Annotated in this window: 120 protein-coding genes and 1 riboswitch (2 of these 121 only partly in view); of the genes, 52 read left to right on the forward strand and 68 right to left on the reverse strand. The window is 66.1% G+C overall.

What is annotated here, in order from left to right:
- Window positions 1–660 carry the 5' portion of an SMP-30/gluconolactonase/LRE family protein gene (locus ACSQ23_RS07405; RefSeq protein WP_436090215.1) on the reverse strand. The gene continues 174 nt to the left of window position 1, outside the view, so the window shows 660 of its 834 coding nt (coding positions 1–660); the start codon lies at window positions 658–660; the stop codon falls past the left edge of the window.
- 136 nt (window positions 661–796) lie between these two features.
- The gene (locus ACSQ23_RS07410) at window positions 797–2,281 is read right to left on the reverse strand and encodes an MDR family MFS transporter (RefSeq protein ID WP_055874721.1); all 1,485 of its coding nucleotides are present in this window, start codon (window positions 2,279–2,281) and stop codon (window positions 797–799) included.
- Between the two features lie 507 nt (window positions 2,282–2,788).
- Between ACSQ23_RS07410 and ACSQ23_RS07415 the strand changes: the two genes are divergently transcribed.
- From ACSQ23_RS07415 to ACSQ23_RS07430, 4 genes are all read left to right on the forward strand, one after another.
- Complete coding sequence (locus tag ACSQ23_RS07415) at window positions 2,789–3,211, forward strand: DUF5602 domain-containing protein (protein ID WP_055875962.1); 423 nt, start codon at window positions 2,789–2,791, stop codon at window positions 3,209–3,211.
- Window positions 3,208–3,738, forward strand: coding sequence for a plastocyanin/azurin family copper-binding protein (locus ACSQ23_RS07420; RefSeq protein WP_436090216.1), 531 nt, complete (start codon window positions 3,208–3,210; stop codon window positions 3,736–3,738). The genes ACSQ23_RS07415 and ACSQ23_RS07420 overlap by 4 nt, the downstream gene beginning before the upstream one ends.
- A 13-nt stretch (window positions 3,739–3,751) precedes the next feature.
- Window positions 3,752–4,447 carry an RNA polymerase sigma factor gene (locus ACSQ23_RS07425; protein ID WP_436090217.1) on the forward strand — a complete coding sequence of 232 codons (696 nt, stop codon included), beginning with the start codon at window positions 3,752–3,754 and terminating at the stop codon, window positions 4,445–4,447.
- Between the two features lie 157 nt (window positions 4,448–4,604).
- On the forward strand, window positions 4,605–4,904 hold the full coding sequence (locus ACSQ23_RS07430) for a GIY-YIG nuclease family protein (protein ID WP_055874730.1): 300 nt from the start codon (window positions 4,605–4,607) through the stop codon (window positions 4,902–4,904).
- Between the two features lie 100 nt (window positions 4,905–5,004).
- On the opposite strand, the gene ACSQ23_RS07435 is transcribed toward ACSQ23_RS07430, so the two are convergent.
- Complete coding sequence (locus ACSQ23_RS07435; protein WP_436090218.1) at window positions 5,005–6,156, reverse strand: serine hydrolase domain-containing protein; 1,152 nt, start codon at window positions 6,154–6,156, stop codon at window positions 5,005–5,007.
- Window positions 6,157–6,297: 141 nt separating this feature from the next.
- On the opposite strand from ACSQ23_RS07435, the gene ACSQ23_RS07440 reads away from it, so the two are divergent.
- Window positions 6,298–6,879, forward strand: coding sequence for a dihydrofolate reductase family protein (locus tag ACSQ23_RS07440; RefSeq protein WP_055874735.1), 582 nt, complete (start codon window positions 6,298–6,300; stop codon window positions 6,877–6,879).
- Window positions 6,880–7,022: 143 nt separating this feature from the next.
- Here the strand turns inward: ACSQ23_RS07440 and dinB are convergent, their stop codons facing one another.
- Window positions 7,023–8,270, reverse strand: a complete 1,248-nt coding sequence (dinB, locus tag ACSQ23_RS07445) for a DNA polymerase IV (protein WP_436090219.1) — start codon at window positions 8,268–8,270, stop codon at window positions 7,023–7,025.
- 105 nt (window positions 8,271–8,375) lie between these two features.
- On the opposite strand from dinB, the gene ACSQ23_RS07450 reads away from it, so the two are divergent.
- A complete protein-coding gene (locus ACSQ23_RS07450) occupies window positions 8,376–9,341 on the forward strand; it encodes an NAD(P)-dependent alcohol dehydrogenase (protein ID WP_436090220.1) in 966 nt (321 codons plus the stop codon).
- 154 nt (window positions 9,342–9,495) lie between these two features.
- On the opposite strand, the gene ACSQ23_RS07455 is transcribed toward ACSQ23_RS07450, so the two are convergent.
- Genes ACSQ23_RS07455 through ACSQ23_RS07465 form a run of 3 tightly spaced genes read right to left on the reverse strand, consistent with a single transcriptional unit; the run spans window position 9,496 to window position 11,325 of the window.
- Entirely contained in the window at window positions 9,496–10,236 is a 741-nt protein-coding gene (locus tag ACSQ23_RS07455; protein ID WP_055994076.1) for an aminoglycoside phosphotransferase family protein, read from the reverse strand.
- Window positions 10,236–10,886, reverse strand: coding sequence for an NAD(P)-dependent oxidoreductase (locus ACSQ23_RS07460; protein ID WP_436090221.1), 651 nt, complete (start codon window positions 10,884–10,886; stop codon window positions 10,236–10,238). The genes ACSQ23_RS07455 and ACSQ23_RS07460 overlap by 1 nt, the downstream gene beginning before the upstream one ends.
- A gap of 4 nt (window positions 10,887–10,890) precedes the next feature.
- Window positions 10,891–11,325 (reverse strand): MarR family winged helix-turn-helix transcriptional regulator, encoded by a 435-nt coding sequence (locus tag ACSQ23_RS07465; RefSeq protein WP_436090222.1) that lies wholly within the window; start codon window positions 11,323–11,325, stop codon window positions 10,891–10,893.
- A gap of 84 nt (window positions 11,326–11,409) precedes the next feature.
- Here ACSQ23_RS07465 and ACSQ23_RS07470 point away from each other — a divergent pair, with 84 nt between their 5' ends.
- From ACSQ23_RS07470 to ACSQ23_RS07480, 3 genes are all read left to right on the forward strand, one after another.
- Window positions 11,410–12,213, forward strand: coding sequence for an SDR family NAD(P)-dependent oxidoreductase (locus ACSQ23_RS07470; protein ID WP_436090223.1), 804 nt, complete (start codon window positions 11,410–11,412; stop codon window positions 12,211–12,213).
- A gap of 63 nt (window positions 12,214–12,276) precedes the next feature.
- A complete protein-coding gene (locus ACSQ23_RS07475; RefSeq protein WP_436090224.1) occupies window positions 12,277–13,110 on the forward strand; it encodes a polysaccharide deacetylase family protein in 834 nt (277 codons plus the stop codon).
- A 191-nt stretch (window positions 13,111–13,301) separates the two neighbouring features.
- Window positions 13,302–13,688, forward strand: coding sequence for a YciI family protein (locus ACSQ23_RS07480; RefSeq protein ID WP_055994066.1), 387 nt, complete (start codon window positions 13,302–13,304; stop codon window positions 13,686–13,688).
- A gap of 13 nt (window positions 13,689–13,701) precedes the next feature.
- Here ACSQ23_RS07480 and ACSQ23_RS07485 read toward each other — a convergent pair whose 3' ends face one another.
- Window positions 13,702–14,685, reverse strand: a complete 984-nt coding sequence (locus ACSQ23_RS07485; RefSeq protein WP_244488374.1) for an acyl-CoA desaturase — start codon at window positions 14,683–14,685, stop codon at window positions 13,702–13,704.
- Between the two features lie 127 nt (window positions 14,686–14,812).
- On the opposite strand from ACSQ23_RS07485, the gene ACSQ23_RS07490 reads away from it, so the two are divergent.
- A complete protein-coding gene (locus ACSQ23_RS07490; protein ID WP_082533163.1) occupies window positions 14,813–15,205 on the forward strand; it encodes a metalloregulator ArsR/SmtB family transcription factor in 393 nt (130 codons plus the stop codon).
- A gap of 33 nt (window positions 15,206–15,238) precedes the next feature.
- Window positions 15,239–16,162 carry a heme-dependent oxidative N-demethylase family protein gene (locus ACSQ23_RS07495; protein WP_055994064.1) on the forward strand — a complete coding sequence of 308 codons (924 nt, stop codon included), beginning with the start codon at window positions 15,239–15,241 and terminating at the stop codon, window positions 16,160–16,162.
- A gap of 45 nt (window positions 16,163–16,207) precedes the next feature.
- Here the strand turns inward: ACSQ23_RS07495 and ACSQ23_RS07500 are convergent, their stop codons facing one another.
- The 20 genes from ACSQ23_RS07500 to ACSQ23_RS07595 all read right to left on the reverse strand — a co-directional run bounded on the left by ACSQ23_RS07500 (window position 16,208) and on the right by ACSQ23_RS07595 (window position 32,239).
- Complete coding sequence (locus ACSQ23_RS07500) at window positions 16,208–18,364, reverse strand: sodium-translocating pyrophosphatase (RefSeq protein ID WP_055994062.1); 2,157 nt, start codon at window positions 18,362–18,364, stop codon at window positions 16,208–16,210.
- A gap of 313 nt (window positions 18,365–18,677) precedes the next feature.
- A complete protein-coding gene (locus ACSQ23_RS07505) occupies window positions 18,678–19,454 on the reverse strand; it encodes an SDR family NAD(P)-dependent oxidoreductase (protein WP_436090225.1) in 777 nt (258 codons plus the stop codon).
- A 70-nt stretch (window positions 19,455–19,524) separates the two neighbouring features.
- Window positions 19,525–20,085: a TetR/AcrR family transcriptional regulator gene (locus tag ACSQ23_RS07510; protein WP_436090226.1), complete on the reverse strand. Its 561-nt coding sequence runs from the start codon at window positions 20,083–20,085 to the stop codon at window positions 19,525–19,527.
- 39 nt (window positions 20,086–20,124) lie between these two features.
- The gene (locus ACSQ23_RS07515; RefSeq protein WP_436090227.1) at window positions 20,125–20,433 is read right to left on the reverse strand and encodes a DUF167 family protein; all 309 of its coding nucleotides are present in this window, start codon (window positions 20,431–20,433) and stop codon (window positions 20,125–20,127) included.
- Window positions 20,430–20,867, reverse strand: coding sequence for a GNAT family N-acetyltransferase (locus ACSQ23_RS07520; RefSeq protein ID WP_436090228.1), 438 nt, complete (start codon window positions 20,865–20,867; stop codon window positions 20,430–20,432). The genes ACSQ23_RS07515 and ACSQ23_RS07520 overlap by 4 nt, the downstream gene beginning before the upstream one ends.
- Before the next feature lie 10 nt (window positions 20,868–20,877).
- Window positions 20,878–21,180 carry a YggT family protein gene (locus ACSQ23_RS07525; protein ID WP_055874772.1) on the reverse strand — a complete coding sequence of 101 codons (303 nt, stop codon included), beginning with the start codon at window positions 21,178–21,180 and terminating at the stop codon, window positions 20,878–20,880.
- 96 nt (window positions 21,181–21,276) lie between these two features.
- A complete protein-coding gene (locus ACSQ23_RS07530) occupies window positions 21,277–22,152 on the reverse strand; it encodes a sigma-70 family RNA polymerase sigma factor (protein WP_436090229.1) in 876 nt (291 codons plus the stop codon).
- 1 nt (window position 22,153) lies between these two features.
- Window positions 22,154–22,579 carry a carboxymuconolactone decarboxylase family protein gene (locus ACSQ23_RS07535; protein WP_407065053.1) on the reverse strand — a complete coding sequence of 142 codons (426 nt, stop codon included), beginning with the start codon at window positions 22,577–22,579 and terminating at the stop codon, window positions 22,154–22,156.
- Window positions 22,580–22,680: 101 nt separating this feature from the next.
- Entirely contained in the window at window positions 22,681–23,295 is a 615-nt protein-coding gene (locus ACSQ23_RS07540; protein WP_436090230.1) for a DedA family protein, read from the reverse strand.
- Between the two features lie 36 nt (window positions 23,296–23,331).
- Entirely contained in the window at window positions 23,332–23,640 is a 309-nt protein-coding gene (locus ACSQ23_RS07545) for a hypothetical protein (RefSeq protein WP_436090231.1), read from the reverse strand.
- A gap of 100 nt (window positions 23,641–23,740) precedes the next feature.
- Window positions 23,741–25,555, reverse strand: coding sequence for a translational GTPase TypA (typA, locus tag ACSQ23_RS07550; protein ID WP_436090232.1), 1,815 nt, complete (start codon window positions 25,553–25,555; stop codon window positions 23,741–23,743).
- A gap of 201 nt (window positions 25,556–25,756) precedes the next feature.
- Window positions 25,757–26,143, reverse strand: coding sequence for a VOC family protein (locus ACSQ23_RS07555; RefSeq protein WP_055874791.1), 387 nt, complete (start codon window positions 26,141–26,143; stop codon window positions 25,757–25,759).
- 152 nt (window positions 26,144–26,295) lie between these two features.
- A complete protein-coding gene (locus ACSQ23_RS07560; RefSeq protein WP_436090233.1) occupies window positions 26,296–26,883 on the reverse strand; it encodes an RNA polymerase sigma factor in 588 nt (195 codons plus the stop codon).
- Window positions 26,884–26,892: 9 nt separating this feature from the next.
- On the reverse strand, window positions 26,893–29,022 hold the full coding sequence (locus ACSQ23_RS07565) for an EAL domain-containing protein (protein ID WP_436090234.1): 2,130 nt from the start codon (window positions 29,020–29,022) through the stop codon (window positions 26,893–26,895).
- A gap of 84 nt (window positions 29,023–29,106) precedes the next feature.
- Window positions 29,107–29,427, reverse strand: coding sequence for a hypothetical protein (locus ACSQ23_RS07570; RefSeq protein WP_156384460.1), 321 nt, complete (start codon window positions 29,425–29,427; stop codon window positions 29,107–29,109).
- A gap of 7 nt (window positions 29,428–29,434) precedes the next feature.
- Complete coding sequence (locus ACSQ23_RS07575) at window positions 29,435–29,851, reverse strand: hypothetical protein (RefSeq protein ID WP_436090235.1); 417 nt, start codon at window positions 29,849–29,851, stop codon at window positions 29,435–29,437.
- Window positions 29,839–30,309, reverse strand: coding sequence for a hypothetical protein (locus ACSQ23_RS07580; RefSeq protein WP_436090236.1), 471 nt, complete (start codon window positions 30,307–30,309; stop codon window positions 29,839–29,841). The genes ACSQ23_RS07575 and ACSQ23_RS07580 overlap by 13 nt, the downstream gene beginning before the upstream one ends.
- On the reverse strand, window positions 30,285–30,785 hold the full coding sequence (locus tag ACSQ23_RS07585; protein WP_436090237.1) for a hypothetical protein: 501 nt from the start codon (window positions 30,783–30,785) through the stop codon (window positions 30,285–30,287). Before ACSQ23_RS07585 ends, ACSQ23_RS07580 begins: the two co-directional genes overlap by 25 nt.
- Before the next feature lie 352 nt (window positions 30,786–31,137).
- Entirely contained in the window at window positions 31,138–31,626 is a 489-nt protein-coding gene (locus ACSQ23_RS07590) for a GNAT family N-acetyltransferase (RefSeq protein WP_436090238.1), read from the reverse strand.
- A gap of 40 nt (window positions 31,627–31,666) precedes the next feature.
- The gene (locus ACSQ23_RS07595; protein WP_436090239.1) at window positions 31,667–32,239 is read right to left on the reverse strand and encodes a demethoxyubiquinone hydroxylase family protein; all 573 of its coding nucleotides are present in this window, start codon (window positions 32,237–32,239) and stop codon (window positions 31,667–31,669) included.
- Between the two features lie 85 nt (window positions 32,240–32,324).
- On the opposite strand from ACSQ23_RS07595, the gene ACSQ23_RS07600 reads away from it, so the two are divergent.
- Window positions 32,325–32,972: a LysE family translocator gene (locus tag ACSQ23_RS07600; RefSeq protein ID WP_436090240.1), complete on the forward strand. Its 648-nt coding sequence runs from the start codon at window positions 32,325–32,327 to the stop codon at window positions 32,970–32,972.
- Window positions 32,969–33,820: a 23S rRNA (adenine(2030)-N(6))-methyltransferase RlmJ gene (locus ACSQ23_RS07605; protein WP_436090241.1), complete on the forward strand. Its 852-nt coding sequence runs from the start codon at window positions 32,969–32,971 to the stop codon at window positions 33,818–33,820. Before ACSQ23_RS07600 ends, ACSQ23_RS07605 begins: the two co-directional genes overlap by 4 nt.
- Here ACSQ23_RS07605 and ACSQ23_RS07610 read toward each other — a convergent pair whose 3' ends face one another.
- From ACSQ23_RS07610 to thpR, 6 genes are all read right to left on the reverse strand, one after another.
- Complete coding sequence (locus ACSQ23_RS07610; protein WP_436090242.1) at window positions 33,821–34,111, reverse strand: hypothetical protein; 291 nt, start codon at window positions 34,109–34,111, stop codon at window positions 33,821–33,823.
- A 43-nt stretch (window positions 34,112–34,154) separates the two neighbouring features.
- Window positions 34,155–34,574, reverse strand: coding sequence for a GNAT family N-acetyltransferase (locus ACSQ23_RS07615; RefSeq protein ID WP_436090243.1), 420 nt, complete (start codon window positions 34,572–34,574; stop codon window positions 34,155–34,157).
- Between the two features lie 134 nt (window positions 34,575–34,708).
- Window positions 34,709–35,935, reverse strand: coding sequence for a 23S rRNA (adenine(2503)-C(2))-methyltransferase RlmN (gene rlmN / locus ACSQ23_RS07620; RefSeq protein WP_436090244.1), 1,227 nt, complete (start codon window positions 35,933–35,935; stop codon window positions 34,709–34,711).
- A gap of 469 nt (window positions 35,936–36,404) precedes the next feature.
- Window positions 36,405–36,914, reverse strand: a complete 510-nt coding sequence (locus ACSQ23_RS07625; protein ID WP_436090245.1) for an invasion associated locus B family protein — start codon at window positions 36,912–36,914, stop codon at window positions 36,405–36,407.
- A gap of 107 nt (window positions 36,915–37,021) precedes the next feature.
- The gene (locus tag ACSQ23_RS07630) at window positions 37,022–37,561 is read right to left on the reverse strand and encodes an invasion associated locus B family protein (protein ID WP_156384458.1); all 540 of its coding nucleotides are present in this window, start codon (window positions 37,559–37,561) and stop codon (window positions 37,022–37,024) included.
- Between the two features lie 198 nt (window positions 37,562–37,759).
- Entirely contained in the window at window positions 37,760–38,299 is a 540-nt protein-coding gene (gene thpR / locus ACSQ23_RS07635; protein WP_436090246.1) for an RNA 2',3'-cyclic phosphodiesterase, read from the reverse strand.
- A gap of 285 nt (window positions 38,300–38,584) precedes the next feature.
- Between thpR and ACSQ23_RS07640 the strand changes: the two genes are divergently transcribed.
- The 3 genes from ACSQ23_RS07640 to ACSQ23_RS07650 all read left to right on the forward strand — a co-directional run bounded on the left by ACSQ23_RS07640 (window position 38,585) and on the right by ACSQ23_RS07650 (window position 40,485).
- On the forward strand, window positions 38,585–39,358 hold the full coding sequence (locus tag ACSQ23_RS07640) for a Bax inhibitor-1/YccA family protein (RefSeq protein WP_055994060.1): 774 nt from the start codon (window positions 38,585–38,587) through the stop codon (window positions 39,356–39,358).
- Window positions 39,359–39,501: 143 nt separating this feature from the next.
- The gene (locus ACSQ23_RS07645) at window positions 39,502–39,999 is read left to right on the forward strand and encodes a GNAT family N-acetyltransferase (protein WP_055994058.1); all 498 of its coding nucleotides are present in this window, start codon (window positions 39,502–39,504) and stop codon (window positions 39,997–39,999) included.
- Window positions 40,000–40,005: 6 nt separating this feature from the next.
- Window positions 40,006–40,485, forward strand: coding sequence for a hypothetical protein (locus tag ACSQ23_RS07650; RefSeq protein WP_055994056.1), 480 nt, complete (start codon window positions 40,006–40,008; stop codon window positions 40,483–40,485).
- A gap of 61 nt (window positions 40,486–40,546) precedes the next feature.
- Here the strand turns inward: ACSQ23_RS07650 and ACSQ23_RS07655 are convergent, their stop codons facing one another.
- Window positions 40,547–41,011: a GNAT family N-acetyltransferase gene (locus ACSQ23_RS07655; RefSeq protein ID WP_156384457.1), complete on the reverse strand. Its 465-nt coding sequence runs from the start codon at window positions 41,009–41,011 to the stop codon at window positions 40,547–40,549.
- On the reverse strand, window positions 41,008–41,406 hold the full coding sequence (locus ACSQ23_RS07660) for a DUF2794 domain-containing protein (protein WP_082527857.1): 399 nt from the start codon (window positions 41,404–41,406) through the stop codon (window positions 41,008–41,010). Before ACSQ23_RS07660 ends, ACSQ23_RS07655 begins: the two co-directional genes overlap by 4 nt.
- A gap of 386 nt (window positions 41,407–41,792) precedes the next feature.
- Between ACSQ23_RS07660 and ACSQ23_RS07665 the strand changes: the two genes are divergently transcribed.
- The gene (locus tag ACSQ23_RS07665; protein ID WP_436090247.1) at window positions 41,793–41,948 is read left to right on the forward strand and encodes a hypothetical protein; all 156 of its coding nucleotides are present in this window, start codon (window positions 41,793–41,795) and stop codon (window positions 41,946–41,948) included.
- Between the two features lie 48 nt (window positions 41,949–41,996).
- Window positions 41,997–42,143 carry a hypothetical protein gene (locus ACSQ23_RS07670; protein ID WP_436090248.1) on the forward strand — a complete coding sequence of 49 codons (147 nt, stop codon included), beginning with the start codon at window positions 41,997–41,999 and terminating at the stop codon, window positions 42,141–42,143.
- On the opposite strand, the gene ACSQ23_RS07675 is transcribed toward ACSQ23_RS07670, so the two are convergent.
- Together ACSQ23_RS07675 and acnA are read right to left on the reverse strand one after the other, a co-directional pair.
- Complete coding sequence (locus ACSQ23_RS07675) at window positions 42,144–42,875, reverse strand: DUF1223 domain-containing protein (protein ID WP_055874856.1); 732 nt, start codon at window positions 42,873–42,875, stop codon at window positions 42,144–42,146.
- 318 nt (window positions 42,876–43,193) lie between these two features.
- Window positions 43,194–45,959, reverse strand: a complete 2,766-nt coding sequence (gene acnA / locus ACSQ23_RS07680; protein ID WP_055994054.1) for an aconitate hydratase AcnA — start codon at window positions 45,957–45,959, stop codon at window positions 43,194–43,196.
- 172 nt (window positions 45,960–46,131) lie between these two features.
- Here acnA and ccmA point away from each other — a divergent pair, with 172 nt between their 5' ends.
- The 6 genes from ccmA to ACSQ23_RS07710 all read left to right on the forward strand — a co-directional run bounded on the left by ccmA (window position 46,132) and on the right by ACSQ23_RS07710 (window position 49,455).
- Complete coding sequence (gene ccmA, locus ACSQ23_RS07685) at window positions 46,132–46,770, forward strand: heme ABC exporter ATP-binding protein CcmA (RefSeq protein WP_244488373.1); 639 nt, start codon at window positions 46,132–46,134, stop codon at window positions 46,768–46,770.
- Window positions 46,767–47,420: a heme exporter protein CcmB gene (ccmB, locus tag ACSQ23_RS07690; RefSeq protein ID WP_055994052.1), complete on the forward strand. Its 654-nt coding sequence runs from the start codon at window positions 46,767–46,769 to the stop codon at window positions 47,418–47,420. Before ccmA ends, ccmB begins: the two co-directional genes overlap by 4 nt.
- Before the next feature lie 10 nt (window positions 47,421–47,430).
- On the forward strand, window positions 47,431–48,195 hold the full coding sequence (locus tag ACSQ23_RS07695; protein ID WP_055994050.1) for a heme ABC transporter permease: 765 nt from the start codon (window positions 47,431–47,433) through the stop codon (window positions 48,193–48,195).
- A complete protein-coding gene (locus tag ACSQ23_RS07700; protein WP_156384455.1) occupies window positions 48,192–48,365 on the forward strand; it encodes a heme exporter protein CcmD in 174 nt (57 codons plus the stop codon). Before ACSQ23_RS07695 ends, ACSQ23_RS07700 begins: the two co-directional genes overlap by 4 nt.
- A complete protein-coding gene (locus ACSQ23_RS07705) occupies window positions 48,362–48,901 on the forward strand; it encodes a DsbE family thiol:disulfide interchange protein (RefSeq protein ID WP_055994048.1) in 540 nt (179 codons plus the stop codon). Before ACSQ23_RS07700 ends, ACSQ23_RS07705 begins: the two co-directional genes overlap by 4 nt.
- Window positions 48,902–49,086: 185 nt before the next feature.
- Complete coding sequence (locus ACSQ23_RS07710) at window positions 49,087–49,455, forward strand: hypothetical protein (protein WP_436090249.1); 369 nt, start codon at window positions 49,087–49,089, stop codon at window positions 49,453–49,455.
- A 54-nt stretch (window positions 49,456–49,509) separates the two neighbouring features.
- Here ACSQ23_RS07710 and ACSQ23_RS07715 read toward each other — a convergent pair whose 3' ends face one another.
- From ACSQ23_RS07715 to ACSQ23_RS07735, 5 genes are all read right to left on the reverse strand, one after another.
- Complete coding sequence (locus ACSQ23_RS07715) at window positions 49,510–50,211, reverse strand: septation protein A (RefSeq protein ID WP_055874870.1); 702 nt, start codon at window positions 50,209–50,211, stop codon at window positions 49,510–49,512.
- On the reverse strand, window positions 50,208–51,845 hold the full coding sequence (ftsY, locus tag ACSQ23_RS07720; RefSeq protein WP_436090250.1) for a signal recognition particle-docking protein FtsY: 1,638 nt from the start codon (window positions 51,843–51,845) through the stop codon (window positions 50,208–50,210). Before ftsY ends, ACSQ23_RS07715 begins: the two co-directional genes overlap by 4 nt.
- Complete coding sequence (gene mtaB, locus ACSQ23_RS07725) at window positions 51,845–53,110, reverse strand: tRNA (N(6)-L-threonylcarbamoyladenosine(37)-C(2))-methylthiotransferase MtaB (protein ID WP_436090251.1); 1,266 nt, start codon at window positions 53,108–53,110, stop codon at window positions 51,845–51,847. Before mtaB ends, ftsY begins: the two co-directional genes overlap by 1 nt.
- Complete coding sequence (gene dapF / locus ACSQ23_RS07730; RefSeq protein ID WP_055994043.1) at window positions 53,110–54,012, reverse strand: diaminopimelate epimerase; 903 nt, start codon at window positions 54,010–54,012, stop codon at window positions 53,110–53,112. Before dapF ends, mtaB begins: the two co-directional genes overlap by 1 nt.
- Window positions 54,013–54,282: 270 nt before the next feature.
- Entirely contained in the window at window positions 54,283–54,828 is a 546-nt protein-coding gene (locus ACSQ23_RS07735; RefSeq protein WP_055994041.1) for a DUF2087 domain-containing protein, read from the reverse strand.
- Between the two features lie 245 nt (window positions 54,829–55,073).
- Between ACSQ23_RS07735 and ACSQ23_RS07740 the strand changes: the two genes are divergently transcribed.
- From ACSQ23_RS07740 to trmD, 5 genes are all read left to right on the forward strand, one after another.
- Window positions 55,074–55,559, forward strand: coding sequence for a class I SAM-dependent methyltransferase (locus ACSQ23_RS07740; protein ID WP_162247889.1), 486 nt, complete (start codon window positions 55,074–55,076; stop codon window positions 55,557–55,559).
- Between the two features lie 236 nt (window positions 55,560–55,795).
- Window positions 55,796–57,400, forward strand: coding sequence for a signal recognition particle protein (ffh, locus tag ACSQ23_RS07745; protein ID WP_055994038.1), 1,605 nt, complete (start codon window positions 55,796–55,798; stop codon window positions 57,398–57,400).
- Window positions 57,401–57,492: 92 nt separating this feature from the next.
- The gene (rpsP, locus tag ACSQ23_RS07750; RefSeq protein WP_055874891.1) at window positions 57,493–57,888 is read left to right on the forward strand and encodes a 30S ribosomal protein S16; all 396 of its coding nucleotides are present in this window, start codon (window positions 57,493–57,495) and stop codon (window positions 57,886–57,888) included.
- Window positions 57,889–57,891: 3 nt separating this feature from the next.
- Window positions 57,892–58,428 carry a ribosome maturation factor RimM gene (rimM, locus tag ACSQ23_RS07755; RefSeq protein ID WP_244488372.1) on the forward strand — a complete coding sequence of 179 codons (537 nt, stop codon included), beginning with the start codon at window positions 57,892–57,894 and terminating at the stop codon, window positions 58,426–58,428.
- The gene (gene trmD / locus ACSQ23_RS07760) at window positions 58,425–59,105 is read left to right on the forward strand and encodes a tRNA (guanosine(37)-N1)-methyltransferase TrmD (protein ID WP_055874894.1); all 681 of its coding nucleotides are present in this window, start codon (window positions 58,425–58,427) and stop codon (window positions 59,103–59,105) included. Before rimM ends, trmD begins: the two co-directional genes overlap by 4 nt.
- On the opposite strand, the gene ACSQ23_RS07765 is transcribed toward trmD, so the two are convergent.
- The 3 genes from ACSQ23_RS07765 to ACSQ23_RS07775 all read right to left on the reverse strand — a co-directional run bounded on the left by ACSQ23_RS07765 (window position 59,106) and on the right by ACSQ23_RS07775 (window position 61,087).
- On the reverse strand, window positions 59,106–59,705 hold the full coding sequence (locus ACSQ23_RS07765; protein WP_436090252.1) for an SCO family protein: 600 nt from the start codon (window positions 59,703–59,705) through the stop codon (window positions 59,106–59,108).
- A 2-nt stretch (window positions 59,706–59,707) separates the two neighbouring features.
- Window positions 59,708–60,691 carry a copper chaperone PCu(A)C gene (locus tag ACSQ23_RS07770; protein WP_436090253.1) on the reverse strand — a complete coding sequence of 328 codons (984 nt, stop codon included), beginning with the start codon at window positions 60,689–60,691 and terminating at the stop codon, window positions 59,708–59,710.
- 66 nt (window positions 60,692–60,757) lie between these two features.
- Window positions 60,758–61,087 carry a hypothetical protein gene (locus tag ACSQ23_RS07775; protein ID WP_436090254.1) on the reverse strand — a complete coding sequence of 110 codons (330 nt, stop codon included), beginning with the start codon at window positions 61,085–61,087 and terminating at the stop codon, window positions 60,758–60,760.
- 119 nt (window positions 61,088–61,206) lie between these two features.
- Window positions 61,207–61,409: riboswitch (cobalamin riboswitch) on the forward strand.
- 60 nt (window positions 61,410–61,469) lie between these two features.
- On the opposite strand from ACSQ23_RS07775, the gene ACSQ23_RS07780 reads away from it, so the two are divergent.
- The 8 genes from ACSQ23_RS07780 (at window position 61,470) to ACSQ23_RS07815 (ending at window position 71,986) form a co-directional block, all read left to right on the forward strand.
- Window positions 61,470–62,054: a HupE/UreJ family protein gene (locus ACSQ23_RS07780; RefSeq protein WP_244488371.1), complete on the forward strand. Its 585-nt coding sequence runs from the start codon at window positions 61,470–61,472 to the stop codon at window positions 62,052–62,054.
- A 379-nt stretch (window positions 62,055–62,433) separates the two neighbouring features.
- Window positions 62,434–62,979, forward strand: coding sequence for a 50S ribosomal protein L19 (gene rplS / locus ACSQ23_RS07785; protein WP_436090255.1), 546 nt, complete (start codon window positions 62,434–62,436; stop codon window positions 62,977–62,979).
- Window positions 62,980–63,191: 212 nt separating this feature from the next.
- On the forward strand, window positions 63,192–63,806 hold the full coding sequence (locus tag ACSQ23_RS07790) for a hypothetical protein (RefSeq protein ID WP_055994028.1): 615 nt from the start codon (window positions 63,192–63,194) through the stop codon (window positions 63,804–63,806).
- 240 nt (window positions 63,807–64,046) lie between these two features.
- Window positions 64,047–64,853 carry a hypothetical protein gene (locus tag ACSQ23_RS07795; protein WP_436090256.1) on the forward strand — a complete coding sequence of 269 codons (807 nt, stop codon included), beginning with the start codon at window positions 64,047–64,049 and terminating at the stop codon, window positions 64,851–64,853.
- Window positions 64,854–65,112: 259 nt separating this feature from the next.
- Window positions 65,113–65,958 carry a PadR family transcriptional regulator gene (locus ACSQ23_RS07800; protein ID WP_082533120.1) on the forward strand — a complete coding sequence of 282 codons (846 nt, stop codon included), beginning with the start codon at window positions 65,113–65,115 and terminating at the stop codon, window positions 65,956–65,958.
- A gap of 241 nt (window positions 65,959–66,199) precedes the next feature.
- Window positions 66,200–69,052 carry an FAD-binding and (Fe-S)-binding domain-containing protein gene (locus ACSQ23_RS07805; RefSeq protein ID WP_436090574.1) on the forward strand — a complete coding sequence of 951 codons (2,853 nt, stop codon included), beginning with the start codon at window positions 66,200–66,202 and terminating at the stop codon, window positions 69,050–69,052.
- A 176-nt stretch (window positions 69,053–69,228) separates the two neighbouring features.
- Window positions 69,229–70,422, forward strand: a complete 1,194-nt coding sequence (locus tag ACSQ23_RS07810) for a class I SAM-dependent RNA methyltransferase (protein ID WP_436090257.1) — start codon at window positions 69,229–69,231, stop codon at window positions 70,420–70,422.
- Between the two features lie 154 nt (window positions 70,423–70,576).
- Window positions 70,577–71,986 carry a protein adenylyltransferase SelO family protein gene (locus ACSQ23_RS07815; protein WP_436090258.1) on the forward strand — a complete coding sequence of 470 codons (1,410 nt, stop codon included), beginning with the start codon at window positions 70,577–70,579 and terminating at the stop codon, window positions 71,984–71,986.
- A 103-nt stretch (window positions 71,987–72,089) separates the two neighbouring features.
- Here the strand turns inward: ACSQ23_RS07815 and ACSQ23_RS07820 are convergent, their stop codons facing one another.
- Both ACSQ23_RS07820 and ACSQ23_RS07825 read right to left on the reverse strand, forming a co-directional pair.
- Window positions 72,090–74,255 carry a CHASE2 domain-containing protein gene (locus tag ACSQ23_RS07820; RefSeq protein ID WP_055874917.1) on the reverse strand — a complete coding sequence of 722 codons (2,166 nt, stop codon included), beginning with the start codon at window positions 74,253–74,255 and terminating at the stop codon, window positions 72,090–72,092.
- Between the two features lie 24 nt (window positions 74,256–74,279).
- Window positions 74,280–75,050, reverse strand: coding sequence for a FecR family protein (locus ACSQ23_RS07825; RefSeq protein ID WP_055874919.1), 771 nt, complete (start codon window positions 75,048–75,050; stop codon window positions 74,280–74,282).
- A 187-nt stretch (window positions 75,051–75,237) separates the two neighbouring features.
- Here ACSQ23_RS07825 and ACSQ23_RS07830 point away from each other — a divergent pair, with 187 nt between their 5' ends.
- Window positions 75,238–75,624: a DUF3307 domain-containing protein gene (locus ACSQ23_RS07830; protein ID WP_055874922.1), complete on the forward strand. Its 387-nt coding sequence runs from the start codon at window positions 75,238–75,240 to the stop codon at window positions 75,622–75,624.
- Window positions 75,625–75,979: 355 nt separating this feature from the next.
- On the opposite strand, the gene ACSQ23_RS07835 is transcribed toward ACSQ23_RS07830, so the two are convergent.
- From ACSQ23_RS07835 to ACSQ23_RS07855, 5 genes are all read right to left on the reverse strand, one after another.
- Window positions 75,980–76,450, reverse strand: a complete 471-nt coding sequence (locus tag ACSQ23_RS07835) for a Crp/Fnr family transcriptional regulator (RefSeq protein ID WP_055874928.1) — start codon at window positions 76,448–76,450, stop codon at window positions 75,980–75,982.
- 141 nt (window positions 76,451–76,591) lie between these two features.
- Window positions 76,592–78,403, reverse strand: a complete 1,812-nt coding sequence (locus tag ACSQ23_RS07840) for an IlvD/Edd family dehydratase (RefSeq protein ID WP_055874931.1) — start codon at window positions 78,401–78,403, stop codon at window positions 76,592–76,594.
- A 351-nt stretch (window positions 78,404–78,754) separates the two neighbouring features.
- On the reverse strand, window positions 78,755–79,780 hold the full coding sequence (locus ACSQ23_RS07845; RefSeq protein ID WP_055874934.1) for a LacI family DNA-binding transcriptional regulator: 1,026 nt from the start codon (window positions 79,778–79,780) through the stop codon (window positions 78,755–78,757).
- A 30-nt stretch (window positions 79,781–79,810) separates the two neighbouring features.
- Complete coding sequence (gene eno / locus ACSQ23_RS07850) at window positions 79,811–81,097, reverse strand: phosphopyruvate hydratase (protein WP_055874937.1); 1,287 nt, start codon at window positions 81,095–81,097, stop codon at window positions 79,811–79,813.
- A 6-nt stretch (window positions 81,098–81,103) separates the two neighbouring features.
- Window positions 81,104–82,117, reverse strand: coding sequence for a phosphotransferase family protein (locus ACSQ23_RS07855; protein ID WP_436090259.1), 1,014 nt, complete (start codon window positions 82,115–82,117; stop codon window positions 81,104–81,106).
- A 108-nt stretch (window positions 82,118–82,225) separates the two neighbouring features.
- Here ACSQ23_RS07855 and ACSQ23_RS07860 point away from each other — a divergent pair, with 108 nt between their 5' ends.
- On the forward strand, window positions 82,226–82,978 hold the full coding sequence (locus tag ACSQ23_RS07860; protein WP_055874942.1) for an SDR family oxidoreductase: 753 nt from the start codon (window positions 82,226–82,228) through the stop codon (window positions 82,976–82,978).
- Between the two features lie 38 nt (window positions 82,979–83,016).
- On the opposite strand, the gene ACSQ23_RS07865 is transcribed toward ACSQ23_RS07860, so the two are convergent.
- The 5 genes from ACSQ23_RS07865 to ACSQ23_RS07885 all read right to left on the reverse strand — a co-directional run bounded on the left by ACSQ23_RS07865 (window position 83,017) and on the right by ACSQ23_RS07885 (window position 86,611).
- On the reverse strand, window positions 83,017–83,301 hold the full coding sequence (locus ACSQ23_RS07865) for a cupin domain-containing protein (protein WP_436090260.1): 285 nt from the start codon (window positions 83,299–83,301) through the stop codon (window positions 83,017–83,019).
- Between the two features lie 158 nt (window positions 83,302–83,459).
- Window positions 83,460–83,666 (reverse strand): hypothetical protein, encoded by a 207-nt coding sequence (locus ACSQ23_RS07870; protein ID WP_436090261.1) that lies wholly within the window; start codon window positions 83,664–83,666, stop codon window positions 83,460–83,462.
- A gap of 24 nt (window positions 83,667–83,690) precedes the next feature.
- Entirely contained in the window at window positions 83,691–84,461 is a 771-nt protein-coding gene (locus ACSQ23_RS07875) for a dienelactone hydrolase family protein (protein ID WP_436090262.1), read from the reverse strand.
- Window positions 84,458–85,243 (reverse strand): orotidine 5'-phosphate decarboxylase / HUMPS family protein, encoded by a 786-nt coding sequence (locus ACSQ23_RS07880; protein WP_055994006.1) that lies wholly within the window; start codon window positions 85,241–85,243, stop codon window positions 84,458–84,460. The genes ACSQ23_RS07875 and ACSQ23_RS07880 overlap by 4 nt, the downstream gene beginning before the upstream one ends.
- A 33-nt stretch (window positions 85,244–85,276) precedes the next feature.
- Entirely contained in the window at window positions 85,277–86,611 is a 1,335-nt protein-coding gene (locus tag ACSQ23_RS07885) for an MFS transporter (protein WP_055874953.1), read from the reverse strand.
- Between the two features lie 182 nt (window positions 86,612–86,793).
- On the opposite strand from ACSQ23_RS07885, the gene ACSQ23_RS07890 reads away from it, so the two are divergent.
- Window positions 86,794–87,525 (forward strand): hypothetical protein, encoded by a 732-nt coding sequence (locus ACSQ23_RS07890; RefSeq protein ID WP_436090263.1) that lies wholly within the window; start codon window positions 86,794–86,796, stop codon window positions 87,523–87,525.
- Here ACSQ23_RS07890 and ACSQ23_RS07895 read toward each other — a convergent pair.
- On the reverse strand, window positions 87,522–88,427 hold the full coding sequence (locus tag ACSQ23_RS07895) for a LysR family transcriptional regulator (RefSeq protein WP_436090264.1): 906 nt from the start codon (window positions 88,425–88,427) through the stop codon (window positions 87,522–87,524). The two genes, ACSQ23_RS07890 and ACSQ23_RS07895, sit on opposite strands and share 4 nt — an antisense overlap.
- Window positions 88,428–88,518: 91 nt before the next feature.
- Here ACSQ23_RS07895 and ACSQ23_RS07900 point away from each other — a divergent pair, with 91 nt between their 5' ends.
- Window positions 88,519–89,202, forward strand: a complete 684-nt coding sequence (locus ACSQ23_RS07900; protein ID WP_436090265.1) for a type 1 glutamine amidotransferase domain-containing protein — start codon at window positions 88,519–88,521, stop codon at window positions 89,200–89,202.
- A 71-nt stretch (window positions 89,203–89,273) separates the two neighbouring features.
- Entirely contained in the window at window positions 89,274–90,305 is a 1,032-nt protein-coding gene (locus ACSQ23_RS07905) for a MerR family transcriptional regulator (protein ID WP_436090266.1), read from the forward strand.
- A gap of 61 nt (window positions 90,306–90,366) precedes the next feature.
- Here the strand turns inward: ACSQ23_RS07905 and ACSQ23_RS07910 are convergent, their stop codons facing one another.
- Together ACSQ23_RS07910 and ACSQ23_RS07915 are read right to left on the reverse strand one after the other, a co-directional pair.
- Window positions 90,367–90,825, reverse strand: coding sequence for a carboxymuconolactone decarboxylase family protein (locus ACSQ23_RS07910; protein ID WP_436090267.1), 459 nt, complete (start codon window positions 90,823–90,825; stop codon window positions 90,367–90,369).
- 164 nt (window positions 90,826–90,989) lie between these two features.
- On the reverse strand, window positions 90,990–91,457 hold the full coding sequence (locus tag ACSQ23_RS07915; RefSeq protein ID WP_055874970.1) for a carboxymuconolactone decarboxylase family protein: 468 nt from the start codon (window positions 91,455–91,457) through the stop codon (window positions 90,990–90,992).
- Between the two features lie 109 nt (window positions 91,458–91,566).
- Between ACSQ23_RS07915 and ACSQ23_RS07920 the strand changes: the two genes are divergently transcribed.
- Window positions 91,567–92,430, forward strand: a complete 864-nt coding sequence (locus tag ACSQ23_RS07920; RefSeq protein WP_436090268.1) for a sigma-70 family RNA polymerase sigma factor — start codon at window positions 91,567–91,569, stop codon at window positions 92,428–92,430.
- On the opposite strand, the gene ACSQ23_RS07925 is transcribed toward ACSQ23_RS07920, so the two are convergent.
- Window positions 92,427–92,993: a TetR/AcrR family transcriptional regulator gene (locus ACSQ23_RS07925; protein ID WP_436090269.1), complete on the reverse strand. Its 567-nt coding sequence runs from the start codon at window positions 92,991–92,993 to the stop codon at window positions 92,427–92,429. The genes ACSQ23_RS07920 and ACSQ23_RS07925 overlap by 4 nt on opposite strands.
- A 168-nt stretch (window positions 92,994–93,161) precedes the next feature.
- Here ACSQ23_RS07925 and ACSQ23_RS07930 point away from each other — a divergent pair, with 168 nt between their 5' ends.
- The gene (locus tag ACSQ23_RS07930) at window positions 93,162–94,616 is read left to right on the forward strand and encodes an MFS transporter (RefSeq protein WP_436090270.1); all 1,455 of its coding nucleotides are present in this window, start codon (window positions 93,162–93,164) and stop codon (window positions 94,614–94,616) included.
- An 18-nt stretch (window positions 94,617–94,634) separates the two neighbouring features.
- On the opposite strand, the gene ACSQ23_RS07935 is transcribed toward ACSQ23_RS07930, so the two are convergent.
- Window positions 94,635–95,207: a hypothetical protein gene (locus tag ACSQ23_RS07935; RefSeq protein WP_156387226.1), complete on the reverse strand. Its 573-nt coding sequence runs from the start codon at window positions 95,205–95,207 to the stop codon at window positions 94,635–94,637.
- A 76-nt stretch (window positions 95,208–95,283) separates the two neighbouring features.
- Entirely contained in the window at window positions 95,284–96,423 is a 1,140-nt protein-coding gene (locus tag ACSQ23_RS07940; RefSeq protein WP_436090271.1) for a helix-turn-helix transcriptional regulator, read from the reverse strand.
- 118 nt (window positions 96,424–96,541) lie between these two features.
- Between ACSQ23_RS07940 and ACSQ23_RS07945 the strand changes: the two genes are divergently transcribed.
- Complete coding sequence (locus ACSQ23_RS07945) at window positions 96,542–97,360, forward strand: alpha/beta fold hydrolase (protein ID WP_436090272.1); 819 nt, start codon at window positions 96,542–96,544, stop codon at window positions 97,358–97,360.
- 85 nt (window positions 97,361–97,445) lie between these two features.
- On the forward strand, window positions 97,446–97,796 hold the full coding sequence (locus tag ACSQ23_RS07950; RefSeq protein ID WP_055874989.1) for a RidA family protein: 351 nt from the start codon (window positions 97,446–97,448) through the stop codon (window positions 97,794–97,796).
- Between the two features lie 189 nt (window positions 97,797–97,985).
- On the opposite strand, the gene ACSQ23_RS07955 is transcribed toward ACSQ23_RS07950, so the two are convergent.
- Window positions 97,986–98,339 carry a DUF2934 domain-containing protein gene (locus tag ACSQ23_RS07955; RefSeq protein WP_436090273.1) on the reverse strand — a complete coding sequence of 118 codons (354 nt, stop codon included), beginning with the start codon at window positions 98,337–98,339 and terminating at the stop codon, window positions 97,986–97,988.
- 219 nt (window positions 98,340–98,558) lie between these two features.
- Between ACSQ23_RS07955 and ACSQ23_RS07960 the strand changes: the two genes are divergently transcribed.
- Together ACSQ23_RS07960 and ACSQ23_RS07965 are read left to right on the forward strand one after the other, a co-directional pair.
- Complete coding sequence (locus ACSQ23_RS07960) at window positions 98,559–99,920, forward strand: FAD-containing oxidoreductase (RefSeq protein WP_436090274.1); 1,362 nt, start codon at window positions 98,559–98,561, stop codon at window positions 99,918–99,920.
- Window positions 99,921–99,994: 74 nt separating this feature from the next.
- Window positions 99,995–100,321 (forward strand): hypothetical protein, encoded by a 327-nt coding sequence (locus ACSQ23_RS07965; RefSeq protein ID WP_055874998.1) that lies wholly within the window; start codon window positions 99,995–99,997, stop codon window positions 100,319–100,321.
- A 232-nt stretch (window positions 100,322–100,553) separates the two neighbouring features.
- Here the strand turns inward: ACSQ23_RS07965 and ACSQ23_RS07970 are convergent, their stop codons facing one another.
- From ACSQ23_RS07970 to ACSQ23_RS07980, 3 genes are read right to left on the reverse strand one after another with little or no spacing between them, the layout of a single operon-like run.
- Window positions 100,554–101,174, reverse strand: coding sequence for a hypothetical protein (locus ACSQ23_RS07970; protein WP_055993988.1), 621 nt, complete (start codon window positions 101,172–101,174; stop codon window positions 100,554–100,556).
- The gene (locus tag ACSQ23_RS07975; protein WP_055875004.1) at window positions 101,171–101,794 is read right to left on the reverse strand and encodes a hypothetical protein; all 624 of its coding nucleotides are present in this window, start codon (window positions 101,792–101,794) and stop codon (window positions 101,171–101,173) included. Before ACSQ23_RS07975 ends, ACSQ23_RS07970 begins: the two co-directional genes overlap by 4 nt.
- The gene (locus tag ACSQ23_RS07980) at window positions 101,781–102,566 is read right to left on the reverse strand and encodes a hypothetical protein (protein ID WP_055993986.1); all 786 of its coding nucleotides are present in this window, start codon (window positions 102,564–102,566) and stop codon (window positions 101,781–101,783) included. The genes ACSQ23_RS07975 and ACSQ23_RS07980 overlap by 14 nt, the downstream gene beginning before the upstream one ends.
- Window positions 102,567–102,777: 211 nt before the next feature.
- Here ACSQ23_RS07980 and ACSQ23_RS07985 point away from each other — a divergent pair, with 211 nt between their 5' ends.
- From ACSQ23_RS07985 to ACSQ23_RS08000, 4 genes are all read left to right on the forward strand, one after another.
- Window positions 102,778–104,025, forward strand: a complete 1,248-nt coding sequence (locus tag ACSQ23_RS07985) for a DUF3422 family protein (protein ID WP_436090275.1) — start codon at window positions 102,778–102,780, stop codon at window positions 104,023–104,025.
- 209 nt (window positions 104,026–104,234) lie between these two features.
- Complete coding sequence (locus ACSQ23_RS07990; protein WP_055875014.1) at window positions 104,235–104,666, forward strand: c-type cytochrome; 432 nt, start codon at window positions 104,235–104,237, stop codon at window positions 104,664–104,666.
- Window positions 104,667–104,813: 147 nt separating this feature from the next.
- Window positions 104,814–105,863 carry a LysR family transcriptional regulator gene (locus tag ACSQ23_RS07995; RefSeq protein WP_436090276.1) on the forward strand — a complete coding sequence of 350 codons (1,050 nt, stop codon included), beginning with the start codon at window positions 104,814–104,816 and terminating at the stop codon, window positions 105,861–105,863.
- Between the two features lie 82 nt (window positions 105,864–105,945).
- A protein-coding gene (locus ACSQ23_RS08000; RefSeq protein WP_055875020.1) for a pyrroloquinoline quinone-dependent dehydrogenase crosses the window boundary here: on the forward strand, window positions 105,946–107,527 show its 5' portion. It continues 167 nt past the right edge of the window; the window shows 1,582 of its 1,749 coding nt (coding positions 1–1,582); the start codon lies at window positions 105,946–105,948; the stop codon falls past the right edge of the window.

Raw genomic sequence — 107,527 nt, forward strand, 5'->3', positions numbered from 1 at the left:
CTCGCCGCCATCGCGGATGCGCAGCACAGTAGGGCCGGTGGAGGTCCAGATGGCGCCTTCGGCATCGGCGCAGATCCCGTCATTGCCGTACTGCCCGACATTGCCCCAGAGCCGGCGATTGGAAAGGCTCCCGTCCTCGGCGATGTCGAAGGTGGTGAGGTTGCCGTTGAACGATTCGGCGCAGACCAGCGTCCTGCCATCGGCGAGAATCGCCATGCCATTGGGGAAGGCGAGGCCCTCGGCGACCTTGCGGCTCGTGCCGTCGGGTTCGACCAGCGCGATGAAGCCGGGGCGGAACTCGCCGCCGGGGAAATCGAAATCGACATTGTTGACGTAGATGTGGCCGGCCGGGTGCACGGTGATCTCGTTGCAGCCGCGCTCCGACAGGCTCGAGAGATCGGCAAAGCGGGCAAAGCTGCCATCGGGCTGGCGCAGCTGCAGCTCGTTATCGGCGGCGTGCACCAGCAGCATGCGGCCATCGGGCAGCCAATCGAACGAGAAGGGGAGCGAGGCCACCTCCGCCTCGACCGTCGAGCGGCCGTCGGTGTCGATGGTGTAGAGCTTCTGGCCGACCCAGTCGGCGAACCAGAGCTTGTTATCATGCCAGCGCGGGCATTCCCCGAGCAGGATTCCATCCATCAGCTGGGTGATCTCGGTCATCGCTAAACTCCCTGATTGCTCTCAAAACAATGTCGGGCGAGGCGCGGCCATTTCGACAGGTCCGCAAAAGAAATCGGGCGCCGGAGGGGGATCCGGCGCCCGATTGGTTCAATGATTCACGTGAAGCAGTCGGGGGTTAGTGCCCGCCCATGCCGGCCATTTCGGGGTTCGCCGGCGGCTTCTTGACGAAGAAGGCCGCGACAATGGCGAACAGCGAGATGATGGCGCCGGTCATGAAGCCGGTGCGGATACCGGCGGCGAGCGCCGTCACCGGCTCGGTGCCGGCCGCCGTCAGCGCCGCCGACTGGATGGTCATCAGCGCGATGAACAGCGCCACGCCGGCCGCACCCGCCACCTGCTGGACCGAGCCGAGGATGGCCGAACCATGCGAATAGAGCTGCATGGGAAGCGAACTCAGCGACGCGGTGAACAGCGGCGTGAACATGATGGCGAGGCCGATGCAGAGCGCGATATGGCCGGCGAGGATCACCCAGATCGATGTCGACTGATCGACCAGGGTCAGGCCCCAGAGCACGGCGCTGACGATGATCGAGCCGGGCACCAGCAGGCGCGTGGCGCCCCACTTGTCGTAGAGCCGGCCGACGATCGGGCCGAGCAGACCCATCATCAGGCTGCCCGGGAGCAGCATCATGCCGATCTGCAGCGGATCGAGCTTGATGACGTTCTGCAGGAACAGCGGCAAGAGGATGATGACGCCGAACAGCGACATCATGGCGATCGCCATCATCACCACCGACAGGGTGTAGTTGGTGATGGCGAAGGCGCGGAGGTCGAGCAGCGCCTTATCCTTGAGGCTGAGCTGGCGGAACACGAACAGCACCATGGCAACGAGCCCGACGCCGAGCGGTATCCACGGCGACATGCCGTGCTCGCCGGCGGCAGCGGCTTCGCCGAAGCCGGAGAGGCCGTAGACGATGCCGCCGAAGGCGAAGACCGACAGCACGACCGAGATCAGGTCGAGCGGGGTGGAGCGCGGGGTCGAGACGTTCTTCATCCGCCAGGCGCCCAGCGCCAGCGCCGCCAGCGCAATCGGCAGCACCAGGATGAACATGAAGCGCCACTCGAAGTGAGTGAGGATGAAGCCGCCGATAGTCGGGCCGATGGCGGGCGCCACCGACATGACGATCGAGATGTTGCCCATGGTCTTGCCGCGCGATTCGGGCGGCACCAGCGTCATCACCGTGGTCATCAGCAGCGGCATCATGATCGCCGTGCCGACGGCCTGGATGACGCGGCCGAACACCAGGAGCTCAAGGCCCGGCGAGACGGCGCAGATCAGCGTTCCCACAGAGAAGATCGCCATGGCGAGCATGTAGATCGGCCGGGTGTTGATGCGCTGCAAGAGGAACCCGGTGATCGGAATCACCACTGCCATGGTGAGCAGGAAGGCCGTGGTCAGCCACTGCGCCGCGCTGGCAGTGACGCCCAGATCGGTCATCAACGGCTGGATCGCCACGCTCATGATGGTTTCGTTGAGAAACACCACGAAGGTGGAGACAAGCAGCAGCGCGATCACCAGCCGGTTGCGGGCGGCGGTGGACGAATCGACCGGCGCAGCGGCGGCAGTCGACGGAATATCGGTCATCGTTTCGGAGGTCATTTGTGGCCTGCCTTGCGGTGAGAGGAAACAAAATCGGGGAGGCTGAATGGCACGGATGGGGTGGCGGCGGCCAGCCCGCAGGGCGCATAGCGCCCGTGCAGGGGCGCGGCTATTACCGACGGGGTCATAGGGAAATCTCCTTGGCTTTCACCAGTACGACGAGCGACCGGTGGCGAAATCGACAGCGTGCGCCGCAAAAATAGTTAAGCGGCGGATTAAGCGTTGATGAGGCAAGAGTCAATGTCGGGGCGCGACGAGGGACCAGATCGTCAGCACGCGTGGCGGTGGTGGTAGCGCAAGGTGGGGGGCTTGAAGCAAGCCCCTTGTGACCCATATGTAGAAACTGAGGCGTTGCCCTACCTATGTGCCGCCGGACAGTTTCGAAGGGCTGGAGCATTGCTCCGGCCCTTTGCTTTTCCCTCGGCTCGAGCCGCGCGGGAACCTTTTCCTGCCGCTCCACTCCAATGTTCGACGCGCCACCGAGGCGCGCCGATGATGGAGTTCACCATGAAGATCCTGCCGCTCGTTCTCGCCCTGACGCTCGCCGGCACGCTGCCGGTGCTGGCGCATGATGTGCCCACCGAGATCGCCAAGTCGCCGCCATCAGGCGCCTTCAAGGCCGTCAGCTCGCTGGTCAAGCTGCCCGACTTCCTGCCCGGCATGGGGCAGCTCTATGTCGATCCGGCGTCGCTGCCGGCCGGCCCGTTCCTCGCCTACGACCATGATGGCAAGCTGGTCAGCACCATCTACATGCTGCCGATCAAGGACCTCAATCCGGACAAGCGCTTCGACGACCTGGCAGCGCCAGGCGGCAATGTCGATCACGTCGATGTCTATTTCAATGCCGGGCATCCCGGCGTCGAGGAGCCGCATGTGCACGTCGTGCTGTGGCATGTGCCGGTGGCCGACGAGGCGCGGGTGGCGCAATGATCGCGACGCGCAGACAGGCGCTGCAGGCCGGCGGGGGTCTCCTCGCCGCCGTGCTGCTGCGACCATCGCCGGTGCTGGCGGCAGGGACGGTGGAGATCGTCATGCAGGGGACGCCGGACGGCTCGCAGGTGTGGTTCGATCCGATCGGGATCCTGGTGCAGCCAGGCCAGACGATTCGCTGGACCAACCGTGACCTCGGCAATTCGCACACGGTGACGAGCTATCACCCGAGCCTGTTCGATCGGCCGCGGCGCATCCCCGAGGCGGCGACGCCCTGGGACTCGGACTATCTGCTGCCGGACGAATCGTTCTCGCTGACGCTGAGCGTCCCCGGGGTCTATGATTACTACTGCGTGCCGCACGAGCATGCCGGGATGGTCGGCCGCGTCGTCGTCGGCACGCCGAGCGCTAGCGCCGCCGACTATGCCAATGCCGGGGCCGCGCTGACCGAGTTGCCACAGGTCGCGCTGGCCGGGTTCCCGGACGTCGCGGCGATCATCGCCGCTGCCGTGGTGCACCGCGAATAGGGGAGAAGCGCACATGCTGACGGTGCTGAAACAACGGAGCGAAGTGCGGGCGCTGAGCGAGGCCGAGCTGGTGGAGCTGGCGCGGCAGGGTGGCGAGAACGCCATACGCCTGTTGATCGAGCGCAACAACCAGCGGCTGTTCCGCGCGGCGCGGAGCGTTTTGCGCAATGACGGCGAAGCCGAAGACGTGGTGCAGGAGACCTATGTGAAGGCCTTCACGGCGCTCGCGAGCTTTCGCGGCGAGGCCAGCTTTTCCACCTGGCTGACCCGCATCGCGCTCAACGAAGCAGTGTCGCGGCTGCGGCGCCGCAAGCCCAGCAGCGCGCTCGAAGCGCTCGACCAGGCGGTGAGCGCCGATGCCGGCCTGGTGTCGCTGTTCCCGCTGTCGCTCGCCCCACTCCCCGCCGACATGGAGGCTGCCCGATCCGAGATGCGCCAACTGCTCGAGACCGCCATCGACGGCCTGCCCGAGGGATTCCGCACGGTGTTCGTCCTGCGCGACGTCGAGGGGCTCAGCACCGAGGAAACGGCGGCGCACTTGCAGCTCAAGCCCGAGACCGTGAAGACCCGGCTGCACCGGGCGCGGCGCATGCTGCGCGTGGTGCTGGAAGAGCAGCTGCGCGGCTCGTTCGCCGAGCTCTATCCGTTCGACGGGGCACGTTGCGCCAACATGGCAGAGCGGGTGATCGCTGTGCTGCGCGGGGCTTGAAGGCTTTATTTCTACTGCGCACCCTACCGGACACTGACCGTCCCACATCCACGGTGTCACCCCGGCGAAGGCCGGGGCCCATCCTGAGATACCGAGATGATCCTCGGAGCCGCAAAGTCCGCTGACGAGCTTGCCCCAAGCATGCTTGAGTACCGCGATGAGCAAGGTCTTCATCGTCTACATCATGGCGAGCCGTAAGAACGGAACACTCTACGTTGGCGTCAGCGGCGATCCCGAAGTGCGCATCTGGCAGCATAAGAACGATTGGTTCGAGGGGTTCACCAAACGCTACGGCGTCAAGCGACTGGTCTGGTACGAAGTGCACGAGGACGCCGAGGCTGCCATCCAGCGTGAAAAGCGGCTGAAGGAATGGCACAGGGCGTGGAAGATTCGACTGATCGAAGCGCGCAACCCGGATTGGCGCGATCTGTATCCAGAGGTGACGGGCGAGCGGTGAATTACTGCAGCATCTCAGGATGGGCCCCGGCCTTCGCCGGGGTGACACCGTGGGTGGGGTAACCTCAGGTGCCAAACAAGCGTCGTCATCCACACCAACCCTATTCCGAAATGCTGTTCCAGGCGCCGTACAGCGTCGAGTGCAACAGCTGCACGGTTTCGCCGGCGCGATAGACCACCAGTTGCTGTTCGGGGAGCAGGTAGAGCACCTGGCCGCCCTGGCCCATCAGGTAGGTGAACGGGCCCTGCAGCGCCTGGCCGGCGCGATCGAGAACGTTCTGGCGCAGGTGCTGGCCATAATGGTCTTTGAGCCGCTCGGCAGTGCCGACATCGAGCCCGAGGAACTCGCGCCACAGCGGGGCGGGGAGGAAGGGCGCTTCCGGCGTGCCGTTCTCGACCAGGTACTGGCCGATGCGGATCCAGTCGCGCGCCGCGGCGTAGATGCAGCAATAGGCGGAAACCGGGGCGCCCGCAGCCGGCTGGCGCCAGGCGGCGGACGCCGCGCCGGCCGGGCGCCAGAGCTTTTCGGCCAGCAGGTGTTCGAGGCCCCGTCCATAGACAGTTTCGAGCACCTCGCCGAGCAGCGCGGTGTTGACGTTCTGGTAGTTGAACTCGGACGCAGTTTTGGCATCGGTGACGAGGCCGCCCTCGATGGCGCCGAGCCCGAGGAAATGCAGCCGCGCCAGCGGGCCGAACGGGTTGGCTGAAGTATCGACGGTCTTGTCGCCGCTGACGGCGCCGGCTTTGCCCTCGCCATGGTCGAAGGCGATGCCGCTGCGCATCGCCAGCAGGGCGCGTAGCGTGACGCCGGCGAGGCCACGATCATCGGGCAGGAGCTCGCCCAAGGTCTGGTCGAGGCTCTGCAGCCGACCTTCGGCCAGCGCCTTGTAGATCAGCGCACCGACGAGGCTTTTGGCCATCGAGAACGAGTTGAAGCGGGTTTCGGCAGTGAGACCTGGCGCGTAGTGCTCGAGTTCGAGCCGGCCGGCGCGGGCGACGAGCAGGGCCTTGCCGCGCTTCTCGGTGAAGGCGGCCTCGAGGTCGGGTTGCAATGGACGGGTGCTGGATGCTTCGGCGACGTGCAAATCACGCGGCGTTGCGGCGCCCTCGATGCTGGCGAAGTGCCCGGGCGCCGGCCAGATGAGCGGCGGCACGCCCTCGGCGACCAGCTGCGGAAGGTAAGGGGCATAGGCCAAGGTGGCCGTCACCGCACCACCTAGCACCAGCACCAGCGCGATCAGCAGTTTGCGCAACGAAATCCCCCAAAACCCCTGGCGCAAATGGCTCGCAGGCATGGATGGCGGAAATGCGGCTGCCTCGCTTGACAGGGCCGGCCTCACGACGTACTCAACAATTATGTTGATTAACAATCTTGTTGATTACGGAGAAGGTGAATGAACAAGCTCATCAGCACACACTGGATCAGCCTCGACGGTTTCATCGCCGGCCCGATGGGTGAGATGGACTGGATCCGCGGCGACGACCAGCTGTCGAGTTACGAGATCGGGCTGGTCAACGGCGCCAGCAGCCTGCTGCTCGGCAAGGGCACCTATCAGGATTTCGCGCAGTACTGGCCGGCTGTTCCCGCTAACCCCAATGCCGCGACGTGGGAGAAGACCTATGCCGAGCGGATCAATGCGCTGCACAAGGTGGTGATCTCGCACAACCTGCAGGCGGCGAAGTGGCCGACCTCGGAGCTGTGGCGGGAGCTCGATGCGGCCAAGGTCAACGCGTTCAAGGCGCGGGCGGGCGGTGATATCCTCACCTATGGCAGCGCCACCATCGTGCAGCAGCTGACCAATCTCGGCCTCGTCGATGAGTATCACTGGCTGATCCACCCGATCGTCCTCGGCAAGGGCCGGCGGTTGCTCGACAACCTGGAGCGGCGCTTCGATATCGAGCTGATCGACAGCGAACGCTTTGACAGCGGGGTGATGAAGCTGATCTATCGCCGGGCTCAGCCTGTTCACGAATGAACCAATCACCTGCGGTGTCATCCCTGCGAAAGCAGGGAGCCATCTATCGGCTGGCGCGGGCTGTGAGTTGGGTCCCTGCTTTCGCAGGGATGACACCCGGTGGGTAGGCCAGGCCGAGCTCAATCACAAAGTGCTGATGCGCTCTACAGCGGCTTTTCCGCCAAGCCGCGGAAGGCGTCGGGGACGGAGCGATCGAGCTCGAGCGTCGCCGAGGCATAGCCGATGGCTTCGCGGCCGAAGCGGATGCGGACGGCGTCCATGGCCCGATCGGCGCTAAGGCGCGAGGCGCCGCGCCGGGTGCCGGGGCGGCGGGCGTCGTCGGCGAGGTCGAGCGGCAGTTCGAGCTGCACCAGCGGATCGCGCTCGAGCTGCGCCACCGAGATGGCGAGCAGCGTGATGGTGCGCTCGTCGGGGTGATCGGCCTGGACGACCCGCACCAGGTCCTCGGCGATCTCGGCGAGGCTCACAGTGGCCGAAATCGGCTGGTCGATGGTGATCGAGCGGGTGACGGCGCGCAGGTCGCGGAAGCGGACACGCGCCGTGATGGTGTGGCCGTGCCAGGATTTCACCCTGAGCCGCGAGGCGATGCGATCGGCGAGGTGATGCAGGGTCGGCCGGTAGATCCGTTCGATGAACGGCTTTTTGCCGAGCGCCGACTGGGCCCCGGCGGAGCGGGCGCGCTGGTTGGTGACGATGCCGCGCGGGTCGCGGTTCCAAGCCAGCGCGCTGAGCTTTTCGCCGGCGGCATGGCCGAGGATACGCTGCACCCACTCGTTGCGCTGTTCGGCCAGCTGGCCGATGGTGAGGATGCCCTCGTCCTCGAGCTTGCCCTCGGTGACCGGGCCGACGCCCCACATCAGGCTCACCGGCAGCGGGTGCAGGAACTCGAGCTCGCGCACCGGATCGACCACCACGAGACCATCGGGCTTGGCCACCTGCGAGGCGATCTTGGCCAGATGCTTGGTGCGCGCCACGCCGACCGAGATGGGGAGGCCGAGCTCGGCCCGGACGCGGGCGCGAACCGTGCGGGCAATGGTTTCGGGGCTGCCGAACAGGTGCTCGCAGCCGGCGACATCGGCAAAGGCTTCGTCGATCGAGATGCGTTCGACCAGCGGGGTGTAGTCGTCGAGGATGCCGATCGCCGCGTCGCCCAGCCGCTGGTACTCCTCGAAATGGCCGCCGGTGAAGATCAGCTCGGGGCAGAGTTCCTTGGCCGCCCAGCCGGACATGCCGCCGTGCACGCCGAAGGCCTTGGCCTCGTAGGAGGCGGCCAGCACCACGCCGCCGCCGACGGCGATCGGCTTGCCGCGCAACTCCGGGTTCAGCAGCTGCTCGACCGAAGCGTAGAAGGCATCGAGATCGGCGTGGAGGATCGTGGCGGCGGGCTCCATCCGGGATTCTCCGTGGCGCAATGAGAACATAAAGCGAACGAAGTGTTGGGCTTGTCAAGCGGCTCGCCGGCGGCGGATGGTGCTGCGGGGGATCGGGAGGGCGCGATGCGGGCAGTGGTCTATTCGGCATATGGCGGGGTGGAGCAGCTGCGGCTCGCCGAGGTGGCGCAGCCGGTTCCGAGGCCGGGCGAGGTGCTGATCCGGGTCAAGGCGGCGTCGCTCAATTCGTGGGATTGGGACCTCCTACGCGGCCAGCCGTTCCTCGCGCGGCTGGGCGGGTTGTGGCGGCCGCAGCACGCGATCCTCGGCGCGGATGTCGCCGGGGTGGTCGAGGCGCTGGGCACGGGGGTGGGGCGCCTCGCCGTTGGCGACAGGGTGTTCGGCGATCTCAGCGGGGCGAACTGGGGCGGCTTTGCCGAGTATGTCGCGGCGCCGGAAGCGGTGCTGGCCAGGATCCCCGAGGGGGTGAGCTTCGAAGCCGCCGCAGCGACGCCGCAGGCGGGCCTGCTGGCCTGGCAGGGCTTGCGCTGGAAGGGCGAGGTGCGGGCCGGCGACCAGGTGCTGGTCAATGGCGGGGGTGGCGGCGCCGGAACGTTTGCGATCCAGCTGGCAAAGCGCGCCGGCGCTGATGTGACCGGCGTCGACCGGGCGGAGAAGCTCGAGCTGATGCGCAGGGTGGGGGCGGAGCGGGTGATCGACTATCGCGCCGAGGACTTTGCCGCGGGCAGCGAACGCTATGACCTGATCATCGACATGGTGGCGTCGCGGCCACTGACGCAGTTCCGCCGCACGCTCACGCCCACCGGGCGGCTGGCGGTGGTGGGTGGCACGACACCGACCATCCTTGCCGTGGCAACGCTCGGGGCGATGAGCTCGAAGCCTGGCGGGCAGCAGCTCGGGCTGGTGCTGCACCAGCCGGATGTCGGGCAGTTGACGGAGCTCGGGGCGCTGATCGCGGCCGGCGCGGTGACGCCGGCGATCGACCGGGTCTATCCGCTGGCAGAGACGGCCGCGGCGTTTCAACGGATCGGCGCCGGGCAGGCGCTGGGGAAGCTGGTGGTGGTGCCGTGAGGCTCTGCTCCCCTCCCCCTTGAGGGCAGGGGTTGGGGGTGGGGGTCCATCGGTGATCACAGAACCACCCCCACCCTCATTCCCTCCCCTCAAGGGGGAGGGAGGCGATCGCCGCTAGCATCGCGATTGCGCGCACCGGTCGGCGGCACCGTAGCTACCCCCGCGCCAGCGCCAGCAGCCGTTCGTTCTCCTCCGGCACGTTCTCGGCCAACCGCGCCGCGGCAATGATCGGCAGCCAGGCACGGATGTCGGCGTCAGTCAGCTCGCTCGCCGCCAGATAGCCCGCCAGATACGCGTCGGCCAACTCGTGGCCGGCGCCGTGGCGCATCAGGAGGTAGGAGCGGGCGACATCGGCGGCCGGCGGACCGGAGGTGGCGTCGGGCCAATCGACGATCATCGCGGCGCCGGGCGGCCCGATGATGTTGAAGGGGTGGAAATCGCCGTGGCAGAGGCGGTTGCCTTCGGGCAGTTCGGCCAGCCGCGCCAGCAGGCGGCTACGCAGTGCGGCATCGAGGTCGACGCGGCCGAGGCGGTCGGCGAGGCGCGGCTTCAGCGGCGAAAGGCGAACTTCGGTGCGGGCATGGATAGCGAGGTGGAGCTGCACCATGGCCTCGAGCGCCGCTGGCAGCAGCGCCGGGTCGGCGGCGGCGAGGCTGGCCAGCGGCTGGCCCGGGGCGCGGTCCATGACGAGGCCCCAGCGGCCGGCATAGGGACCGGCTGCGTGCACCGCCGGGGTCGGCAGGCCATGCTCGCCGACAATGGCGAGGATGGCGGCTTCGCCGAAGGCCACCGAGCGATTGGTGGGGTCGCGATAGAGCTTCAGCACGTGGTCGCCGTAATGGAAGGCTTCCGCCATCTTGCCGGAGCCGAGCAGTGGGCCGATCTTCTGATCCATCAGCTGAGCGCCGCTTTGAGGGCGGTGGCGATGGTTTGCGTGCCGCGGGTAAGTTGCAGCACCTTGCCGGCCGACTTGGGCTCTTCGAGCAGTGCCACAGTGACGGCGGCGACATCCTCGCGCGGCACCGACTCCTCGTTGATCGCCTGCTGGCTCAGCAGCACCTTGCCGGTGCCGCCGCCATCGGTGAGTTCGCCCGGCTCGAGGATGGTCCAATCGAGGCTGGAGCCGGTGATGAACTTCGCCGCGGCGCGCTTCTGCTTGTAATAGTCCTTCATCTCGTCATCCATCGAGCGGATCGACAGCCCGGTGCTGGCGCCGATGGCGGAGATCGAGAGGTAACGCTTCACCCCGGCATTCTCGGCGGCATGCACGGTGCGGCGGGTGCCGACGCGATCGAGCGCGCTGCTTTCGCCGGCGGCTGAGCCGGCCGCGAACACCACGGCGTCGGCGCCTTTCATGGTGGTGGTGAAATCGCTCAGCGGCGATTTGTCGAGATCGAGCACGATGGTCTCGGCGCCACGCTTCACCGTCTCGGCCATGTGTTTGGGGTTGCGGATGGTGGCGACCACCGAGTGGCCGGCGGCGACCAGCTTTTCGACAATCAGGATGCCGGTGCGGCCACTGCCGCCAATGACGATGATGCGCATGAGGTCACCTGTCGGTGGTTGATGGGTTGAGCTTTGAAAACAGGCGATGCAGCGTTTCGAGCTCGGCGCTGCTCAGGGCGGCGAGGCCGGGCGGTGGCACGCGGAACTCGGCCAGCAGCGCAGTCTGGGTTTCGAGGCCCAGTGGCGTGAGGGCGACGAGCTTGACCCGGCGATCGGTGGGCGAGGGGCGGCGCTGGACATAGCCAGCCTGCTCCAGCCGATCGACGACCCAGGTGGTGTTCGAGGGGTCGCTGTTGAACTGCCGCGCCAGCTCGCCGATCGGGCGGCCTGCCGTATCGAGGCTGTTGAGGATGCGCGAATCGTTGGGCGTCAGGCCGCGCCGCTGCAGGCTCTCGCTGCGCTGCGGGTTGGAGCTGACGAAGAAATCGAACATCAGCCGCCAGGTGTCGGCGGCGAGCTCAGCGGGTGCGGGTTTCATGATCGCAGCCTAGCACGAGCTGGTCCCTTGCATATATTTTGAGTGGTACCATATTTGGTATCCAACAAATAAAGGAGCATGACGATGAGTGGACGGCATGAAGGCAAGGTGGCGCTGATCGCCGGGGCCAGCAAGGGCATTGGCGCCGTGACGGCCGAGCTGCTGGCGCGTGAGGGCGCGGCGGTGGTGCTGGTGGCGCGGTCGGTGGAGCCGACCGAAGCGCTGGCTGAAGCCATCCGCCAGGCGGGTGGCCGGGCGCTGGCCGTAAAAGCGGATGTCGCCGACGACGCGGCGATGCAGCGGGCGGTGGAGGCGGGGCTCGCAGCATTTGGGCGGCTCGATATCGCCTTCAACAATGCGACCGACGGGCCGCGGCCGGCGCCGCTGGCCGAGCTCGATCTCGACGGCTTTGATCGCGGTATCCGCACCAATGTGCGCGGCACGTTTGTCGGCATGCGGCACGAGATCACCGCGATGCTGCAAACTGGCGGCGGGGCGATCGTCAACATGGCGTCATTGGCCGGGGTGATCGGGGTGTCGGGGCTTGCCGCCTATGTGTCCGGGAAGGCCGGGATCATCGGGCTGACCAAGGCGGCAGCGCTCGACTATGCCGATCGCGGCATCCGGGTGAACGTGGTGGCGCCGGGGCCGATCCTCACCCACCACCTCGAGGCGGCAGGCCCGGAAGCGCAGCGGCAGGCCGGGCTGGCGACGCCGATGCGGCGGATCGGGCGGGCCGAGGAGGTGGCGAGCGTGGTGAGCTGGCTCTGCTCGGATGCGGCGAGTTTCGTCACCGGCGTGGTGCTGCCGATCGATGGTGGGCAAAGCGCCGGCAACAAGATCCAGAACAACTATAGGCAGGGCGAGCCGATGCAGGCGGCTGGCTGAGAGACTCCCCGGAGCGCCGCGTCGGCTGCTAAACAGCTGGCGGCGAACGAGGGAGACGATTCGATGCAGGCGCTGCGGCAGGTGGTGGTGCACCACGATGATCTGGGGGCGAGCTGGAGCGCCAATATGGCGTTCCTCGAGCTCTGCGAGCAGGGCGTGGTGACCTGCGGCTCGGTGATGGTGCCGTGCCCGTGGTTTCCGCATATGGCGCAGCTGGCGCGCGACAACCCCGAGCTCGATATCGGCGTGCACCTGACGCTAACATCAGAGTTCGACCGCTTCCGCTGGCGGCCGATGACCGGCACCGCCGATAACGGCATGTGCGACGCCGAAGGCTTCATGCCGCGCCGGGTAGCGGAGACGCAGGGCGCCGACCTCGCGGCGGTGGAGGCCGAGCTCAGGGCGCAGATCGATGCGGCGCTCGCGGCCGGCATCGATGTCACGCATCTCGACGCACATATGGGGACGGTCTGGCTGCCCGAGTTCGTCGAGCTCTACGAGCGGCTCGGCGCCGACTACTCGCTGCCGATCTTTTTGCCGGGGCCGCAGGACGCCTGGGTCGAACCGTCAATGGCGCTCGACCGCGCCTGGGCGCAGGCGGCGGCGCGCGGCAATCCGCTGTTCGACGGCGTGGTGTCGACGCCGTTCGGCAATCTCAGCCCGACGGCGGCGGACTATCGCGGCATCCTCGACAGCGCCAAACCGGGGCTGAACTGGGGGGCCTTCCACTTCACCAAGCCGGGCGACATCGCAATGATCTCGGACGACGCACCGCTGCGGCTCGCGGAGTACGAGCTGTTCCGCTCGGGCGCGGTGGAGCAGATGTATGCCGAGCTCGGGCTCGAGCTGGTGGGGATGCGCGGGTTCCGCGAGCAGCTGCGGAGCAAGAACGCGTAGCGATCGGTTTGCACGGTCGCCTCCCTCCCCCTTGAGGGGAGGGATTGAGGGAGGGGGTGGTGCGGTGATCACCGATGGACCCCCACCCCCACCCCTCCCCTCAGGGGGGAGGGGAGCGCTGGCCCGGTGCTTATGGCATGTCGAATCGCCCCACCGCAGTTCGACTAGCCTCGCAACAGGAGGTGCCTCAAATGAAGTTCGTGTGTCTCGTCTACATCGACAGCGTCGCCATCGGCGCACTAAGCGAGGCCGAAGGCCGGCAGCTGGCCGACGACTCGATCGCCTTCGACTGGGGCTTGCGCGATAGCGGCAAGCTGATCCTGGCGCAGCCGCTCGAAGCGCCGCAGGCGGCGGTGACAGTGCGGCAGCGGGCGGGCAAATTCTCCAGCACCGACGGGCCGTTCGTCGAGGCCAAGGAGCACCTGGGCGGTTTCTTCCTGATCGAGGCCAAAGATATCGACGAGGCGATTGCCCTGGCCAAGACCAGCCCGATCATGCGGGTCGCGAGCATCGAAGTGCGGCCGGCGCTGGAGCAGGTGGATAGCGTGACCGGGCGCGGGCGGCCGGAGGTGGCGTAGGGGAAACCCGGCGCTACTGGCCCGCCGCCACGCTTGCTGCGCCAAACGGGCAACCAGCGCACCGCTTGCCGCAATCGGCTCCGGCTAGACGCCGCAGCCCGTCGCGCGGGGTGAGGTTCTCCGGCAGTCGGATCTCGCTGGCCAGTCGCAACGCCATCAGCGTCCGGATGAGCCACCAGCCGAGGTCGATCTGCCCGCGCTCGAGCCCAAGCCGTGCCGATTCCGGAAAGGCATGATGGTTGCCGTGGAAGGCCTCGCCGAAGGTGATGAGGCCGACGGCCGGCAGGTTGTAGCCCTGCACGGCGACGCCATCGACAGCCCAGCCCTGGTGGCCGCGCCGATGCGCGAAATGGCCGACCAGCCAGTGACCGGTAAGCGAGACCGCGACCCGCGCCGCGATCCCCCACACCACCCAGCCCCAGCCGCCGAGGGCGAGGAACAGCAGCGCCCAGGGCAGTTGCTGCAGCATCCAGGTCCGCTCGAGAAACCGGTAGAAGCGGTCATTGGCCGTGCGCGGCTCGATGGTGAAGCGGGGCGGGTGGTCCAGCGCCACGACGCAGTGCATCTGCCACCAGGCATCGATGAGGAACCAGCGGCGATGGGCATAGAGCGGGTGGCAGTCGGTCTGCCGCTGCGCCCAGTCGCGAATGTCATGGGCGTAGATCATCCCGAACGGGCCGGCCATGCCAACCAGCGTCCCGAGATAGACCAGCACATGCTCGATGACGATGTGGGTCTTGAACGAACGGTGGATCAGCAGCCGGTGCATGCCGACGGAATGGCCGGCGCAGATGGTGATCGCGGTGGTGGCGAGGAACAGCAGCAGCGCGTCGAGGCTGAAGGTCAGCGGCGCGAACACCAGCGCGATGCCGGTCAACGACAGGGTCCAGAGGGATTTTCCGGGAGCCCAGCGGACGGTTCCCGCCACAGGGTCGCTCAATGGCTCGGCGTACATCCGGCCGGTCGACAGGGCTGGCGTCGAATTGGTCATCGTCATGGCGTTTCAGCCTTGCGCGGTTGATGTATTTAGGCGATGAACTAATTGCCGAAATGCTTAGCAGTGCCTATTTGATTAGGCAATAGGCTAATTACCTAAATGATGGACGAGGCGGATGGACGAGACGATGCCAGGTAAGGTCGACGCGGAGCTGTCCAGCGCCGTCGAAGAAGTGGTCAGTCCGGACGGGGCGTTTCAGCGGGTGTTCGAGGCGCTGGCTTCGGCGCCGCGCCGGCGGATCCTCGCCTATCTGGCGCATACCTCGCTGACGGCGGGTGAGATCGCGGCGCGTTTCAACATGTCAAAACCCTCGATTTCGCAGCACCTGAGCGTCCTGGAGGTGGCCGGGCTGATCGCGAAGGAGCGTCGCGGCCAGTTCATCCATTACTCGCTGATCCCCAACAACCTGACCAACACGCTGACCGGCTTCGCCCAGGAAGTCTGCCCGGTGGGCCGGCCGCTGAAGCGCGAAAGCAAGGCGCTGGCAGAGCGCAAAGTTGCCGACGGGACCGACCGCTAAAGGGGAGGCCGGGTCCAGGCCAATGTCGCGGACATGACGGTATCTCTCCACACGCCCTATGACGGATCCTCAAAACTCTTCCAGATCGGCGTGAAGCCGCTTCCGCTTGCCGATTGGATCGAGGTCGACGACCGTCTGGCGGCAGATCTCGCCGAGAAGGAGCGGGTGAGCGCGGCGCACCCGGACTCGGTGTTTGTTGCCGAGCCAGGAACGGAGCAAGCGCAGGCCGAGGTGCTGGCATTGCTGGCGGAGCACCTTGCGACGCAATTCCCCCAGCACTATCGGCGGATTGGTGACGGGGTCGAGATCATGCCCACCGGGAAGCGCGTGGCGCTTGGCGTGCCAGGCGAGGCGCCGCTGCGGATGGCGGCAAGCCTGGTGCAGGAAGACCTGGTGCTGATGCGGCGCGGCGAGGCGGGCTGGCGGCTCGCGGCCGCCTCGCTCTGCTTCCCCTCGTCATGGTCGCTCAGGGAGAAGTTCGGGCGGCCGTTGCATGAGGTGCACGGGCCCGTCCCCGGATTCGGTGCCGGGACACGGAATGCACAGCTGATCCAGCGCATGTTCGACAACGCGCGGCCCGAAGTGCCAATGATCCGCTGGAACTGGTCGCTCTATGGGGACGACCGGCTGCATCACCCCGAGACGGCAGATCCCGGCACACGGCGTTTCGGGACAGGCGAACGGGCGGCAAGCGTATTCCTGCGGGTAGAACGGCAGACTTTGCGGAAGCTGCCGGTGAGCGGCGATATCCTGTTCGCCATCCGCATCCATGTCGATCCGCTGGCGCGGCTGGAGCAGCACCCGGAGGCGGCAGGGATCGCCAGCTCGCTGGTCGCTCAACTCATGGCGCTCGGGGCTGCCGAGCTCGATTACAAGGGGCTGACCCTGGAGCGCGACCGGCTGGTGGCACGGCTGGGCGAGATCACCGGCGCCTTGAAGCCGAAGGGCCCGGAGTGATCCCCCGGGCCCTCAGATAACCGCATAGCGGGTTGGAGCGAGCGCTTACGCCACGCCCGTCATGTGCGCCAAGACCGCCAGCAGCAGCAGGGCCACGATGTTGGTGATCTTGATCATCGGGTTCACCGCCGGGCCGGCGGTGTCCTTGTAGGGGTCGCCGACGGTGTCGCCGGTGACCGAGGCCTTGTGGGCGTCGGAGCCCTTGTAGTGCTTGACGCCGTGGCTGTCGGTAAAGCCGTCTTCAAAGCTCTTCTTGGCGTTGTCCCAGGCGCCGCCGCCAGCAGTCATGCTGATCGCGACAAACAACCCGGTGACGATGACGCCCATCAGCATGGCGCCGAGCGCCGAGAAGGCGGCGGCGGTGCCGGCGATCCAGTAGATGGCGACGAACACGATGATCGGTGACAGCACCGGCAGCAGCGAGGGGACGATCATTTCCTTGATCGCGGCCTTGGTCAGCATATCGACCGCCCTGCCGTAGTCAGGCTTCTCGGTGCCGGCCATGATGCCCGGCCGCTCCTTGAACTGGCGGCGGACTTCCACCACCACCGACTGGGCGGCGCGGCCCACGGCGGTCATCGACATGCCGCCGAAGAGGAAGGGCAAGAGGCCACCGAACAGCAGGCCGACAACGACATAGGGGTCGGCGAGCGAGAAGGTGAGTGGCCCCAGGCCATAGAAGAATGATCCTTCCGCGGCATTGGCCGAGAAGAACTGCAGGTCCTGGGTATAGGCGGCGAACAGCACCAGGGCGCCGAGGCCGGCCGAACCGATGGCATAGCCCTTGGTGACGGCCTTGGTGGTGTTGCCGACGGCGTCGAGCGCGTCGGTATTGTGGCGCACTTCCTTGTCGAGGCCGGCCATTTCGGCAATGCCGCCGGCATTGTCGGTGACCGGGCCGAAGGCATCGAGCGCGACGATCATGCCGGCCAGCGCCAGCATGGTGGTAACGGCGAAGGCGATGCCGAACAGGCCCGCGAGGTTATAAGTGACGATGATGCCGATGATGATCACCAGCGCCGGCAGGGCGGTCGATTCCAAGGAGACCGCGAGGCCCTGGATGACGTTGGTGCCATGGCCGGTCACCGATGCTTCGGCGATCGAGTTGACCGGGCGCTTGCCGGTGCCGGTGTAATATTCGGTGATGACGATGATCAGGCCAGTGATGACGAGGCCGGCAACGCCGCACCAGAACAGGTTCCACGGGGTGAACTGTTTGCCGCCTTCGAGGCCGAGCTGCACGTCGAGCCCGCCGAACACCCACATCAGGGTCGGCAGCAGCACGATGAGCGAGAGCACGCCGGTGGCGATGAGGCCCTTATAGAGGGCGTTCATGATGTTGTTGGAGGCGCCGAGCTTGACGAAATAGGTGCCGATAATCGAGGTGACGACGCAGGCGCCACCAATGGCCAGCGGAAGCACCATGCCGGCGAGCTTGAACGCGTCGGGGAGGACGATCGCCGCCAGTACCATGGTGGCGACCGCGGTCACCACATAGGTTTCGAACAGGTCGGCGGCCATGCCGGCGCAATCGCCGACATTGTCGCCGACGTTGTCGGCAATGGTGGCCGGGTTGCGCGGATCATCCTCGGGGATGCCGGCTTCGACCTTGCCCACCATGTCGCCGCCGACATCCGCACCCTTGGTGAAGATACCGCCGCCGAGACGGGCGAAGATCGAGATCAGCGAGGCGCCGAAGCCGAGCGCCACCAGCGAGTCGATGACGATGCGGCTGGTCGGCGCGATGCCGAGGAACTGGGTGAGCACGATGAAGTAGAGGGTGACGCCGAGGAGGCCGAGACCCGCAACCAGCAGCCCGGTGACAGCACCTGACTTGAAGGCAAGGTCGAGGCCGCCGGCCAGCGACTTGGTCGCCGCCTGGGCGACGCGGACGTTGGCGCGGACCGAGACGTTCATGCCGATAAAGCCCGCGGCACCCGACAGGATGGCGCCGATGGCGAAGCCAATCGCGGCATAAATGCCGAGCAGGAAGAAGGCGAGGATCAGGATGACCACGCCGACAATCGCGATAGTGGTGTACTGGCGGCGGAGATAGGCGGAGGCGCCTTCACGCACTGCGGCGGAAATCTCCTGCATGCGGGCCGAACCCGCATCGGCCTTCAGCAGGCCCTGCGTCGTGACGACGCCGTATACGATGGAGAGCAGACCGCACACGACGATCGCCCATAGCAATAGAGTCATAACGAATGTTCCCTCGATGTGACGTCACCGGGGAACGCTCCGTAGTTGCAGCGGCGAACCGCTCCTCCTCGCCCCCCGACGATCGCGTGCGAAACTTGTGCCAAATCGCCGCAGGGGGCGCAATGGGGTAGGGGTGATGGGGTGGGCGGCGGAATTAATCGAGAACCCGGCGCGGGCTGACCCCCACCCCTGTCCCCTCCCCCTAAGAAGAATGGGGAGGGAGACCCTCACACGGACATCGAGGCTGCCGTCTCCCTCCCCATGTTTAGGGGGAGGGATCAAGGGTGGGGGTCAGCCCGCACCGGCTCAGCAGTCAGGCAGCAGTATAGCGGGCCGCAGGCTTCGACAGCGACAGATGCGGGCGGAGGGCCACCCGTCGTGCCGCCCAGTCGTCATAGGCAGAGACGGCTTCGAGCGAGGGGATGGTGACCAGTTCGCCGGCGTCGAAGCCTGCCAGCGCCGCATCGACCATGGCGTCGGCATCCATCACCGCTTCAGCGGGCAGGCCAGCGCCGCCGGAGATCATCGGGGTGCGGGTATAGCCGGGGAGCACCGCCTGCACCTGGACGCCCTGTGGCTTCACATCGAGATCGAGCGACAGACTGAGGTTCAGCACATAGGCTTTCGAGGCGGCATAGGCCGCGGCGGCGGGCGTGTCGATGAAGGCCATGGCCGAGGCGAGGTTGACGATGGCGCCGTTGCCGCGAGCGGCGAAGACCTTGGCGGCGACGGCGGCGAGGCGGGTGAGGGCGACGACGTTGATGTTCAGCATGCTGCTGAGCTCATCGAGATTGCCGGCGCTGAGCGGACCGCCGCCGATCAGCCCGGCGGAATTGATCAGCAAGGTGATGGCCGGATCGGCTTCGAGGCGCCGCTCGACGCGCGCCAGGCCTGCGGGCTCGCCGAGGTCGGCGACAATGCGCTCCACCTTGATGCCGTAGGTCGCGGCAAGCGCGGTGGCGAGTTGCTGCAGCTTTTCGGCATTGCGGCCGACCAGCACCAGGTCGTAGCCGCGCTTGGCGAGGCGGTCGGCGTAGATCTCGCCGATGCCCGATGAGGCTCCGGTGATGAGGGCGGTTTGTGCGGCCATGATCGATCTCCTGCAAATGGCGTGACACCGTTTACATGATGATCGTAATTTAACGCCGCAAGGGCGCAGGCTAAGAATCTTTGCCGGCGAGGAGACCGTCGGCCGCAGCGGCCAGCAGGTCGGCGCTCAATGCGGGGTCGGTGACGGTGCGGGAGAGGGTGAGGGCGCCGACCATGGTGGCGTAGATGGCCATGGCGCGGGGCCGGGTGACGTCGGCGACCTCGACGATCAGCTCGAGATAGGCGGCGATGCCCACCTCGAAGGCGGCGCGCAGCTCCGGGCTGCGGCGCGCCGCGTCCTGCGACAATGCGGCGATGGCGCAGCCTGCCTCGATCGAGTCGCGATGTTCCGGCGAGAGGTAGAAGCGGACCATCGCGGCATAGGGATCGGCGGCGGCCAGCGCGTACTGGCGCAGGCGCTCGGTGGTCTCGGTAAACACCTGGGTCACCGCCTCGGCGGCGAGCGCATCCTTACTGGCAAAATTGTTATAGAAGCCGCCATGCGTCAGGCCGGCAGCCTGCATCAGGTCGGCAACGCCGATGCCGTCAAAGCCGTGCTTGCGGAACTGGGCCCCGGCAACCTCGACGACATGGGCACGGTTCTTCGTCGCCTGCTCGCGGGAGACTTTCATCGCACGCTCCGGTTTGATGCTGACCGTAATGTAAGAAGTCTAGCCCAGTTTGGCGAGGGCAACGGCAAGGGCGTCAGAGTCGCCGGCGATGTGCAGGGTCTTGAGCCGCGTCGTGTCGCCCGCGATCAGAGTGACCGCTGACTTGGGCACGCCCAGCATTTTGCTGAGGAGCCCGATCACCGCCGCATTAGCCTTGCCCTTGTCCGGCACCGCCTTCACCCGCACCCGGAGCACGGTGGCGCCGTCGTCGCGGGTCTCGAAACCGTCGATGCGGTCGAGGCCGGCATTGGGGGTGACGCGAAGATGGAGCCGGATGCCGTCCGGCAACAGTTCGAAGGCCGGCTTCACGAGCGCGGATAGAGGTCGGTGCGGAGCTTGACCATCAGCCGCTCGGGATGCTCGACCGCGGTGAAACCATAGCGCTCGTAGAGGCCATGCGCGTCGGCAGTGGCCAGCATGAAGCGGCGCAGGCCCTGCAGGTCGGGATGGGCGATGATGGCGTCCATCAAGCCCTTGCCGAGCCCGAGACCCTGCCGGCCGGGATCGATGAAGACGTCGGCCAGCCAGGCAAAGGTGGCGCGATCGGTGACGACGCGGGCGAAGCCGACCTGCGCGCCATCGGGGGCATAGAGCCCGAAACTCAGGGCGTTGGCCACCGAGCGGGCGACGACGTCTCGCGGGACGGCGCCGGCCCAATAGCTCTGTTGGCTCAGGTAGCGATGCACATAGTCGAGGTCGATCCGCGTGGGATCGGTCGAGACCTCATAGCCCTGAGGCAGCATGGCGCGCTGCTCAGAGCGCGCCGACAGCGGCCCGGGCGGCGTAGAAGCCGATGAGGTTCTGCAGGAAGAAGATGATGACGAAGACGATCAGCGGCGACAGGTCGAGCCCGCCCATTGCCGGGATGACGCGGCGGATCGGCTTCAAGATCGGCTCGGTGATCTGGTTCAGCACGCGCCAGATCGAAGCGACGAACTGGTTGCGGGTGTTGATCACGTTGAAGCTGATCAGCCAGCTCATGATGATCATGATCAGGAAGATCCACCAGACGATGTTCAGAATGAAGCTCAGCGTCTGCAGAATGGCAAAGATCATCGGGTGGCCCTCGGGTTCGCCGCCCTATTTAGGGGGCGAAACGCCGGGCGGCAAGCGGGCGCGACGATTTTGCCTTTGAGCGCGGTGGGTTGGCGCTCAGTTGAGCGCCATGCCATCGAGGTGCCCGAGCTTGTCCGGGTTGCGCACGACATAGATGCCGGCGATCTTGCCATCGACGATCTCGAGCGCGGTGGTCTGCAGCTCGCCATCTGCCTCGAGCGTGACGAAGCCGGGCAGCCCATTGATGGTGGCGAAGCGGACAAGCTGCGACGGCGCGTTGGCGAACATCCGCGCCATCCGTTCCATCAGCCGCATAACGGCGTCGAAGCCGACAATCGGCACCGGGCCGGCCGGACGCTTGCCGCCACCATCGGCGGTGACGGTGATATCGGCGGCGAGCATCGATTTGAGCATCGCCATATCGCCGGTCTGCGAGGCGGCAAAGAAGGCTTCGGCGAACTCGAGGCCGCGGCGCTGGTCGACGGCGAAGCGCGGCCGCGCCTCGTGCACATGCTGGCGGGCCCGCGCCGCCAGCTGCCGGCAGGCGGCCGGTTCGCGATCGATGGCGGTCGCCACCTCGTCGAACTCCATGCCGAACACATCATGCAGCAGGAAGGCGGCGCGCTCGAGCGGCGAGAGCCGCTCCAGCGCGAGGAGGAGGGGCAAGGTGACGTCCTCGGCCATGTCAGCCTCGCTCTCGACCACCGGGTCGGGGAGCCAGGGGCCGATATAGGTCTCGCGCTTGCGGCGGGAGGATTTCAGTACATCGAGGCAGAGCCGGGTGACGACACGCACCAGGAAGGCCTCGGCATTGTCGACCTCGGAGCGGTCGGTGGTGTGCCAGCGCAGGAACGCGTCCTGCACCACATCCTCGGCATCGGCGACCGAGCCGAGCATGCGGTAGGCCACCCGGGTGAGGCGGGGCCGATGGGGTTCGAAACTGATGGCCGCATCGGCCCGCCCGGCATCCATGTTATGCCGCCACCTTGATGATCGCCGAACGCGGCGGGTTCACCCGGAAACCGGCATTGATGCGGTTCCAGGTATTGATGTTGCCGATCAACAGGGTCAGGACGACCTGCTCGGCCTCGCTGAACTCTGCCGCCACCAGCTCATAGGCCGCATCGGCGGTATGATCGAGCCGGGTCAGCGCCTCGGTCCAGGCCAGAGCGGCGCGCTCGCGCGGGGTGAAATGCAGCGCCTCGCGCCAGGCATCGAGCAGGTAGATGCGCATTTCGGTTTCACCGTCCTGGCGGGCTTCCTGGCTGTGCATGACGAGGCACACGGCGCAGCCGTTGATCTGGCTGGCGCGGATCTTCACCAGATGCGCCAGGGTCGGCTCGAGGCCGACATCGGGCACGGCCTGGCTGTAGTCGATCAGCGGCTGAATCAGGTCCATCCGGGCGTAGGGGTTGATGCGCTTGGTCATCATTGTCTCCATGTCATTGTGATGCTCACGACAACAAGACGACCTGGCCCCCAGCCGGTGTGACATGGACCTCAGATTTTTTGGCTGGCCCGGCTCGGCCGCCAGGTGAACAGGCGGAACACATAAAGGCCGACGACGGCGATCAGCACCAGCCAGGTCAGCGGGTCGAGCCAGCTTTCGACCAGGTGGTAGTGCTCGTGCAAGAGGTACCCGGCGCCGACCAGCACGCTGTTCCAGATCAGCATGCCGATGGCCGAGAACAGCGCGAAGGTCGGAAAGTTCATCTTCGCCAGGCCAGCGGGAACCGAGATCAGGGTGCGCAGGATCGGGAACAGCCGGCCGACGAGGACGATCGGCTTGCCCCAGCGCTCGAAGATGCGGGCGGCATAATCGATCTCGTCGGCATTGAAGGCGAACCAGCGGCCGATATGGTCGGCCAGCCACTTGACCCGTTCGAGACCGAACAGCCGGCCGACGAAGTACCAGGGCAGCATGCCGATCAGCGAGCCGAGAGTGGCGGCAAGGATCACGCCGAAGACGTTGAGCGTACCCTCTCCGGCGGCAAAGCCGGCGAACGGCACGATCAGTTCGGAGGGGATCGGCGGGAACACCGCCTCGAGCAGCATCAGCAGGGCGATCCCGACATAGCCGAGGTCGGTGATGATCTGGGTGATCCAGGTGGCCATGGTGCTCCAGTCGCAGTGTTCGGTCAGAAATCCCGCTTACCAAAGAACGCGGTAGTCGAAGCAGATCACCTGCTTCTTGCGCCCTTTGACGATGGTCAGCAGGTCATAGGCCTTGTTGCCTTTGGTGATGAGCGCCTGGTCGGTGCGCTTCCAGCCGGGGCGGTTGGCCGCCAGCCACTGGTACTCGGAGCGGACGCCCTCGAGTTCGCCCTTGGCGCCGGTGATGCGGAAGCTTTCGGCGGCCTTGGCAACCGGGCAGTTGATCGGCTTCAGCCGAACCTTGGCCTCGGCCGACGAAACCGAGGCCAGCGCTGCAACAAGTGCAATCGATGCGAGTAACGCCATCCGCTTCAACATGTCGGGTCCCCCAAAATCCTCGGGCAACCTGTAGCACGTTGTAATGACGGAACAATACGGGCGGCCGGGGTGCGGCCGCCCTATTGGATCAGCTGGCCTTGGCGGCGCGCATCATGCGCTTGCGATCGTTGGGGTCGAGCCAGATCTTGCGCAGACGGATGGATTTGGGCGTCACTTCGACATACTCGTCGTCGGCGATGTAGCCGAGCGACTGCTCGAGGGTGAGCTTCTTGGGCGGAGTGAGGCGAACCGCTTCATCCTTCGAAGTCGTGCGGATGTTGGTCAGCTGCTTGCCCTTCAGCGCGTTGACCTCGAGGTCGTTCTCGCGGGCGTGCTCGCCGATGATCATGCCCTCGTAGATGTCGACGCCGGCATCGATCATGATCGGGCCGCGCTCTTCGAGGTTCCACAGCGCATAGGTCACGGCCTGGCCGGTGCCGTTGGAGATCAGCACACCAGTGCGGCGGCCCGGCAGGGCGCCCTTGAACGGCTGATACTCGTGGAACAGCCGGTTGAAGATGGCGGTGCCGCGGGTATCGGACAAGAGTTCCGGCTGGTAGCCGATCAGCGAGCGGGTCGGCACGTAAAAGCGCAGGCGCTGGCGGCCGACGCCCGAGGGGCGCATGTCGACCAGGTCGCCCTTGCGCTCGGTCAGCTTCTGCACCACGACGCCGCTATGCTCGTCATCGACGTCGATGATCACTTCTTCGATCGGCTCGAGCTTCTGGCCGTTCTCCTCGCGGATGACGACGCGCGGGCGGCCGATGGTGAGCTCAAAACCCTCGCGGCGCATGTTTTCGATCAGCACGGCGAGCTGCAGTTCACCGCGGCCGGCGACTTCGAACGAGTCGTTGTCATCGCCTTCGGTAATCTTGATCGCGACGTTGCCTTCGGCTTCACGCAGGAGGCGCTCGCGGATGACGCGCGACTGCACCTTGTCGCCTTCGCGGCCGGCCAGCGGGCCGTCATTGATGCGGAAGGTGACCGACAGGGTCGGCGGATCGATCGGTTTGGACGGCAGCGGCACCGTCACCGACGGGTTGACCAGCGTATCGGCGACGGTCGAGGTCTCGAGCCCGGCAATGGCGACGATGTCGCCGGCTTCGGCGATATCGATCGGGGTGCGTTCGAGGCCGCGGAAGGCCAGCACTTTCGAAACGCGGCCCTTCTCGACGATCTTGCCGTCGCGGCCGAGCGAGTGGATCGGGTCGCCGGCCTTGACCGTACCCGAGGTGATGCGCCCGGTGAGGATGCGGCCGAGGAACGGGTTGCGCTCGATGGTGGTGACCAGCATGCGGAACGGGCCCTCTTCCACCTTCGGCGCGGGCACGTATTCGAGCACTTTGTCGAGCAGCGGGGCCAGCGAGTCCTTGGGGCCTTCCGGCTTTTCGGACATCCAGCCGAGCTTGGCGGCGCCGTAGAGCACCGGGAAATCGAGCTGCTCCGGGGTCGCGTCAAGCGCGATGAACAGATCGAAAATCTCTTCGAGCACCTCGAGGTGGCGTTCGTCGGGGCGGTCGATCTTGTTGATCGCAACGATCGGGCGGAGGCCCTGGGCAAGAGCCTTCCCGAGCACGAACTTGGTCTGCGGCATCGGGCCTTCGGCGGCGTCGACGAGGATCACCACGCCATCGACCATCGACAGGATGCGCTCGACCTCGCCGCCGAAGTCGGCGTGGCCGGGGGTGTCGACGATGTTGATGCGGGTATCCTTCCAGACCAGCGAAGTCACCTTCGCCAGAATGGTGATGCCGCGCTCGCGCTCGAGGTCATTGCTGTCCATGGCGCGCTCTTCGACGCGCTGGTTTTCGCGGAACGAACCGGACTGCTTGAGCAGGACGTCGATCATGGTAGTCTTGCCATGGTCAACGTGAGCAATGATTGCGATGTTACGCAAAGACATGAGGGGCGGCCGATCGGATGTTCAGGAGATTAGTCGCGCCCCATATCGGACAAGGGTCACATTCTCAAGACAATTCGCCGAATAGCTGGTTTGCGACCTAGTGGCCGGGGTGAGGGCACTCCCCGGTTACCCAGCGCTGTTGCGCCCGGAAAGCGCCCTCGCATGCACGACGAACGGACTGCCGTCAGATCGACGCAGTTGCTATTTTTTCAGCGATCGCGGCTTGTCGCCCGACTGGTAGAGGCCGAGGCCAAAGCCATCAGGATCCAGAAAGTCGGCGCTCCAGCCGCCGGGCGCCTCGCTGACCGGAGTGACGATGGTGACGCCGTGGGCGACCAGTGCGGCCACCACATCGTCGATGCCGCCTTCGGCGAGATCGAAGATCAGCGCCGGCGAGCTGCCGCGCGAGCCTTCCATTTGAAAGAAGATGATGTCGAGGCCCTGATCGAGCGAACCCTGCAGCCAATAGGGCTCGGCGCCCTCCATGCGGGTGAGTTCGATGCCGAGCGTCTCGTTGTAGAAGCGCTCGGTGCGGGCGATGTCGGCGACATAGTAGACGATGCTGGCGCGGTGCGGTTTGGGGATCATGGGTCAGAGCTCCTGATGGGGTGGTTACATCAATGGTTGCCGCCATCAGGCGGAATGTGAGCAAGGCGCCAAAATATTCCCGGCAGCGCACAGTGTCTTTGACTCGTCGCGCTTTCGAACCGGAAAAGTCTGCAACTTTTCCTGAAAACGCTCTAGTTCGGCGCCCGCCGCACGATGAACAGGTGCCCATCCGGATCGTGCGAGGCGAAGACGCCGCCCTCGCGCAGCAGCGCCGGCAGCAGCGCGTCGCGGATGCGGCCATAGGCGAGGTTGAGGCCAAGGCCGGGCGTGCCTTCGGGCAGCGCCAGACCGGCGGCGCGCAGCCGCTTGCCGAGAGTGGAGATGCGTTGGCGCAACGTCACGTCGTCGAGCCGCAGCAGGTAGGCGATCTCGCGACGGTCGTGGCCGCTGAGCGCTAGGGCGGCAACCGATTTCAGCGCCGGCGGCAAGCTCGCCAGCATGGCGCTGATCGGGGTCTCGTCGGCGATCGGCTGCGGGTGGCGCGCCGCCTGCCAGGCGCTGTCGCGGAGCCGACTGCGTGTCGCCCCACGCGCTGCCATCCTGACCTTGTTGCGCATCACCCCGACCAGCCAGCGCCGATGCTCCGGTCGGGTGAAATCGGCGCGGCCGACGCGGATCGCCTCGATCAGCGCATCCTGCAGCAGATCATCGGCGTCGGCGGGCACGCGGCTGCAGCGGCGGGCGAGAGCGAGAAGCTGGTCATAGGCCGCCTGTCGCATCGGCTGGCGTCAGGAGACGCGGCGGAGCTTGGGCCGCTGCTGGCTTTCCTCGGCCAGCATTTCAGCGACGGCCTGGGCGCTGACCGGCGGCGAGAACAGGAAGCCCTGCACTTCGTTGCAGCCCTGGTCGCGCACGGCGCTTAGCTGCTCCTCGGTCTCGATGCCTTCGGCGGTGGTCGACATGCCCAGCGACTGGCCGAGCCCGATCACCGCCTTGATGATGGCGAGGCTGTCACCCTTCGACTTCAGGTCGCGCATGAATGAACGGTCGATCTTGATCTTGTCGAAGGGGAAGCTGCGCAGGTAGCTCAGCGAGGAATAGCCGGTGCCGAAATCATCCATCGAGATGCGGACGCCCAGTGCCCTGAGCTTGTGCAGCGTCTTGAGGGTGGGCTCGTTGTCCGAGAGCAACAGCGACTCGGTGATCTCGAGCTCGAGCCGGGTCGGCGGCAGGCCGGTGTCGCGCAAAGCCGCCTCGACTGTCTCGAACAGCCGCTTGTTCTTGAACTGCACCGGCGAGAGGTTGACCGCGACGCGGACCCCCAGCGGCCAGGTCGCAGCGGTGCGGCAGGCCTCACGCAGCACCCACTCGCCGATCTGGACGATGAGTCCGGTTTCCTCGGCGATCGGGATGAACTCGGTGGGCGAGATGGTGCCGCGATCGGCGGTATCCCAGCGCAGCAGCGCCTCGAGGCAGGTGATGCGGTTCTCTTTCAGCCCGACCAGCGGCTGGAACACCAGGCGCAACTCGCCCTTGGCGAGCGCCAGGCGGAGACCGGCTTCGATAGTGCGCCGCTTCTGGATCGCCGCATCCATGCCGGATTCGAAGAAGTGGTAGGTCGAGCGCCCTTCGTTCTTGGCCTTGTAGAGCGCCAGGTCGGCGTTCTTCATCAGGATTTCGGAAGTTTCGCCATCCTGTGGCGCCATGGCGATGCCGACCGAGGTGCCGATCACCAGCTGGTGGCCATCGATGGTGAACGGGTTGGCCATCGCCTTGACAATGCGCTCGGCGATCGCGGCGGCTTCCGCCGGATTGTCGACGCCGCGCAAGAGGAGCGCGAACTCGTCGCCGCCGAGGCGAGCGAGCAGGTCGTTCTCGCGCGTGGCGCCCCACAGGCGGGCCGAAACCTGCTGCAGCAGCTTGTCGCCGAGCGAGTGGCCGAGCGTATCGTTGACTGCCTTGAAGTGGTCGAGGTCGATGCAGAGCACCGCGATGTGCTCGCCGCGGGCGAGGCCCGGCTCGGCCGCTGCCATTTCCTCGAGGAACTGTACGCGGTTGGGCAACTGGGTCAGCGCGTCGTGGCGGGCAAGATGGCGGATCCGCTCTTCCTGCTGGCGCTGCTCGGTGATGTCCTCGTGCGTAGTGACCCAGCCGCCATCCTTCATCGGATGGTGCTGCATCATGATGGTGCGGCCATTGAGCTCGTGGATGTTCTTGCCGTACTCGCCGCGCGAGATCACCTCGCGGCGCCAGCGGATATAGTCCTCGCGGTTGGCCCCGGCCTGCATGCCCTCGTCGAACAGGTGGCCGAGAATGTCGTCGAGCTGCGTGCCTGGCTTCAACAGATGCTCGGGCAGGTTGTAGATGCGCTGGTAGGGCTGGTTGCAGATCACCAGGCGACCCTTGGGGTCGTACATGCAGAGGCCCTGGCTGATATTGTTGACCGCTGCGTCGAGCCGGATGTTCTGGCGCTCGAGTTCGCGCTTGCGCTTCTGGATGATCTCCGAGGAGGCGATCTCCTCGGTGACATCCTCATGGGTGACGACCCAGCCGAGCCCGGGTGAGTAGGCGTGTGCCGTCTCCAGCCAGCGCTCGCCGGCAACGCGTTCGCGCACCTTGGAGCGGGCGCCGCCGCGATTGGCCAACAGCTCGGCTTTATAGGTTCGGAGGAACTCTTCGGGCGACTGGTCGGGATGATTGCCCATCTCGGACGACAGCTTCACCACCGCTTCGAGCGTCATGCCCTTGCGGACGCGGCGGGCGGAGAAGCCGTAAATGTCGAGATAGTGCTGGTTGAACATCACCAGCTTGAACTGCGCCGACCAGACGCAGAAGCCGTAGGGGACCGACTGCAGCGCCGCGTCGAGCAGCAACGCGTCGGCGGCCTTACGATCGGAATCGGCAGCTAGCGCCTTCACTTCTGATCAGGCCCCTCAAATCCCCACAATCCAGCGCGGAACGCTAGCGAAGGGCAGTTAAGATGGTTTTAAGCCCGACCGCAGCTATTCGAGCCCGACCTTCAGCATCTCGATCTCGGCCTTCAGCTTCTGGATCTCGAGCTCGTAGAGCCGGGCGCAGTTGAGCCGAGTCGGCGCCTCGCCGAGCGGAATGATCACGCGGGCATAAGCGACGGCGCTCTGGCGCGTGTCGCCGTTATCGATGCCGTAGTTGGAATCGTTGTCGTAAGCGCTGGAGAGGTCGCCACCGGCCACGCCGAGGTCGAGGTAGCCGCCCGAGGAGTTGATCGACTGGCTGCAGCGCACCCCTTCGGCCGTGGTGATCGAGTCCTCGCCGCCGGGACCGACAGGCGGGGGCGGCAGCATCAGCCCGTCAGCTGCCGCGGCCGGCCATACGGCCAACATAGAGACCGCACACACGCGGCAGAATCGGGCCATCGAGCGAGGCAGGCTGGATGCAGAGAGCAATCTTCCTCTCCTTTACTTTGGGGTCGATATCGAAGGTGAAGATGATCTGGCGCGAGATGCCCGGGCCCATGGTGATCCTGGGGTAGTTGACCTTCGCGCCAGCGGCCGGGGTCTGGTAGTCGGGTTGCATCGGAATGACGTCGAAGGTCATCTTCTGTTTGTAGGGATTGCCGACCACCAGCCGGAAGGCCTTGCGGTCGGATGGGGTGACCCCGGTCTTTTCCAGCGGGCTGAGCGATTGCGCGGCGACCGGAGCCGCGAGCCCCAGCCCGAGCAGCAGGGCGAGCAGCGGGACGAGGTGGACGACCTTCAGGGATGACATGTGACGACGGTCCTCGTGCGGTAGTGGCCGGCCGGGAAACCGGCGGTGTTGGTGACGCGGTTGTGCATCACGATGGTGACGGTGACGATGCCGAGCAGGCCGGTGGGGAAGCTGCTGGCACCGGCGGTGTACGGCTGGGTCTTAATCGGGACCAGATTGAGCACGCCAGCGGTGTAGGCAACTTCGGGCGTGCTGGTGCCGAAGCTATAGCCGGCGGGCTGCTGCACCAAAGTCGGGGCGCCGACATCGATGGTGACGCCGCTGAGCAGCGGCAGAATCGTCGTGAGCGTTGCGGCACTGCCGCCGCCCAGTTGCGAGCCCAGTTGCGTATTGTTGCCGACGGCCATGCCGAGTGCGCCGTTATTGGTGACCGACAAGGTGCAGGCCAGCGCCGGCAATGGCGCCAGCGCCGCCGCCAGCGATGCGAGCAGCCTCAGAACTCTGCCGTGGGCGTGCATGTGACGGTGGTCTTGGTTTGGTAAGTCCCGAGCGGGAAGCCGTTGGCGGTGTTGGTGATCCGGTTGTTGACGTTGAGGATGGCCGCCAGCAGGGTCGTGGCGGGCTTGCTGGTGCCGACATTGGTGAAGGTCTGACTGACGCCGCTGAGCGTGCCGACGCCCTGGTAGGAGACCTGGAGCACCTCGCTCGCCGCGTTGTAGCCGCCGGCCTGGGCGGTCCGGGTAGGCGCGCTGACGTTGATGAAGTTGCTGCCGGTGGCGCGAATGGTGACCGTACCGGCGGTGCCATAGGGCGTCGACGAGGTCAGGATGGTGCCGCCGCTGGTGAGGTCGATGCCGAGGGCGCCATTGGTGTGTCCCTCGATCGAGCAACTGGTGAGCACGTCGCCATCGAAGAAGACGTCCTCGGCGACGGCCGGTGCGGCGAAGGGCAGGATCGCCAGGACGCCAAGAACCCTCAATACAAGTACACGCATGGAAATACTCCTGATACGCATTGGTACATGCGGATCAGTGTCAGTATCTTATGGTTAACGAGTGCTAAATTCCGAACTGATTAGGCGTTAGTGCGCAAATCAGTACAGTCGCGACGCGCGCAAGGCGAAGGAATGCTTGTGCTGATACCGCGCACAAACGCGCATGGGCATACGTGGCAGGTGAGAGGCCGGACGCCTGGAGGCGAACTGCCATTGGGGTAACACTCAGGCGCCGGCGCGGGCTGACCCCCACCCTTGATCACTCCCCTCCGGTGCCTTGGTCTCCCTCCCATGTTTAGGGGGAGGGGACAGGGGTGGTGGTCAGCTCGCACCGGGTCTGCGGCTCAGCGGCTCAGGCCCGCTTCACCATCACGTAGTCGCTGAACTGATACGGCCCCATCTGCACCGGCACGTGCTGTTCGACCGCAAAGCCCTGTGCGCGGTAGAAGGCGATGGCGGCGGCGTTGCCGTCGTTGACGTAAAGCGCGACGGGCAATTCGGGGCCGAAATGCGCGCGGGCGGTAGCGACCAGCGCCTTGCCGAGCCCCAGCCCGCGGGTTTCGGCGAGCAAATAGAGCTTCTTGATCCAGACCTGGCCATCGGCGCGATAGGCCGAGGCGAAACCGACGTCGCGGCCGTCATGGGTGACGAGCCAGTACTGGTGGCCGCGCTCGGCGATATCGGCCTCGAGCGTCTCGAGCGCATAGATCTCGGCGAGCATGCCGGGGATGCGGTCGGCCGGCAGGATGCCGGCAAAGGCCTCGGGCCAGATGCGATAAGCGAGCGCCGCGACCCGCGGCAGGGCATCGGCGGCGATCGGGAAAATCAGCGACGTGGACATGCCCCGTTGTGGCGCGCCGACGCTGCGGCTGGCAAGCGGGCTAGCTGGCGATCTCGCTGCGCATGCTGGTGGAGTCGCCCCAGGTGGAGAGCCAGATCAGCGATTCCGTAGCGAGGCCGATGAGCGGCAGGGTCACGGCGCGCACCAGGCCGCGCCGCGGCTGGTGGTCGACCGCGTGCTGCAGATGCGCCAGCTCCTGCGCCTGGATCGAGCCGATCAGGTCGTGCAGCGGCCGGTCGCGGTCGCGCAGAAAGGCGATCTGGTCTTCGAGGTGCCGATGCACGGTCGCCTCGACGGCTTCGGTGCAGACCCAGATCATGTTGCGTCCCATGAGGGCAGTGACGAAGCCGAGGACGTAGCCGCCAAGACTCCAGAACGCCATGACCCGGCAGGGCCGCGCCCCACGCGCCGGCATGGCCTCGTGGAACCGGCGGCAGTGTTCGATCTCGTCATCCCGCATTTCGGTCAGCGCCGGCACGATGTCGGGATAGAGCTGCCGGGCCAGGGCGAGCTGGGCATCGTAGATGCGGATGGCGCCGAACTCGCCGGCATGATTGACCTTCAGGATGCGCCTGACGGTCAGCGCAGCCGATCGCGGTTCCCAAAACGCCATGCCCCTCAGTCCGTCTTCTTTGCCGCCCCCGTTGGCCGCAACCTCGGGAGATGATAGGCAACGGCCAACCTCGTTGGAAAGCGCCATGCCAAGTTTCGTCCCCGACCTGCCGGTGCTGCTCGGCTTTGCCGTCGCCACCTTCGTGCTGATGATCACGCCCGGGCCCGATATGGCGCTGCAGATGAGCCGCGCCATCAACTATGGCCGGGCGCATGGGCTGGCCGCGATGTTCGGGGCGATGACCGGCATCATGGTGCATACGACGCTGGTCGCCTTCGGCATCTCGGTGCTGATCCTCGCTGCGCCGCCACTGTTCATGGCGCTGAAGATCGCCGGCGCCGTCTACCTGATCTGGCTGGCCTGGCAGGCCATCGCGCATGGCGGTGGGTTGCGGCTCACCGAAGCGGCGAAGAAAGTCCCGACGCTGTGGCAGAGCTTTGCCACCGGGCTCGGCATTAACCTGCTCAACCCCAAGGTGGTGCTGTTCTTCGTGACCTTCCTGCCGCAATTCGTCGAGGCGCATGACCCGGCCGCCGCAGGCAAGCTCCTGTTCCTCGGCGCGCAGTTCGTAGTGCTGTCGATCCCGCTCGGCTTCATGATCGTGTTTGCCGCCGAAAAGCTGGCCGACGCCTTCAAGCGCAGCAAATGGGTCGAGCGGGCGCTCAACTGGAGCTTTGCCGCGATTTTCACCGCCTTCGCCGCGACCATCCTCACTGCACAGGCAAGACATTGAACTACTCCCACGCCTTCCACGCCGGAAATTTTGCCGATGTGATGAAACATCTCATCGTCACCCGGCTGGTCGAGTACCTGAAGAAGAAGGATGCGGCGTTCCGGGTGATCGATACCCATGCCGGGATCGGCAGATACGATCTGACTGGCGCGATCGCCAAGCGCTCGCCGGAATGGGCCGAGGGCATCGGCAAGCTGCTGCAGGGCGGCATGCCGCAGAAGGCGCAGGTGCTGGCCGAACCCTATCTCAAGGTGATCGCCGAGCTGAACCCCAACGATAAGCTCGAGACCTATCCGGGTTCGCCGCTGCTGGTCCGAAGACTGTTCCGGCCGCAGGACCGGCTGTCGGCGCTGGAGCTGCACCCCGAATATGCCGAGCGGCTGGGCAAGCTGTTCGAGGGCGACGTACAGGTGCGGGTGATCCATCTCGATGGCTGGCTGTCGCTCAATGCCCATGTGCCGCCCAAGGAGAAGCGCGGCCTGGTGCTGGTCGATCCGCCGTTCGAGGAGCGCGGCGAGTTCGAGCGGCTGGTCGATGGGCTGGTCAAAGCGCATGGCAAGTTCGCCACCGGCGTTTATGCGCTGTGGTACCCGCTGAAGGACACCCGCGCCGTGCACGATTTCATCTCGGCGCTGCGCGATACCGGCATCCAGAGGATGCTGAGGGCCGAACTCAGCATCCGCCCGGCCTCCAACCCGCCGCGGCTGCATGGCTCGGGGATGATCCTCGTCAACCCACCCTTCACGCTCGAGGGCGAGTTGCGCATCCTGCTGCCGGCGCTGGCGCAACTGCTCGGCGACCCTGGCCAGGGCCGGCACAAGCTCGAATGGCTGCGCGGCGAGGACTGATCAGTAGTCGACGCTGTCGACCAGCTCGAAACTGGTCAGCTGCGGCGTATTGATCAGGCCGCGCGCCTGCGCGCCGACCCACATCTGCCGGAGCGCCGCCGCCATCCGTTCGGCCGCCTCCCTGGTCGCGAACTCGAGGTCGATCATCACGTGGTTGGGATCGTCGGCGCGCCGGCCGACCCGGTGGCGCACCACGCCCATCTGGCGGCGGCCGAGCGGATCACTGTCGAAGCCGTTGCGCCGCCACGCCTCGTAGTCGGGAACCGAATGCTCGATATGCAGCAGGTACATCGCGTTCTCCTCAGCTGGAGCGCTTCAGGACAAGGTGCGGCTCTCAGAGCTCGAACTCATAATAGACCATCTTCTCGCCCTTGCCGCCGACCTTGATGTAAAGCCCGTTGGCCTCGAGGTTGTCGAGCTCGGTGCCGAGCCAGGCTTCGCGGCAGCCAAGCTCACGGCCCCAGGCGAACATCGCTTCGACCATGCGGGTGGCGATGCCCTGGCGCAGATGGGTCGAGGCGGTGCCGACCTCGTCGACATAGAGCTCGGTGAGCTTGTCGGGGTGGCGGTGGATGACCGCGGCGCACTGGCCGACCACCACGCCATTGTCGAGGGCGAGCAGCATCAGATGGCCGGGCTCGAGCAGGTAGGCTTCGAGCCGCTCGGGATGGATCGGCTCGTCGAACACGTCCGGCGCGATCTCGGCAAAATCGAGCTCGTCGCCGTGTTGCATGCGCTTCAATTGGATAGCCATCGGCTGGACTCCTTGTTGGGAGGCGTCACCGATTGGGGATCGGATCAGACGTGCCATGAGGCACCGCGCCGGGATTGCCGCGCATCGTCAGCGGCACGCCGATCCTAGACGGGGTTTGGCACCCCGCCAAGCCGTCAAGCCGTGAGCGCGTCGCGCTCTTTCTTGGTCAGCCGCTCGGTTTCGCTCTTCAGCTGCCCGCAGGCGGCGAAGATATCGCGGCCGCGCGGGGTGCGGACGGGGCTGGCATAGCCGGCATTGTTGACGATGTCGGCGAAGCGCTCAATGCGCGACGAGCTCGAGCAATCGTAATTGGTGCCCGGCCAGGGGTTGAACGGGATCAGGTTGATCTTGGCCGGGATGCCGGCGAGCAGCCGCACCAGCTCGCGCGCGTCGGCGTCGGAATCGTTGATGTCCTTGAGCATCACATATTCGAAGGTGATGCGGCGGGCATTGGAAAGGCCGGGGTAGTCGCGGCAGGCCTGGATCAGCTCTTTCAGCGGATACTTCTTGTTGATCGGCACCAGCATGTCGCGCAGTTCGTCGCGCACCGCGTGCAGCGAGATCGCCAGCATGACGCCGATTTCGCGGCCGGTCGGCTCGATGAACGGCACGACGCCCGAGGTCGAAAGGGTGATGCGGCGCTTCGACAGCGAAATGCCGGCTTCGTCGGAAGCGATCAGCAGCGCCTGCTTGACGTTGTCGTAATTGTAGAGCGGCTCACCCATGCCCATCATCACCACATTGGTGATGGCGCGGCTGTCGCCTTCCGAACCGCCCGAGCCGCGCGGCGCCGGCACCAGGCCGCCGTCATTGGGACGCACGCCGCCGGGGAAATCGCCCAGCCGCTCGCGCGCCATCAGGATCTGGCCGAGGATCTCGCCGGCGGTGAGGTTGCGCACCAGCTTCTGCGTGCCGGTGTGGCAGAACGAGCAGGTGAGGGTGCAGCCGACCTGGGAAGAGACGCACAGGGTCCCGCGATCTTCCTCGGGGATGTAGACGGTCTCGACTTCGACGGGCGGCAGCAGCGGGTTTTTGGGGTCGCGGAAGCGGAACAGCCACTTGCGGGTGCCATCGATCGAGACCTGTTCGGTGACGATCTCGGGGCGGTCGAGCAGGAAGGTGTCGGCGAGCTTCTGGCGGAACCCCTTCTGGATGTTGGTCATCCGGTCGAAATCGGTGACGCCGTTATGGTAGATCCAGTTCCACAGCTGGCTGGCGCGCATTTTGGCTTCGCGCTCGTCGAGGCCGATGCGCATCAGCGTATCGCGCAGCTCGGGCTTCATCAGGCCGACCAGCGAGGTCCGCCCGGATTTCGGGCGCTCGGCATGGGCGTGATGATCGAGGTCGAGGGCGATACTCATGGTGCGGGCGGCTCTCTCAGCGTGCGCGTGTTTGGTGGTCGCGCGGTCGAGGTGGAAAGTCTCACGACTATTCCGGACCACGCTCCTTTAGGGCGCGGCCTGTAACATAGTAGCAGAGTTTGCGCAAAACACGGGGGCGGGAGGCTGGCTTGCGTGGGGTGGGCGGCGGCGTCGCGGCGAACACCCGGATGGAAGGCGGTGATCGAGAGCAACGGGTTGAGTGCGGCCGAGCTTTAGGATGACGCCGTTGGCGGGACCTCATCCTCCGTATGTGGAGAAAGCGCGGGCCGAAGTGATAAACACGTGGTCATCGCGCCTCTCGCAAACGAAAGGAGGTGCAGATGTCACCAGAGCACTACGAGGTAATCGCCGCCGCGCTGATGCTGTTCGCTGCCATGCTCAAACTGATGAGCTAGCCGCAAGGGCGCCCGTGCTTCTTACCGAGGTCGGGCGCTCGGTCGCCGCGGGATCAGCCGGTGCAGCCTTCGATGGCGCGGCTGGCGGCGGTGGCGCCCGACAGCGAGAAGGTCTCGACGATGCGGATGCCCTTGTCGCTGGTGCCCTCGATGACCACCGAGGAGCCGGCGCGCAGGGCGCCCGCCAGGTTGTCGTTCTGGTTGGGATCAAGCAGCCAGGCGGCGTCCTTGTCGGTGAACAGCTCGAAGGTCTGGCCGCTGACCGTGGCGGTCGCCGGGGTGTCGGGCGCAAAGATGAAGCCGGCGACGAGGTTCAGCTCGTTGCGCACGCTCTCGGACGGGCGGTTGGTCAGGTAGAGCCAGGCTTCGGTGAATTCGTCGGGGCTGGGCGAAACCTCGGTGGGCTTACTCAGCGCGAAACAGACCGGGCCGGTCGACTCGGTGGCGGTGTAGGCGGTCCAATCGCGAAATTCGCCGAGCAGCTTCACCGACTGCGCCGTGGCAGCGCCCGACAAGGCGGGGACAAGCACCGTGGCGATGACAGCGAGAGCGCGGAATTTCATAGGCGGGCCTCAGAGGTTCGGCGGTTGGTAGCAGGCAAAGCCTGATGGCATCAATCGCCGAACGTTCGGAAGGGCGGTAAGTTCGCGCCCTCGTGTCGAGCCTGGTATCAGGTACAGGCCTTGCTGATCTCGCCGAGGGCGGCGGTGACGCCCGACAGGCTGTAGCTGTCCGACATCTTGTTGCCCTTCTGCGAGGTGCCGTTGACGGTGAGCTTGGTGCCCGCCTTCAGCGCTTCGACGAAGGTCGCCTCGTCGGCCTCGACGGCGAGCCAGGCAGCCTCACCCTCGGTGACCATCGGGAAGGTCTTGCCGTCGACGGTGGCGGTGACGTTGGCATTGCTGGGGTGGAACGGGTAACCGACCTGCGTCTGCACTTCGTTCTTGGTGCCGAGGCCCTTCCTATTGATCACCAGGAAGTGGATCGGGCTGCGCCGCACCGGGCTGCCGTTCACTTCCTTGGGGCTCCAGTCATCCGGCTGGGCCGAGATGTAGCACATGGCGCCATTGGCATCGGCGCCGGTCCAGGCGGTCCACGCCTTGAAGGTGCCCAGCTGTTTGATTTCCTGTGCGCCGGCAGGCGCAGCCGCCAGTGCGACAAAGACACTTCCGGCAACCAGAGCAGCCAGTGCCAAACGAGATGATGTCATCGCCCTAACATCCTTGAAGTTGCGCAACCAGCACCCGAGCATGGTGCCACGGCATGGTTACCAAGGTCTCAAACCGGCCGCGCATTTTGACTTAGTGGCGACCTTAGCGGCAATCGTGTCGGCAATTTGACGTGCCAAATCGCCGAAAATCCTGTTTGGGCCCGCATGGTGAAGGAAGCGTTAACGCCGACCCGTGCGTCAGGCGGCCAGCGGATAGCTCTGTTCCACCAGATAGGGGCCGCCGCCGACGGAATCGCGCGACGAGAACAAAACGAACCGGCCGACCTTGAATTCGAGCGGCTCGAACCGGCCGGAGAAGGCGATGAAGCGCGCCACCTCTTCGGCGGAAACGCCGCGCAGCCGCGCCAGCGCCACGTGCGGCACGAATTTCCGGCCTTCCGGGGCGAGGCCGCAACGCTGCAGCACCCGCTCCTGCGCTGCCTGCAGGCGCAGCAGCGCGGCATTGGATGAGCAACCGGCGAACAGGGCGCGCGGGGTGTTGCCGCCGAACGAGCCGACGTGATCGAGCTTGATGGTGAAGGCCTCGCTGTCGGCCAGCCGGTCCAGCATGTCGGTGACTTCGCTCGCCACATGGTGATCGACGTCGCCGATGAAGCGCAAGGTAATGTGATAATTCTCGGTGTCGATCCAGCGGGCACCGAACAGGCCGCCCCGCTTGAGCGAGAGGGCGAGCCCCACCTCTGGCGGGACCTCGATTCCGGTAAAGAGCCTGGGCATCCGACCCTCCCTTTGCCGCGGTGAGCTACGTGATTCGCGCTCATCTCCGTCTGAAACGTAGCGACCCCGGATGGCTGCTGCAAGACGGCGGACGCGCATCGCCGCTGCGCCTGCCTCGTGAGGCGAAGAGCTTTGGATAAACCGTTGAAGAACTGCGACATTAGGGAACGTTAAGGTGAGATCCCGAAGTCTTGTATTGTCCGAGGTGTGCCCTCATATTGTGTGATCGACGGCAGAGGCTCGGAGGAGCGCCCGTCACGTCGCCAGGAAAGGGATTTATTCGTCATGGCTGAATTCGACCGTCCGACTATCGCCGCTCAGCGGGCCGGAACCGCCGCGGCCATCGATGAGGGCCTGCGCAGCTATATGCTGAAGGTCTACAACTACATGGGCATTGGCCTCGTGGTGACGGGTGTCGTCGCCTACTTCGCCAATGCATGGTCCACAACGACCGACGCCTCGCAGGCGGTGGGTCAGCTGGCCAATGGCACGCTGGTCACCCAGTGGGGCGCCCTGATCTATGACTCGCCGCTGCAGTGGGTCATCATGTTTGCGCCGCTGGCCTTCGTCTTGGTGCTGAGCTTCGGCATCAACCGGCTCTCCGGCGCCACCGCGCAGCTGCTGTTCTGGGTGTTTGCGGCCGTCATGGGCCTCAGCCTCTCGTCGATCTTCATGGTCTATACCGACGCCTCGATCGCCAAGGTGTTCTTCATCTCGGCAGCCACGTTCGGTGCGATGAGCCTTTACGGCTACACCACCAAGCGTGACCTGACGGGTATCGGCAACTTCCTGATCATGGGCCTGATCGGCCTGATCATCGCCTCGATCGTCAACATCTTCCTGGCATCCAGCATGCTCGACTTCGCCATCTCGGCGATCGGTGTGCTGATCTTCGTGGGCCTCACCGCCTACGACACGCAGAAGGTCAAGGAAAGCTACGACCAGGGTATGGGCGCCGAGGTGCTGCAGAAGACCGCGGTGATGGGCGCGCTTAGCCTCTACCTCGACTTCATCAACCTGTTCCTGATGCTGCTGCGCCTGTTCGGTAACCGGGAGTAATCGCCGAGCGCTTTCGGGAAAAGTTGTGAGACTTTTCTGGTTCGAAAGCGTGACTGATAGAAGGAATCAGCAAGTCTGATTGGAAGTTTGAGGGGCCGCGATCTACTAGAGATCGCGGCCCTTTCGTTTGTAGCGAGCTTCTGATGTCCGACGTGGTTTTCCGCCCCTTTGCGTGGTCCGACGTACCTGAGATCACCGCCATCTACCGGCCCTATGTCGAGGAGACAGTGATCACCTTCGAGACCGAGGTGCCCTCAGAGACCGATATGGCCGAGCGCTTCGGCAAGCTCAAGGCGCTGGGTCACCCGCTGATCGTCGCCGAGCGGGCCGGCGAGGTGCTGGGCTATGCCTATGCCTCGTTCTACCGGCCGCGGGCGGCTTACCGCTTCACCTGCGAGGATTCGATCTACCTGCGGCAGGATGCGGTCGGGCAGGGGATCGGTGGGCGGCTGCTGGATGAGCTAATGGCGCAGAGCCGGGCCGCCGGGTTCAAGCAGATGATCGCGGTGATCACCGCCGAGCGCGCCAATTCGGTGCGCCTGCACGAGAAAGCCGGCTTCCGTCATGTCGGGCGCTACGAGGCGGTGGGCTACAAGTTCGACCGCTGGCTGGATATCGTGCACCTGCAGAAGGCGCTGTGAGGCTTCGTGACGACCGGCGAGGAACGGATCTTCCAGTGTGCGCGCGACGTGCTGTGGGTGATCCTCGAGCAGCCCTCGCCGACGCTCAAGGACCTGGCCGAAGTGCTGGATCGGCTGGCCGTCGCATACGCAGACGCGCCGGCGGGTGAGTTCACCGACAACGCTACGGAACGACCCTCGCAAGAGCTGAGAGAACCGATCGCTGCGAGATTTTCGCTTGGGCTGTACGTCGACGCAGATCCCATGGATTTCGACTTCACCGAACTGGTCGGCGATGGCATCGACGATCTGGTCGATATTGCCGGCCAGATGCAGGACCTGCTTTGGATCCGCGACGAGCTGGGGGCGGATGACGCGCTCTACCATTTGCATTTGCTCGCCTTCCACTGGATGGGGCATCTGCGCAGCCTGAGCCGCTACCTGCATGTCTTGCGCTACGGCAGCGCCTCTTACGACGTAGCCGCGCGGGCCGCTGGGTCTTTTTGAGGGCACCACACCCGCCCACCCACGGTGGGGGAAGCTCGGGGCTAGTCGGATAACGGCTGGGTTAGAGCCGCTTCTCCATCGGGTAGCACAGCATGCCGCGGTCGGCTTCCGCCGGGGCGGCATCCTGCCAGCCATTGGCGAGGTAGAAGCGGTGGGCGGTGCCTGTGCTGGTGAGCCTCGCGACGTTGGCGCCGGATTGGCGGATGTGCTCCTCGAGAGCGGCGAGCAGGGCCTTGCTGACGCCGCGGAAGCGGTGGGCCGGGGCGACGTAGTTGAGGCCGATCTCATCAGGGCCGGTTAAGCAGCCGACCGCGGCGATCTCGCCATCGCGCTCTGCGACAAGGAACCGGGCGCCGGGGCGTTCGAGCATTTTCAGCACCATCTCGGGCGTCTTGTTGCGGAGCCACCCGGCGAGGATTTCGGCATCGTCGCGGTGGTCGGCAGTGCAGAGGTCGCGGATCGAGGCGGTGAGCACGGCGCTCATCGCCGCGGCGTCCGCCGGCACGGCCGGGCGGATGGTGATCATTTGACCAGCGCGAGCTCCAGGACGCGGAGTACGGTCGTGAGGTCGTGGCCGCGCTTCAGGATGCGGCCATCCTGGCTCAATACCATGTACTGGCCCTGCTTGAGGCGCAGCCTGGGGTTCTTCTCGACCACGTAGAGCGGGCGCTCGGAGGCGCGCTTGTAGATCGAGAACAGCGCGCGGTCGCGCAGGAAGTCGATCGCATAGTCGCGCCACTCACCATCGACGACCTTGCGGCCATAGAGGTTGAGGATGGTCTGGAGTTCCTTGCGGTCGAAGGTGACCGCAGGCACGAAGCGGTTATGATTGGCCGGCTGAAGATCGGCGGGACCAGGGCTCGCGGCTGCCGCGAAATCGATGAGTAGCCCTGATCCAGACTGCTCGGGTTCATCCACCATTGATCGGCCTCGTCACCTCGTTGTCATGATCGCGTCATTCGCAACGCTTGGCAAGCCAGTCGGATACATTGCAACGACGGACCGGGGGCCCAGGCATCCGCCGCAGAGATTAACGCAAAATCCCTATTTCGGTCACAATCCCTCCCAGTTGACGCCAGATTGACCCGGCACCTTAGCTCCATTGCCTCCAGTGGCCGGCAAGCGGGCTGACCGAGCCCCCAAACCACGATGCTCGTTTGCCGGCCGCCTCTTACATGCACAGTCATTCTCCTCCCGCCTGCGCAAGCTGGCGGGAGTTTTGTTATGGCGGCGAGCAATTTGATCGATTGTGCAAACGGAGCTGCAAAGCCCCCCAACTACGCTGCCGGACAGCAAGGGAGGCTCTGGTGATCGACAGCGTCTGGGCGCGGCCGGGGGTGAAGTGTGTCTGCGTCGACGGTTCACGACCGATGGCGTCGGTGTTTCCCGGCAAGCCGCCAATAGAGGTCGGCGGCACGTTCCCCGTTACCGGGCAGATCTACACTATCGAGTCAGTCGTCTGACATGTGTCGGGCCTGCCATGGGTGGGAGATTTCCTCGGTGTGCACCTGATGGAAATCAACCGTGAGCCCGGCGGAATGACCGGCATGGTCGTGCCCTACCGCATCGAGCGTTTCCGTCCGCTGGTTGACGACAGCCGAGAAAGAGACCTGGCGCTGTTCACGCCGCTGCTCGACCCCGAAGAGGTCGAGGGCTGATCAGCGGGTGAAGCTGGCGGCGCCGACGATCGGGCCGGGCAGGCCGGCGTGATCCTGCTGGATGAGGATGACGGCGCCGTTGGAGCGGCCGGTCAGCACTTCGGCGAGCGGCAGGGTGAGTTCGGCTCCGGCATCGGCTTTCCACATCCCCAGCACCTGGCGACCGGTGACGATCTGCGTGTAGGCCACCTGTTTGCCCTCGTTCTCGCCGCGCTCGATGGTGACATCGGCCCGATCGAGGAAGGTGATGAGCCAGATCATCGCGTCGGCCTCGCCGGCCTTTGGCGGCACCGACACCTGCAGCATGTCGTCGGACGCCTCGGTGAGCTTGACGTCGAGCGGCAGGCTGGCGCCACCGAGAGCGGTGTTGACCGCGTCGCGCTTCGAGCCGACGAGGCCGCCCTTGCCGTTGATCACCAGCTGCGGGGTGAAGATGCGTGAGGAACCCCAGCTCTCGGCGTAATCGCGCTGCCGGTCGGAGTTCTCCTTGGTGCCGAAAGTGTCCTCCCAGCCGATATAGTCCCAGTAGTCGACGTGGTAGGCGAGCGCGACGACATCGGGGCGCTTGCCCATCTCATCGAGCATGGCATCGGCCTTCGGGCAGGACTTGCAGCCCTGCGAGGTGAACAGCTCGAGCACGGCTTTGGGCGCAAGCTTGATCTCCCCGGCGAGGGCTGCGGAGATCAGGGCAAACGAAAGGGAGACGCCGCAAAGGATCGAACGAAAAAGCATGGCGACGTTTGTAGGCAGGCGGGTTGTCCCGCGCGAGTCAAATCGGCGCGACTTGCCGTGATAGGGAAAAGGGGGGCGATAAGCTGCGGATTGGACGTATCGAGCGTGTGGATGCACCGGCCGCGCCCCAATCGCCCCCTCGCCCCTCTGGGGAGAGGGCGGCGGATGAGGCTGAAGGCCTCATCCGCGGGGTGAGGGGCGCCAAGCGCTGGGATGGGTGTAGCAGCGGATAGGCCGGTGTGCTTGGCTACCCCTCACCCTGACCCTCTCCCCAGAGGGGAGAGGGGACGATGGGGCGCCGTTCGTGGTCGCCGCTGCTTACGCCGCGACGAGGTTGCGGAGCACGTAGTGCAGGATGCCGCCGTGCTGGTAGTATTCGAGCTCGTTGACCGTATCGATGCGGCAGCGGGTCGAGATTTCCTCGATACGGCCGTCGGCGCGGACGATCTTCACCTTGACGGTGGAGCGCGGGGTCAGGGTGGTGAGGCCCTCGATCGAGACGGACTCGGTGCCGTCGAGGTGCAGCGTCTGCCAGCTCTCGCCCTCGGCGAACTGCAGCGGCAACACGCCCATGCCGATGAGGTTGGAGCGGTGGATGCGCTCAAAGCTCTGGGCGATGACGGCGCGGACGCCGAGCAGGCGGGTGCCCTTGGCGGCCCAGTCACGCGACGAACCGGTGCCGTATTCCTTGCCGGCGAAGATCACCAGCGGGGTGTTCGACTTCTGGTAGGCCATGGCGGCGTCATACATCGCCATGACTTCGCCGGTCGGGCCCTTGGTGAAGCCGCCTTCGACGCCCGGCACCATCTGGTTCTTGATGCGGATATTGGCGAAGGTGCCGCGCATCATCACTTCGTGGTTGCCGCGACGGGCGCCGTAGGAGTTGAAGTCCTTGGGCGCCACCTGGCGCTCGACCAGGTACTTGCCGGCCGGGGTGCCGGCCTTGAACGAACCGGCGGGCGAGATGTGGTCGGTGGTGATCGAGTCGAGGAAGAGGCTCAGGACGCGGGCCTCGTGAATGTCGGTGACCGGCGCCGGCTCCATGGTCAGACCCTCGAAATACGGCGGGTTCTGCACATAGGTGGAGCTGGAATTCCAGCGATAGGTCTCGCCGCCGTCGACGGCGATACCCTGCCAGTTCTCGTCGCCCTTGAACACGTCGGAGTAGCGGCCGAGGAACATCTTTGGGGTGATCACCGTGCGAACGATGTCCGAGATCTCCTGGTTGGTCGGCCAGATGTCCTTGAGATAGACGGGCTGACCGTCCGAACCGGTGCCGAGCGGCTCGGTCGCAACGTTGATGTTCATCGAACCGGCGATGGCATAGGCAACGACCAGCGGCGGCGAGGCCAGGTAGTTGGCGCGCACGTCGGGGTTCACCCGGCCTTCGAAGTTGCGGTTGCCCGAGAGCACCGAGGCGGCGACGAGGTCGTTGGCGTTGATGCATTCCGAGATGGCTTCCGGCAGCGGGCCGGAATTGCCGATACAGGTGGTGCAGCCATAGCCGACAAGGTTGAAGCCGAGCGCGTCGAGATCGGCCGAGAGGCCGGCGGCGTTCAGGTAGTCGGTCACCACCTGCGAGCCCGGCGCCAGCGAGGTCTTGACCCACGGCTTCGACGTCAGGCCCCTGGCGCGCGCCTTGCGGGCGACGAGGCCCGCGGCGATCAGCACGTTGGGGTTCGAGGTGTTGGTGCACGAGGTGATGGCGGCGATCACCACGTGACCGTCGTCGATGCTGAACTTCTCGCCGCGCACCGGGAAGGCGGCTTCCTCGGGAATGTCGTCGACGCCGGTAGCGCCTTCATCGACGAAGCGGCTCTCGCCCTTCGACTCGGGCAAAGCGGTACGCTCCTTGCGGCCGCCGGCGAGGTCTTTCATCGCTTCGGCGAATTTCGGCGCGGCATCGACCAGCGAGACGCGGTCCTGCGGGCGCTTCGGGCCGGAGAGCGAAGGAACGACAGTGGTGAGGTCGAGCGACAGCGTGTCGGTGAACAGCGGATCGGCGCTGTCGGTGGTGCGGTACATGCCCTGGGCCTCGGAATAGGCCTTCACCAGCGCGACGCGGTCGGCATCGCGGCCGGAGGTCTCGAGGTAGGTCAGGGTGTCCGAGTCGACCGGGAAGAAGCCGCAGGTGGCGCCGTATTCGGGGGCCATGTTGGCGATGGTCGCCTGGTCTTCGAGGCTGAGGTAATCGAGGCCCGGGCCGTAGAACTCGACGAACTTGCCGACCACGCCTTTCTTGCGCAGCATCTCGGTGACGGTGAGCACCAGGTCGGTGGCGGTGATGCCCTCGTTGATCTTGCCGGTCAGCTTGAAGCCGATGACTTCGGGGATCAGCATGGTGATGGGCTGGCCGAGCATGGCGGCCTCTGCCTCGATGCCGCCAACACCCCAGCCGAGCACGGCGAGGCCGTTGACCATGGTGGTGTGGCTGTCGGTGCCGACGAGCGTATCGGGGTAGGCGTAGAGTTCGCCCGAGGTCTCGTCCTGGCGGGTCCAGACGGTCTGGGCCAGGTATTCGAGGTTCACCTGGTGGCAGATGCCGGTGCCGGGCGGCACGACGCGGAAGTTGTCGAAGGCTTTCTGGCCCCAGCGCAGGAACTCGTAGCGCTCGCCGTTGCGCTCGTATTCGAGGTCGACGTTCTGCAGGAAGCTCAGCGGGGTGCCGAACGAGTCGACCATCACCGAGTGGTCGATGACCAGGTCGACCGGCACCAGCGGGTTGATCTTCTGCGGATCGGCGCCGAGCTTGGCGGTGGCGTCACGCATGGCGGCGAGATCGACCACGGCGGGGACGCCGGTAAAATCCTGCATCAGCACGCGGGCCGGGCGATAGGAGATTTCGTGCTCGGAGATGCGGGTGCGCAGCCAGTCGGCGACGGCCTCGATATCGGCGCGGGTGACGGTGACGCCGTCCTCGAAGCGGAGCAGGTTCTCCAGCACCACCTTCATCGAGTGCGGCAGCTGCGAGACACCCTTCAGACCGTTCTGTTCCGCCAGCGGAATGGAGAAGTAGCTGTAGGTCTTGTCCCCGACGGTGATCGTGGTTCTGGACTTGAAGCTGTCGAGGGATTTCGAGGTCACGGGTGTCGCCTTCACGCGCTGGTGTTGCAAGGCGCCGCCCGGTCCTGACGCCGGACCGTAAAGGCCCGGGAGACCGGGGGCAGAGGTCGTCTGACTGGAAGCATTCCAATCTAGCGCTGGCTTATAGAGAAACTACATGACGCTTGCCAGTGGTCACTTGGGTTCATTAGGCATGGCGGCCATGAACCAGCCGCTGCCCGTTTCCGAGGCCTTTCACCCGCAGCTGAGCGTCAGCGGCCTCACCGTGCGGCGTGGCGAGCGGCTGCTGTTCGCCGATCTGCAGTTCGAGCTTCGGCCCGGCGGGGTGCTGCTGCTGCGCGGCCCGAACGGGGTGGGCAAGTCGACACTGCTGCTGGCGCTGGCCGGAATCGTGCGGCCGGACGCGGGGACGATCGCCGGGGCGGAGCGCACCGAGTTGCACCTCCTCAACTACCAGAGCGGGCTCAAGGGGCGCCTGACGGTCAGCGAGAACCTCAAATTCTGGCAGGCGATGAACGGGGCGAACGGCCTGACGGTCGCAGCGGCGCTGGACGCCGTCGGCATCGGCGGGCTCGGCGTGCTGGAGGCGGGGTACCTCTCATCGGGGCAGCTGAGGCGCCTGGCGCTGGCGCGGCTCTTGGTCAGCGCGCGGCCGATCTGGTTGCTGGATGAGCCGAGCGCGGCGCTCGACGCCGAGGGCGAGGCGCTGCTCGGCCGGCTGATCGATGCGCATCGGGGGCGTGGCGGCATCGCGGTGGTCGCAACCCACCATGACCTGCCGCTCACCGACCAGGCCGGGGTCGAGACGCTGATCCTCGGAGGCGCGGCATGAGCGCCTTCCGGGCCCTGATCGGGCGCGACCTCAAGCTGGCGTTCCGGGCTGGCGGCGAGGCGCTGACGCTGGTGCTGTTCTTCGTCATGGTGGCGGTGATCGTGCCGTTCGCCATCGGGCCGGACCGGCCGCAGCTGACCCGGCTGGCGCCGGGGATCGTGTGGATCGCGGCGTTCCTCTCGATGCTGCTGGGGCTCGACCGGTTGTTCCGCAACGATGACGAGGATGGTTCGCTCACCCTGCTGCGGCACGCCGGCCTGCCGCTCGAAGCGGTGGTTGCCGCAAAAGTGATTGCGCATTGGCTGATGACGGCGCTGCCGCTGCTCTTGGCGACGCCGGTGCTGGCGCTGCTGCTGTCGATGTCATGGGCGCAATGGGGGCAGACGGTGCTGGCTTTGCTGATCGGCACGCCGGCGCTGGTGAGCTTTGGGGCGCTGGGCGCCGCGGTAACGGTGGGGCTGAGGCGCGGCGGGCTGATCGCGCCGGTGCTGATCCTGCCGCTGTCGATCCCGATCATGATCTTCGGGGTGGGGATGATGGATCCGCTCGCCGGCAGTGGCGCGACATTGTTCCTCATTGCCTTGAGCCTCGTGGTGACGGCCTTCTCACCTTTCGCGGCTGCGCTTGCCTTGCGCGTGGCCGGGGAATAGAGCGAACGCCATGTCTGTCGATACCGTCAAACAACCCAACTGGTTCAGCCGCCTGGCGCATCCGGGGCAGTTTCTCGCCTGGTCGCGTTACCTGATCTGGCCGTTGGCCATCGCCACCGGGCTCAGCTTTGCCATCGGCCTCTGGTTCGCCTTCTTCAACTCGCCCGAGGACTACCAGATGGGCGACATGGTGCGCGTCATGTACGTGCACGTGCCGAACGCCTGGCTGAGCCAGCTGGTCTATGGGGTGATGGCGGTTTCGGCGCTCGGCACCCTGGTGTGGCGGCACCCGCTGGCCGATGTCGCCAACAAGGCGGCGGCGCCGCTTGGTGCCGTGTTTACCGCACTGGCGCTCTACACCGGCTCGCTCTGGGGCCGGCCGACCTGGGGCACGTTCTGGGAATGGGACGGGCGGATGACCTCGACCTTGGTGCTGCTGTTGATCTATCTCGGCATCATCGCGCTGTGGCGGGCGTTCGACGATCAGCTGAAGGCCGGGCGGATCATCGCCATCGTGACGCTGGTGGGGGCGCTGAACATCCCGGTGATCAAGTTCTCGGTCGATTGGTGGAACACCCTGCACCAGCCGGCGAGCGTCTTCACCAAGGATGGCCCGAAGATGCCGGGCTCGATCCTGACGCCGCTCTTGGTGATGATGCTGGCCTTCACGCTGCTGTTCGCCCTCTTGCAGGTGGTGCGGATGCGGACCGAGATATTGCGCCGCCGGGCCGAGACGTTGAGCCGGCAGGCTGCCTTGCAAGGGGTTGCCAAGTGATCGGAGATGGCGCGCATATCGAATTCATCGCCTGGGCCTATGTCGGGGTGGCAGTGCTGACAGTGGCGCTGGTCGCCTATGTGGTCTGGGACTCGGTCAGGGTCGATGCCCGGCTCAAGGCGCTCGACAAGGCGGGCATCCGCCGCCGTTCGGACGAGAGCAAGCGTTGAAGCGTATTCTCCTCGCGGTCTTGCCGCTGCTGCTGCTGGTGGGATTGGTTGCGGTGTTCGCGCTGAACATGGATCGCGACCCCAGCCTGGTGCGCTCGGTGCTGATCAACAAGCCAGCGCCGGCCTTTGCCTTGCCGGCGGTGGCCGGCACCGGGGTCGAGGGGTTCGATACCGCCACGCTCGAGGGCGAGGTGACAGTGGTCAACGTGTTCGCCAGCTGGTGTATTCCGTGCCGCGAGGAACATCCGCTGCTCGAGCGGCTCAAGGCCGAGACCGGAGTGCGCATCTTCGGCATCAACCAGAAGGATGCGCCGGAAAACGCGGTGGCGTTCCTCACCGAACTGGGCAACCCGTACCAGCGGATCGGCGGTGACGCCGACAACCGGGTGTCGATCGACTGGGGCGTCTATGGCGTGCCGGAGACCTTCGTCGTCAATGCGGCGGGGGTGATCACCTTCAAGCACGTCGGGCCGATCTCGCCGGATTCGCTGGAAAGGGAAGTGATCCCGGCGATCGAGAAGGCCAAAGCGGGCTGAACCAACGGCTAAGGTCGGGAACTTCCGCCGACCAACGCACATTCTTCCTCTACCGCCTCAAGCGGCGCAGGAGCATTTCGACGTTCTGGTGAACGACGAAACGCTCCACGTCTTTGATTCATCGCGCTTTCGAACCGGAAAAGTCTGCAACTTTTCCTGAAAGCGCTCAACTGAGGAGAGACACCATGCAAACCAGTTCCAGCCTGCGTTTCGTCGAGCAGGGCATGCGCGTGTTCGACCGCGAGCACCATGAGATCGGCAAGGTCGATTGGGTGCAGTTCGGTGACGATGATCCCGATACCCCGGAAGTCGAGGCGAGCGGGACCTCCGGCCGGCGGACCGACGATACGCTGTTCGACGTGATCGCTCGAGCCTTCACCGACGACAATGTGCCCGAGGAGGTCCGCGACCGCCTGGTGCACCAGGGTTTCGTCAGGATCGATGCCGACGGGCTGTTCGCTGCCGACCGCTATGTGATGCCGGAGCAGATCGACTCAGTGTCAAGCGACGGCATGACGCTGAACGTCACCAAGGACCAGCTGATCAAGCATTAGCAGCGTCAAGAAGGCGGGGTCGGAGCTTGCCGACCCCCACCGGCGTCTGAGAAATCAAGGCAGCGGGTCCATCGGGGGGATGACCTCGATGGGTTGCTTGGGGTCGGCGGCATACTTGGTGAGGAGCGGCAGCTGCATCATCGAGAAGACGATGGTGATCGGCATCACCGCCCATAGCTTGAAGCCGGCATAGAACTTGTCGGCTGCATCGGGGTCGGTGAAGAACAGGCTCGAGCCGCGCCAGGCGAACTCGTTGAGCGCAGCGAGGAGGAAGAAGAACAACCCCCAGCGCATGGTCATCACCTGCCAGCCCTTGGGCTGCAGGTGGTAGACCTCGCCGAACACGTATTTCAGCAGCGACTGGCCGAACACCAGTCCGCCGAGCAGGGTGGCGCCGAACAGCGAGTTGACGATGGTCGGCTTGATCTTGATGAACATCGAATCCTGCAGCAGCAGGGTCAGCGTGCCGAAGATCAGGACGACGATCAGCGTCACCAGCGGCATCACCGCGACGCGCTTGAACACCAGCCAGGAAATCCCCAGCGAGATCACCATGGCGACCATGAACGGCGCGGTGGCGAAGATGATCGGGCTCGCAAACATCGAGCGCAGCGCCGGGCTGGCATCGAGCCAGCTTTCGCCGAACGTGGTGCAGATAAAGAAGATCAGCAGCGGGCCGATCTCCAGCCCGATGCGGATCAGCTGCGGACGCAGCTCCGCCCAGTTCACTTCGGCGTCTTTGGTCTCTTCGGTCATTCTGCGGTCCTTGCGATCGCGGCGGCGAAGTCGCGCGCTGCGAACGCCTCTAGATTGTCGACGCCTTCACCGACACCGATGAAGTGCACGGGCAGGGCGAACTTGCGAGCAATGGCGACGAGAATGCCGCCGCGCGCCGTGCCATCGAGCTTGGTCATCACCAGGCCGGTGACGCCGGCACGTTTGCCGAAGATTTCGACCTGATTAAGGGCGTTCTGGCCGGTAGTGGCGTCGAGGGTGAGAAGCGTCGCATGCGGCGCCGACGGCTCGACCTTCTTGATGACGCGGATGATCTTTTCGAGCTCGCTCATCAGCTCGTCGCGGTTTTGCAGCCGGCCGGCGGTATCGATGATCAGGATGTCGGCGCCCTCGGCCTTGGCGCGCTCCACAGCCTCATAGGCGAGGCCGGAGGCGTCGGAGCCGGCGGGCTTGGTGACGACGGGGGCGCCGGTGCGCTCGCCCCAGACCTGCAGCTGTTCGATGGCCGCGGCGCGGAAGGTATCGCCGGCGGCCAGCATCACCTTCTTGCCTTGCGCGCCATAGAGGCTCGCGAGCTTGCCGATGGTGGTGGTCTTGCCGGTGCCGTTCACCCCGACCATCAGGATGACGTAGGGTTTGGTGCCGGCGTCGATGAGCAGCGGCTGGGCCACCGGCTCCAGCACCTTGACGATCTCGGTCGCCAGCACGTCGCGGACTTCGTCGGAACTGATGTCGCGATCGAAGCGGTCGCGGCGCAGCGCCTCGGTGACGTCGGTCGCCATGTCGACGCCGAAATCGGACTGGATCAGGATGTCCTCGAGGTCATCGAGCATCGCCTGATCGAGCTTCTTCTTGGTGAAGACCGCGGCGATCGAACCGGTGAGCTGATCGGAGGAACGCTTCAGCCCGGAGGCGAGGCGCTGCAGCCAATTCTGCTTCCTGGGCGGTTCGGCGGGAGCGGCGGGGACCGGGACCGGCAGAACCGGCGCCGGTTCGGGCGCCTGCTGCTCCTCGACCTCTTCGATATAGGCGGGGGTGGCCTCAGGTGGGCCGGCCGGCGGCTCGGAGCCGGTATCGGCCGGTGGACCTTCAATGGTCTGGCCGGCTTCGTGCAGCGCCTCCTCGAGGGCGATCTCCTGATCGGGCGGCAGAACCAGCGGCGCGGCCTCGACGATGTCATCGAGGATGATGTCGGCGACGAGTTCGTCTTCGACGGACGGCTCGGGCTCAGCCGGCGGCTCGGGCGGGGCCGGCGGCGCCTCGGGCGTGACCAGCTCGCCTGCCTCGTGCATCGCCTCCTCGAGAGCGATCTCCTGGTCCGGTGGCAGGACCAGCGGCGCGGCCTCGACGATGTCGTCGAGGATGATGTCGGCGACCAGTTCGTCTTCGACGGTGGGCTCGGGCTCGGCAGGCGGCTCCGGTGGCGCCGGCGGCGCGTCCGGCGTGATCAGCAGGCCGGCCTCGTGCATCGCCTCTTCGAGAGCGATCTCCTGATCGGGCGGCAGCACCAGCGGAGCGGCTTCGACCACTTCGTCGAGGACGATGTCGGCTTCAAGTTCCTCGGCGACGCTGTGCTCCGGCGGCGGGGTCGGAGCTGGCTTGTCGCCGCCGCCGAACAGGCGCTGGAAGAAGCCTTTTTTCTTTTGCTCGGCCATCAGGCTGCGGACCTCAGTGCTTCGCCGACGAGGTTGCCATTGGCGAAATGGGTAATACGGGCGGGTACGATTTCTCCCGGCAGATGACCCGGCAATGAACAGGTGACGAACTGCTCCTGCCGGCCGATGCCGTCCTTTTCGATCAGCACGTTCTCGATCATGCCGATGCGGGACAGCGCCAGCTTCTCGTACTGGGTTTCACCGACGGCGCGGAGCTGCGCGGCGCGCGCCCTGGCGGTCCGTCCATCGACCTGCGGCATGCGCGCCGCAGGCGTGCCGGGACGCGGGCTATAGGGGAAGACGTGCAGGTAAGTGAGTTCGGCCTCGGTGACGAAGCTCAGCGAGTTCTCGAACATCTCGTCGGTCTCGGTGGGGAAGCCGGCGATGATGTCGGCGCCGAAGACGATATCGGGGCGGAGCGAGCGGAGCTTTGCCACCACCTCCAGCGCCTCGCTGCGCGAGTGGCGGCGCTTCATGCGCTTCAAAATCATGTCGTCGCCGGACTGCAGGCTGAGATGCAGATGCGGCATCAGTCGGCGGTCGGACGCTATGGCGTCATAGAAGGCCGGGTCGGCCTCGATCGAATCGATCGACGAAATGCGCAGCCGCGGCAGGTCGGGGACGTGGCGGAGGATCTGCTGGGTGAGCTTGCCCAGCGTCGGGGTGCCCGGCAGGTCGGGGCCGTAAGAGGTGATATCGACGCCGGTGAGCACGACCTCGCGATAACCGTTGCCGACCAGCTTCTTGATCTGCTCGACCACGAGACCCATCGGCACCGAGCGCGACGGCCCGCGGCCAAACGGGATGATGCAGAAGGTGCAGCGATGGTCGCAGCCGTTCTGCACCTGGACGAAGGCGCGGGCCCGGCCATCCATGCCCTCGATCAGGTGCGCGGCGGTTTCGCGCACGCTCATGATGTCGTTGACCTGCACCTTGTCGTTGAGCGGCAAGCCGAATGCTATGGGAGCATAGCTTTCCGCCTTCAGCTTGTCGGCATTGCCGATGACCAGGTCGACCTCGGCCATATCGCCGAAGCTGCGGGCCTCGGTCTGCGCGGCGCAGCCGGTGACGATGATGCGGCGCTCGGGATTGTCGCGCTTGGCCTTGCGGATGGCTTGCTTGGCCTGCCTGACCGCTTCGGAGGTTACGGCGCAGGTGTTGATGATGATGGTGTTGTCGAGTCCGGCCTTTTCCGCCTCGGCCTTCATCACTTCGCCTTCATAGGCGTTGAGGCGGCAGCCGAAGGTCAGGGTTTCGATGGACATCAGGCCGAGACCTGAGCGGTCGAAATCTGGCTGGAGTCCTGATCGCGCCGCCAGCTACCGGTGAACGGCTCGAAGCTGCCGGAGAATTCGAACTCGGCCGGGCCGGTGAGCAGCACGTGGTCGTCGGCGCGCCATTCGATGACGAGATCGCCGCCGGGCAGGGTCACCGTGGCCTTGCGGCCGGTGCGATGGGTACGGGCGCCGTTGACCAGCGCGGCGCAGGCGGCGGTGCCGCAGGCCCGGGTCAGGCCGGCGCCGCGCTCCCAGGTCCTGAGGATAATGTGATCGGGCGCCACCACCTGGGCGATCGAGATATTGGCGCGCTCGGGGAAGATCGGATGGTTCTCGAGCAGCGGGCCGAAGCGATCGAGCGCGTAGTTGCCGACATCGTCCTCGACCCAGAAGGTGGCGTGCGGGTTGCCCATCGAGGCGACCGACGGGGTGTGGAGGATCGGCGCATCGATCGGTCCGATCTGCAGCTCGATGCCGGTGGTATCGTAGAATTCCTCGGCCAGCGGGATCTCTTCCCAGCCGAAGCGGGGCTTGCCCATATCGACGGTGATTGAGCCATCCGGATGCTCGTCACCGGTGAGGATGCCGGCGAGGGTCTCGAAGACGAAGTGCTTTTCTCCCGTCTCGGCGCTCAGCGCCTGGACGACGCAGCGCATGCCGTTGCCGCAGGCCTGGGCCAGCGAGCCATCGGAGTTGATGATCTCGATATAGTGGGCGGTGCCGGGGGTGCGTGGATCATGGATGGCCATGATCTGATCGTACTTGGTAGCCGGGTCGGCATTGAGGGCGACGGCAGCCGCCGGGGTGATGCGATCGGCACGGCCGCGCATGTCGGCGACGATGATCTCGTTGCCGAGCCCGTTCATCTTGAGGAATGGGGCGGTGGACATGGGCCTGACCTGCTGGGTCTCAGTTGAGGCTGTATATGGCGGAACTGACACGAAATTGCCAGTGGCGGGGGTGAGTCCCGGATATATGGTGCAAGCAGCCCCACCCCACCCAGTTCCGCTAGGCCCTCGCGATTGCGAGCGCCAAGCTGCACTACCCTCCCCATCAGAGGGGAGGGAGGGGGCCGGTTCACTAAACCATCCAGCGCGTCTCCCTCCCCTCGATGGGGAGGGATCAAGGGTGGGGTGGGGCCACGTGCGCCGGTGGTTGCGTCAGGCGCCTACCCGTGCCGCCAGATGCGCCAGCAGCGGTTTCAGTTCCGGGGGCGGGGCGCGTTCGATGCGGCGGTATTCGCGGCCATCGACGGTGCGTTCGAGCATTTTCGCATCGACCATGGCGCGGCGGATCAGGGCGTGGTCGCCGAAATCGTGCCAGTGGCGGATCAGTTCGCTGATCTCGCGCTCGGAAAACACCGTCTCGGGCGGGATACGCGACCAGAACACCCATTGGCTGAGGGTCTGGAGGTTGAGCCGCGCCGGCCAGCTCATCAGCACGCCCTCGGCATCGAAATGGCGCGCCGCCTTTTCGACCTGGCTGAGGTCGGCCGGCGGCGTGGGCTCGGCGGCGGCGGCGAGGCGGCCGGCGGTGCCGGCATCGGCGCGCAGGTGCTGGTAGTTGGCGAACCCCGCCGCCTTGGCGATGAGGTTCAGGAGTTCGACATGGCTCGGTACGCCCTCGTGCTGGGTCAGCGCGTGGCGGAGCGTCTTGGCGAAGGGGGAGAGGTCATCCACCCGCAGGGGGACAGCAGTTCTGGTCATCACAACTCATCCTCGTCGTGCCGAACTCCCCGGAGGAAGGTTCGCGGTCGCCGGCTTGCGAGGCGGCACGGGGATAAGTGCTGATCTCGGCTATGAGGCAGGTTTAGCTCCCCGGATGGGGCGGCGACGCCTGGGTGAACTGCGGACCCGGCCAAGATGTAGCGCTGCTGGGGAAAGCCGGCAACGGCCATGTTCAGGTCACCTTCGGGCGGGCTAGTTCTGGGCGGGTACGAAGGGGGAGTCGCTTGGCGGAAATCGCGAGACGTCATCGCTGGGCGGTGGAACTGCTGGCCCCGAAGGCCGGCGAAGCCGTGCTGGAGATCGGCTGCGGGCACGGCATCGCCACCGGGCTGGTGCTGGCGGCGGGCGCCGATGTCGTGGCCGTCGACCGGTCGGGCAAGATGGTGGCGGCCTGCATCAAGCGGAACGAGGGGGTTGGGCGGCTGACCGCGTTCGAGAGCGATTTCGAGACGCTCGATCTTGGCACGCTGGATGCGGCCTTCGCAGTGAACGTCGATTTTCCGCGCCATGCGGATCGCGGCTGGGCCAGAAAGCTCGGCGACGTGATCAAGCCGGGTGGCCGGGTGGTGCTGGTGCTGGAAGCGCCGGCGATCCGCACGGCAGACCGTTTCGCCATGGCGGCCGCTGCGGCTCTCGCGGGCGTCGGCTTCCGCGTCGACACCGAACTGGGACAGGGCATGGTGGCGGTGCGCGCCGAGCGCGTTCCTTGACTCGGCCGCATTTCCGCTCTATCGACCGCCGCACTTCATCAGGTTCAAACGCCTGACTGCCGACCGGGACCCGCAAAGGTATAAAGAGATCCCGGAGGCTAACACCCGACAGCGCGATGCGCCCTCGGGTGGGTTTGGCGTTTGCGCGGATGCTGCCACCTTCGGATGGCAGGAACGGCCAAGACTACCTATCTCCGGGTCCGGGGCAGGGATGCTGCGGAACCAAAGGAACCAAAATGTTCGAAAGCCTTAGCGACCGGCTTGGGAAAATCTTCGAGGGTCTTCGGGGCCGCGGCGCACTTAACGAGAGCGACGTGGATGCGGCGCTGCGCGAAGTGCGCCGGGCGCTGCTCGAGGCCGACGTTTCGCTCGAGGTGGTGAAGGCCTTTGTCGAGCAGGTGCGCGAGCGCGCCGTCGGCGCCGAGGTCACCCGTTCGGTGACGCCGGGCCAGCAGGTGGTCAAGATCGTCCACGACGAGCTGGTCAAGGTGCTCGGCGAGACGCAGGTGCCGATCGACTTCTCGACCACTCCGCCGATGACCATGCTGATGGTGGGCCTGCAGGGCGCCGGCAAGACGACGCTTTCGGCCAAGCTCGCCAAGCGCATGAAGGAGCGGCAGGGCAAGAAGGTCCTGATGGCCTCGCTCGACGATCGCCGTCCGGCGGCGAAAGAGCAGCTGCGCGTGCTCGGCGAGCAGATCGGCGTCGATACCCTGCCGATCCAGTTGAACGAAAAGCCGGTCGATATTGCCAAACGCGCGCAGCGCGAGGGCAAGCTCGGCGGCTACGACGTGCTGATCCTCGATACGGCGGGTCGCACCCATATCGACGAAGAGCTGATGGAAGAGACGGCAGCGGTGAAGGCCGCGACCGATCCGCATGAAATCCTGCTCGTCGCCGATGCGCTGACCGGCCAGGACGCGGTGAACCTGGCGCGCTCGTTCGATGCGCGCGTCGATATCACCGGAATCGTGCTCACCCGTGTCGACGGCGATGGCCGTGGCGGCGCGGCGCTGTCGATGCGGGCCGCCACCGGCAAGCCGATCAAGCTGATCGGTACCGGTGAAAAGCTCGATGCGCTCGAGGATTTCCATCCCTCGCGTATCGCCGACCGCATCCTCGGCATGGGCGACATCGTCAGCCTGGTCGAGAAGGCGGCGCAGAACGTCACGGCCGAAGATGCGGCCAAGATGGCCAAGAAGCTCAAGAAGGGCGTCTTCGACCTCGAGGACCTGCGCAATCAGCTGCTGCAGATGAAGAAGATGGGCGGCATGGGCTCGCTCATGAACATGATGCCCGGCATGAACCAGATGAAGAAGGCGATGGCGGGCGCCAATGTCGATGAGAAGGTGTTCGACCGGCAGATCGCCGTCATCAACTCGATGACCAAGGCGGAGCGGGCGAACCCGGAACTGTTGAACGCCAAGCGGCGCATCCGCATCGCCAATGGCTCGGGCACCAAGGTCGAAGACGTCAACAAGCTGATGAAGCAGCACCGCCAGATGGCGGACATGATGAAGAAGGTGTCGAAGGGCGGCATGGGCTCGCTCGCCGGCATGTTCGGCGGCAAGATGGGCGGCATGATGCCGGGGCTCGGCAACATGCCCGACCCCTCGACCATGGACCCCAAGGAACTCGAGCAGCTGGCGCGGCGCATGGGGATCGACCCCGCATCGATGCCGCAGCAGGCCGAGGTGCCGAAACAGCTCACCCAGAACAAGCTGCCGACCGATGTCGGCCAGCTGCTGAAATCCGGCTCGGGACTTCCCGGGCTTGGCGGCGCGGCGCGCTTCCCTGGCCTTCCCGGCCTCGGCGGCGGCTTCGTGCCGAAAAAGAAATAACCCCACCGGAAGCGTGATCAGCAAAAGTTGCAGACTTTTGCGGTTCGAGAGCGCGACCAAACGAAACGACTGATCATACGAAGGACTGAAGAATGTCGCTGAAACTCCGCCTTGCCCGCGCCGGCACCAAGAAGCGCCCCTATTACCACGTCGTCGTCGCCGACGCCCGTTCGCCGCGTGACGGCCGCTTCATCGAGAAGATCGGCAACTACGATCCCAAGCTCGCCGACAAGGACAAGCGCGTCACCCTGGTGACTGAGCGCGTGCAGCATTGGCTGAGCGTCGGCGCCCAGCCGACCGACCGCGTGGCGCGGTTCTTCGACGCCGCGGGCCTGTTGAAGCGCGAAGCGCGCAACAACCCCGAGAAGGCCGTGCCAGGTAAGAAGGCGACCGAGCGCGCCGAAGCCAAGGCCAAGGCTGTCGCCGACAAGGCCGCTGCCGACGCTGCGCCGGCGCCGGCCGCCGCCGAAGCAGCCGCGTCCGAGTAAGCCGTGGCGCAAGCGGGCGACAACAAGCTCCTCATGGGCCGCATCGGCGCGGCCCATGGGATCAAGGGCGAAGTGCGCATCCAGTCCTTTACTGAGGACCCGCTGGCGCTGGCGTCCTATGGCCCGCTCTCGACCAATAAGCCGGGCCTCACCATCAAGATCCTCGCGGCTCGCACCACGACCAATGTGCTCGTGGCGCGGCTCGAGGGGGTCAACGACCGAAATGCGGCGGAAAAGCTGAACGGGGTCGAACTCTACGTCGACCGCGCACTGCTGCCCGACACCGACGACGACGATTTCTACCATGCCGACCTGATCGGGCTGAAAGCCCGGCTGGCCGACGGCTCGGAGATCGGCGAGGTGATGGCGGTGCCGAATTTCGGCGCCGGTGACCTGCTCGAAATCCGCGACCCCCGCTCGGGCGATACCTATCTCTATCCGTTCTCGAAGGCCGTGGTGCCGGAGGTGCGGGTCGCCGATGGGTACCTCTTGATCGATCCGCCGATCGAGGCGGAGCCGGGCGAAGAAGAACCCGATTGAGCTTTTCGGCTTCGATCATCACGCTGTTTCCGGAATTGTTCCCCGGGCCGCTCGGCGCCTCGGTGATTGGCCGCGGCATGGCGGATGGGCGGTGGAGCCTCGAGACTACGCAACTGAGGGATTTCGCCACCGACCGGCACCGGACGGTGGACGATACCCCATCGGGCGGTGGCGCCGGCATGGTGCTGAAACCGGATATCCTCGCCAAGGCGATCGATGCGGTGTCGCCGGAAGGCGATGCGCGGCCGCGGCTGCTGATGTCGCCGCGCGGCACACCGCTGACGCAGGCGCGGGTGCGCGAGCTGGCGCTGGGCCCCGGTGCGGTGATCATCTGCGGGCGGTTCGAGGGGATCGACCAGCGGGTGATCGAGGCAAGGCAACTCGAGGAAGTCTCGATCGGCGACTACGTGCTGGCCGGCGGCGAAGTCGCCGCCATGGTGCTGCTCGAAGCGGTGGTGCGGTTGCTTCCCGGCGTGCTGGGAGCGGCGGAAAGCCATGCCGACGAGAGCTTTGAGAATGGGCTGCTGGAGTACCCGCAATACACCCGGCCGCAGCTGTTCGAGGGGCGCGAGATCCCTGAGGTGCTGACCTCGGGCGACCACGGCAAGGTGGAGAAGTGGCGGCGCGCCGAGAGCGAGAGGCTCACACGGGCGCGCCGGCCGGATTTGCTCACCTGATCAGGCCGACTTGCCGAGCAGCTTCCTGATCTTGGCGAGGGCAGTGGTCGCGTCCTCCTGGTAGGCGATGGTGCCTTCGAAGCCGCCCTGGGCGTTGACGAGGAACACCGAGGCAGTGTGGTTCATGGTGTAATCCGAACCCTCCCCCGGCACCTTTTCGCCCAACACCTTCCAGGCCTTGACCATCTTGGCGATCTCCTCGGGCTTGCCGGTGACGCCAGTCACCCGGTCGGACACCCAGCTGACATAGCCATTGAGGATTTCGGGGGTGTCGCGCTCGGGATCGACCGTGACGAAGAAGGCCTTGAGGTTCTCGGCCTCGTCGCCGAGGTCGGCGAACCAGCCCGCCATCTCGCCCATGGTGGTGGGGCAGACGTCGGGGCAATGGGTATAGCCGAAGAACAGCAGCGAGGGCTGGCCGACCAGCATCGATTGGTCGACCGGGTTGCCGCGTTGATCGACGAGGGCATAGCTGCCGCCGCCGATGCCGCCGCTTTCAGGCCCGGGCCGCGTGACGAAGAACAGCAGCGTTGCCGCCACTGCCGCCAGCGCGACCAGAGCCCAGAGCGCGAGGCGGAGGCGCGAGGTCATGGCGCTCATGGTCAGCCACCGTGCATCGAGTGGTCTTCAGCCGGACCCTTGGCGGCCGGGCTCTCGACGCTGAGTTCCACCTCGACGCTGCCGGCCTTCTCGAAGTTGAGGGTCAACGGGATCTTTGTCCCCTCCACCAGCGGCTGGGCGAGCTGCATGAACATGATGTGGAGGCCGCCCGGCGCCAGGGTGACGGTTTCACCGGCCGGGATTTCGACGCCCTCGGGCAACTCGTTCATCTTCATCAGGTCGCCCTCCATCTTCATCTGATGGATCTGGACCACGCCGGCGACCGGTGAGGCGGCGCTGACCAGGCGATCGGCTTCGCCGCCCTTGTTGGTGATGGTGAGATAGCCGCCGCCAACCGGCGCATTGGGGAGGGTGGCGCGGGAGAAGCCGTCGCTGATCTCGAGATTGCCGATGGTGACCGCGGCCGGAGCGGCCATGCTCATGGCGCCGTGGTCATGCTCGCCGGCAGCCGCAGTGGTGACGGCGAGGGTGGGAGCCGGATGCTCGAGGGCGTGGGCGTTCTCGCCGGGGGCAGCGATCTGGTCCCAGACCACCGAGGCGGCGCCGCATTTCTGCGTCACAACGAAGGGCAGGCTGGTTTCAGCGTCAAAGCCCTGCAGCGAGCCCTGGATGACGAATTCGTCGAACTGGTCGTCGGGAACCGAGCCGCCGGCCCAGCTGACGGCGAGGGCGCCGGAGGTCACCGGCTGGCCATGCACCTGGTAGCTGTTCTGGTAGTCGCCCTTGGTGATCTCGACCGTCCAGCCGGCTTTCACCATGGGCTTGGCCGAAACGAAACCCTCGGGCAGCACGACGCTGACCGTGTCGGTGGGGGCGCCATCGCAGCCATGCGGGATGGCGATGGCGACCTTGACGGTCGCGCCATTGGCAGCGCTGGCCGGGGTGAGCGTGGCATGCGCAAAGGCCGGGCTCGCGAGCATGAGGGTAGAAGCCGCCAATGCGGCGATGCGGGATGTGGTGTGCATCTGACTCTCGTCTGTTGGCCGCGGCCGTAGCGGGCGCGCAGCAAATCGATAATGGGGTACGATCGATCAGACGGAGGCGGGTGGTCCGCGGGCGGTGGCAGTGCCCAGCGGCTCGGCCGGCAAATGCAGGATGGGAAGCGCGCCATAGGCGACATCTGCCAGCATCGCCACCGGGATAGCGATGTCGCAGGGCGGCGGCAGGTCAGCCCCGCCGATGCGGCAGGCGTGGCAGGGGGCGTGCGCCTTGGGGTCATCCGGGGTATCGCCGCAATAGCTCATATCGAGCGCGGCGGTGAGGGTATCGGGGCCGGCGGATGCGGTAGCCACCGGGGCGTGGGCGAAACTGAGGAAAACCAGGGCGAGCACGACAAGCGCGTGCAGCAGCTCTCTTCCCATGTTTCGCGCGTTGAGCACCGGCAACGACCCCGTTGGACGACAAGACCCTTTAGCGCAGCCGGGGCTGCCGCGTCATGCGGCAAATGCGCGGGCGGGCGATTGAACTCACCGGTGGAACCTGACAGAGATAGCGCGACGGTGCGCGACCCGCTTTTCGGGGCCGCGTGAAACGGGAAGCCGGTAGGCCATTGGCCGATGCCGGCGCCGCCCCCGCGACTGTAACGGGCCTGACTTTTCACTCAGCGTGCCACTGGTTTGCGACTGGGAAGGTGGAGTGAGAGGTGCCCGGAGCCAGGAGACCGGCCGTCCGGTGGTGACCCAAACCGGGACCATCGAACATGAAAAACGCTACGGGACGGCGGGTCCCGAGATGGAGATATTTATGCGCGCGCTTCTGGCCCTTCTGCTCATCGCCGTTCCGACGGCGGCTTTCGCCCATACCGGGCACGGCGACACTTCGGGGTTCCTACACGGCTTCATGCATCCGGTCGGCGGGATCGACCATATCCTCGCCATGGTGGCGGTGGGCGTGTTCGCCTATGTGCTGGGCGGCAAGGCACTGTGGCTGGTGCCGCTGAGCTTCGTCGCCATGATGGCGGTCGGGTTCCTGCTGGGCGTCGGGCAGATCGACGTGCCGTTCGTTGAACTGGGCATTGCGCTCTCGAGCGTGGTGATCGGCGGCGCCGCGGCGCTGGGTCGGCCGATGCCGGTGGTGGCAGCCTCGGCATTGGTCGGGGTGTTCGCGATCTTCCACGGCCACGCGCACGGCGCCGAAATGCCGGTCGATGCCTCGGGCTTCGAATATGCGGCGGGCTTCATCGTTGCGACCGCGTTGCTGCATGCGGCCGGCATCGGCGCGGCAATGGGCGTGACCAAGCTGGTCGGCAAGTATGGCAAGACCGCTGCGCAGGTGGCCGGTGGCGTGTTCGCGCTGGGCGGCATCGGGGTGCTGGCCGGCTGGCTGTAAGGGTTAGGTAGAACTGCGCGTGGGGCTCCCCCACCCAGCTTCGCTACGGCTTCGCCTAGCTGCGCTACCCTCCCCACAAGGGGGAGGGAGGGCGCAAGAACCGAAAGTGCAGCAAGCGTCTCCCTCCGCCGGGGGGACTACTTGTCGTCCCCCTTGTGGGGAGGGATCAAGGGCGGGGTGGCCCCACGCTCCGGCCGGTCGGCATGGAGGCGGAACAGAATTGCCCGGAACCCTAGACTCCCGGGCATTCTTGATTTATAGCCCCGCTCGCTTGAGCTTCGGCTCGGCCAATAATGCATAAAAATCCGTGCAACCAAGACCGGGCGGTCGGCGTGAAGCCGGCGAAACGCTCCTTTGAAAAAGACGAACGGAACATCAGATGTCCAAGATCATCGAACAGCTCAATCAGGAGCAGCACGATAAGCTGCTCGCCAAGGGCGCCCATCCGGAATTTACCCACGGCGATACCGTCAAGGTGTGGGTGAAGATCCGCGAAGGCGACAAGGAACGCCTGCAGGCCTATGAGGGCGTGGTTATCGCCCGCTCCGGCACCGGCATCATGGAAAGCTTCACCGTGCGCAAGATTTCGTACGGCGAAGGCGTGGAACGCGTGTTCCCGGTGCTCTCCCCCAATATCGACCGCGTCGAAGTGATCAAGCGCGGTAAGGTCCGCCGCGCCAAGCTCTATTACCTGCGCGACCGTCGCGGTAAGGCCGCCCGTATTTTCGAGAACGTCGGCGCCCGCACCAAGAAGATCGAGGCCGGCGAGCGCGTTGCAGCGCTTGACGCCAAGAACGCCCGCGAGGCCGAGAAGATCGCCGCCGCCGAGGCGCTGGCCAAGGAGCTCGCCGAGAAGGACGCCGCTGAGGCCGCCGCCGCTGCTGCTGCCGAGGCAGCCGCCGCGACCGAGCCCAAGGCCGAGTAATCAGTTGAAGCGCTGTTAAGTGGTCGCGGGCGTCGAACGGAAAAGTCTCACAACTTTTCCTGCGCCCGCTCCGGCCGTGCCACAGTTTCGGCACGAGCGCGACTAGAGTTCAGCCCGGCTCACGAGCCGGGCTTTTGATTCCGGGGTTGGGATGCCCCGTATTCCGGTCTTTATGCACGCGAGATCGGAGATCTCGCTATGGGGAAATTGGAATGGACGCAGCTCTTCAGGACGCGGAAGAGAGGCGGCACGTCGCCGCGGAACTCCGAGAGGAAGCCCGCACCGTGCTGGTGGAAACGGGCCTGCTCGAACTGCTCAATGCCCGCTTCGGCGAGGCTGTGGTGACCGGCAGCGCCGGCTATGACCTGATGGTGTGGCGCGATATCGACATCCACATGCCGTGCGAGGCAGAGCGTTGGGCCGAATGGGCCGGGCTCGCCGCCGATATCGCCATCCAGTTCGACCGGGCCGGGCTGCAGCTGCACAAGGCGAGCTTCCTCAACGATTATGTCGAGCCGCACCCGCTCGGCGCCGGGCTCTACTGGGGCATCGAGTTCAAGGATTACGCCGGCAACCCGTGGAAATGCGACATCTGGGGCTGGGAGCCGTTCGATTTCGCGGTGCGCCAGGCGCGCGATGCGAACCTTCGGGCCGATCTCTCGGCCTGCGACCGCGACCTGATCCTCAGGCTCAAGCACGAGGCGCGCGAGCGGCCGGGTTATTACGGCGTGATGGTGGGCAGCTTCGACATCTACCAGTTCGCCCTGGCTGGGGCCGGCGAGACGTTGGACGAGCTCGAGGTGTGGAAGGGGCTGGTGGCGCAGTAGCCAAGCCCGACGGTCTGTGCGAGTGGCGCACCCCCTCCGAGCTGCGCTAGGTCGCTTTGCTCCCAAGCTGCGCTTGCCTCCCCCGTCAAGGGGGAGGTTGCGCTGTGGCGCGATTGTGCCTGAGACACCGGCCTCGACGGGGAGGGTTGGGGAGGGGTGTGCAGCAGGTGCCATGGTTGCATTTCCCAGCGCATTCGCCAGATTACCGTCCGGCAGCACCACAACGACCGGAGACTTTCGATGCAATCCTTTATCTGCGTCACCTGTGGCGTGGGCCATGCACCGTCCGAGGCGCCGCCCGAGCGCTGCGTCATCTGTGATGACGAGCGGCAGTATGTGACGGCCGCCGGGCAGCGCTGGACGACACTGGCGGAGCTCCAAGCCAAGCATAAGATCGAGTTCAAGGAGCAGGAGCCGGGGCTGGTGGGGATCGGGTCGGCGCCGTCGATCGCCATCGGACAGCGTATGCTGCTGATCCAGCAGGCAGGTGGCGGGGTGCTGTGGGATTGCACGCCGCTGGTTACCGACGAGGCGGTCAGGCGGATCAAGGAACTGGGCGGGGTGCGGGCGATGGCGATCTCGCATCCGCATTTCTATTCCTCGATGGTCGACTGGTCGGAGGCGCTGGGCGGCGTGCCGATCCATATCCACGAGGCCAACCGGCAGTACGTGATGCGGCCGTCGGACCGCGTGAACTACTGGAGCGGAGAGACGCTGGAGCTCGGGCAGGGGGTAACGCTGGTGCGTTGCGGCGGGCATTTTGTCGGCTCCACCGCGCTGCATTGGGCCGGCGAGGACAGTAAGGGCGTGCTGATGACCGGCGATACCATCATGGTGGTGCCGGATACGCGCTGGGTGAGCTTCATGTACTCCTATCCCAACCTGATCCCGCTGCCGGCGCGCGAGGTGAACCGCATCGTCGGGACGGTGGCGCCGTTCGCCTACGACCGGATCTATGCCGGCTGGTGGGACCGGGTGATGACGCATGACGCCAAGGCGCGGGTAGAGGCTTCGGCGGAGCGGTATGTGAAGGCGATCGCGGGGTAGTCTCCACCAAGCTCTCCCTACGCTCGGTGTCATCCCAGCGAAAGCTGGGACCCAACTCGCCGCTTGCTCAGCCTGATAGATGGGTCCCAGCTTTCGCTGGGATGACATCGCGTTTGGGGCAGCGACGAGGGTCCTCATCAGCTCCGCGCGTAAAAACAGGCAGTACCGCTGACTTAAGATATATCTTGAGAGCTATCTTGAAGCCTCGGCGCCCGAGGCATATCTTCCGGCTATCGTAAGATATATCTTGGAGTGAAAGATGCACGATCACGACCACAGGTGGGACCGGAACTGGCGGCGCATGGAAGCCATGGCGCGACGCGGGTTCCGCAAATTCGGCAACTTCGAAGCCAACATCAACCCTGGTGACTGGGGCGGTTTCGGGGGCAATTTCCGCATCGGGCGGATGCTCGCCTCGGGCGACCTCCGGCTCGTCGCGCTGTTCCTGATCGAACAGCAGCCGCGACATGGCTACGACCTGATCAAGGCGATCGAGGAGCATTCGAAGGGCTTTTATTCGCCGAGCCCGGGCATCGTCTATCCGGCGCTGACCTATCTCGAGGAGGCGGGCTACGTGACCTCGGCCGCCGAGGGCAACAAGAAGCTCTACACCATCACCGAGGAAGGCCGGACGCACCTCAACGATAATCGCGAGGCGATCCAGTCGACGCTCGACTTCCTCGCCAAGGCAGGCTCCGGGATGGAGCATTTGCGGGAGCGGATGGCGAGCCAGGATTTCCCCTTCACGCCGGGGGAGGCGGAGCAGTTCCGCGAGCGATTTCGCGGCATGGGGCGGGAATTTGGCCGGCATGGCTGGTTCGGTGATCGCGGCGGTGCTCCGCCGCACCCGGATCATCCCGAACACCCCGAGCGACCGGAGCGGCCCGAACGGCCCCAGGAACGCTACTCGGGCCGGCCCGACCGTGATCTCGACGACGTGGCGCCGGAAGTGAACGACGCGCGCAAGGCGCTGAAGAAGGCGATCAAGGAAGCGATCCGGCGCGACCCCGAAGAGGATCGCCGGGTGGCGGAAATCCTGCGCCGCGCGGCACAGGAGATCCGCGAGGGGTATGACGAAGACACGACCGAAGTCGATCTCGGCTAATTGTCCCGCCTGAGTGACAAGCGCTCCCGTCTGGCCGGCTGCTTTCCGGCAGGCGGGAGTTTTCATTATGGCAAACTGGTCTCGGTGGGACCGGCGGCCCGGCGATCAGTCGGGCGATTGCCCACGACCAATGCCTCACTACCGCCCAGCTGCGAATGTCTCTAACATGCCGGCCAAACATCTTGCCCGGCTGCGAGATTTCTCGTTCCGGGCCTAAAGGGCGGATAGTGACGTGAACGAGATGGCCCCGATCGGGGTGGACCGGGCTGCGGCGACGCAAGGGATTGTGGCGCGGCTCAAGGATCTGATCCGCAAGGACCGGATCATGACCGACCCGGTGATGACCTACGCGTATTCGGGCGATGCCAGCTCCTACCGGCTGATCCCGGCAGTGGTGGTGATCGTCAATGCCGAGGACGAAGTCCGGGCGGTGATCGAAGCCGCCCGCGCCGAAAAGCTGCCGCTGACCTTCCGCGCGGCGGGAACATCGCTCTCCGGCCAGGCGATCACCGACGGGGTGCTCGCCGTGCTCGGCGACGGCTGGAAGAAGCTCGAGATTCACGAGGCCGGGCGGCGGGTGACGCTGGGGCCGGCGGTGATCGTCGCCAACGCCAACAAGGCGCTGAAGCCGTTCGGCGCCAAGCTCGGGCCGGATCCGGCGAGCCAGGCCACCTGCAAGATCGGCGGGGTGGTGAACAACAACTCGTCGGGCATGTGCTGTGGCGTCGCCTACAACACCTATCACACCATGCACCGGCTGCGGGTGATGCTGGTCGACGGCACGGTGCTCGATTCCGGCGATCCGGCATCGGTCGCGGCGTTCCGCGTGTCGCATGCGCCTCTGCTCGACGAGCTCAAGGCGCTGCACCAGAAGGTCAAGGCCGACCCGGCGCTGGTCGAGTTGATCCGCAAGAAATACCGGATCAAGAACACCGTCGGCTACTCGATCAATGCGCTGCTCGATTTCCACGACCCGATCGACATCCTGATCCACCTGATCGTCGGTTCGGAGGGGACGCTCGGCTTCGTCTCCGAGGTGACCTACAACACCATTCCCGAGCACCCCTACAAGGTGACCGGGCTGATCCCGTTCCCCGATCCCTATTCCTGCGCCCGCGCCATCTCGAAGCTGGCCAATGGCGGGGTGCAGGTGACGACCGGCGTCACGGCGGCCGAGTATATCGAGCGGCGAGCCCTGGCGACGGTCGAGCACCTGCCGGCCATCCAGCCTTATGTGAAGTTCTTCACCGAGACCTCGCCGGTGATCCTGATCGACGTGACAGCGCCCGACCAGGCGACGCTCGAGGTGGAGACGGCGAAGGCCTCGGCGATCCTTGCCTCCGAGGGGGCGACGGATATCACTTTCTCGGCCGACGAGGCGATTTCGCATGGGCTATGGGACGTGCGGAAGGGCTTCTTCGCTACCGGCGGCGCGGCACGGCCGAAGGGCACCTCGATGCTGACCGAGGACGTGGCGGCGCCGATCGACCGGCTGGCCGATTTCGTCATCGATATGCGTAAGCTGCTCGACGATTGCGGCTATGAGGACGCGATCATTTTCGGGCACGCGCTGGCCGGCAACCTGCACTTCCAGATGAGCGACAACTTCATGGACCCGGATGCGGCGGTGAAGTTCGATCACTTTTCGAAGGAACTGTCCGAGCTGGTGTCGGTCCGCTATGGCGGCTCGCTGAAGGCCGAGCACGGCACCGGGCGCGCCATCGCGCCGTTCGTCGAGGCCGAGTGGGGCACCAAGGCCTACCTCATCATGCATGAGATCAAGCACCTGTTCGACCCGGAGGGGTTGCTCAATCCGGGCGTGCTGCTCAACCCCGACCCGGACATCCACATCAAGAACCTGAAGCTGATGCCGCTGGCCGACGAGATCGTCGACCTCTGCATCGAGTGCGGCTTCTGCGAGCCGGCCTGTCCGAGCCATCACATGACGCTCAGCCCGCGCCAGCGCATCGCGGTGACGCGCGAGCGGGCGCGGCTCAGGCAAACCGGCGAAGATCCGGAGCGGCTCAAGGCCATGGACAAGGGCTTCCAATATGTGGGGCTCGACACCTGTGCGGCGTGCAATCTCTGTTCGCTGCGCTGCCCGGTGGGGATCGAAACCGGCACCATGGTGATCGGCGAACGCGGCAGGCGGCGGACCGATGGCGATCGCAACGTGGCGCACTGGGTCGGCGGGCATACCGCGGCGCTCGAGACCGGCATGAAGCTGGGGGTCGGGGCGCAGGCGCTGGGCCGCCGGATCGTCGGCAATGGCGTGGTGGATGCGGTGGCGGGGGCCATGCATGCGCTGGCGCCCAAGGCAGTGCCGCGGGTATCGCCGGCGCTGCGGCCGGGGCCGGGGGCGCCGAAGCCGGTGCCGGCGCGCAACGCGCCGAACGGCCAGGTGGTGTATTTCCCGTCCTGCGCGACGCGGATGTTCGGGGCGGCGACGCGCGAGAACGGGTTGCTGCCGACCACCGATGCGATGATCGCACTGATGCGGCGGGCGGGGTTCGACCCGGTGGTGCCGGAAAAGCTCGACGGACAATGCTGCGGCCAGCCGTTCCTGTCGAAAGGCTTTCCCGAGGAGGCCGAGCGCGTCGGCGGGTCAACGCGGCGCGAGCTCGACGGTCTGAGCCGAGCCGGGGCGCTGCCGGTGGTGACCGATGCCTCGACCTGTGCCAAGCACATGCGCGAACATCCGGGCGAGGCGGCGGTGATGGATTCGGCGGAGTTTCTGCTCAAGGAAATCCTGCCGCGGTTGACCATTACCAAGCCGCTGCCGGCAGTGGCGGTGCATCACAACTGCTCGGCGCAGCGGCTGAAGGAGCAGGGCGCCATCGAGGCGCTGGCGGCGGTGATTGCCGAGAAGGTGGTGGTGCTCGATGCCATTACCTGCTGCGGCTATGCCGGTGACAAGGGGCTCTATGTGCCCGAGCTCAACGCGCATGCGACGCGCTTTGCCAAGGCGCAGATCCCCGAGGGATGCGAGATCGGGCTGTCGACGGTCTCGACCTGCGCCACCGGGCTCAGCGAGCGGATGGGAATCCCGTTCGTGTCCATCGCGAGCTTGTTGGAAATGGTGAGCCAGCCCTGAGGCTTAAGAAAAAGGCCCCCTCACCCGCCGCTGCGCGGCGACCTCTCCCCCAAAGGGAGAGGTGGTGGGTGGGCACGATCTTGCCACAACGCACCTCTCCCTAGGGGGAGAGGTCGGTCCGAAGGACCGGGTGAGGGGGCCTTACCGCTGCCGGCAAAGCCTGCTACGTCCGGTCCATGACAGAAGTTCTCATCGACAGTATCGGGCAGCACGGCGACGGCATCGGCGAGATCGGCGGCGAGCGGGTGTTCGTGCCGTTCACGCTGCCGGGCGAGCGGGTGGAGATCGCGCGGGACGGTGAGCGCGGCACGCTCATCAGCATCATCGCGCCGAGCGCCGAGCGGGCCGAGCCGATCAGCCCGTATTTCGGTACCTGCGGCGGCTGTTCGCTGCAGCACCTCAATCGTGAGACCTACGCGAGCTTCAAGCGGGGCCTGGTCGAGATTGCGCTGCAGCATGCCGAGGTCGAGACCGTGGTGCAGCCGCTGATCGATGCGACCGGCGCCGGGCGACGGCGGGCCACCCTGCATGTGCGCAAGACCGGCGCGGGCTACATGCGGGCGAAAAGCCACGAAGTGCTCGATATCGACGCCTGCCCGATCCTCGTGCCGACTTTGTCGAAGCATGCGCCGCGGATCGCCCGGGCGCTGCAGCCGCTGGCCGGCGATTGCGACGTCTCCTTTACCCTCACCGATACCGGCATCGACCTCAGCATCAAGTCGGAACGGAAGCTGAAGTCGGTGGCGTTGGCGGAGTTCGCGCGGGCGCAAAAACTGGCGCGGCTGACCTTCAACGGCGATGCGGTCTATATGGCGCGCCCGCCGGCGGTGAAGATGGGTAAGGCCTTGGTGGAGATTCCACCGGCGAGCTTCCTGCAGGCGACGGCGGCGGCGGAAGAGACGCTGGCCCGGCTGGTCAGCGAAGGTGTTGGCAAGGTGAAGTCGGTGGCCGACCTGTTCTCGGGCGTCGGGCCGTTCGCGCTGCGGCTGGCCGAGGGCGCGCGAGTGTTCGCGGCCGACAGCGACCGGGCGGGCATCGCGGCGCTGGTCAAGGCAGTCAACCACGTGCAGGGGCTGAAGCCGGTCGAGGCGAAAGTGCGCGACCTGTTCCGCGACCCGCTGGCCCCGATCGAGCTCAACCCGTTCGATGCGGTGGTGTTCGACCCGCCACGCGCCGGCGCCGAAGCGCAGGCGAAGGAGCTGGCGCGCAGCACTGTGAAGACTGTGGTGGCGGTATCCTGCGAGCCCAAGACCTTTGCACGCGACGCGGCGATCCTGATCGCCGGCGGATATCGGCTCGAGAGCGTGGTGCCGGTGGATCAGTTCGCATGGTCGACGCATGTCGAGGTGGTCGGGGTGTTTCGGCGGTGAGGGTTACTGGCCTTGGCGCATGGGGCGCCCCCCCTCCCAACCTCCCCCGTCTAGGGGGAGGTGCCGGCCGGTGGCTGTGGCTTGATAGCGCCTCGGACTGGATGCGGCACCCTCCCCCTTGCGGGGAGGGTTGGGGAGGGGGATGCGGCTGGCTATGACCCATCCCTTCAAACCCCGCACCACCCATGCCGAGCTTGGCGAGGGCTATTTCGACAAGGTTCGGGCGGCACAGTTTCCTGAGCATACCCTGCGCTATCGCAACCAGCGGGCGGCGGCGTCGGTGGGGCTCGATGGGCTCAGCGACGACGACTGGGTGAATTACTTCGGCAAGTTCGAGCCGCTGCCGGGGTCGTTCCCGGAGCCTTTGGCGCTGCGCTATCACGGGCATCAGTTCCAGACCTACAACCCCGATCTCGGCGACGGGCGCGGCTTTCTCTATGCGCAACTCGAGGATCTCAATGACGGCCGGCTGATGGACCTGGGCACCAAGGGATCGGGGCGGACGCCGTGGTCGCGGGCCGGGGATGGACGGCTGACGCTGAAGGGTGGAGTGCGCGAGGTGCTGGCGACGGCCATGCTCGAGGCGCTTCAGGTGAACACCTCCAAATCGCTGTCGCTGATCGAAACCGGCGAGGAGCTGCAGCGCGGCGACGAGCCGTCGCCGACGCGCTCGTCGGTGCTGGTGCGGCTGAGCCACGGGCACACACGGATCGGCACGTTCCAGCGGCTGAGCTACTTGAAGGAAGGCGAACGGCTGCGGGCGCTGCTCGATCATTCGGTGCGCGCCTATTACCCCGAGCTGTGGGTCGAGGGCGATAACGGCCGGGCAGCAAAGTTCCTTAGCGCGGTGAGCGAACATGTCGCCGAAACCGGGGCGCGGTGGATCGCGGCGGGGTTCGTGCACGGGGTGCTCAACACCGACAATATCAACATCACCGGCGAGAGCTTTGATTACGGGCCGTGGCGGTTCCTGCCGACCTATGATCCGAGTTTCACCGCGGCCTATTTCGACGAGTGGGGGCTTTATGCCTTCGGCAAGCAACCGGACACGCTGGCCTGGAACCTGACGCGGCTCGCCGAAGTGCTGCTGCCGCTGGGTGAGCATGCCGAGATGGAAGCGGCGCTGAACCAGTTCTGGCCGGCGTTCCAGCGTTCGGTGTGGTCGGCGGTGCTGGAGCGTCTGGGGCTCGCGTCGCTCGGGGTGGAAGCGGATGCGCTGCTGGTGCAGGAGGTGTTCAACTTCCTGCGCGAAACGCAGATGCCGTTCGAGCAGTTCTTCTTCGATTGGCGCGGTGGCGATGGAGCGCGGGCGATGCGGAGCCCGGCGGCCGACCACTATCGCGGTACGGCTTTCGAGACGCTGGCCGGCCTGTTGACTGCGCACCCGGCGTCGCCGGATGCCAATCTCGACCACCCGTATTTCAAGCGCGATGTGCCGCGGACCATGCTGATCGACGAGATGGAGGCGCTGTGGGCGCCGATTGCCGAGCGCGACGACTGGCGCCCGCTCTACGAGGCAATGGGCGAGATCGAGGAAATGCGCGAGGCCTATGCGGGGGAGTGATGGGCGTTCATTTGAGCCGAAGGCGCCCAAGGGGATAGTTGGGTCCCTGCTTTCGCAGGGATGACGGCCGGTGGGTATGGAGGGTGTGTGCCCTTCGCACCAATCACGCCGCCGGGGTGATCGGCACGACGGTCTCGGTCGACACAAAATCCATGCGGCGGCCGGGGAGCAGTTCGTAGAATTTCTTGAGGCCGGGCTCGAGCTTGGCCGATAGGGCGATACACTCGGCGATGGCGCCGCGGGTGTCGCGGCCGGTGCGGAGCGCTTCGAGCGCTTCGGCGTGGGTAACGCGCAGCAGGTGGAACGCGCCGGATTTGGCGAGCTCGGCATCGCCGACCAGGAGGTAGATGACGACGCGCTCGGCCTTGCCCTTCAGCGCCAGCGCGCCGGCTTCGAGGAAGGCGAAATCGGAGACGATGACGCGGACCGGATCGGCGACGAGGATATCGTAGCCGACCTCCTTGCAGGCGCTTTCGACCCGGCTCGCGACGTTCACGGTGTCGCCGAGGGCGGAATAATCGAAGCGGGTTTCGAGACCCATATTGCCCACCAGCGCTTCGCCGGTGGAGATGCCGATGCCGATACCGAGTTCCCCTACCGCGGCCTTGTCCGCCCTGAGGTGGAAGGCATCGGTATGGTTCAGTTCGGCGAGCTTCTGGCGCATGCCCAGTGCCGAGCGCAGGGCTTTGCGTTCATGGTCGGGGACGTCGACGGGCGCGTTCCAGAACGCCATGATGGCGTCGCCGATGAACTTGTCGATGGTGCCCATGCGGCCGATGATCTCGTGGCCCAGGGCGCCGAACAGGGTGTTGAGAATGGCGAGAATACGCCTGGGCTCGAGCTTCTCGCTCAGCGAGGTGAAGCCGCGCATGTCGGAGAACAGCACGGTGATGCGGCGCACTTCGCCACCGAGCTTCAGCCGGTCGCCGTTCTTTTCGATCTCGCTCAGCAATGAGGGGGCGACGTAGTAGCCGAAGGCACGGCGGATCTGCTTTTTGGCGCGCTCGGTGGTAACGAAGCGGAAGAACACCAGCGCCAGGTAGAGCAGGGTCAGACCGATCAGCGGGTAGCTCGGATCGAGCATGATGCCGCTGGTGGTGAACATCCACCACGAAAAGCCGATGGCGGCGGTGAGCGAGAGCGCACCGGCAGCAATACCGACAAGGGGGCCGAGCAGCAGCACCACCACCACCATGAAAGCGCCGAGCGCCAGGAAGCCGACGATCTCGAGCCCCGCCACCCAGTCGGGGCGGCTGAGATAGGTGCCCGAGAGGATCTGCTCGATGGCCTGGGCGTGGATGGTGACGCCGGCGACATTGTCGCCCAGCGTGGTGTTGTGGAGGTCGAGCAGGCCCGACGCAGACGTGCCGACCAGCACGATATTGCCGGCGATCCGATCGCTCAGCTGCTGGTAATTCGGCCCGAGCAGGTCCGCGGCCGAGACCAGCAGATCCGGGCTGGGGCGGCTGTAATAGAGCCAGAGGTCGCCCTCGGAGGTCAGCGGCACGGTGAAATCGCCGAGCCGGATGCTGTCGACATAGCCCTCGGCGGCGGTATCGCCGAACACCACCACGGTGCTGATGCCCATGGCGAGGCGCAGCGCCTCAACCGAGAGGGTGGGGAACAGCTGGCTGCCATTGGTCCACAGCATGGGGATGCGGCGGACGGCGCCGGCCGAGAGCTCGGAATTGAGGCTGAGGGCGGCGAGGCCGGGTGCTGCATCGCGCAGGATCGGGATCGGCGCGGCGGTGCCGGTGAGGAACGGGATGCGCTCGGTGGGGTCGGGCCCGGAGATAGCGAAGCCGCCCTTGGGGTTGCCGGTCAGCGGCTTGCCGGAGGGGGTGCGCGAGAAGCCGAGGATCGAGGGTGCACGCGACAGCGCGGCGGCAAAGATGGCGTCGTAGTCGGGCAGCGTCGCGGCATCGACGCCGGGCAGGCCTGCGGCGATGCGGCTTGGCGACATGCGGTCGGCCTCGGGGAACAGCACGTCGAAGCCGATGGCGGCGGCGCCAAGCTCGGTCAGCCGATCGGTGACAGCAGCGAGGCGATCGCGCGGCCACGGCCATTGGCCGAATTCGGCAAGCGCGGCTTCGTCGATATCGATGACGCGGACCGGGAACTCCCCCTGCGGGCGGGGATGCAGGCGCTGGTAGAAATCGAAGGCGATCTCACGCAGCACCTGCACCGGGAAGGGGTCGGCGATGCGCAGGAACGCCAACAGGATCACGATGACGAGGCCAGCGAGGATCGGCAGCAGGCGTCGGAGCATCGGCGGGATCGAGTCCTGGTGTGGTTAGCCGTGCGTCAGGTTATTGGAGCCGGGCCGTTCCGTACGCGGCGGCGGTTCGCTGTCCGGGCTGGCACCGCCGGCGTCGGGGCTGTTCGGTACCACGGAGCGATTGAGGCATTCGCGGGCCTGCGCCACCCAGAATGGCGTGAGCAGATCGCTCTCCGACACGGCCCAGGGGAACATGCCGCGCATCGAGGTGCGCTCGGCGCCGACGAAATCCTCGGTGTTGCCGAGCAGCTTAGCGTCGGTCAGGTCGGCCATGCCGACATCGCAGAAATCATCGACGGTGATGCACTTATTGGCCTTGTTACACATCACCACGGCGCCGTGGAACAGCAGCAGGGAATAGTGATCGGAATGGACGTTGAGGTCGAAGGCGGTGCCGCGCACCCCGACGGTGCCGGTGGGCGTGGTGATCAAGTAGCGGTCCTTGGGGGCGCCGCCGGTGACGAAGCGGAACGTTCCCGACAGTGCGTTGATGGCGAACTTGCCGCCCGAACCATCCTCACGCAGCAGGTAATCCTCGATCACCAGCGCCGATCGCGGGCCGACCACCAGCTTGGTCCTGTCGGAAAACAGGATCTGGACGAGGCCCTTGGCATCGGTGACGACGCGATCACCGATGAAGACGTCGGTGCCGACCACCAGTGTTTTGGTCCCGGATTTGTCCTCGAGCCGGGCAGCTGGATCGACGCCCATCGCCTTGCCGGAGGCGGCGAGGGCGGGTTGCGCTACCAACAGCAGCAGAATGAACGAGGTAAGCAGCCGCAGCATCGGAACCTCCAGGACAGACGTCCGGCGCGGACCACCTGCCACGCCGCCCATGAACGCCGGCTGAACGGCGCTGACGGGAACCTAACACAGGAGTAAACTCTGCGCTTGCCTCAGACAACGGGAGCTTGCAAGCATCAGCTCCCGGGGATGGGCCGTGGGGGCGTCACCCCCGCAAGGACAAGACCGAATGGTCGGACTATTCTTTCTGCTGTTCATCGGACTGGAGCTCAAGCACTACATCGCGGATTACTTTCTGCAGCCGGGATGGATGCTGGGCGGTAAGGGCGATTTCCGCCAGCCAGGCGGTTATGCGCATGCCGGCGTGCATGCCGGGCTGACGGCGCTGCTGCTGCTGCTGGCGGGCACGTCGCTCCCATGGCTCGCGGGTATCGTGGTGGCCGAGTTCGTGGTGCACTACCTGCTGGACTATTCGAAGATCCACTATTCGCGCGGCGTGCATGTCGACACACAGCCGCGGCGGTTCTGGAGCCTGCACGGGCTCGACCAGATCACCCACCAGCTGACCTATGCCGCGATCATCTACGCCGTGCTGCTGAGCAAGGGGCTGGTGTAGGGGCTGTCGTGAGCCAGCTGGCTTACTAGCCGCTGGAGCGTGGGCTCGCCCACGTTGATCCTCGCCTTGCCGGTGGCTCCCAAGACCCCCTCTCTGGCGAAAACTAAGGACTTAGCTGCGCTAAGCCCAAGTTTTCGCTTTCTCCCCCGCCAAGGGGGAGAGTCCCGACTGATACTCAGGCGCAAGTGGAAGGCACGGATCATCTCCCCCTCGGCGGGGGAGAAAGCAAAATCTTAGGTTTAGCCGTTTGGCTAAGCCTTAGATTTTGCAAGAGAGGGGGTTTTGGAGGGCACGACGGCTCGGCCGCCACTGCACCGCCACACGGTGGGGGTGGCCACACGCTCGAGGGTTTGAACTACTTCCGCGTGCGCTTGGCGTGTTTGGCTTCGTCGGGCTTTTCGATCAGCTGGGCGAGGATCTTGTCGACGAGGTCGAGGTCCTCGCGCTTGCCTTCGGATTGCTGCTGCAGATCGACCAGGTACGAGGTGGTGTAGTAGAGGCGACGGGCCAGCAGGGTCGCGACGTAGAGGGCGATCTCGGGGTTGCCGCCCAGAAAGCTGATGGCATCGGCGATGGCGTAGGCCTTGACCGTCGAGAGCGCCTTGACCGTGGCGCTCGAGGGCATGTCGAGCAGCACCGCCATCTCGCCGAATATCGAGCCGGGCTCGTCGATGTAGCTGACCTGTGTGTCCTTGCGGAGCACTTCGACCTGGCCGTCGATCAGGACGAACAACTGGCCTTCCTGGCCGCCCTCACGGATCAGCACCTGGCCGGGCTTGAAGGTCTGCGCCTCCCGCCCTTTGCAATAGTCCAGAATATCAGACATCGAGCCCTCACCCGCCTTAAGCGCCCTCGATAGTGCGCTGAGCCTAACTTGTTCGTCAAACATTGCGGCGGCTTGTTGGCCCATCGGCGCGACCGGCGCAAGAAGAAAGGGGCCAGTGAACACCGGCCCCTTTGGATTTGATCAATGGTTGTCGCGTGGCAGACCGGCTGTCTGTGCCAGGCGCTGGTAGTTGACGGCGTTCTTCAACACGCCACCGGCGCCGAGCTGGTCGACGATACCGCGCTGGATTTCCTGCCATGGCGTCTGATGCGCCGGATACTTGTAGCCGCCGGCGGCATGCAGTTCGGCGCGACGCTGCTCGATCTCCTCGGCGGAGATGAGGATGTCGGCCTCGCCCTTGTTGAGGTCGATGCGGACGCGGTCGCCGGTCTTCAGGATGGCGAGGTTGCCGCCCGCCGCTGCTTCCGGCGAGGCATTGAGGATGGACGGCGAGCCGGATGTGCCGGACTGGCGGCCATCGCCGATGCAGGCGAGCGAGGTGATGCCCTTCTTGATCAGGTAATCAGGCGGCCGCATGTTCACCACTTCCGCCGCGCCCGGATAGCCGATCGGGCCGGCGCCGCGCATGAACAGCAGCGTGTGCTCGTCGATATTGAGCGACGGGTCGTCGATGCGGTGGTGGTAATCCTCCGGGCCGTCGAACACCACGGCCTTGCCCTCGAAGGCGCCCAGGTCGTTGGGGTTGTTCAGGTAGCGCAGGCGGAACTCCTCGGAGATCACCGAGGTCTTCATGATGGCGTTGTCGAACAGGTTGCCGCGCAGCACCAGGAAGCCGGCCTCGGCCTTCATCGGGTTGGTGAACGGCCGGATGACCTTGTCGTCCTGGATGGTGGTGGTGCGGCAGTTCTCGCCGATGGTCTTGCCGTTGACGGTGGGGGCGTTCTCGCGGATGAGGCCCTGCTTCATCAGCTCGTTGACCACCGCCGGCACGCCGCCGGCATGGTAATAATCCTCACCCAGGTATTCGCCGGCCGGCTGCATGTTGACCAGCAGCGGCACCTTGTGGCCGTGCGTCTGCCAATCGTCGATGTTCAGCTCGACGCCGATGTGGCGGGCGATGGCGTTGATGTGGATGGGGGCGTTGGTCGAGCCGCCGATCGCCGAGTTCACGACGATGGTGTTGATGAAATTGTCCTTGGTCAGGATGTCGGAGGGCTTCAGATCCTCGTGCACCATCTCGACGATGCGCATGCCGGTGCGCCAGGCCATTTCCTGCCGATCGCGATAGGGCGCCGGGATGGCGGCCGAACCGGGCAGCTGCATGCCGAGCGACTCGGCCAGCGAGTTCATGGTCGAGGCGGTGCCCATGGTGTTGCAGTAACCGGTCGAGGGGGCAGAGGACGCCACCAGCTCGATGAACTGCTCGTAGCCGATTTCGCCGGCGGCCATCATCTGGCGCGCCTTCCACACGATGGTGCCCGAACCGGTGCGCTCGCCACGGAACCAGCCGTTGAGCATCGGGCCGACCGACAGGGCGATCGCCGGGATATTGACGGTGGCGGCGCCCATCAGCATGGCCGGGGTGGTCTTGTCGCAGCCGATGGTCAGCACCACGCCATCGAGCGGGTAGCCGTACAGCACTTCGACGAGGCTGAGATAGGCGAGGTTGCGGTCGAGGCCGGCAGTCGGACGCTTGCCGGTTTCCTGGATCGGGTGGACCGGGAACTCCATGGCGATGCCGCCGGCATCGCGGATGCCGTCGCGCACGCGCTTGGCGAGCTCGAGGTGGTGGCGGTTGCAGGGCGAGATATCGGAGCCGGTCTGGGCGATGCCGATGATCGGCTTACCGGACTGCAGCTCTTCACGCGAAATGCCGTAGTTCAAATAGCGCTCGAGGTAGAGCGCAGTCATGTCCGGGTTCTCCGGATTATCGAACCAGGCGCGCGACCGGAGCTTCTTGCCCTGCGCGGTCTCGCCTTTACCCGAACTCATAGTGATCTCCTCAAATCAACAGGCTGTCCCGACGATCCATAGCCCAATCCCGACGGACTGGGCAGGCATTCCTTCGATTGAGGGAGGATCGTACCGGAGGCGATGATAGAGATCGGGATGTCGGGTTGCAATGGGCGGGATGGGTAGGTCACCGACGGAGTCACTCCGCCGCCGGCGTGGGGAGAGTACCTCCCACCCTGTCCCTCCCCCGCAAGGGGGGAGGAGACCAAAACGCTGGCGCTGGTGAGAGCGTCTCCCTCCCCCTTGCGGGGAGGGGACAGGGGAGGGGTATCTTCCTGCACCGGCCTGTCAGCGGCGTTGCCACGATATCCAACCAGCGGCCCGGGGGCTTCAGCCCAGAGTGCTGGAGCGGGCTTCGAGGCTGATCGGCTGCAGTACGATGGGGTTGGCGATGGCTTCGCCACTGAGCCGCTTGATCAGCATGCGGCCGGCCTCGCGGCCCATCTCGTAGCTCGAAACCTGCAGCGAAGTGAGCGAGGGGCGGACATGCTGGGTGAACTCGAGGTCGCCGTAGCCGGCGATGGCGACCTGGCCGGGCACCGCGATGCCGCGGTCGAGCGCCCGGGTCATGGCGCCGGCGGCGAGCACGTCGGTGCCGAAGAAAATGGCGTCGCAGCCGGGCAGTTGTTCGAGGATATCGTCGAAGGCCCGCATGCCGTCGGCGAAGGTGCGGGTGCCATCCATCGGGTGGATCAGCTCCAGCGTCAGGCGGTGCTTGGCGAGGCCGTGGCGGAAGCCCTCGATGCGCTGCGCGGTGCGCTCGATGGTGTGGCCGCTATAGGCGACCTTGCGGAAGCCCCGCTCGCCGAAATGCTCGCCCATCAGGCGGCCGGCATCGTAGCTCGACGAGCCGACCAGCATGTCGATCGGATCGGGGCGGTTGCCCCACATTTCCATCACCGGGATGCCGAGCTTCTGCAGCGCCTGGCGGGTCTTGTCAGCGCGAACCACGCCGGTGAAGACGACGCCGGCGGGACGGAACGGCAGCACTGATTCGACGACGTCGATCTCCAGCATCTCGGAATAGCCGGTCTGGGCGAACATCAGATGGTATCCGCTGCCCTCGACCGAATCGACGATGCCCTGCACCGAGGTGGCAAAGTGCGGATTGAGCAGGCTCGAGACGAAGACGGTGATGACGTTGGAGCGGCCGGAACGCAGCGAGGAGGCGAAGCGGTTGACGACGTAGCCGGTCTGGGCGACGGCCTCGAGAATGCGGGCCCGGGTCTCATCCTTGACCTTGTCGGGGTAGGACAGGGCGCGCGAGACGGTAATCGGCGAGACACCGGCGACGCGTGCTACATCTTCAACGCGAACCGGCCGGCCCGCGCCACTGCGTCTGTCTGCGTCCCCCAAACTGAATCCCCCAAACTGCCCTTCATTCGACTACGGCCGCGGAATGGTAAAACGCCAGTAGCGCGGCGCTACGTAGTAACCCTCTATGCGGATCACTTCATTCCACTTCGCAGTCCGTTCTGAGCGCGTCATCGAACCGACTTTGATCTGGTCTGACATCAAACCGACCGCCAGATGACTGAGCGTCACATCTTCACTTTCGCCGGAGCGGCCGGACTGGATGGTATTCCAGCCGACGGCGCGGGCGCGCGTGCTTGCTGCAATCAGTTCGGTCAGGGTGCCGCACTGGTTCGATTTGAGCAACACCGAATTGCAGCATCCCTGTGCTGCGGCGAGGGCAACACGGGACTCTGAGCTGGTCAGATAATCGTCACCAACGATCTGAATGGACTTGCCGAGCCGCCGAGTGATCTCGGCAAAGCCTTCGTCATCGTCCTCCGCAAGGGGGTCCTCGAGCGAGACGATCGGGTAGGCGCTGACCCAGGATTGCAGCTGCTCGATCATCTCGAGCGTCGAGAGCGCCCTGCCTTCGAGCGCCAGGCGATAGGCACCATCGGCGTAGAACGAGGTGGCCGCGACGTCGAGCGCGATACCGATATCGGCGCCGGGGCGAAGCCCGGCCGCCTCGATGGCGCGGGTGAGCAGTTCGAGCCCGTCCTCATTGGCGGTGAAATCGGGCCAGACGCCGCCCTCGTCGGCGACGCCGTTGAGCTTACCCTTTTGGACCATGGCCTTGCTGGCGGCCATGTAGATTTCGGCGATCTGCTCGGTGGCCTCGGCGAAGCTCTGGGCGCCAACGGCGAGAATGAGGAAATCCTGGATGTCGATGCGGTTGCCGGCATGGCGGCCGCCGCCGAAAATCTGGATCATCGGGGCGGGGATGTGCTGGGCCTCGGGATCGAGGTTGCTGAGGCGCCGCAAATGTTGCCAGAGCGGGATCCGCTGCTCTGTCGCAGCCGCCCAGGCGATGGCGGAGGACGTGGCGACGATGGCGTTGCCGCCCAGCCGGGTCTTCTGCGGGGTGCCGTCGAGTTCGATCATGGCGCGATCGGCGGCGACCTGGTCGAGGGCATCGAGGCCAACGAGCCGGTTCTGGATTTCGCCGTTCACCGCGGCCAGCGCGGCGTTGACGCCGAAACCCCCCAGCCGCTTGCCGCCATCGCGCTTATCGAGCGCCTCGCGGCTGCCGGTGGAGGCGCCGGACGGGGCGATGGCGCGACCGCTGGCGCCGCTCTCCAGCGTGACCTCGACTTCGACGGTGGGGCGGCCGCGCGAGTCCCACACCTGGCGGCCGAGAATGGTCTTGATGGCTGACATAACGCGTTATCGATCCTGAGGTGAACTAAGGCTGTCGAGCAGCTCGGCGATGGCTGCCGGCGGGTGTTGGATATGTGGAATGGCCCGATCGCGCACCAGCTGGCGACTGGCCTCGCTGAGATACTCGACCGGCGATTTGCCATCGACCCGCGCCAGCATCAGGCAGGGCAGGAGGGCGGCGGCGCGTGCCTCGGTGCTGGCACGCAGTTGCGCGGGGAAATGTCCGAGCCAGGTGGCGGCGAAGGCAGACGCCTGAGCCAGCAGGGCATCGCGCAGTGCCGGCAGGTGGATGGACTTCAGCACCAGGTGGTTGAGGCAGAAGGCGGCGTCGAAGGCCGGATCGCCGTACCAGGCGCACTCGGCATCGAGCAGCACTGGGTGGCCGTCGCGCTTCGCAATGAGGATGTTCTTGGGGCTGACATCGCCGTGCACCAGCGCCAGTTTGGTGTTCGCGGTGGTCGTCAGCACGGCGAGGATCCGATCGGCAAGCTCCGGGTGGCGTCCGGCGGTGAAGCGCAGATAGGGGTCGAGCCGCAGGGCATCGATCAGGTGGTCGGTGGGGAACTCGGCGGCGGCCGAGGGATCGTTGAGCGTCGCGGCGTGGATGCGCCCGAGCGCCTCGGCGACGGCGGTGGCAACCGACGGATCGGCGCGGCCGGCCAGCAGCTCGGCCTTCCACAGCAAATAATCCTCGGCCGGCAGGTATTCGAGCAGCGCGATGCCGTGCGCGCGGTCCTCGCCGATCACTTCGGGCGCGGCGCCGGGGACGATGGCGTTGGCGCGGCGCAGCCAGGCCACCTCATACTGGTTGCGCTCGAGCGGCGCCTGCCAGTCGGTGGCGACCTTGAGCTTACCGAGGGCGCGCTTGGCGCAGTATTGGCGGCCATCGGGCAGGCGGATGCGCACAATATCGGACGAAACGCCGCCAGTGAGCGGGGCGATTTCCAGCGCTCCACTGGCGTCGATGCCGGCAGTCGCAAAGATCGGGGGAAGCAGCGCTTCCCAGGTCAATTCATCCATAGTGCTGGTCCCCCTTGCAAGGCTGGTATGGTACCACACAGGCGAAATGGGACAACGACCAGAGGGTTGGCCTTTGGTCAAACACCGAACTGGACGGAAAGGGAGAAAATGGGACGGCTCGAGGGGAAAACCATCTTCATGACCGCGGCAGCGGCGGGGATCGGCGGGGCGGCAGCCACGGCATTCGCACGCGAGGGAGCACGGGTGATCGCCACCGACCGCGATGCCCAGGGAATTGCGCGCAAGGGCGAGGAGCTCAGGGCGATCTCGCCCGGGCACGAGACCTATGCGCTCGATGTCACCGACCACCTGGCGCTGCGCGAGGCGGCGGCGCGGCATCATGGGGTGAACGTGCTCTACAATGGCGCCGGCTGGGTGCATCAGGGCATGCTGGGCACCACCACGCTCGAAGAATGGCAGCTCAGCTTCGATATCAACGTGACGCCGATGTTCGTGCTGACGCAGGCCTTCCTGCCGGCCTTCATTGCGCAGGGCGGCGCCAATATCATCAACGTGGCGTCGGTCGCTTCGTCGATGAAGGGCGTGCCAAACCGTGTCGGCTACATGTCGTCGAAGGCGGCGGTGATCGGCTTCACCAAGTCGGTGGCGTTCGACTACATGAAGAACGGCATCCGGGCCAACACCATCTGCCCCGGCAGCGTCGACTCGCCGTCATTGCACGAACGGGCGCACGCGCTGGGCGACCACGACGAGGTGTGGAAGACCTTCGTCGCCCGCCAGCCGATGGGCCGCATGGCGCAGCCCGAAGAAATGGCGCACCTCCTGGTGTATCTCGCGAGCGACGAGAGCGCCTATGCGACCGGGTCGAACTTCGTGGTGGATGGCGGCATCACCATGTAGCGGCGCGAACCCGACGAGACATCCTGCCTCCAGCCTCGCTACGCCGGCGGCCAACCCTCGGGGGCGTCGGGCTCCCAGGGGCCGGTAATGATCGTCGCCTCGTGGCTGCCGGGCCAGGGCGGCATGGATATGCAGATGAACTCGAGCGGCGCGGCGCCATTGCAGCGATACTGGAAGGCGGTGCCGACCGGGATGTCGATGGAGACGCCGCGCGTCAGCGCGGTGGTTTGCTCGCCGGTGTCGTCGCGGCGCCAGATCTGTCCCTCGCCCGAGAGCACGAACCAGAACTCGCTCACCGTGGCGTGGATGGTCGCCCGGTTCACCTGACCGGGCGGAACGGTGGAATGGGCCGCCCGTCATCCCGTCGACCAGCAGGCGGACCTCGGCGCCGGCGGGAGAGCGGCCATGTGGAGCGGGCGGAAACGGGCGGGTCTGCACGGGGATCCTCCTCGCAACGGCCCAGCGGCCGGACCCCGGCAGCTTACTCCCGCGGCGCGTAGGTAGCGAGCAGCCACGCCACCAGATCGGCCCGATCGGCCGGCGCCGCGGGCAGTTCGGCGGCAGCCGGGTCGAAGCCGTGGCGGCGGAGCGTCGCGGCCAGCGCCACGGCGCGGTTGGCGGGGTTGATGACTTCGAGGGTGCGGGTGGCGATCTCGGCGGCGAGGGTTTTCGACAGGCGTTTGGTCAAGAGGTGGCTCCGAGTCGGGGCGGATCAAGGGTGAGTTGACTGCAACTGCCCGGTAAGGAAATCGGCGGCGCTCCGACGGGCTTCGGCCGCCTGCTCCGATCCTGGCTTCAGGAAGAAGTCGTGCGCGCCGCCCGGGTAGATATCAAGCTCGGCCGATCCGCCCAGGCCTTGTACCGTCTTCTGCAGCGCCTGCGCGATGGCCGGAGGAAAGGTTCGATCCGCGCCGCCCCAGATCAGGCGTAGCGGTGGCAGCGAAGCGAGCGGTTCCTCGTAGCCGTTGGGGAGCCCGCCATCGACGAGCACCAGCGCGGCCACGTCCTGCCGGTTCGCAGTGGCGGCCGAGGCGATCTGGGCACCGAGAGAGATCCCCATGATACCGATCCGGCCGCTGTAGCCGGGCTTGGCGTTGAGGTGGGCAGCGACAGTCAGAACGCTCGCCGTCCACTGGGTCAGGCGGCGTTCGTAGTAGCGGATGCGAGCCTCGGCGCTTCCGGCGCCGGCGATGGCGTTCAGGTCAGCCGGGGAGAGGACGTGAACCAGGAAGGTGTCGAGGCCCGCCGCGGCAAAGCTCGCTCCGATCTCATCGTAGGCCGTCGCCGCAAATCCCCTGCTGCCGCTCAGGACGATGACTGCCGGAGGCGACTCGCCGGACCTGCTCAGGAAGGTCTCGACCAGGATGTCCTCGCCTGATGCGTGAATGACGAACTGCTGTCGCTCGGCTGCAGAGGCATAGCCAAGCCAGGCGAGGAAGCATCCGATGAGGACCGGTAGAAGCAGCTCCTTGCGCTTGCTCACGGCGCGGTGCTGGTCTGCGACACCCCGGCAATGAAGGCGGCGATGTGCTCGCGGATTTCGCCGGGCGGGTTGCCGTAGCGGGCCTGGGCGTCGGGGAGGCCGAGATTGCCGCTGATGACGAAGGCGCGGAGCCCCGTCTTGGCGAGCGCGACCGCCTGCTCGAGATAGAGGCCGCCGACCACCTGCACCGAGGCGAGTGCGCCGACGCGGTGGTGCACGGCGCCGACCACGTCGGCGAGGTAGCTCGAGTGGAAGAGGCTGGGGTCGGCGCGGCGAGCATCGAGCTGCAGGTGGGCGCCGATGCCGTCGACGCCGGCGTCGAGCATGCGCAGCGCCACCTCGATGGCGGTGTCGGCCGGGCCCTGATGCGGCAAGAGGATATCGGCGAACACCAGGCGCGGCAGTTCCGGGTTGGCGCGGCGGTATTCGTCGCGCACGCCGCAGATGCCCTTGGCGCTCGGCACGCCGGCAATGGCGAGGAAATCGATGATGTTGCCGCCGCCTTCGAACACCGAGCGGGCTTCGAAGCTGCCGCCATCCATGGTCTTCATGTCGGCGAGCAGCAGCGCATCGGGGAAGCGGGCGCGGAAGGCGGGAACGACGTGCTTCACCCCCTCGGTCTTCAGCAGCGGGGTGCCCATTTCGACGAGATCGACGCCGGCGGCGAGGGCGGCCTCGGCGACCGTGAGCCCGAGCGGCAGGCTGTCGGTATCGACCGAGATCTGGAAACTGAACTCAGTCTTCAGGCGGTCGATGACGCGAGTGGAGGCGGGCGTGGACATGACGCTGTCGGTTCCTGTGGTGGGGACGCCGGGCTACTGGGCCGGCGCGGGTTCGGGTTGGCCCTCGCTGGGGCGGGCATAGGCGGCGGAAAGCTGGCGATAGTACTTTGAGCGGAAGGCGATGATGGTGATCGCCACGCCGAACAGGCCGGCGAGGGTAAAGACCAGGGCGATACCGCGGGCCGGACCGGTGCCGAACCAGCTGCCGATCAGCTCGGCGCCCAGCCCGGCGGTCATGAACGGGATGAAGACGAACTCGGCGAGCGGGCCGATGAGGAAGGCGGTAAGCGGCGAGGCGGACTGCTCGACCGACTGGGCGAAGCCGAAGACGCGGCCCTGCCGCTCCGGCGGCACCACCTTCTGCAGCGTGGTGTGTTCGGCGGCCTCGGCATAGGGGCCGAGCAGCATCCAGACGAACATGCCAGCAGCCAGCAGCCAGATCGAGGACTGGATGGTGAAGATGCAGCACACCGCCCAGGTGATCAGGTTGACCAGCAAGAGGGTGCGGAGCGGCTTCTTGCCCAGCCCGGTCTTGGCGATAACGAGACCCGAGATGATGAAGGCGGTGGAGAGCACGCCGAACAACAGGCCCCAGACTTCCACCGAGACCAGCGACAGGCCGTAGGCATCGAGCAGCGCCATGAAGATGCCGCCGAGGAAGTTGTTGAGCGCCGCAAACAGGATCAACGCGAACAGGCCCGGGACGGCGCCGACCACCTTGATGGTGCCCTTAAGATCGACGCGCTTAGGCTCGGCCGGGGTTTCCGGGTCAGGCGCGGCCCGGCCCTCGTCGATCTGCACGAAACTGAGGTGGGCAAAGGCCAGGGCGGTTGTCACCAGCGCCAGTACCATCACCGCCAGCATGCCGCCCCAGGCGACGAGGAAGCCTGAGATCACCGAGGTGGTGAGAAAGCCGATGCCGCTGACCATGCCGACGAGGCCGTTGGCCTTGTCGCGGCGATCCTCGGGGATCAGCACGGTGACGAGGGTGGGCAGCGCGATCGAGCGGATATTGCCGGCGATGACGCCGAGCATGACGAGGAAGACGAAGATCCAGAGGAAGGCATTGTAGGGGTTGGTGAAACTCTCCGGTGGCGAGAGCAGCAGCACCGCCAGCGCCAGGGCATAGAAGACGGCGGAGACGACGCTCGAGCCGAGCATCGCCAGCTTCTTTGAGTTGTGATCGACGATCGAGCCGAACCAGATGCCGAAGGCGGCGGTGAACACCAGATAGACGCCGGCGATCATGCCCGTCGCGAACACCGAATGGGTCTCGAGATAGACCCAGAAGGTCAGCGCGAACCAGACGGTGAAGTTGGTGACGTTGGCAACGAGGGTGTTGCCGAGGATCTGGTGGAAGGGACTCATTGGGGAATCCGAGGTTGGGGGCGAATGGGTAACGCATATCGGCGCCGAACGGAAACCGCCGTCGGATGGAGGTGGTTGCTTGGACGGGCGTGCGCAAGTTTGCTAGCAGAAGAACTGGGTGCAGCGATGCGGGTGGGCGGCCGGTGGGGATCGTAACCGACATAGCGTTCGGGCTGCTTTTCGTGATCGCTACGGTCACGCTGTCGCTGGGCAGCTACATGCTGGCCCGCTGGTTCGCCGGGCGCGGGCCGTATGAGCGGCACAAGGAAATGGCCGGGGCGATGGTGACGCGCATCGCCGCGCTGCACGGGCTGATCATCGCGCTGGTGTTCGCCCAGGAAATGACCTCGTACCAGCGGCTCGAAACCCAGACCGCGGCGGAGGCGAGCGCCATCGCCGACGTGTTCAACGATGCGGCGCGCTACGACGCCACGCTGCTCGGGCCGTTGCAGCAGGACATGCGCGGGTACCTGCGGGCAGTGATCGACACCGAGTGGGATCAGCTCGGGGCCGGGAACGGGCTCAGCGATGCGGCCTGGGCGATCTGGTCGACGGCCTACGACCGGGTGCTCGACCTGATACCGCAGACGCCGCGGCAGGTCAGCCTGCGCGACCACATGCTGGCGAGTCTCCACGCGATCTCCGCCTCGCGCGACATGCGGCAGAGCGAGGCGATCACCTCGGTGGCGCATTTCTTCTGGATCGCGGCGCTGTCCGGCGTCGTGCTGATCGCCTTCGGGCACTACATCTACACCCCGGAGCGGCACAACCTGGTGCTGCTGGGGCTGTTCAGCGCCTATACCGGCGCCATCCTGTTCCTGATCTTCGGCTTCTCCAACCCCTACAGCCCGCCGGCCGAGCTGCAACCGGGGCCGTTGCAGACGCTGGCGACAAAGCTCCTGGCGGGGAGCTAGGCGTCGCCCCAACTGGTGGCGGCCTGGCGCAACAGGTCGATGGCCAGCGAGACGCGCGGGTGCCGGCCCGATTTGCCGGTCGCGAGCCAGACGGTATTGGTGACCGGGACGGCGGGACGCCACAGCTCGACGAGCTCGCCCATGGCGATGGCGCGGGCGCACAGATAATCGGGCAGCACGCTGATGCCGGCACCTGCCGCGACCATGGCGCGGACGGCGCGGAGGTCGGGGGCGATCGAGGTTTCCGGCGGCGCGAGGTCGCGCTCGAGGCCAGCCCGGAAGAAGCGGCGGATCATCGGCAGGTCGGCCGCGTAGGCGACCCAGGGCGCGACTTCCAGGGTGGCAGCAATGGTTTCGGCCGATGCAGTGGCCGGGATCAGGTCGCCGAAGGATGGCGCGCCGACCAGCAGGAAACGTTCGGTGAAGAGCTGCTGGTAGGCGATGGCGGGGCGGGGGATGCGCTGTGCCGCCACCACCAGCTCGAAATCACCGCGCTCGAGCTGGCCGATAAGGTCGCGGGCGAGGCCGAAGCGGGCGTGCACGGCGATGTGCCGGCTGGCGAGCGGGGCGAGGGCGGCGAGGCCGCGCTCGGTCATGAACTCGGCCGGGCCGCCGATGGTGACGGTGCCGGCGAGCTCGCTGCCGCGGGTGGCGACGCCATCAAGCACTGTCTCGAGCGCATCGATGTGGGTGCCGATGCGGGCAGCCAAGGCATCGGCGGTGGCGGTCGGCACGATGCCGCGGCCGGCGCGCTCGAACAGCGGACGGCCGAGCCGGGCCTCGAGTGCCTTGAGATGGCCGCTGACCGCCGGCTGGGTCAGCCCGAGGCTGCGGGCGGCTGCCGTGACCGAGGCCAGCCGGTGGACAGCCACGAAGCTGCGTAGGTGATCGAGGTAACTCATAAGAAATCTTATCACTCAGGCAAGAACATGCAATTTCTCAATGCACGGGTGGAACCCCAGATAGCTGGCAGTTGAAACAGCGGAGGCTCAGATGCCCAATCGTTCCATCCTGATCGTCACCACCTCGCACGACCGTATCGGCAGCACCGGCAAGCCGACCGGCGTGTGGCTCGAAGAACTGGCGACGCCCTATTATGCGTTCCGCGATGCGGGGGCCGAGGTGACCATTGCCTCGATCAAAGGCGGCAAGGTGCCGGTCGATCCGTCGAGCCTAGGCGGCGAGTTGCCTCAGAGTGTGCAGCGCTTCCTCGCCGATCCCGAGGCGCAGCGCGCGGTGGCAGTGACCCCGGCGATCGATGCGGTCGATGTCGCGAGCTACGACGCGGTGTTCCTGCCGGGCGGGCACGGCACGGTGTGGGACCTGCCGGGCAGCGCGGCGCTGGCAACGGGGCTGAGCGCCGCTTATGCCGCGGGCAAGGTGGTGTCGGCGGTGTGCCACGGGCCGGCGGGGCTGGTGGCGGTCACCGATCCCTCGGGCGCGCCGCTGGTTCAAGGCAAGCGCGTCGCGGGGTTCACCGACAGCGAGGAAGTGGCGGCCGGGCTCGACAAGACGGTGCCGTTCCTGCTCGAGAGCCGGCTCAAGCAACTTGGTGGGCGCTACGAGAAGGGCGCCGATTTCCAGCCCTTCGCAGTGGCCGACGGGCGGTTGGTGACCGGGCAGAACCCGGCCTCGTCGGCGCTGGTGGCCAAGCTGGTGCTGGAAGCGCTGGGATGAGCATGCCCTGTTGACTCGGCCCCTGGGGCCGCCCCGATAAGGGATGCGGTCAAGCAATGACGGGGTGATTCATGGGTTCCTCGACTGAGTTTCTGAACGCATCCGATGCCGCGAGCCGGCTCGGCGTTTCCGCCAAGGCGCTGCGGCTCTATGAGCAGCGCGGGCTGATCGTGCCGGTGCGCACGGCGGCGGGATGGCGAACATACGGGCCCGAGCAAATGGCTCGGGCCGGCGAGAGCGTGGCGATGCGGGCGCTGGGGCTGAGCCTCGCTGAGGCCAAGCGGGTGCTGGAGGGCGACCCACGCGGGCTCGATGCAGCGCTGGCAGCGCACCAGTCAGTGCTGGAGGGCCGGATGCTGCAGCTCTCCGGCATGATGGAGCGGCTGCGTCTGCTGCGCGACCGGCTGCGGCGCGGCGAGGCGCCGGGGAGCGGCGAGCTGGCAGGGCTGCTGGTGCACGAGCCGGCGCCGGGCGTGGCGTTCGACTTGCCATGGCCGTGGGGCGGCGAGCCGTTCGAGCTGAGCCGGGTGCGGGCGCTGACCTACATCATCGGACCGCTGGGCAGCGGCAAGACCAGGCTGGCAACACGGCTCGCCGAGGCGCTGCCGGGGGCGCTGTTCCTGGGGTTGGACCGGCTGGTCGACGGGTTGGCGGCCACGCCGCGACTGGACGCTGACGCAGCGCTGCGCGAGCGGGTCGAGCGGACGCTGGGCTGGCTGCTCGAGGATGGTGCCACGGCGTCCGATGCGCTGACGGCGCTGATCGCCGGGCTCGAGACGGATTGGCCGAAGGCGGTGGTGATCGACATGATCGAACAGGGGCTCGACCAGGCCGCGCAGGAAGCGGTGATCGCCCATCTGAGGCGGCGTAGGCCGGCCGGGCGTCCGGTGTTCGCGATGACCCGGTCGAACGCCATCCTGGACCTCGCGGCGGTGGGGCCGGATGAGGCGATCCTCTACTGCCCGGCCAATCACAGCCCACCGATGCTGGTGGCGCCCTATCCCGGGGCGGCCGGCTACGAAGCGGTGGCGATGTGCCTCGCTTCGCCCGAGGTGCGGACGCGGACCGAAGGGGTGGTCGCCTGGCGGCCACAGCTGGCGTGAGAGGAGCGCCGGGTGAGGCAATCACCCCGCGCTCCGTCTACAGCATGTCTCCCGAAAGTGGTTAGCGGGCGGGATCGAACACCTGCCCGGTGGCGACGTGCAGCCGGTTCCAGAGGTTGACCAAGCCGAGCGACAGCACCATGGCGGCCAGCACCGGCTCGTCATAGTGGCGGCGGGCTTCGTTCCAGACCTCGTCGGGTACCGGGTCGGCGCGGTCGTCGAGGCGGGTGACGGCGTCGGTGAGAGCCAGGGCGGCACGTTCGGGCTCGGTGAACCATGGGGTGTTGCGCCATGACGCCACCGAGATGATGCGGTCCTCCGAGGTTTCGCCGGCGGCGCGGGCGAGGCGCGGGTGGAGGTTGACGTTGTTGCCGTCGCCGTTGATCTGGCTGGCGCGCAGATGCATCAGCTCGAGCAGGGCCAGCGGCAGGCCGGGAACGGCTTTGCTGGCCTTGCTGAGGGCGACGAGGCTGTCCATGGCGCCGGGGATGGCGAAGGCGGGATGGGCGATGCGGGGCATTTTGAACTCCTGAGGTTTGACTGAAGCGGACGGCCCCCTCCCTCGCCATTCGAGCGTAGCTCTCATGGCCTTCTCCCCTCAAATCGCTCCACTGGAGCGATTTGCCCTACGGGACGGCTCGAAGTCCCCCACAATGGGGGAGGTGAAGAAAGAGGGCTGCCTAGCTAGGCAGCGGCTTTCCAGGCGCCGGCGATCTGGCGGGTGGCGGCGTTGAGGCGGTTCCAGATGTTGATCATGCCGATCGAGAGGACGAGCGAGGCCAAAGCCGCGTCGTCGAAATGGGCGCGGGCTTCGTCCCAGATGGCGTCGGGCACCGGATCGGCGCGGTCGCTGAGCCGGGTGACGGCTTCGGTCAGGGCCAGTGCGGCGCGCTCAGGGGCGGTGAACCACGAGGTCTCGCGCCAGGCCGAGACGGCGATGATGCGGCGGTCGGTATCGCCGAGCTTTTTCAAGTCAGCCGCGTGCATATCGACGCAGACGCTGCAGCCGTTGATCTGGCTGGCGCGCAGGTGAACGAGGGCGTGCAACTGGTGCGAGACGGCAGGGTTGGCCTGGGCGGCCTGGCTGATGGCCTGCAGCGCCGACATGGCGCCGGGGACGGCGAAGGCGGGGTTGGTCATACGCGATTGCATTTGTTGTGCTCCGGTTTTCGTGCTGACGGAGGATTTCCGGCCCGGGCTGTCACACCGGGCCGACGTCGTTCGTCAGTGCTATGACGGAGCGCGACCAGGGAATGTGACGATGGACGACGAGAAAGTTCTGGCCCGCCGATTCGAGACGGATCGCGGACACCTGAAGCGAGTGGCCTACCGAATGCTCGGCTCGATGACGGAAGCCGAGGATGCGGTGCAGGAAGCCTGGCTGCGGCTCAGCCGGTCCGACACCAGCGAGGTTGGCAATCTCTCGGGCTGGCTGACCACGGTGGTGGCGCGGGTGTGTCTCGACATGCTGCGGACGCGCAAAGCGCGGCGCGAGGAGCCGCTGGAGCAGCCGGCGGCTGAGACGCTGGCCGATGCGGACGACCCGGAGCGTACGCTAGAGATGGCCGACTCGCTGGGAGTGGCGCTGCTGGTGGTGCTGGAAACGCTGCCGCCGCCGGAGCGGGTGGCGTTCGTGCTGCATGACATGTTCGACCTGCCGTTCGAGGAGATTGCGCCGATCGTCGGGCGCTCTACCGATGCCGCGCGGCAGCTGGCGAGCCGGGCGCGGCGACGGGTGAAGGGCGGCAGCGACACTATCGAGCCGAGCCGGGAGCGGCATCGCACGGTGGTGGAGGCGTATCTGAGGGCCTCGCGGAGCGGCGATCTCGCGGCCTTGCTGGCGGTGCTCGACCCCGAGGTGGTGCTGCGCGCCGATGCCAGTGCGGTACCGGCAGGGGTGGCGCTGGTGGCGCGGGGCGCCGAGGTGGTGGCGCGTCGGGCGCTCACCGGCTTCATGCCGGAGGCGCAGCTGGCGCTGGTCAATGGCGCGATGGCCGTGGTGGTGCTGCGCGATGGCGCGCCGTTCCGCGTGCTGCGCTTCACCGTCAGCGGCGAGCGGGTGACCGAGATCGAGGTGCTGGCCGATACCGACCGGCTGGCCGGACTCGCGGTCGTGCCGGTTTAGGCAGCCCGCTTCAGGCCATCGAGGGCGATGCCGAGGATGCGGTCGCGCTGCTCTTCGGTGGTGGAGCCGATGCCGGCAATGCCGGCAACCAGCCGGACGACATCGTCGATGGCGACATCGGGGCGAACCAGCCCGGCGGCCTGGGCGCGGCTCAGCAGCGGCGCGCCGGCCTCGTAGAGCCCGAGGCGGCAGGCCTTAAAAGTGTTGCTGTCGCGGTTGAGCCCCTCGACCAGCACGCGCTTGGTGCCGACATAGGTGACGAAGCGGCGGAGCCAGGCGAGCAGCGCCTCCCAGGGCTCGAGGTGTCCGACTTCGCCGGCGGCGTTGCACACCGCCTGCACCTCTTCGAGATAGACGCTTTCGACCAGCGTCTCGCGGGTGGGGAAGTTGCGGTAGAGCGTGGCGATGCCGACATCGGCGCGACGCGCGATCTCCTCGAGCGGCGCCTCGGTGCCCAGTTCGGCAAAGCTCTGACGCGCCGCGGCGATCAGGCTGTCATAGTTGCGCCGGGCATCGGCGCGGCTCGGACGCCGCTGCACCAGTTCCGCGAGGGTTGTCGCCATAGCACTTTCTTTCGGCGGGCCGGTTTCTTTCCTGGCGGGGCCTTGCCAGCACAAACTGATTCCGCTAAACGGAGGAACCCTCCACTTATATGGAGGCTTCCTCCAGTACATAGCCAATCGCAACGGACAATCCAAGCCGGAACTGCCGTTTTGCGAGACAGGATCATTATGTCCAACGTCCAATCCACAAGCAGATCTGCCACAAGCAGATCTGCGTCACCCAAATCCGCGTCGCCGAGCCTCACCTTCCTGGTGCTGGCGGTCGGCGCCGCATCGTTCGCGATGCTGCAATCGCTGCTGGCGCCGGTGCTGCCGACGCTGCAGAGCGAACTCAACACCGGCCAGAGCGCTGTTTCCTGGGTGCTGATCGCCTGGCTGCTGTCGGCGGCGGTGGCGACGCCGATCCTCGGCAAGGTCGGCGACATGATCGGCAAGGCGAAGACGCTGGTGCTGGCGCTCGCCGCCATCGGGCTCGGCAGCCTGATCGCGGCGCTGGCGCCCAGCATCGAACTGGTGATCGCCGGGCGGATCGTGCAGGGGCTGGGTGGCGCCATCGTGCCGCTGTCGTTCGGCATTATCCGCGACGAGTTTCCACCGGCGCGGGTGCCTTCGGCAGTCGGGATCCTCTCGGCAGTGATCGCGGTCGGGAGCGGGGTGGGCACCATTCTCGCCGGGCCGATCGTCGACCTGTTCGGCTGGCACGGGCTGTTCTGGGTGCCGCTGGCGGTGGTGGCGATAACGGCGACGCTGGCGCAGTTCTTCGTGCCGGAATCGCCGGTCAAGGCCGGCGGCACGATCAACTGGCTGGCGGCCGCGCTGCTCGCCGCCTGGCTGATCGCACTGCTGCTGCCTTTGAGCATCGGGACACGCTGGGGATGGGGTTCGCCGGCGGTGATCGGGTTGTTCGTCGCGGCAGTGGTGCTGGCGGCGGCCTGGGTGACGGTCGAGGTACGCTCGTCCAACCCGGTGATCGACATGAAGATGATGCGGCTGCCGGCAGTGTGGACCAGCAACCTCGTGGCGCTCTTATTCGGCGCGGCGATGTTCGCGGTATGGGTGTTCCTGCCGCAGCTGATCCAGGTGCCGAGTTCGGCCGGCTACGGCTTTGGTGCGACGGTGAGCGAGGCCGGCTGGGTGATGCTGCCGATGCTGGTTTCGATGGCGGTCGCCGGCGTGTTCAGCGGCCGGCTGGCCCGGGTGGTGCCGTTCAAGCTGCAGCTCGCCGGCGCCTCGGCAGTGATCGCGCTCTCCTGCGTGGCGCTGGCAATGCTGCATGCCAGCATCTGGGAGGTGGCGGTGATCAGTGGCGTCTACGGCATCGGGCTGGGGCTCGCCTATGCGGCGCTGACCAGCGTGATCGTGCAGAATGTGCCGGCCAGCCAGACCGGTACGGCGATCGGCATGAACGCCAATATCCGCACTATTGGCGGGGCGATCGGCACGGCGGTGATGACGGCCGTGGTGACGGCGCACCATACGGCCGATGGCGTGCCGGAGGAGGCCGGGTTCGTTACCGGCTTCCTGCTGTTCGCCGGCGTCGCGGCGCTCGCCATGGTGGTGTCGCTGCTGATCCCCGGGGCGCAGCGGCAGCAGGCGACTGCCGTGCTGGCGCCGGCGGAATAAGGCGGCGAGGCCCCGGCGCTACTTGATGACGGTGAAGCCGAGCTTCAGCTTGTCGTTCATTTCGAGGGTGATCGGGGCCATCTCGTCGCTGGCGGTCGAGACCCAGAGTTTGGCGATCGGCAGTGGATAGCCCATGTGGCCGATGAACCAGGCGACGGTACCGTTGGCGAGGTGATCCTCGACGACCCAGTCGGCGAGCTGCTTATAGGCGCTGTGCACGGTGAGACGCGCATCGACGGTGAGGTAGCGCTCGCTGCCGGCGAGGAAAATGATGGCGCAGACCGAGTGGCAGGCGTCGGTGATCATGGTGTCGAGGCGGTGCTCATAGACGTGCTTGGCGATGGCGAGGCCATCGTCGGCCGAGCCGCCGGCGGAGCGCAGCCACACGCCCGTCGTCGACGGGTGCTGCTTGAGCAGTTTGACGAACTTCCACCAGTCGCCGACCGCGATGTCGCCGGAGAGCTCCAGGTAGGACTGCCGGCCCTCGGGCCTGTCGACATCGATGATCGAGAGTTGCGCGGGGAGCGCGGCTCCCATGGGGATCGACAGCGCCGTAAGAAGGGAGAGAACGAGGGCCGGCAGGGGTTGCATGGTTTCGTCGTGCCCGAAGTGGACCGCGCCATAGCAGCAGAAGGGGCGGCGGTCCGCATGACGCAGATGCGCTACTTCAGTGGCGCGGGGCGAGGCTTGCCACTAAGGCGACCAGCGCCGATTGCCGCTGTACGCCGGCCTTCTCGAGCACGCCGCGCATCTGGTTGCGGGCAGTGTGAAAGCTGACACCGCGCCGCTCGGAGAAGCCGCGCACCGAGCCGCCCTCGAGCAGGTGCCGGCAGAGCGCCGTCTCCGCCGGAGACCAGCCATAGCGCTCCGCGGCGCTTTCCAGTGCGTCCCCCAGCGGCGAGGTGGAGCGGCGCAGCATCAGGATCGCCGTCGGCAGGCCTTCGAGCAGAACAAGCAAAGGCGGCTTGACCGGCGCCTCGCCGGAAACGAACGGGAAGAGTTCGGCGACGAGCGGCGCGGTATCGGTTCGGATGGTGATCGGCGCGCCGGGGCTGGTTGTTCCGTGGGTGATGGCGGCCAGCGCGGCCTCGAGTGCTTGTTGCGCCGACTGGTCGGGCAGGGTGATGCGACCATCGGCGGTTGCGATGGCCCTGGTGCCCTCCAGCAGCCGCTCTGCCGCGGCGTTGGCAAAGGTGATGCGACCGGTGGGATCGAGGAGCAGGGCCGCCTCCGGCACCAGTTGCAGGGCATCCTGATAGTGCTGGCCGACGCGGGCGCCGGCGAGGCGGCGCGACAGCTGGAATGAGGCCTGGACGTGCGGGCCGATGGCTTCGAGCAGGCCGAGCAACCGGGCCTCCATGCTCTCGAGATCGCGGAAGCGGACATTGCATGAGAGGCGCAGGAAGCGTTCGCGATCGCGGAACAGCGTAACGCCGGCGCCGGTGCCGATGTCGTCCTGCGGCCGGATCCAGTCATTGTAGAACTCGGTGCGCTTCAGCACGCCCGGCTCCAGGAGGATCTGCGAATGGATCACCGCCCCGACCGGGACGCGTGCCGCCTGTGCGTTCCATGGGTTGCGAGCGGCGAAATGCTGCAAATACGACGAGTGATGATCGGGGCTGTAATTGTGGGTCAGGAAGCCAAGATTGACGTTGCGGACCGTGTCGTGCCCATGCAAGGCGATCCATGATCGACCGATCAGGGTCGAAAGATCGGCGAGAAACTCCGACCATCTGGCGCGATCGAGGCCGGCGGAATAGACACGGCGAACCAGAACGCCATAACTTTCTTCGGCAATGTCGAGCAACGGGATATCCTGTCCCTCGGGTGACTGTCGTTGCTGACAATCGACCATTTGATTTGGCGGTCAAGTGCAGTATTCAAATCCAGCTGCTGCGAGCGAACAGATTCTGCGGGGTTGATGCATGAATGTTGCACGGGTCAAGACACGGGCCGGCGTCGTGGAGACTATCGATGCGGGTTCGGGTGCGCCCGCGGTGCTGTTGCTGCACGGAAATTCGGGGCACAAGGAGGTGTTCGCGCGACAGGTCGAGGCGCTGTCACCACACTATCGCATAGTGGTGCCGGATCTGATCGGACACGGTCGATCGGAAGACGCCAGCGAGCCGGGACGCGACTACACGCTTGGCGGGCATGCCCAGTACCTGGCCGAGCTGGTGGCGGCCATGGGGATCGGGCCGGTCGTGGTGGTCGGCACCTCGCTGGGTGGTCACATTGCGCTGGAGCTGGCGGCGCAACTCCCTGATGCTCGCGGCCTGATGCTGGTTGGCGCTCCACCCTTTGCCAAGGACACGGCAAGCCTGACCGGGGCGTGGCTACCCGGCCCCGCCATCGAACTGTCGGGCAAGGCGGAGTTTGGTGAGGCTGACGTCGAGAGGTTCATTGCGGCCCATGCGATCGACAGCCCCGAACTCGCCGAAGGGTTGCGCGGGGCGATCCGGCGCGCCGATGGGCGCAGCCGCACCACCGTGGTGGGGGCGCTGCTGGGGGAGCAGGCGGCCGATCAGCGCGAGCTGGTGCGGAGCGCTGCCGTACCGATTGCGGTGGTGAACGGCGGCGATGACAGCGCCGTCAACCTGGAGTTCGTCGAGGCGGCGCCCTATCGCCGGCTGTGGCGCGGCCGGGCGTTCCGCATCGCCGGCGCAGGACACATGCCGCAGGCCAGCCACCCCGGCGCGTTCAACGATCTGTTGGCGGCATTCGTTCGCGACTGCGCCGGTTGAGGCGGCGCAATAGGGCGGAAGTTCTGCTTTCTCCCCGATGGCGGAGCCGCTACAGAGGCTCCGCATTTCATTTGAGGAGCATCCGATGAGCATCACCCGTTACCAGCCCGGCAAGCGCATGAGCCAGGCCGTGGTCCACGGCAACACCGTCTATCTCGCCGGGCAGGTGGCGACCGACTATAACGGTTCGATCGAGAAGCAGACCGGCGAAGTGCTGGCGGCGATCGATAAGCTCCTGGCCGAAGCCGGCAGCAGCAAATCCAAGGTGCTGTTCTGCCAGGTGATCCTCAACAATATCGGCGACTTCGCCGCGATGAACACCGTCTATGACGCCTGGATCGACCCGGCCAACCCGCCGGCCCGCGCCGCCATCGAAGCGCGCCTGGCGCACCCGTCGCTGAAGGTCGAGATCATCGCCGTGGCGGCGAAGGACTGAGTGCTGCGGCCTTGTCCCTCCCCCTTGTGGGGAGCCGGACGAGGGCGGGACGCCCTCGCCGCGGGGTAGCGAAGCAGGACTTGGCGCGGCCAAGTCCGTTGCGTAGCTGGTGGGGGAATTCCACGCGCGGAGCGTGCGGCCACCCCCACCCTTGATCCCTCCCCACAAGGGGGAGGGAGACGACTGAAACTACTTCGCCTTCTTGGCAGGCACCGCGGCGAGCGGCTTGGTGGCAGCCTTCTTGGCGGGTTTGGCCTCGGCGGCTTTCGCCGCTTTCACCTTGACCGGCTTGGCCTCTTTGGGCGGTTTCGATTTCACCGCGGCCGGGATGGCGCCGGGGCTTTTGCCCTTGCCGGCCTTGGCGACGCCGTTGGCGGTGGCCTCGGCAAAGGCCTTGGTGGCTTCCTGATGCGCCAGCACCCAGTAGTGGTCGTGCTTGCCGTCGGGGCGCCCGTCGGCTTCCCACAGGTAATAGGCGCGCTGGCGGACAGCGTCTTCGCTGACCATCGCGGCGGAGTCGGCTGGTTTCGATTTGGCGGGCATTGTCATTCCCCGAGCCAGGGGCGCGACCGGGATGGCGCGCCAACCCTAATGCAGACCGGATGAGCCTAGCAGCGACACATGACGAGGCGAAGGGGCCTCGATGCAAGTGAGCTATGAACGACATTGGTGCCGCACTTGCCAATACGCGGCCCAGCTGGGCCGCTTCCGAGATCGCGAGCGGGCGGCTAAGGTCCGCCCTGAAATTTGCGGAGTTCAGCCATGAGCCGATCGTTCGACGCCATCGTCATTGGGGGTGGGCAGGCGGGGCCGTTCCTTGCGGCGCGACTGGCCGGCGCCGGGCAACAGGTGGCGCTGATCGAGCGGCGGCATATGGGCGGCACCTGCGTCAATGACGGCTGCCAGCCGACCAAGACGCTGGTGGCGAGCGCGCGGGTGGCGTGGCTGGCCCGGCGGGCCAGGGATTTCGGCGTGATGACCGGGCCGGTGAGCGTCGATATGGCGGCGGTGAAAGCGCGCAAGGACAAGGTGGTGCTCGCCTCGCGCCAGGGGCTCGACGACTGGATGGGCGCGACCGAGGGGCTGGAAGTGTTTCGCGGTTCGGCGGCGTTCATCTCGCCTGACGCGGTCGAGGTGAACGGCGAAGTGCTCACGGGCAAGCAGTTCTTCCTCAATACCGGGGCGCGGCCGGTCGTGCCGGATTGGGCGGCTGATGTGCCGTATCTCACCAACAGCTCGATCCTCGAGCTCGATACGCTGCCAAAGCACCTGCTGGTTGCCGGCGGCTCCTATATCGCGCTGGAGTTCGCCCAGATGTATCGGCGGTTCGGGGCCGAGGTGACGGTGCTGGCCCGCAGTTCGCGGCTCACCGCGAAGGAGGACGAGGACGTCTCGGCGACCATCCGCGATATTCTCGAGGCCGAGGGGATCCGGGTGATCACCGATGCCAGCTGCATGGCGGCGGAGCGGCGCGGCGACGGGGTGGCGGTCAGCTATCGCGGCGGCAAGGCGGTGGAAGGCAGCCACCTGCTGCTGGCGCTGGGCCGGGTGCCCAATGTCGAGGATCTCCGGCTGGAGCAGGCGGGTGTGGCGCTCGACGATGACGGCTATATCGCGGTGGACGATAAGCTCCGCACCAACCAGCCGCATATCTACGCGCTGGGCGATGTGAACGGGCGCGGCGCCTTCACCCACACCTCGTACAACGACTTCGAGATCGTCTCGCAGAACCTGCTCGATGGCGCCGACCGCAAGGTGAGCGAGCGGGTGCCGGCTTACGCACTCTATATCGATCCGCCGCTCGGACGGGCCGGGATGAGCGAGGCCGAGGTCCGGGCCTCGGGCAAGAAGGCGCTGGTGGCGGTGCGGCCGATGACCCGGGTGAGCCGGGCCAATGAACGGGCGGAGAACCTGGGGTTCATGAAGGTGTTCGCCGATGCCGAGACGCGGCAGATCCTCGGCGTGGCGCTGCTCGGGATCGAGGGCGACGAGGTGATGCAGTCGCTGCTCGAGGCGATGGCGGCCGGCGTCGATGTCGACACCATCATCCGCACTATGCACGTCCATCCGACGGTGAGCGAGCTGGTGCCGACGCTGCTGGCGGACCTCAAGCCACTGCTTTAGTGACGGCTGCCATCTGGCGATCAAAATCGGCGCGCCAAATTGACTCTTCAACGACCCGAATCAATGGTGGGGGCATGGGAGAGGCAGCACTCAGCGATACGGTGATCTCGTTCCGCCTCAAGCGGGCGGAAGAGTTCGCGCGGCAGTGGAAGATCAACGCCAAGCGGCTGCAGAGCCTCGCCAACAACCCGCAGACGCCGGACTCGGTGCGGGCCGACGCGCTGGGCGAAGCGCGAACGGCGGCGGGGATCGTCGGGCAGCGGGCCACCGATCTCACCGAACTCGCCAAGCAGCGCGGGTTTTCGGCGTGGGAGTCGGACCCCAAAGTGGCGCCGCTGGTGGTGGAGATCCGGGCGGTCGAGCATGCGCTGAGCTATGCGGCGGATGCGCTGAGCAAGTAGGCCATGCTGCGGCTCCACTGCCCAGCCAGCAACTCCGGGTCGGCGCTTAGGCCCGACTGATAGAGACGGCCCCTCCCGGCCTCCCCCATGAAGGGGGAGGTGAAGAGTCGAGGCTCTGTCTTCGATCATGCAAAACACACCGGCGGGGCACCTCCCCCTTCATGGGGGAGGATGGGAGGGGGCCGTCTGCCGGCGGTCAGTCGCCTCCCGCCACGCGGGTGGGGGAGCAGTCTCATTGCCCCATCTGAATTACAGCGGCCTTGTCTGGGAGGTCGACCGGGGGCATTTCGGAGAAGCTGAGGGCGCCGGGGTCGCCGATGGTTTCGGCGCCTTCGCCGCCGCCGCTGGCCTGGCGGTTGGCGTTGCCGTCGGTGTTGATGGCGCCCTGGCCCTGCTGCTGGGCGGTCTGGGCCGCATTGGCCTCGGCATTACCCGTGGCGGCGAACTGGCCGAGCACCTTGCCACCGCCTTCGATCTGCTGCTGCGCGGAGGCGACCTCGGTGGCGATTTCCACCTTGTAGGGCACCTCAAAAGCGCGGGGCGGGCCGATGACGATCTGGCGGTCGTCGACTTCCTCGACCCAGAGGTAGATGGCGCCGGGCAGGTTGCCGAGCTTGTCGGGCTCGACGATGCGGGTGGCGAGGAGGCCGAAGCGCTTGGGCAGGTCGTCCGAGCTGGCCCAGCCGACGAGCCCGGTCATGGTGAAGTAGAGCACGATCACCCCCGCGAGCGTCACGACGATGGCGCCGGCCTTGATCCACCATTTCCACAGCGAGGTGAGGTTGAGGCTCAGGAGCAGCAGTGCCAGGACGAGGAACAGCGCGACTGCACCGGCAATGACCAGCGGGCTCATTTGCGGACCGCCTGGATCAGTGAGACCGGCACGGTGTTGATGCCGCTGACGGTGCCGTCCTTGTCGAGGCTGAAGCGCACCACGGTCTTCTCGTCGCCTTTGTGATCGAGGACCAGCGTGTCGTAGTAGACCACCGACAGCTTGGGATTGATCTTTTCGACCTTCACCGTCACCGGCACCGCGGCAGCGCTGGGGTTGGTGAAGTGGTAGACGTTGATGGTGTAATCGCCCGGCAGGATGCCGCGGATGGTCACCGTCTCCTGGTTCAGCGCGATGTGGTGGGTGACGCCATTGACGGTGACTTCGTCGAGATAATTGCCGCGATCGTCGCGATCGAGAGTGACGAAACCCTTCTGCATCGAGTGGTACCAGACGACGTTGCCGGTCGGGTCCTCGACATAGGTGTCGATGTCGTCGTCGTTATCATCGGGCCAGGTGGTGGTGATGATGAACTCGGCATTGGTGTCGATGATGCCCGATTTGGCATCCGGCCGGATCAGCGCGAAGGCGACGAACACCATCATGGTGAAGCCGAGCAGCACGTTGAACAGGATGTCGGTGAACGGGACGAAGGTGCCGTCGTCGCCCTCGGCGCCGGTGAAGAGGCTAGGCCCGTCCATCGTGGCTCCGCTCGATCGCCGGGACGACATAGATCTCGGAGACTTCGGCGATCCCGGAGAACAGCTCGCCGATGGCGGCATCGAGCTGGAAATACTGGAACTTCAGGATCAGCGCGGTGGCGATACCGGCGACGGTGACGTTGAGCGCCACGGCCATGCCGCCGGTCATCCCACTGAGTGCGCCGCGCAGCGTGTCGGCCTCGAACGAGGTGAGGCCGGCGATCGGGATCAGCATCAGGATGAAGCCGATGGCGGTGCCGAGCAGCGCCAGGCGCAGCAACCCTTCGGAGACGAACAGCCCGAGCTTTTCGCGGGCCCGCAGTTTATCGGCGACCGAGCGCAGCAGCAGCGTCTGGTCGAGCTGGCCCTTGCCGCGGATCTCGGCCTTTTTCACCAGGTTGCCGACATGGGTGGTGAGGACGCCCGGCTCGAGCAGGGTGCCGGCGCCGGTCAGGACGTTGTTGCCGGCGAGGCGGAAGCCCGAGGCGCCCTCGGCTTCGATCACGGCGCGGGCCCGGCGGGCGGCGATCAGCTCGCGGCTGATGTCGATCGCCTGCACCAGGCAATGGAGGCTGGTGATGAGGAAGATGGCGAAGATCAGCAGCGAAATGCGGGTGTGGTCGGAGGCGAGCACCGAGCCGAGGAAGCCGAGCTGCCACAGCGTCACGAGGCCAATCGCCACCAGCACGTTGACAATCAGCCAGCGCAGCACCGGGTTGTAGTCACGCCTCTCGATGGGCGGTCCGATGACCGCCGCCTTTACGTCGTCCAAGACCCGTTCCTCCACACCCGGTCGGCTCGCCTCGTTCGGGACGGGGAGCGCGATGCTTCAGGTTGCTGCCACCGCTAGCATGGCCGGCCAATCGCCTCTGCCTATGCATCGCATTGGAAATGCCAACGACGCTGAAGCCGCGACAAAGTGACGATTGCTGCGCGACGCGGCTGCGTTCAGGCTGTGGCCGAAAGCTATGAGGTGGCGGGCAGTGACGGAGTGGCGTGAGCATAGCTATCGGCGGCTGATCGATGCGGAGACGCATGCGCGGCCGGTGCTGGGGATGACCCCGCCGATCCGCATCCGGCGGCTGGCGTTTATGAGCGCCGATGGCGGCAGCGACCTGAGGGCGCTGCACGGCCAGATGGCGGTGGTAGCCGGGGTGGCGCCGGAAGGGCCGGCCTGGGCGCGGCAGCTGGCCTTCAGCCGCGATGGGCGGCAGGTGACGTGGGAACTGCACAACGAGTTCGCCACCATGACCTGGAGCGGCGCGGCGGACGACTGGGACGCCAAGCCGACGGGAATCGGGCTCGAGCTGCACGAGAAGCTGCTGCTGGTGTTCGCCACCCGCATCGACGTGATGCCGACCGACACGATCGAGCCCGCGGCGCTCGCCGGGTTCAATCCGCTCAGCCTCTGCTACTCATCGATCTTCGATGATGGGGCGCAGGCGGCGACGGATTTCCATCTCGACGCCGATGGCTTCACCCGCTTCGAGGTGGCCGCGGGGCGGAGCGGCGAGTTGCGGATCGGGGTGATCGTCAGGCGGCTCCTGGAGATCGAGACCTATCGGACGATGGCGCTGATCGGGCTGCCGCTGGCGCGCGAGATGGGCGGGCGGGTCGCGACTTACGAGAACCAGCTGGCGGCGATCATGCAGCAGGTCGGGCAGGGCGGGGATACCGCCGAGGACCATCAGCTGTCGCTCGAGGCGCTGCATAAGCTCAGCGTCGATATCAGCCGCACGGTCGAGGAGACGAGCTTTCGCTTCGCCGCGACGCAGGCCTATGGCGAGGTGCTGGCCGAGCGGCTGACGCGGCTGCGCGAACACGCCATCGGCGAGTTCACCACCATCGAGCGGTTCCTCAACAACCGGGTGCAGCCGGCGCTCGCCACCTGCAAGGCGATGGAGAAGCGGCTGAGCGGCCTGACCGAGAAGGTGCGGCGCTCGATCTCGCTGCTCGACGCGCGGATCACCCTGTCGATCCAGACACAGAACCGCTCGGTGCTCGATGCGATCAGCCAGACCGGCCGCAGCCAGTACCGGCTGCAGCTGACGGTCGAGGGGCTGTCGATCATCGCCATCTCGTATTACGCGCTGGGGATCCTGGGCTATATCTTCGAGGGGCTGCACGAGGTGCTGCCATTCACCAAGGGCGAGATGCTGTCGGTGTCGGCACCGGTAGTGGTGGTGCTGGTGTTTCTGGGCATCCGGAGGTTGCGGAGCCGGCATTCGTGAGGGCAGGTTGCAAACCACCGGTGGATGGGGATGGTTGCGGTCTCTCACGGTAAGCAAGCAGCATGCCACTGGGACTGACCGAGGTCGCGGCGGCTGGTACACTCCGCCCCTGCGACGTGCGGTCGCTTGACTTGCAACCTTACGGGCCGCCAGAGATTGCCCATGTGACTAAGCCCGCGTGTCGTACGGCGGCTGTTTGGAGGAACGTTATGAAAGTCCTGGCTCTTGGTTTGGTGGTATCGGCCCTGCTGACAGGTTCGGCCTTTGCCCAAGGCGATGCGGCGGCCGGCGCCAATGTGTTCAAGAAATGCGCGTCCTGCCACGCGGTGGGCGAAGGCGCCAAGAACAAGGTGGGGCCGGAGCTCAACGAGCTGTTCGGCCGCGTCGCCGGCACCGCCCCTGATTTCAAGTATTCTCAGGCGATGACCGATGCGGGCGCCGGTGGTTTGGTGTGGTCGTCCGAGACGCTGCACCAGTTCCTCACCAAGCCCAAGGACTTCGTGAAGGGCACCAAGATGAGCTTCCCGGGGCTCAAGGAGCAGGCCGACCTCGATAATATCGTGGCCTACCTGCAGACCTTCTCGACCGCTCCAGCCGACGCTGCGGCGCCCGCCGAGCCGGCTGCTCCCGCGGCGCAGTAAGTCGAATCTGACAGCGTTATCAACGCCCTCTCCGGAAACGGGGAGGGCGTTTCTGCGCACCCCGCAAATGGGGGGTATGCGACCTTATATTGCCTTATCGAATGTGTCGTATTGTGATGACATAAGCGCCCACCATTCAGGGCCACAATGGATATCACCCTCAAGCAGATGCAGATCTTCCGCGCCGTGGTGATCGCAGGATCGATCACCAAAGCGTCGCGGCGCGTCGGGCTGAGCCAGCCTTCGATCAGCCAGCAGCTGGCCAAGCTCGAGGAGCGGCTGGGCACGCAACTGATCAATCGCAACCGCACCGGAACGGTCAGCCTGACGCCGTCGGGCGAGTACTGGTTTAAGTTCTCCGACGAGGTGCTCAGGAAGTTCGACCAGGCGATCGACGAACACGAGAAGCGCTATGTCGATAACCGGGTGTTCCTCAGGATCGGGCTGTCGCCCACGCTGCGCGGGCGGTTCCTGTCGGCGGCGGCGCGCATCGCCAGCGACGAGCAGGGCTTTGCCAAGTTCGAGGTGAGCTATGCCACCACCAGCAGCGAGCTGGTGGAGCAGTTGCGGCTGCACCAGCTCAACTGTGTGATCGTCAACGACGAAGCGCTGGCCGAGGACCGCTCGAGCTTCGCCACGGCCTTGCTGTTCCGCGATCCGATGGTGCTGCTGGTGCCGGCGGACCTGCCGGGCGGCATGCTGGAAAAGGCGCTGACCAAGGGGGTGAAGGCGTCGCAGCTCGATGCCTCGCTCACCCGCTATGTCGAGATCAGCGCCAATGTGCCGATGCGTCCGGTGTCGGACGCCTGGTATCGCTCGAACCTGCCCTATGCGACGCCGGCCTTCTCGGCGATGACCTATGTGGCGGCGACCGATATCGTGGCGGAGGGCCTCGCGACAACGCATGTGCCGCTGTCGCTGTTGCCGAGCCTCCCCAACTCGGTGCGGACGCGGCTCAGGGTCTATACGCTCAGCGGCATGGACCGCTCGATCGTCCTCGCCATGCCCAAGCACCTGATGACGCTGCCGGGCTATGCCAACATCTTCAAGCGGCTGACCGACTTCTGCCGGCACGAGTACGCCCAGAACGTCCCTGCCGACAGCGTATTGGAGCTGCCGACGCCGGAGCGGGCGCGGCTGGAAAAGGAACTGGTGGGCGGGCGGGTAACCGCCGGGGTGCAGCAGAATTTCCAATAGATGACATAGGCAAACTCCCCCGCGCATCGGTCTTATGTGGCGCCAGTGTGCCAAACAAGAACGATCCTGAAGGGGGAGACCAATGCACCTGAAACACCTGATGTCCGCCATGTTGGCTGGCAGTATGCTGGTCCTGCCGGGGCTGGCCCTCGCTGCGGATGTGACCGCCGCGCGGCTTTCCGCCGCGGGCAGCGAAGCGGAAGCCGGCAACTGGCTGATGGTGCATCGCACCTATGATGCGCACCGCTATTCACCGCTCAGCGAAATCACTCCCGAGAACGTCTCGGGCCTGAAGCTCGCCTTCGCGGTGCCGCTCGGCGGCTCGGAGCCGGCCGGGTTCGGCGCCGGCTCGATGGAAGCAACGCCGCTCGCCAAGGACGGCTTCCTCTACATCTCCGACCCCTGGGGCACGCCCTACAAGATCGACGCTTCAGACGGCAAGCAGGGCAAGACCGTGTGGGTCGGCGATACCGGCGTCGACAAGGACCCGAGCCGCGGCATCCTGCTCGCCTCGCGCGGCCTGGCGCTGGTCGACAACCTGGTGATCACCGCGCTCAATGACGGTCGCGTCATGGCGTTCGACGACGAGACCGGCGACGTGGTGTGGGACCAGCAGGTCGGCAAGGAGCCGGGCGAAGGCTTCACCAATGCGCCGCTGGTGGTGAAAGACAAGATCCTTGTCGGCCAGTCCTATGGCGACTGGGCGACCCGCGGCTGGGTGGCGGCGCTCGACGCCAAGACCGGCGAAGAAGTCTGGCGCTTCTACACGGTTCCCGAGCCGGGCCAGCCCGGCTCCGAAACCTGGCTGTGCGACCAGTCGGGCAACCCGGACTGCTGGAAGACCGGCGGCGCGGCGGCCTGGGTGACGGGTTCGTATGATGAAGCCAGCAACGTGACCTATTGGGGCACGGGCAACCCGGTGCCGATGTACGATCCGGAATATCGTCCGGGCGACAACCTCTATTCCAACTCGACCGTGGCGCTCGACGCCGATACCGGCGAGCTGAAGTGGCACTTCCAGTACACCCCCGGCGACTACATGGACTATGACGAGGTCGGCGCCCAGCTGCTCGTCGATGCCAAGGTTGACGGCGAAGACCGCAAGGTCCTGGCGCATTTCGGCCGTAACGGCATCTTCTACACGCTGGATCGCACCAATGGCTCGTTCATCGCGGCCAACCCCTATGTGTCGAAGCTGAACTGGACCAAGGGCATCGATCCCAAGACCGGCAAGCCGGTTGAGTATGATGCGTCCAAGCCGCTCCAGGTCTATGCCAATGGCACGATGCGTCGTGGCGGCGAGACGGTGAACACCTGCCCGAACATCCAGGGCGGCATGAACTTCTGGCCCCCGGCGGTCGACTCGACCTCCAACATCGCCTATGGCGCCGGCATCGAAGGCTGTTCCGACCTGACCATCGAAGTGCGCGCTCCCGAAGACGTGGTGCCCGGCGCGACGACTTTCGCGGGTGGCGCGGCGGCGGCTTCCGGCGCCCAGACCGGTTCGATCTTCGCCTTCGACGTCACCACTGGCAAGCAGGTCGCCAGGATCGAGCGTCCGTATCCGAACTATGCCGGCGTGATGACCACGCCGGGCCTGGTGTGGACCGGCGAGATGGATGGCACCTTCGGCGCCTATGACGCCAAGACGCTCGAGCAGAAGT

It is taken from the genome of Devosia sp. LjRoot16 (assembly GCF_964252795.1).
GTDB lineage: Bacteria > Pseudomonadota > Alphaproteobacteria > Rhizobiales > Devosiaceae > Devosia_A.

Bases quoted from the DNA above. Each gene is read 5' to 3' on its own strand.
- ACSQ23_RS07410 (WP_055874721.1), bottom strand. From the start codon at position 2,281: ATGACCTCCGAAACGATGACCGATATTCCGTCGACTGCCGCCGCTGCG.
- ACSQ23_RS07415 (WP_055875962.1), top strand. From the start codon at position 2,789: ATGAAGATCCTGCCGCTCGTTCTCGCCCTGACGCTCGCCGGCACGCTG.
- ACSQ23_RS07420 (WP_436090216.1), top strand. From the start codon at position 3,208: ATGATCGCGACGCGCAGACAGGCGCTGCAGGCCGGCGGGGGTCTCCTC.
- ACSQ23_RS07425 (WP_436090217.1), top strand. From the start codon at position 3,752: ATGCTGACGGTGCTGAAACAACGGAGCGAAGTGCGGGCGCTGAGCGAG.
- ACSQ23_RS07430 (WP_055874730.1), top strand. From the start codon at position 4,605: ATGAGCAAGGTCTTCATCGTCTACATCATGGCGAGCCGTAAGAACGGA.
- ACSQ23_RS07440 (WP_055874735.1), top strand. From the start codon at position 6,298: ATGAACAAGCTCATCAGCACACACTGGATCAGCCTCGACGGTTTCATC.
- dinB (WP_436090219.1), bottom strand. From the start codon at position 8,270: ATGGAGCCCGCCGCCACGATCCTCCACGCCGATCTCGATGCCTTCTAC.
- ACSQ23_RS07450 (WP_436090220.1), top strand. From the start codon at position 8,376: ATGCGGGCAGTGGTCTATTCGGCATATGGCGGGGTGGAGCAGCTGCGG.
- ACSQ23_RS07455 (WP_055994076.1), bottom strand. From the start codon at position 10,236: ATGGATCAGAAGATCGGCCCACTGCTCGGCTCCGGCAAGATGGCGGAA.
- ACSQ23_RS07460 (WP_436090221.1), bottom strand. From the start codon at position 10,886: ATGCGCATCATCGTCATTGGCGGCAGTGGCCGCACCGGCATCCTGATT.
- ACSQ23_RS07465 (WP_436090222.1), bottom strand. From the start codon at position 11,325: ATGAAACCCGCACCCGCTGAGCTCGCCGCCGACACCTGGCGGCTGATG.
- ACSQ23_RS07470 (WP_436090223.1), top strand. From the start codon at position 11,410: ATGAGTGGACGGCATGAAGGCAAGGTGGCGCTGATCGCCGGGGCCAGC.
- ACSQ23_RS07475 (WP_436090224.1), top strand. From the start codon at position 12,277: ATGCAGGCGCTGCGGCAGGTGGTGGTGCACCACGATGATCTGGGGGCG.
- ACSQ23_RS07480 (WP_055994066.1), top strand. From the start codon at position 13,302: ATGAAGTTCGTGTGTCTCGTCTACATCGACAGCGTCGCCATCGGCGCA.
- ACSQ23_RS07485 (WP_244488374.1), bottom strand. From the start codon at position 14,685: ATGACGATGACCAATTCGACGCCAGCCCTGTCGACCGGCCGGATGTAC.
- ACSQ23_RS07490 (WP_082533163.1), top strand. From the start codon at position 14,813: ATGCCAGGTAAGGTCGACGCGGAGCTGTCCAGCGCCGTCGAAGAAGTG.
- ACSQ23_RS07495 (WP_055994064.1), top strand. From the start codon at position 15,239: ATGACGGTATCTCTCCACACGCCCTATGACGGATCCTCAAAACTCTTC.
- ACSQ23_RS07500 (WP_055994062.1), bottom strand. From the start codon at position 18,364: ATGACTCTATTGCTATGGGCGATCGTCGTGTGCGGTCTGCTCTCCATC.
- ACSQ23_RS07505 (WP_436090225.1), bottom strand. From the start codon at position 19,454: ATGGCCGCACAAACCGCCCTCATCACCGGAGCCTCATCGGGCATCGGC.
- ACSQ23_RS07510 (WP_436090226.1), bottom strand. From the start codon at position 20,085: ATGAAAGTCTCCCGCGAGCAGGCGACGAAGAACCGTGCCCATGTCGTC.
- ACSQ23_RS07520 (WP_436090228.1), bottom strand. From the start codon at position 20,867: ATGCTGCCTCAGGGCTATGAGGTCTCGACCGATCCCACGCGGATCGAC.
- ACSQ23_RS07525 (WP_055874772.1), bottom strand. From the start codon at position 21,180: ATGATCTTTGCCATTCTGCAGACGCTGAGCTTCATTCTGAACATCGTC.
- ACSQ23_RS07530 (WP_436090229.1), bottom strand. From the start codon at position 22,152: ATGGATGCCGGGCGGGCCGATGCGGCCATCAGTTTCGAACCCCATCGG.
- ACSQ23_RS07535 (WP_407065053.1), bottom strand. From the start codon at position 22,579: ATGGACCTGATTCAGCCGCTGATCGACTACAGCCAGGCCGTGCCCGAT.
- ACSQ23_RS07540 (WP_436090230.1), bottom strand. From the start codon at position 23,295: ATGGCCACCTGGATCACCCAGATCATCACCGACCTCGGCTATGTCGGG.
- ACSQ23_RS07545 (WP_436090231.1), bottom strand. From the start codon at position 23,640: ATGGCGTTACTCGCATCGATTGCACTTGTTGCAGCGCTGGCCTCGGTT.
- typA (WP_436090232.1), bottom strand. From the start codon at position 25,555: ATGTCTTTGCGTAACATCGCAATCATTGCTCACGTTGACCATGGCAAG.
- ACSQ23_RS07555 (WP_055874791.1), bottom strand. From the start codon at position 26,143: ATGATCCCCAAACCGCACCGCGCCAGCATCGTCTACTATGTCGCCGAC.
- ACSQ23_RS07560 (WP_436090233.1), bottom strand. From the start codon at position 26,883: ATGCGACAGGCGGCCTATGACCAGCTTCTCGCTCTCGCCCGCCGCTGC.
- ACSQ23_RS07570 (WP_156384460.1), bottom strand. From the start codon at position 29,427: ATGCTGCCGCCCCCGCCTGTCGGTCCCGGCGGCGAGGACTCGATCACC.
- ACSQ23_RS07575 (WP_436090235.1), bottom strand. From the start codon at position 29,851: ATGTCATCCCTGAAGGTCGTCCACCTCGTCCCGCTGCTCGCCCTGCTG.
- ACSQ23_RS07580 (WP_436090236.1), bottom strand. From the start codon at position 30,309: ATGCACGCCCACGGCAGAGTTCTGAGGCTGCTCGCATCGCTGGCGGCG.
- ACSQ23_RS07585 (WP_436090237.1), bottom strand. From the start codon at position 30,785: ATGCGTGTACTTGTATTGAGGGTTCTTGGCGTCCTGGCGATCCTGCCC.
- ACSQ23_RS07590 (WP_436090238.1), bottom strand. From the start codon at position 31,626: ATGTCCACGTCGCTGATTTTCCCGATCGCCGCCGATGCCCTGCCGCGG.
- ACSQ23_RS07595 (WP_436090239.1), bottom strand. From the start codon at position 32,239: ATGGCGTTTTGGGAACCGCGATCGGCTGCGCTGACCGTCAGGCGCATC.
- ACSQ23_RS07600 (WP_436090240.1), top strand. From the start codon at position 32,325: ATGCCAAGTTTCGTCCCCGACCTGCCGGTGCTGCTCGGCTTTGCCGTC.
- ACSQ23_RS07610 (WP_436090242.1), bottom strand. From the start codon at position 34,111: ATGTACCTGCTGCATATCGAGCATTCGGTTCCCGACTACGAGGCGTGG.
- ACSQ23_RS07615 (WP_436090243.1), bottom strand. From the start codon at position 34,574: ATGGCTATCCAATTGAAGCGCATGCAACACGGCGACGAGCTCGATTTT.
- rlmN (WP_436090244.1), bottom strand. From the start codon at position 35,935: ATGAGTATCGCCCTCGACCTCGATCATCACGCCCATGCCGAGCGCCCG.
- ACSQ23_RS07625 (WP_436090245.1), bottom strand. From the start codon at position 36,914: ATGAAATTCCGCGCTCTCGCTGTCATCGCCACGGTGCTTGTCCCCGCC.
- ACSQ23_RS07630 (WP_156384458.1), bottom strand. From the start codon at position 37,561: ATGACATCATCTCGTTTGGCACTGGCTGCTCTGGTTGCCGGAAGTGTC.
- thpR (WP_436090246.1), bottom strand. From the start codon at position 38,299: ATGCCCAGGCTCTTTACCGGAATCGAGGTCCCGCCAGAGGTGGGGCTC.
- ACSQ23_RS07640 (WP_055994060.1), top strand. From the start codon at position 38,585: ATGGCTGAATTCGACCGTCCGACTATCGCCGCTCAGCGGGCCGGAACC.
- ACSQ23_RS07645 (WP_055994058.1), top strand. From the start codon at position 39,502: ATGTCCGACGTGGTTTTCCGCCCCTTTGCGTGGTCCGACGTACCTGAG.
- ACSQ23_RS07655 (WP_156384457.1), bottom strand. From the start codon at position 41,011: ATGATCACCATCCGCCCGGCCGTGCCGGCGGACGCCGCGGCGATGAGC.
- ACSQ23_RS07660 (WP_082527857.1), bottom strand. From the start codon at position 41,406: ATGGTGGATGAACCCGAGCAGTCTGGATCAGGGCTACTCATCGATTTC.
- ACSQ23_RS07670 (WP_436090248.1), top strand. From the start codon at position 41,997: ATGGAAATCAACCGTGAGCCCGGCGGAATGACCGGCATGGTCGTGCCC.
- ACSQ23_RS07675 (WP_055874856.1), bottom strand. From the start codon at position 42,875: ATGCTTTTTCGTTCGATCCTTTGCGGCGTCTCCCTTTCGTTTGCCCTG.
- ccmA (WP_244488373.1), top strand. From the start codon at position 46,132: ATGGCGGCCATGAACCAGCCGCTGCCCGTTTCCGAGGCCTTTCACCCG.
- ccmB (WP_055994052.1), top strand. From the start codon at position 46,767: ATGAGCGCCTTCCGGGCCCTGATCGGGCGCGACCTCAAGCTGGCGTTC.
- ACSQ23_RS07695 (WP_055994050.1), top strand. From the start codon at position 47,431: ATGTCTGTCGATACCGTCAAACAACCCAACTGGTTCAGCCGCCTGGCG.
- ACSQ23_RS07710 (WP_436090249.1), top strand. From the start codon at position 49,087: ATGCAAACCAGTTCCAGCCTGCGTTTCGTCGAGCAGGGCATGCGCGTG.
- ACSQ23_RS07715 (WP_055874870.1), bottom strand. From the start codon at position 50,211: ATGACCGAAGAGACCAAAGACGCCGAAGTGAACTGGGCGGAGCTGCGT.
- ftsY (WP_436090250.1), bottom strand. From the start codon at position 51,845: ATGGCCGAGCAAAAGAAAAAAGGCTTCTTCCAGCGCCTGTTCGGCGGC.
- mtaB (WP_436090251.1), bottom strand. From the start codon at position 53,110: ATGTCCATCGAAACCCTGACCTTCGGCTGCCGCCTCAACGCCTATGAA.
- dapF (WP_055994043.1), bottom strand. From the start codon at position 54,012: ATGTCCACCGCCCCATTCCTCAAGATGAACGGGCTCGGCAACGAGATC.
- ACSQ23_RS07735 (WP_055994041.1), bottom strand. From the start codon at position 54,828: ATGACCAGAACTGCTGTCCCCCTGCGGGTGGATGACCTCTCCCCCTTC.
- ffh (WP_055994038.1), top strand. From the start codon at position 55,796: ATGTTCGAAAGCCTTAGCGACCGGCTTGGGAAAATCTTCGAGGGTCTT.
- rpsP (WP_055874891.1), top strand. From the start codon at position 57,493: ATGTCGCTGAAACTCCGCCTTGCCCGCGCCGGCACCAAGAAGCGCCCC.
- ACSQ23_RS07765 (WP_436090252.1), bottom strand. From the start codon at position 59,705: ATGAGCGCCATGACCTCGCGCCTCCGCCTCGCGCTCTGGGCTCTGGTC.
- ACSQ23_RS07770 (WP_436090253.1), bottom strand. From the start codon at position 60,691: ATGCACACCACATCCCGCATCGCCGCATTGGCGGCTTCTACCCTCATG.
- ACSQ23_RS07775 (WP_436090254.1), bottom strand. From the start codon at position 61,087: ATGGGAAGAGAGCTGCTGCACGCGCTTGTCGTGCTCGCCCTGGTTTTC.
- ACSQ23_RS07780 (WP_244488371.1), top strand. From the start codon at position 61,470: ATGCGCGCGCTTCTGGCCCTTCTGCTCATCGCCGTTCCGACGGCGGCT.
- rplS (WP_436090255.1), top strand. From the start codon at position 62,434: ATGTCCAAGATCATCGAACAGCTCAATCAGGAGCAGCACGATAAGCTG.
- ACSQ23_RS07790 (WP_055994028.1), top strand. From the start codon at position 63,192: ATGGACGCAGCTCTTCAGGACGCGGAAGAGAGGCGGCACGTCGCCGCG.
- ACSQ23_RS07795 (WP_436090256.1), top strand. From the start codon at position 64,047: ATGCAATCCTTTATCTGCGTCACCTGTGGCGTGGGCCATGCACCGTCC.
- ACSQ23_RS07800 (WP_082533120.1), top strand. From the start codon at position 65,113: ATGCACGATCACGACCACAGGTGGGACCGGAACTGGCGGCGCATGGAA.
- ACSQ23_RS07805 (WP_436090574.1), top strand. From the start codon at position 66,200: ATGGCCCCGATCGGGGTGGACCGGGCTGCGGCGACGCAAGGGATTGTG.
- ACSQ23_RS07810 (WP_436090257.1), top strand. From the start codon at position 69,229: ATGACAGAAGTTCTCATCGACAGTATCGGGCAGCACGGCGACGGCATC.
- ACSQ23_RS07815 (WP_436090258.1), top strand. From the start codon at position 70,577: ATGACCCATCCCTTCAAACCCCGCACCACCCATGCCGAGCTTGGCGAG.
- ACSQ23_RS07820 (WP_055874917.1), bottom strand. From the start codon at position 74,255: ATGCTCCGACGCCTGCTGCCGATCCTCGCTGGCCTCGTCATCGTGATC.
- ACSQ23_RS07825 (WP_055874919.1), bottom strand. From the start codon at position 75,050: ATGCTGCGGCTGCTTACCTCGTTCATTCTGCTGCTGTTGGTAGCGCAA.
- ACSQ23_RS07830 (WP_055874922.1), top strand. From the start codon at position 75,238: ATGGTCGGACTATTCTTTCTGCTGTTCATCGGACTGGAGCTCAAGCAC.
- ACSQ23_RS07835 (WP_055874928.1), bottom strand. From the start codon at position 76,450: ATGTCTGATATTCTGGACTATTGCAAAGGGCGGGAGGCGCAGACCTTC.
- ACSQ23_RS07840 (WP_055874931.1), bottom strand. From the start codon at position 78,403: ATGAGTTCGGGTAAAGGCGAGACCGCGCAGGGCAAGAAGCTCCGGTCG.
- eno (WP_055874937.1), bottom strand. From the start codon at position 81,097: ATGTCAGCCATCAAGACCATTCTCGGCCGCCAGGTGTGGGACTCGCGC.
- ACSQ23_RS07855 (WP_436090259.1), bottom strand. From the start codon at position 82,117: ATGGATGAATTGACCTGGGAAGCGCTGCTTCCCCCGATCTTTGCGACT.
- ACSQ23_RS07860 (WP_055874942.1), top strand. From the start codon at position 82,226: ATGGGACGGCTCGAGGGGAAAACCATCTTCATGACCGCGGCAGCGGCG.
- ACSQ23_RS07880 (WP_055994006.1), bottom strand. From the start codon at position 85,243: ATGTCCACGCCCGCCTCCACTCGCGTCATCGACCGCCTGAAGACTGAG.
- ACSQ23_RS07885 (WP_055874953.1), bottom strand. From the start codon at position 86,611: ATGAGTCCCTTCCACCAGATCCTCGGCAACACCCTCGTTGCCAACGTC.
- ACSQ23_RS07895 (WP_436090264.1), bottom strand. From the start codon at position 88,427: ATGAGTTACCTCGATCACCTACGCAGCTTCGTGGCTGTCCACCGGCTG.
- ACSQ23_RS07900 (WP_436090265.1), top strand. From the start codon at position 88,519: ATGCCCAATCGTTCCATCCTGATCGTCACCACCTCGCACGACCGTATC.
- ACSQ23_RS07905 (WP_436090266.1), top strand. From the start codon at position 89,274: ATGGGTTCCTCGACTGAGTTTCTGAACGCATCCGATGCCGCGAGCCGG.
- ACSQ23_RS07910 (WP_436090267.1), bottom strand. From the start codon at position 90,825: ATGCCCCGCATCGCCCATCCCGCCTTCGCCATCCCCGGCGCCATGGAC.
- ACSQ23_RS07915 (WP_055874970.1), bottom strand. From the start codon at position 91,457: ATGCAATCGCGTATGACCAACCCCGCCTTCGCCGTCCCCGGCGCCATG.
- ACSQ23_RS07920 (WP_436090268.1), top strand. From the start codon at position 91,567: ATGGACGACGAGAAAGTTCTGGCCCGCCGATTCGAGACGGATCGCGGA.
- ACSQ23_RS07925 (WP_436090269.1), bottom strand. From the start codon at position 92,993: ATGGCGACAACCCTCGCGGAACTGGTGCAGCGGCGTCCGAGCCGCGCC.
- ACSQ23_RS07930 (WP_436090270.1), top strand. From the start codon at position 93,162: ATGTCCAACGTCCAATCCACAAGCAGATCTGCCACAAGCAGATCTGCG.
- ACSQ23_RS07935 (WP_156387226.1), bottom strand. From the start codon at position 95,207: ATGCAACCCCTGCCGGCCCTCGTTCTCTCCCTTCTTACGGCGCTGTCG.
- ACSQ23_RS07945 (WP_436090272.1), top strand. From the start codon at position 96,542: ATGAATGTTGCACGGGTCAAGACACGGGCCGGCGTCGTGGAGACTATC.
- ACSQ23_RS07950 (WP_055874989.1), top strand. From the start codon at position 97,446: ATGAGCATCACCCGTTACCAGCCCGGCAAGCGCATGAGCCAGGCCGTG.
- ACSQ23_RS07955 (WP_436090273.1), bottom strand. From the start codon at position 98,339: ATGCCCGCCAAATCGAAACCAGCCGACTCCGCCGCGATGGTCAGCGAA.
- ACSQ23_RS07960 (WP_436090274.1), top strand. From the start codon at position 98,559: ATGAGCCGATCGTTCGACGCCATCGTCATTGGGGGTGGGCAGGCGGGG.
- ACSQ23_RS07965 (WP_055874998.1), top strand. From the start codon at position 99,995: ATGGGAGAGGCAGCACTCAGCGATACGGTGATCTCGTTCCGCCTCAAG.
- ACSQ23_RS07970 (WP_055993988.1), bottom strand. From the start codon at position 101,174: ATGAGCCCGCTGGTCATTGCCGGTGCAGTCGCGCTGTTCCTCGTCCTG.
- ACSQ23_RS07975 (WP_055875004.1), bottom strand. From the start codon at position 101,794: ATGGACGGGCCTAGCCTCTTCACCGGCGCCGAGGGCGACGACGGCACC.
- ACSQ23_RS07990 (WP_055875014.1), top strand. From the start codon at position 104,235: ATGAAAGTCCTGGCTCTTGGTTTGGTGGTATCGGCCCTGCTGACAGGT.
- ACSQ23_RS07995 (WP_436090276.1), top strand. From the start codon at position 104,814: ATGGATATCACCCTCAAGCAGATGCAGATCTTCCGCGCCGTGGTGATC.